Here is a 92395-nt window from a genome sequence, read left to right on the forward strand (position 1 = left end):
GCGGCCGCCCGCCTTGAGCTGCTCCTCCAGGAACTCCTTCTCCTTGGTGGTCGTCTCGAACTTGATGCGCAGGCCGTTGGCCAGCAGCAGCTTGAGCGCGCCCAGCTCCGTCTCCAGCTTGCCCTTGGCCATGATGCCGGCCTTGGAGATGAGGCTGGTGCGCTGGACCTTGAGCTCCTCCAGCAGCTGCTTGGTCAGCTCCGAGTACTTGAACGTGTCGCCCTTGTTGGAGAACAGGTCCATCTCACCCTCGAGCTCCAGGATGGAGTCGTTGGTCTTCTTCAGGTCCTGATCCGTGAGGGCCAGCCGCAGGATGCGCTCCAGGAGCACGTCCGTGCCGTTCTTCTCCAGGCCGTCCTTGTTCTTCTTCTGCACGTCCGCGAGCACCGTGTAGTACTCGGAGGCGTCCATGTTCTTCTTCACCAGCCCGTCCAGCTCGTCGTGCACGGGCAGGTAGGTGCGCTCGAAGTCCTGGAGGATGAGGTTGGACTCCCGGTAGCGGCAGTTCTCGTAATAGATGACCGCCTTGAGGATGAGCGCCTCCGGGAAGTACTCCTCGCGGAAGAAGGGCGACGACAGGGTGATGAGGTTGCCCAGCGCCTGCTCGTACTGACCGATGCGGTAGTTGGCCCAGGAGGACTCGAAGAGGGCCTCCAGCCACTGCGTGTTCCCGCGCTCCACCTTGTTCAAATAGAAGATGGAGAAGCGGTTCTGCTGCATGCCGTAGTGCGTACGGGCCAGCTGCATGAAGGCCAGCTCGCGCAGCGACTTGTCCAGCTTCGCCTGCTCGCCGTTGCGGCCCGCCTGGGGACGGGTGAGGCGCACCACTTCCTTCATCGCCTCCACGGACGCCATGACGTCCGTGTTGCCGCGCTTGGCCGCCGCGTCCTTGTGGTTCGTGCCGTTGCGGAAGAAGGCCAGGCCCTCCAGGTACTTCGCGCGCGGGTAGAACACGTCCGTGCGCGGGATGGTCAGCGCCAGGCGCTTCACTTCTTCAAAGGACTTGTCCGCGTTCTCCGTCTGGCCCACCTGATCCAGGGCGCGGCCACGCACGAAGTGGTAGCGCGCCAGCAGGTAGCGGAACTCGTTCCGGAACTTCTCCGGGAACTCGTAGTTCGCGTACCGGGCGATCTCATCCAGGATGACCGTCTCGTTCTGCGTCTTGCGGCTGATGAAGAACAGCCACTCCAGGCTCGTCTTGAAGAACTTCGTGGACGGGCCCGCGGCGAGGATCTTGGAGAACTCGCCCAGCGACGAGTGGTACAGCCCCATGCGGTAGAGCGACTTGGCGAGCACGTAGCGCGCCTCGACGTGCAGGCCCTGGAGCTTGGGGTCGCCCAAGAGCTCGTGGGACGCCATCGCGGCCTTCTCGTACTCGTCGTTCTTGAACAGGCTGATGGCCACGTCCAGGCGCTGGCGGTCCGCCGTCTTGCCGGACACGTCCACCGCGTCGAACGACATCGTGGGCGCGGGCGGCTTGTCGTTGTCACCCGTGAGGTCCAGCCCCAGGCCGGGGCTGCCCTGGGCGGCCGGCTTCGCGGGCGGCGTGGGCTTCGCGGCGGGCGCGGCCGGAGTGGCCGTGGGCGCCGGCGTCGTCGTCACCGCGGCGGGCGGCGTGGCGGGGTTGCCCACGGGCGCGCTGGTGTCGGAGGACTCGTCCGCGTCCTCGGCCGGGGCGGTCGTCTTGCCCTTGCCACGCTTGGCGGACGTCTTCTTCTTCGCGGAAGCCTTCGACGAGGCCCCCTTCTTCTTCTTCTTCGACTGGCCCGCCAGGTCCAGTCCTTCGAAGGACTGGGCCAGCGTGGGGGCCGTGTACGCGAGCGTGAGCCCGAGGACGGCGAGGCGGAGGAACCGGTGGGTGCGCATGAGTCTCAGGAACCGGAGGGGAAGAAGAAGGACAGGCCCAGCTCGAACAGGATCTGGTTGCGGAGGTAGCTGGGCGTGGGATCCCGGCCCTTCTCCACGTAGATGATGTCGCGCAGCTCCGTGCGCAGCGTCATCCAGCGGTTGAAGAAGAAGCGCAGGCCGACGCCCACGTTGCCGCCGCCCGTGAGGTACGACTTGCTGCCCGCGGCGGGCGTGCCATCCGTCAGCGACTCCGCCGGCCCCTTGTACTGGACGACGGACGCGCCCACGACGCCGTACATGTCGAAGTGGACGAACTTCTCCGCCAGCAGCGACAGCTTGCCGTAGATGGGCGCCCACTGGACGTCCACGCCGCCCGTGAGCGTCATCTGGCCGGGCGCGTACCCGTCCAGCTCACCCTTGGTGGGCGCGCGGCAACCGCGGGTGTCCCCGTCCTCGCCCGGCGTGAAGGTGCAGATCTGCGCGGAGCCCGCCACGGAGTTCAGCGCGTAGCCACCGCGCAGGCCCACGCCCAGGGTCTCCATGGGGAAGTAGGTGACGGTGCCGCCGAAGATGTACTTCTTGTAGAACGCGTCGCGGATGGTGATGGACGCGGACGGGCTGACCTCGAAGCGGCCCTTCTTGAGGAACATGTGGCCGGACACCGGCCGGATGCGCTCGCGAAGGGGCCCCAGGGCGTCCTTGTCCACCTCCGACACGTCGCCGGCCTCTTCCTCCTGCGAGCCGGCGGGCGGGTTGGAGTTGGCGGCGGTCTTCGGGGCCGGAGCCGCGGGGGCCGGAGCCGCGGGGGCCGGAGCCGGCGTGGCCGGAGCGGCGGCGGCCGGAGCGGGCGCGGGGGCCTGGTCGGCGGCGGCGAGCGTGGGCACGCCCGCGCACAGGGTCAGGAGCAGACGGAAGGCGGGCTTCATTCGGACTCCCTCCCCGTCGACTTGAGGGGCAGGAAGATGGAGATGCCCGCGTTGAGGGTCATGACGTTCTGGAGGGCGCCCTTGCTGCTGCCCAGGGGCTGGTCCACGTAGGAGGTGTTGATGAGGGCCACGTTGACGGCCAGGTAGTCCTTGGTGACGAAGCGCATGCCCAGACCCAGGTCGAACGCAGGGTTGAGGCCGCGCTCCGGCAGCGCGGAGGTCTCCGTCCTCACCACGCCCATGCCACCCAGCAGGTAGCCGTCGAAGTGGAGGATGGAGTTCAGGAAGGACACCTTGCCGTAGAGCGGCGCCCACTCCAGGTCGCCCATGGCGGACCAGTTCGGCACGGAACTGTAGATCTTGCTGTTGAAGGTGCGCTTCGCCGTGCGGACGTCATCCGACGGGATGACCTGGATGAGCGAGCCACGCGCCGAGACGGCCAGCGTGTCCGACAGGTACCAGGCCGCGCGCAGCGAGCCGCCGAACTTCGAATAGAACGGGTCGTTCACGGAGATGCTCACGAACGGTGAGATCTCCAGGCGGCCCTTCTTCAGATAGACCTTGCGCTGAACGCTCTTCACCCGGTCGTCCTGGGTGATGTCCGTGAGCGGCATCAGCGCTTCGATCGGGATGTCCTTCGCCGGGGTGGCGGCTGGCGGCGACGCGGGACGTGCTTCCTCGTCCGGCGGCGGCGCGGGGTTCTCTTCGGGTGGCTTGGCCTGGGAGTCCTCGGTCAGATCGAGGCCCATGCCTTGCTGGTTCTGGGCGGGGGCCAGCGCGGGCCACATCAGGCTCAGCGCAAGCAGCAGCGTGGGGCGGTTCAAGTCCGGGCGCTCCGTGGGGGGAGGGAACGTACTGCCACCGGAAGGCAGCATGACATCAGCCGCACCATCCTATCGGCCGTATTCCCAACCATCAACCAGCAGAATGCGCCTGCCTCCTCTGTATTCCTCTCGTATCCCTTCACAATTCCACTGTGCTCACGCCCCGCGGGTCAGGGGTTGGCGCGCGAAAGTGGTGTGCTACCGTTCCCGGGTTCCGGGCGTCGTCATCCCCCACGCGCCCTGCTTCCATCCTTCCTAGAGGTCTCAAAGATGTTCGTGCGATCCGCGCTCTTCCTGTCCGCCGCTCTGATGCTGGGAGGCTGCGACGTCAAAACCGAGCTGGGCAAGCCGTGCAACCTGGTGCGCAAGGCCACGGCCCAGGAGCAGGAGGAGCAGGGCCGCGAGGTGGTGGAGGTCAAGGAGAAGGACATCGCGGTGGATCAGGACTTCATCTCCTTCGGTTCGCTGGAGTGCGAGGACCTCATCTGCGTGCGCGACGACCAGAGCCCCCGCAGCGAGGATCCGGAGGCGCCGGCCCTGGGCTACTGCAGCAAGGAGTGCATTCAGGGCACCACGACGGGCTGCGAAATCACCCGCACCGTGGACGACGTGGAGGAGGGCCTCAAGGAGCGCATGACGTGCCGTCCCCTGCTCCTGGACCAGGACACGCTGGACGCCATCCGCATCGCGGACGAGTCCTTCTACCGGCGCACCTTCGGCGAGAACAACTCGCCCTACTTCTGCGCGGGCGCCGTCCCGGCGGCCCAGGGCAACTGAAGTCCGGGCTGAACAGCCCACTGAACAGTCGCCTCGCGCGAAAGGGTTAGACCTTTTCGCGCCTCTCGTTCGTAAAGGCAGGGCCCGCGTTTCAAACGCCTTTGGAGCCCTGCCATGAATCGTACGGTCCTGTTCCTCGCCCTGGCTGGTGGCCTCGCCCTCACCGCGCTGGTGCTGGGCATGCCCCGCGGGGGCGGCCAACCGCCCACGCCGCACGTCGTCGTGACGTCGCCCACGCCCCCCCCGCCCGTCCCGCCGCCGGGGCCGCGCGTGTCCACGGGCAGCCTCCAGGTGACGAGCCGGCTGTCCCACCCGTACGTGCCGGTGGGCCCTTCGGAGACGTACGTGACGGTGGACCTCACCGGCGCGGAGGTGCCCGGGGCGAAGCGCAGCCCGGTGAACCTGGCGGTGGTCATCGACCGGTCCGGGTCCATGAGCGGCTACAAGCTCCAGCAGGCGAAGCAGGCCGCGCGGCACCTGGTGACGCTGCTGCGCGACGAGGACCGGCTGGCCATCGTGCACTACGGCAGCGACGTGAAGAGCCTGCCGTCCCTGCCGGCCACCGCAGGCAACCGCGAGCGGATGCTCCAGTTCATCGACGGCATCTGGGATGACGGCGGCACCAACATCAGCGCGGGCCTGTCCGTGGGCCGCACGCAGCTGGCGTCCGCCATGGGCGGGACGGCCACGGTGAACCGCCTCATCCTGATGAGCGACGGCCAGCCCACCGAGGGCGTGTCCGACGAAGAGGGCCTGAAGAACGTGGTGAAGGAGATCCGCGCCTCCGGCATCACGGTGAGCTCCATTGGTGTGGGCACGGACTTCAACGAGGACCTGATGCAGGCCTTCGCGGAGTACGGCGCCGGTGCGTACGGCTTCCTGGAGGACGCGAGCAAGCTGTCCACCCTCTTCCAGCGCGACCTGCAGCAGGCCACCACCGCGGTGGCGCGCAACGTGGAGCTGTCCTTCGAACTGCCCCCGGGCACGACGCTGGGCGAGGTGCTGGGCTACCGCGCGCACCAGGCCGGCAACACCGTGCGCGTGGCGCTGCCGGACTTCTCCGCGGGCCAGACGGAGCGCGTGGTGGCGCGGCTGCACGTGACGGGCACCACGCCGGGCCAGTCCGTGCAGGTGGCGGGGCTGAAGGTCGCGTACACGGACCTGCTCGTGCAGAAGAACGTGGAGGACCAGTCCATGCTGGCCGCGGTGGCCACCAACGTGCTGGAGGAGGTCGTCCAGCGCCAGGACAAGGAGGCCACGGTGTACGCGGCCCGGGCCCGCAGCGCGCAGAACCTCCAGAAGGCCGCGGAGGCCATGAGCCAGGGCAAGAAGGCGGAAGCCAAGGGCTACCTCTCCCAGAACCAGGCCCTCTTCGAGGAGGCGGGCGTGGTGGCGGGCGCGGCGGCGGTGGCGGCGGATCAGGCCGAGCAGACCCGCGCGATGCAGGAATACGACGACGCGGACTCCTATGAAGCCCAGAAGGCCGCCGTGAAGAACAGCAAGGTCAAGGCGCTCAAGAGCTTCGGGCGCATGGGCTCGACGTACTGAGCTTCCGGAGCTTCGAGGGGCGTGCAGGGGGGCACCGCCCGCCCCCCTGCCCGCCCGCCATCGCGACGTCACATCTTCGCGGTTGACCTCCGGAATCGCGTGGCCCTATCTCCGCGTTCTTCCAGGCTTCACCCCCTGGAAGCAGGGCGCACTGGAGGCGCGGACAAGCATGGCGGCGAGCGCGAGCACCCCGTGGGTTGGGGTCATCATGGGCGGCAAGAGCGACCTGGAGCACCTGCAACCGGCGATCGACATCCTCGCCGAGCTGCGCATCCCGCACGAGGTGCGCATCGTCTCCGCGCACCGCACGCCGGACTGGATGATGGAGTACGCGTCCACCGCGGAGTCGCGCGGGCTGTCCGTCATCATCGCCGCGGCGGGCGGCGCGGCGCACCTGCCCGGCATGGTGTCCAGCAAGACGCTGCTGCCGGTGCTGGGCGTGCCCATGCCCACCACGGTGCTGTCCGGCTTCGACGCGCTGCTCTCCATCGTGCAGATGCCCAAGGGCGTCCCGGTGGGCACGCAGGCCATTGGCAAGCCGGGGGCCGCCAACGCGGCGCTGCACGCCGCTGCCATCCTGGCGCTGAAGTACCCGGAACTGCGCGAGCGGCTGGCCGCGTGGCGCAAGGCCCGCACGGATGAAGTGCTGGCGCAGCGCGAGGTGGCGGGATGAGCGGCCCCATGGTGCTGCCGGGCGGGACGCTGGGCATCCTGGGCGGAGGCCAGCTGGGGCGCATGATGGCGCTCGCGGCGCGCACGCTGGGCTACCAGGTGCAGGCGTTGGATCCGGACTCGGCGTGCCCGTCCCGCTCCGTGGTGGACCGCTGCCTCACCGCGTCCTTCTCCGACACGACGGCGGCCGAGGACCTGGCGCGCCAGTGCGACGTGGTGACGCTGGAGATTGAAAAGGTGTCGCTGTCCACGCTCAACGCGGTGTCGCGTCACGCGCCCATGCGGCCCGGCGCCTCCGTGCTGGAGGTCGTGCAGCACCGCGGCCGACAGAAGGCGTGGCTCGCGAAGGGCGGCTTCCCTCTGGGCCCGTGGCGTGAGGCGAACTCGGAGGCGGAGCTGTCCGCGGCCATCACCGCGCTGGGCGGCAAGTGCTTCATCAAGTCCAGCGAGGGTGGCTACGACGGGCGCGGCCAGTACGAGGTGAAATCGGCCTCCGAGGCGGGCACCGCGTGGAAGGAGCTGGGCGAGCGCTCCGTGGTGGCGGAGGCCGCGCTGGACCTGAAGGCGGAGCTGTCCGTGCTGGTGGCGCGTGGGCCGGATGGGCAGCTCGCGGTGTACCCGCCCGCGTTCAACCACCACGAGGAGCGCATCCTCGCGTGGTCGCTGTTGCCGGGTCCGCTGCCCCAGGCCGTGCTGACGCAGGCGTCGCAGGTGGCGCGCGACATCACCGCAGGGCTGAAGGTGGAGGGGCTCCTGGTGGTGGAGATGTTCCTGCTGGGTGACGGGTCGCTGCTCGTCAACGAGGTGGCGCCCCGGCCGCACAACAGCTTCCACTCGACGGAAGTGGCGTGCCTGACAAGCCAGTTCGAACAGGCCGTGCGCGCGGTGTGCAACCTGCCTCTGGGCTCGGTGGAAGTAGTGCGCCCCGCGGCCATCGTGAACCTGCTGGGCGACCTGTGGTTGCAGGAGGGCGGCCCCAGGTTCGCGCAGGCGCTGGCGATGCCTGGCGTCCGGCTGCACCTGTACGGCAAGCGGGACGCGCGCAAGGGCCGCAAGATGGGCCACCTGTCCGCGGTGGGAAGCACGCCCGAGGACGCTCTCCAGCTCGTGAAGGCCGCCGCCACGGCACTGGGGATGTAACGCCCATGAAGACGAACGCCGCCCGGCTCCTGGACTCGCTCGGCATCGCGTACACGTTGCGCGACTACGACGTGGATCCGGACGACCTGTCCGCGGAGACGGTGGCGGCCAAGGTGGGCATGCCCGCGGAGCAGGTCTTCAAGACGCTGGTGGCCAAGGGCGACCGCACCGGCGTGTTGATGGCGGTGGTGCCGGGCAACGCGGAGCTGGACTTGAAGGCCCTGGCGCGGCTGTCCGGCGACCGCAAGGTGGACACCATCCCCCTCAAGGAATTGCAGCCGCTCACCGGCTACATCCGGGGCGGAGTCACCGCGCTGGGGGGCAAGAAGGACTACCCCGTCTTCGTGGATGAGACGCTGGAGCTGTTCGATGAAGTCGCCGTGTCGGCCGGGGTGCGCGGGACACAGATCGTCCTCGCCCCGGCGGACTACCTCCGCGTGACGAAGGGCAAGCCGGGACCCATTTCGCGTCCGAAGGCGTAGACCCTTTTCGCGAGCCGCGCGTTCGAAGAGACATTCCCGGCCCTTGGGGGCCGTTCCCGGGGTGTCCCGATGAATGCCGCCGTGTTGCAATTCCACCACCGCGAAGCCTTCGAGCACACCGTCACGCGCGCGCTGGCGGCAGGCGCCGGAGCGGGGCTGGTGCAGTGGCTGTCCTTCCGCGTCGGCATGCCGATGCCGTTGACGTGGCTGGTGCCCGCGGCGGTGGTGTTGGCGTGCGCGCGAGGCGACCGGTGGGACCGGGGCCTCTTGAGTGGCCTGGGGTTGCTGCTCGTGGCGCTGCCCTATGGGCTGGGCATGTCGCCCGCGTGGACGGTGGCCACGAGTGGCGCGGCCGCGGGCGCGCTGCTGGTGCGCTCCCGCCTCAACGACCTGGGCGAGGAGGGACAGGTCGCGGAGGCCCGCCCCACCCTCGTTCACTACAGCCTGGGCGCCGTGCTGGGCGCGGGGCTCACGCTGGCGGGTGGCGTGGTGGCGAACATCCTGTCAGTGCGGCTGGCGTCCGTGGCCACGCCCACGCTGCTGGCTGCGGCGGTGGTGGGCGGCATCGTGGGGCTCTTCGTGGGACTGGGCGCCATCGCCGCGCACCTGGGGCTGACGGCGGATCCGGTGGAGGCGCGCGCGGAGGAGCTGCTGCCCCAGCTCTCCGGTGACTTCCACACGCTGTCCGAACGCGCGCTGTCCCTCTACCGTCAATGCGGTCAGTCCCTGGCGAAGCTGCCCCGCGAGCCCGCGCGCGAGGAGCTGGCCCGCACGCTGGCGCGGATCACCAAGGGCGCGGTGGAGCTGGCGTCCGAGTGGGCTGGCGTGGAGGCGCAGCTGGAAGAGCGCGCCGCCGCCGAGTTGCAGGCGGAGCGCGAGAGCCTGGAGCGCAGCGCTCGCGCGAGCACGGACGTGGTGGCGCGGCGGCAGTTGGAGGCCGCGGCTGCGTCGCTGGCGGAGGAGGTGGAGCGGCTGGGAGACATGCGTCAGCGGCGCGAGCGAATCCTCGCGAGGCTGCGCGCGGAGGTGGCCCTGTTGGAGCGTGCGCGCGTGGCGCTCCTGTCCCTGCGCAGCGGTCAGGCCCAGCTGAAGGCGGCGGAGCTGGCCTCGCTGGCCCGCCGGTTCCGAGCCCTCTCGACCGCCCAGGGAGAGGAAGGCCAGGCGATGGACGCGGTCGCGGCCCAGGTCACGCTGACCCAGGTGGCGGCCGCGAACGTGGCCCCGATGACCCCGGTGGATCCGGGGCCGGACGCGTCCGAGGGCGCCAAGGTGCCGGAAATCCAGCGGATTCAGGGGGAATAGGACCTGAGGAGGCTGACGGGGCCCTCCCGCCCCGGGCCCTGGGGGACGCCCGTGGCAAGCGTCCGTTTTCGATGTTGGCCCTGCCGAGTGGTCGGGGGGGACTGAAGCTTGCCCCGGAGCGCGGTACATTTCGGAAGCCATGAGCCTGCCCTCCCCCAGCAAGCCCGCACCACCTCCGCCCTGGCTCTGGAACGGTGACGAGCCAAGGGTCGCCACCGTCTTCCAGCCCATCGTCGATCTGCTCAGCGGCGAAGTCCTCGGCCACGAGGTGCTGTCGCGAGGCCTGGGCCCGGTGGAGTCCCCCAACGAGCTGTTCAACCGCGCGCGGGTGGAGGGCTTCACCTACGAGTTGGAGCGCGCGTGCTGGACCGCGGCGGTGCGTCGCATCGCCACGCTGCCGGAAGCGCAGCGGCGCGGACCGTTCTTCTTCAACGTCAGTCCGGACGTGTTGAGCGACGAGCGCTTCGGCGGAGCATCCACGCTGGAGCTGCTGCGTCAGCACGGCCTGAGCCCCCAGCAGCTGGTGCTGGAGATCACCGAGCGCAGCACGTTCGAGGACACGGAGCAGCTGCGCATGCTCGCGCGGCGGTATTCGGAGCAGGGCTTCGGCATCGCGCTGGACGACTTCGGCGCGGGGCACTCGGGCCTGGTGACGCTGGTGCACAGCGCGCCGGACTTCATCAAGTTGGATCAGGCGCTGGTGCGGGACATCCACCTGCACACGTACCGGCAGCACCTGGTGAAGTCGCTGGTGGCGTTCGCGCAGCGCGTGGACGCGGTGCTCATCGCCGAGGGCGTGGAGACGTGGAACGAGCTGGCGGTCCTGCTGCGCCTGGGCATCCGGCACGCGCAGGGCTACCTGCTGGCGCGGCCCGTGAGCTCGCCGCAGCGGCCGGGAGCGGACTTCGCGGAGCGTTGCCGCGAGGCCATCCGCGCCCTGCACCACCGCGAGCACGAGGATGACGAGACGGTGGGCAGCATGATCATCCGCCCGCCGTGCGCGCCGGTGACGGCGCAGGCGGTGGAGCTGGACCGGCTCTTCCGCCGCACGCCGGGCGAGGACCACGTCGTCCTGCTGGACGGCGAGCAGCCGCACGCGGTGGTGACGCGGCGGAGCTTCTACGCGCGCTTCGGGGGAACCGCCGCCAGCACGGAGTCCGCGCTTCCGGACGAGCCTCGCGAGGCGCCGATGGTGGTGGAGGACGCGACGGCCATCACGGCGCTGGCGCGCATGGCGATGCGCCGTCCGCCCGAGTCCGTCTACGACCCGGTGGTGGTGACGGACGCGAAGGGCCATTTCCTGGGCACGGTGACGATGAAGCAGCTCATCGCGCGGGCCTCGGACCTGGAGCAGCACGCGGCGACGGGCGCGCATCCGCTCACCGATTTGCCCGGCAGCCGGATGATCGAACGGTGGATCCGCGCCGCGCTCCAGGGCAGCGCGTTCACGGTCATCTACGCGGACCTGGATCACTTCGAGGCGTACAACGACCGCTACGGATTCCTCCAGGGCGACCGGGTGATCCGCTACACGGCGAGCGTGCTGTCGGAGTGCCTGCACCTGCTGCCGGAGGGCTCGAACCTGGGCCACGTGGGCGGCGACGACTTCGTGCTCGTGTGTCCGGACGCGGTGGCGCCGGAGGTGTTGCGCACGCTCTGCCAGCGCTTCGACGCGGAGAAGGTCCCGCTCTACGGCCCGGAGGACCTGCGGCGCGGCGGCTTCACGGCGAAGGACGCGGCGGGCAACACGGTGCCGGTGACGCTGAGCCTCGCGGCGGTGGACCACCAGGGGTTGTCCGCCAGCCCCCACCCGGCGGAGCTGTCCGCCGTCGCCGCGGCCCTGCGCAAGCGAGTGAAGGCCGTCTCCGCGCAGACGCACACCAGCACGTTCCTGTTCCAGCCCGGCGCGGTGAAGTAGCCAAACCGCGCCTCACGTCCCAAGTGAGGCGCGGTCGTCCGTCCAAGCCCACCGAAACGGCACGGCACGCTGTAGGCCCACGGGGATGCCCCAGCCCCACCGGGACACCCCGCCAGCGGTCCCCCGCACGAACCTGTCCGACTGTCCGACAAGTTGGGAGGACCGGCGCTGGGGCCCGCCGCCCGATTCAGGCGGCGAAAAACCTGTCCGACTGTCCGACAAGGTTGGATGCCTCGTGGCGAGAGGGCCCCCGGTCCAGCCGCGCGGCGAAAACCTGTCCGACTGTCCGACAAGCTTGGGAGAACCGCGGATGGGCCCCTGCGTCATTCGCGCAGCTGAAACCTGACCGGCTGTTCGACAAGTCTTGGCCGGGGGCCCGGCCCCTCCGTTCGACCCACGGAAAGCTGTCCGACTGTCCGACAGGTTGGGCGGACCGGGCCAAGGGCCCCGGCGCCAGCCGTGCGGCGGAAACTTGTCCGACTGTCCGACAGGTTTTGCCGCGTCTGGCGGAGGGGGGCACTCCGGATAGCCGGGGGCAGGTGTTCGTCGTTCCTGGACGCAGTGCGGCGTATCGCTGGCCGGCCCCGCTGAAGTGCGGCAGACCGCTTCGCGTGCACCGCGTCCTACTCCCAGGTGAGGTGCAACCGGCCGTCGGTGTAGAGGCGGCCCGTGGCCTCCAACTCGGTGGAACCGTTCTCCACGGCGCTGTGCACGTTCGCGGGCGGCGCCAGCAGCGTGTCCCGTCCCAACGCGAACGCCTGCTCCCGCACCAGTGCCTGGTAGGCCTTGTTGAGTTGGAGTGCCCTCTCCCGTGACGGCGTCACCAACCACGCGAGGTCGCGGTCTCCTCCCGGTGCCGCGCGACTGACCGCTGGCAGGTCCAGCACTCCGTTCGGGAAGAAGCGCGCGAGCAACTCTTCGTTCGCACGGAACTCATCGCCCCCCTGCACGCGCTCGAAGTACGTCACGGTTTCTGGCGCGGTGTGGCCTGCCTGCGGCACGTCCGGCAGTCCTCGCAGGTCCTGGGTCCGCCAGCCGTCGCGCCCCGGCACCTTGCGTGGGAACGCGAAGGTCTGGTCCACCGTCACGCCCAGGTTCGTGTGGCAGCCCATGCAGTAGACGTGCTCCTCCAGGGTCTGGAGGCGCAGCCGTCCCTTCGCGTCCTCGATGAAGCCCTGCAGGCGCCAGCCGAATTCGCTGATCAGTCCCAGCTCCGGCGTGCCTGGAAACGCGGGCAGCCGGCCGCGCACCTTCTTCTCCTGCTCCTCCGCGTAGAAGTTCCGCACGCGGTCGTCCGCCGGTTCCTCGTCCTTGCGCGAATAGCGCAGCTCCTTCATCCGCGTGGACAACAGCGCGGGCGCGTCCGGGTCCACGTAGCGCACGGTGTGCAGGAACTCCGTGCCCTTCGGATACGTGTACCGCCGCACCTTCACATCCGCCGCGCTCCCCGCGTAACGCGCCGGCAAACCGCGCACTCGCTCCACGCTCGGGGACAGGACGCCGTCACCATCCAGGTCCATGTTCCCCACGCGCTCGTCCACCGGCTCCACGCGGCGGCTCGCGCCCTTCACGTCCAGGAGGTCCGGGTCCACCGTCATCGCGGCCTCCAACACCGCGAGATTGAAGCGATACACCTCGCGCGACGGCTGCCCGCGCGCATCCTTTCGGAAGGACTCCGGGAGCCGGACGTAGACGTCGTCCGTGCTGCCGTTGGTGGGCCAGAACGTTCCCAGGAACGGCTTGTAGCGCACGGCCCGCCAGCCACTTCCGTCCCTCGCGAAGCCCTCCGCGTCGAAGCCTCGTGCCAGGTCCAGGTCCGGAACCCAGCCCTTGTAGCCGCCTGCGCGCCCCAGGAGCGCGGCGCGGAGCGGCGTGTAGTTGTCTTCTCGGATGTACTCGAGCACCTCGTCATCGGTGATGGACGCAATCGCGCGCGTCCGGTCCGTGAAGAGGTTCGTCCAGTGGTTCGTCAGCCCCACGTCGCTGAAGGCGTACTCCGCCTGGAGCGAGTCGTCCGCCATCACGTTGTTGCCGACGCCGCCCGTGTGACACGTCCAGCACGGGTTCGAGACCCCAGCCGTCTTCGTGTAACACATGGACGGAACCGGGGCCTCGCGGTTGGCCACCCGGCTGCCCGCCGCCAGGGCCTGCGCGAGCGGATCAAATTGAGCCTCCACCTCCGCGGGCGTGCGCAGACGCCACACGCCCGCCGCAGCGGCGAAGGCCCCCAACGTCAGGACGATGAAGACGGGGCCTCGCACCCCATCGAGCACGGATGAACGCATGCGCCAGGCTCCGTCTTCGTGGACCATTGAAAGGAACGACGACTACGGCCAGACGCTGAAGCTGTCCTCGCCCGGGTGCTGGACACTGACGAACAGGCTGGTCATGTCCGCGTTGAACGCCGGGCCCGTGGCCTCCGCGTCGCTCGGCATGGAGAGCACTCGGAACGCCTTGCGGAAGTACGGGCTGTCACGGTGCGCGGGGGCCTGGTCCAGGTAGAAGATGCCGTCCGCGACCTTGTTGACCCCGAAGTTGCCGTCCGTGCCGAACCACACGCCGCCCTCGCGGTCGATGACCAGGTTGTCCGGCTTGGCCGCCGCGAACTCAGGCGCCGCGCTGGTGGCCGCCCCCTCTCCTTTCCACACTCGGAAGAAGTCGAACGTCTTCGAGCCCGCGGGCGCCGCCGGATCCGCCTCACGGATGGCGAAGATGGAGCCCACCTTGTCCACCGCGCGGTTGTCCTGCGCGCCGCGATCCTTCTTCACCCACGCGCCGTCCTTCAGCTCGGCGGTGGCCACCCGGCCCTGTTGATCCAACGCCGTGGGGTCACCGTGCTCGGTGAAGGCCACGTAGAGCAGCGGCGTGCCGCTGGGGTCCTTCGGGTTCCACTCCGTGTCCTCGGGGCGGTTGAGTTCCATCACGCCCACCTTGTTCGCCGCCGTCCACAAGAGCTTGCGCACCTGGTCGTCGTTGACGAAGCCACCCATCGCGTTGTGGTTCGCGTCACGCAGCGCCGCGCCCACCTGGAGCGTCGGCTGGCCGAAGGCCGCACCGTTCGGCGCCAGGTCCGTGCTGTCCATGCCCAGTTGGATCCACCGGCCGTGGCCCGGCACCGCGTCCGTGGGCACAACGCCGCCCACCAGCGTGTCGCCCGTCGCGTTGTCCAGGCCCGCGAAGTGCGCCGCGTAGAGCGTGCCCGCGTCCAGCAGCGCGCGCACCTGCGCCTTCGTCATCCCCGGCGCGTACTTGCCCTGCGACACGAACTTGAAGATGCGCCCGCCGCGCCGGTCATCGCCGCCGTAGATGACCACGGGCTGGTTCGCGAGCAGCTTCCAGTCCGCGTCCACCACGAAGGTCGCATTCTCCCAGTGCGCGCGGCCCATCACGCCCAGCTTGCGGTGGCCCGCGCCCGGCTTCTCCGCGTCCTTGCCGTACCAGAGGTCCGCCGGCTGGCCTGGATCCACCTCCGTCAGGTAGCCGTAGCCATCCTTCAGGTGCGTGGAGTCGCGGTCCCCGCTGATCATGTCGCCCTCCGCCGGAGCGGAGAAATCAGGCGCGAGCGGAGCCCCCGGAGCGAAGCCCACCGCCGCTGGAATCCAGTCGTTCTTCCCCGTCCACAGCGCGGCCTCCGGATCGCCGTAGACGCCCTGGACGTTCTCCTCGCCGACGATGACCGTGCCCCACGGCGTCTGGCCACCGGAGCAGTTGGAGTGCGTGCCGGGCACCACGCCCGCCACCAGCGCCGCGCCGGAGTCGTCATGCTCCTCGCCGGAGAGCGTCACACCCACCACCTTCGCCAGCGTGGCGCTGGAGGCGTCGTAGCGCACGTTGGCCGCGTTGCGGTCCACCGCCCAGCCGCCCGTCGCGGGGTCCTGCACCACTCGCATCCAGGTGCCGCCCACCTGCTTCTTCCATTCGCGGTTGTAGGAGACGAGCGCGTCCGCCTGCCACTGCGTGCCGTCCGCCACCGTGTTGGAGAGCGTGCCCGTGTTGCGCAGGAAGCGCGCGAAGTCCAGGTGCTGGCCGATGGGCGCCGTGCCCACGCGCGGCTTCGTGCCGGAGATGTATTCGTGGTTGATCCACATCCAGCCGGCCGCGGCCTGCCCGTGGTACTGCGGCGCGCGTCCGTCCTGCGACCAGCCGTCCCCGAAGAAGGCGATGTAGTCCACGTTCGCGCCGAAGCGCGCCCCGCCCTTCGCGAAGGCCAGCGGATCCATCCACTTGATGACCGTGGTCGGATACAGCCCTGGCACTGAACGCACCGTGTCCGTGGACGCGGATGACAGCGGGAACACCAGCGGCGAGGGCAGCTTCCCCGTGACGACCTGCTCCACGCGCGCCTTCACGTACTCCGCCACGTTGGTCGCGCCCGTGCCCAGGTCTCCCCGGAACGTCACGGCGATGACGGACGACAGCGGCGTGCTGGACTCCACGCCCGGCGCGCGCGCCGTGGCCCCCGGCCCCGGCTGTCCCTGGGTACCAGGGCCCGGATTGCCCGGCTCACCTGCCGGTCCCTGGGCACCATCCTGACCGTCCTGACCCTTGGGGCCTTCCGCGCCCGCGGGACCCGAGTCTCCCTCGCAACCCACCCACGTCGCGGTGCCAAGCAGGAGCATCGCGCCAGTGGCGCGGCTCAAAAGACGAGAAGCCATGCAGTGCATCCTCCAGAAGGTGGCGCGCGCTTCGACGCGCGGCGCGAATCCTGCGGAGGCAGCGTGGCGCTACCTTGAGCAGCGCGTCACTTCTTCATCACGGGCAAACCGGGCGCGCGACAAACGCGCATCACCGGCCCCCGTTGCGTCACGGCATGATGGGAATGGTGCTGACGCCCTCGAACTCCGCGGTGCCGCCGCGGACGATGCCGTTCTTCTGGCACCAGCCGCCCGGCACCTCCAGCACGTACTGGCTGGGGATGCCCACCGTGCGGTTCGTCAGCGTGCGTGGCTCCGCGTTCTCGATGATGCCCACGACGCGGCCCTCGGACGTGATGAACAACATGTCCAATGGGATGAGCGTGTTGCGCATCCAGAAGCCGCGCACCTCTTCATCCGGGAAGATGAAGAGCATGCCCTGCCCGGCCGGCAGCGCCTTGCGCCACATGAGCCCGCGCGTGCGCGACTCGCCCGTGGCGGCCACCTCCACCTCCACGCGGTGCACACCACCGTAGGCATCCTTCAGCCGCACGTGCGCGCGCGGCAGGGTCGGCATCACGTAGTCCTCCGCCGACACGTCCTTGGACCGGGGACGCGCCGGAGCGGGCGCGGCGGGCTTCGGAGGCGCGGCGGGCGCTTCCTGACACGCGCCGCCCGCGAAGGCCAGCGCCGCCAGGACGAACGTGAGGCGCAGCTTCATGGATGCTGGGGATGCAGGGGCTTGTTGAGCAGCTTCTCGGTCAGCTCGGAGCCCAGGCTGTCCGACATGAGCCGCTCGACCAGCGTCTCGAAGTCCACGCGCTGGGACTCGCTGCTGTAGATGAAGCGGATGCCCATGCCGGGCTCCTCCGCGTCGGCCTTGGACCAGACGACTTCGCCCAGCAATTCGAAAGGTGCCTCTCGGTGCGGCACCGTCAACTTGAAGAGGAAGCGCGTGCCAATGGGCAGCGGCTTCTTCGTCTTGATGAACGTGCCGCCCTTGCTGATGTTCTTCGTGTAGTCAGCGAAGAACGAATTGAGCTTCTTGTAGTCGACCTTCAGCTCGATGGGCGCACGACCGTGGGTGCGCAGTTCGGATCCGCTCTTCTGTTCGGACATGCGGCCGGGGAGTATAGGGGACGCCATGCGGCAAGTCCTCCCCCGTGCCCGTGCACTGTTGGGCCGTCCAGCCGTCCTGGCCACCGTGCTGCTGCTTGGCGGTGGGGGGTCGGCCCTTGTCCTCCTCCCCCTTTTCGGGGTTCCCGGCTTCGAACTGGGCCTGGCCCTGTCCATCGCCGTCGGCCTGCTCGGAGGTGGGACAGGCATCGCCGCCGCCGCCCAGGAGCGCCGCATCCTCACGGGCGCCGCCCCCCTGCCCGCCCGGGTGGAAGCGTCCGCCCTGCCCGGAACCGCCGTGGGCCGGGCCCTGGGCGCCAGCGCCGTCCTGAACCTGGGGGTGCTCGTCCCCCCCTTCGTGTGCGCCCTGCTCTTCGCCCGGCTTCGCACCGCGTGCGACCCCTTCGAACTGGCGGGCTTCTACCCCCTGCTGACCATCCCCTCCGCCCTGGTGGCCTCCGCGGCGGGCGTGCTCCTGGGCTTCGCGACCGCCCGGCCCCGGGGCGCGGCGGGCCTGTACGCCCTGCTCCTCCTCGCCTCACTGGCGGTGACGGTGTGGCCCATCGTCTTCGGGCCCCAGGTGTTCGCCTTCAACATCTTCCTGGGCCACCTGCCCGGCCCGCTCTACGACGAGGCCCTCCAGATGACGGCCGCGCTGGGCTGGTTCCGACTGGAGACGCTCCTGTGGGTGGGCGTCTTCGCGGGGCTCGCCATGGCGCTCCTGGACGTGCGCACCGGGCGCCTGGCGCTGAAGGGCGCGCGCCCCGGTGGCCTGCTGGGGCTGGTGCTCCCCTGTGTCCTGGGAATCCTCTGGCTGGAGTCCCGCGCGCCGCAGCTGGGCCTGCGGATGAGCGACGCGTACCTCTCTGAACAGCTGGGCGGCGTGCGGGAGACGGAGCACTTCGTCCTGCACTACCCGCGCGGCAAGGCGCGCCAGGACGTGGACCGCATGGCCCGCGACCTGGAGTTCCGCTTCACCCAGACGTCGGGCTTCCTGGGCGTGGCCCCCACGGAGCGCGTGCGCGTGTGGCTCTACCGCTCCGAGGAGGAGAAGCAGCGGCTGGTGGGCGCCGGCCGCACCCAGTTCGCCAAGCCCTGGCGCACGGAGCTGCACATCCAGGACAAGCCCTTCCCCCACTCCACGCTGCACCATGAGCTGGCGCACGTGATGGCGGGCCCCGCGGGCTCCGGCTTCTTCCGCGTCACCACCCGGCTGGGCGTGTGGCCGCTGATGGGCGTGATTGAAGGGCTCGCGGTGGCCGCGGACGACCCCGTCCAGGGCGAGCTCACCCTGCACCAGTGGGCCGCGGGCATGCGCCGGCAGGGACTGGCCCCGGACATGCGCGACCTCATGGGGCCCAAGGGCTTCTACCAGTCCGCCCCGGCGCGCGCGTACACCGTGGCGGGTTCGTTCCTGCGCTACCTGGCGGACACCTACGGCGCGGACCGGCTGCGCGCCGTCTACGCGCACGCGGACTTCAACGAGGCCTACGGCCGGCCCCTGGACGAGCTCGTCACCGAGTGGGAGCGCACCCTGGACGCGCTGCCCCTGGACGCGTCCGCGCTCGCGCGCGCCTTCGCCCGCTTCCGCACCGGCAGCCTCTTCACCCGCGCCTGCGCCCGCGAGGTGGCCCGCCTGTCGGACTCCGCCCGCGAATCGCTCGCCAGCGACCCGCAGGACGCGCTCCAGCGCTACCAGCGCGCCGCCCGGCTCCAGCCGGAGGAGCCGTCCTACCAGTTGGGCCAGGCCGTGGCCCTGGACGCCCTGGAGCGCGGGCCCGACGCGGCGAAGGTGCTGGCCACGCTCGCGGAGCAGGTGAAGGACCGGCCCGCGCTCGCCGCGGAGGTGGCCGTGGCCCGCGCCGACGTGGCCCTCCACCTGGAGGACGTGGAGGGTTCGCGCGCCTTCCTCCAGGCCGCGCTCGCGTTGGATCCGGGGCCGGAGCTCACGCGCACCGCCCAGGTGAAGCTGGCCGCGCTGGAGACGCCTTCGCGCCGCACGCCCATCGAGGCGTACTTCCGCGCGCCGCAGGAGGAGCTGCGCCTCTTGCTGCTGGACCGCGCCCTCCTCGCTTCGCCGATGGATCCATGGCTGCACTACCTGCTGGGGCGGCGGCTGCATCAGGTGGGGGCCCCGGCGCTCGCGGGCGACCAGCTCCAACGCGCTCTTTCGGACACCACCCTCCCGGAGGCCATCCGCCGGGAAGCCACGCGGCTGCGAATCGAGGCCGCCTACCTGGCGGGCGACTGCGGCGCCGTGCGGCATGAAGTGGGCGCGCTGCCGGACTACGGGGCCGCCTTCCGTGCGTCGGCCTCCGAGTGGCAGGCCCGTTGTGACTTCGAGCAGACGGCCTATCGCGGGCCCCTGGTGCCGCGTCAGGCTTTCCGCTAGACGCGGGCCCCTGCGCAGAGACGACTCACGCATCGACGGAAAGGTGGATGGGGCATGCACTTCGAGAAGACGCAGTACATCCAGGGGACGGTGGACGAAGTGGAGCGCGCGCTGCTGGACGAGCGCTACTTTCCGTATCTCCTCCAGCACCACGGCGTGCTGCTGGAGCTGCAGCCCCAGGAGGTGCGCGTCGACGGTGACCGCGTGCACCGCAAGGTGCGCTACCGCCCCAAGCCCGTCATCTCCTCCGTAGGCCCCAAGAAGGTGTCGCCGGAGTGGTTCGCCTTCATCGAGACGTCCACCTACGACAAGCGCACCAAGCAGCTCACGTTCACCAACACGCCCACGTCCCACACCATCTCCAAGATGCTGGTGAACACGGGCGTGCTGAAGCTGCGCGACCTGGGCAATGGCCAGACGGAGCGCAAGATGGAGGGCGAGCTGTCGCTCAAGGTGCCCTTCCTGCTCAAGCCGGTGGCGATGATTGCCGAGCCGCTCATCAAGACGGAGGGCCTCAAGATCCTCGACGGCGAGCTGCCCGTGCTCAACCGCTTCATCGCTGAAGTCATCCGCGCCAAATAGTCAAAGCGCACGGAGGGCGGCGGGGCCGGGGAATGGGTTGACACAAATGCGGTTGAACCCATAAGGCCCCGCCATGCACAACCGCTTCCTCGCCCTCTGCGCCGTCTTCTTCCTGGCCGCATGCGCCCCGAAGCGCATCCCCGGCACCGAGCTGGAAGACACCGGTGAAACCCGCGCCATCCTCTCCGTGATGGAGAAGTATCGCGCCGCCCTGGAGGCCCGCGACGCGAAAGCCATCCAGGCGCTGGTGTCCCCGAAGTTCCGCGACGACGGCGGCACCCCGGACGACCCGTCGGACGACCTCACCGCCGTCAACCTCGAGTCCCACCTCCGGTCCCTCTTCCAGAAGCTGCAGAACCCCAAGGTGGACTTCAACATCCGCCGCGTGGAGTTCCGCGAGGACGACGTCGCGCTCGCCATCTACTACTGGAACGCGTCCTGGCGCATGCCCGGCCTCAACGCCCGGCCCCAGTCGGACTCGGAGCTGGAGCAGATGGTGTTCCAGAAGGTCGGCGGCGACTGGAAGATCCTCTCCGGCATCTAGCAGTCAGACGCCCACGAGCGCCTTCAACCCGTCCGGGCCCATGTCATTCAGGGCCCGCGCGCGGGACAGGTAGGTGCGGAAGTCCTTGGGCGCGAGCTTGTCCGCGCCCAGCGGGGACAGGTGGTAGTCGCGGATGCGGCTGGTGGTGAAGCGCACCGCGCCGTAGAGGGCGTGGCCGTACAGCGCCCGCTTCTCCACGTCCGACAGCGGCCGCGCGTCCTGGTAGCCGCGCAGCAGCGCCTGGCACCGCTCCGGCTGGTACGCCCCCTCGAAGCACCACGCGTTGAGGGTGACGGCCACGTCCAGCGCGTACGCATCCACGCACGCCATCTCGAAGTCGAAGAAGGCGCCCACGCGGTCGCCCAGCCACTTCACGTTGTCCAGGAAGAGGTCCGCGTGAATGACGCCCCGGGGCTCCAGTCCCTGGCGCTCGGCTTCCACGCGCGCAAGGTACCGCTCCAGCTCCGCCGCCACCGAGACGAGCTCCGGCTCCGGCCGCTGGGACAGGCCTTCCAGCCAGCCCTTCACCACGCCGGGGCCGTAGGGGTTCGCGCGCGTGCCCCCGAAGGACTGCGTCACCCGGTGCAGCTTGCCCAGCTCGGCGCCCAGGCGCTCCAGCACCTCCGGCGTGAGGCGTTCGCGGGTGTACTCCTCGCCGGCCAGCCACTTGAAGACGCTGATCCGCCCGCCGTGCAGCTCCAGGAAGGGCGTGGGCCCCGGAGGCACCAGCAGCACCGGCGCGGGGAAGTGCGCTTGGGACAGGTGATCCAACAGGGACGCCTCGAAGCGCAGGTCGTCCGGCGAGCGCACCGTCGTGTGGCGCACGAAGACGCGGCCTGAGTCCGTCTCCAGCCGGTGGTTGGTGTTGATGGAGCCCTGGGGAATCGGCGTGATGGAGCGCACCGCCCCCAGGCCCCAGACTTCCGCCACGTGGGTGAAGGCCTCGGGGGGAAGTGTCGTGTAGACGGCCATGACGTGCCTCCGGGGCGTGCCGCCCCCGCGTGCGTGCTGCCCCCACCCGTTGACACCCCAGGGGGCCGGACCTATCTGTCCATGCCCGTCCTACTTCGCATAACTGTCTGAAAATCTTCAATCTTTGCGCGTGAGGCCACCCCCATGGAAACGTCGGGCCGCGGTGACTGGAAGCGTCGCGAGGGACTGGGCAGCGCCCTGGCCCAGATTGGCGCCGTCGCCGCGCTGCTCGCCGCGGGTGTCGCCTGGTACGTGCACCAGGGGCAGGTGCGCCAGGAAGTGGACGCCCACCTGCGCACGGCGCGCTCCGCCGTGCTGAAGGGCAACCCCAGCGACCTGGCCATGGCGCAGCAGAACCTGGAGGCCCTCTTCGCGCTCGCGCCGGACTCGCGCGACGCGCGGGCGCTGGCCGCGGACCTCCAGGCGGAGCTGTGGCTCACCCACCACCAGCCCGGCGCGGAAGCGAAGGCGCGCGAACAGTTGGAGCGCGCGGAGACGCTGGGCTCGCGCTCCGGTGAGCGCTACGGCGCCCGGGCGCTGCTGCTCGTGGGCTCGGGGCAGACGGCGGAGGCGCACAAGCTGCTGGAGGAGCTCAAGTCCCAGGGCGCCAACAGCCCCCGGCTGACGCTGGCCCAGGCGCGGCTGCTGCAGAAGGAGGGGCACCTCTCGGAGGCCCGCCAGGCCTTCGCGCGCGCGGCGGAAGGGGCCTGGAAGGATCCGCGCTTCTCCGTGGCCTACGGTGAAGCGCTGCTCGACGAGGGGATGTTCCCCCAGGCCGTGGAGGCCTTCTCGCGCGCCACCACCGCGAACCCGGACCACCTGCTGTCGCGGGTGACGTCCGCCCTGGCGCAGCTGTACGCGGGGCGGCCTCCGGACGGTGTGACGGCGTTGCTGGAGGAGGTGCGCTCGCGCGGCAAGGAGCTGACGCCCGCGCTCCAGGCCCGCATGGCGGTGGCCCAGGCGGAGGTCGCGCTGGCGAAGGGCTCCCCGGACGAGGCGCTCACCCACGTGGACGCGGCGCTCAAGGCCTGGCCGGACGAGCACTACGCCCTCTTCACCCGGGGCCGTGCGCTCGCGGTGAAGCGCGCCCCGGACGCCCGCCAGGCCTTCGAGGCGGCGGCGGCCAAGCGGCCCACCGCGCCGCTCCTGACGCTGGAGGGCGCGCGGCTGCTCCAGGCCCAGGGCGACGGAGAAGGCGCGCTGGCCATGCTGGACGCCTACGAGAAGACCTTCCGCGAGGTGAAGGTGCGGACCGCGGACGGCAAGGAGCTGCCCGCGTTGGACCGGGACGACCGGTACTGGCTCACGCGCGGCGGTGTGATGGAGGCGGCCGGACGTCAGGACGACGCGCTCGCGGCCTACGACAAGGCGCTCTCGGCGCGCGGCGTGGGGCTGGCGCGGGCGCAGTACGCCAAGGGCGCGCTGCTGCTCGCACGCAAGGACTTCGACGGCGCGAAGTCGCTGCTCACCGCCGTGGCTCCGGAGACGGGCGCGGGCAGCATGCCGGAGGCGTACGCGGCGCTGGGCGAGCTGCTCTTCGCCCAGGGCGAGTTCGCCTCCGGGTGCCAGCAGCACTACTTCTCACTCGTGCGCGCCCGCGCCCAGGGCGCGCCCGTGGAGCAGCTGGCCACGCGCGCCAACGACATCAAGAAGCGCCTGGAGACCAGCGGCCAGCCCGCCATGGCCAAGGCCTGGCTCACGGAGGCAGGGCCGCTCTTCCAGCAGCAGTCCCCCGAAGCGGTGACGCGCTAGAGCAGCTCCGAGGGGTCCAACTGGCGCTGCTTCGCCTTCACCACGCGCCACTCGCCATCCTCTTCCTTCTCGAAGGTGCCCTCGATGGCGTAGGCGTTGAGGACGCTGTCCTTCGCCAGGTCCTCCAGCTTGTCCGCCTCCGAGCGGCCGAAGATGAAGCGCGCCTGGAAGTCACCCTGCGTGGGCGACACTTCGTGCACGTCGATGTCGGTGGTGAAGATGCGGACCCACTGGCCCCGCAGCACCTGCGCGGCCAGGATGCCGCGCACGTCCTGCTTGCTCCAGCCGTCCTTCGTCTTGAAGCGCTCGGACACGCCCTCCATCACCCCGCCCACGTCCTTCTCCTCCGCCGAGCGCGTCATCGCGATGATGCGCCGGGTGACGGCGTCCTTCACGCCCGGCTCCTCGCGCGGCCAGAGGAACAACACGAGCGCCGCGGCGATCACCGCCGCCATGCCGCTCACCACCCGGGTTCGAGTCAGCACCATCTCAGGCGGCCCCGGTCTCCGGCTCCAGCATCATGTCGTCCGCGTCGATGATTTCGAGCGGGCGCAGCGCTTCGCCAATCTGCTTCAAGCGGCGGTCGGACAGCTGCTCCAGGTACGTGCGGATGTTGGGGAAGGACGTCACCAGCTCCTGGAAGGCCTCGCGCTTGAGCCACCCCGCCGCCGTCTTGCGCGTCACGGACACCGTGGCCGTGGCCCTCAGGCCCGTGAGCAGTGAAATCTCTCCCGCCACGTCGCCCTCGCGCAGCACGCCCAGCGTCACCATGCCGCCCGCCGGGTCCTCCTTCTGCACCGTCAGCTCGCCGGCCAGCACCAGGAAGAGGCCCTGGGAGTACTCGCCCTCCACCAGGACCCTCTCGCCGGGCTGCAGCGCGCGGAAGGTGAAGCGCTGGAAGAACGCGCCCCGCTCCGACTCCGGCAGCTGCTGGAACAGGGGCGAGTTCGCCATCAGGTTGCGCATCATGCGCTGCTGCGCGAAGTCCGCCAGCAGTTGCGGCACCGCCGGGTGGCTCTTCGCCACCGCGTTGAGGTGCTCGCGGCGGATTTCGAAGACCTCCGAGTCCGACACCGCCGTCACCGACGCGGTGGGAGGCGCGCCCGTGAGCAGCGCCAGCTCCCCGAAGATGGAGCCGCCGCCCAGGAAGCCCAGCGTGCGGTCCTCGCCGTCCGTCCGGCGCGTCACCTCCGCCTTGCCGGCGACGATGACGTGCAGGTGGTCATCCGGCTCGCCCTCGCGGCTGATGACCTCCTCCGGCTTGATGGTGCGCCACACCATGCGCCCCACCAGGTCCAGGAACGCGTCCCGGTCCAGGTCCGCGAACAGCGGCAGGGGCGGACGGCTCTGCGGATCCGCGGTGCCGCCGGTGTCCGGCGCGGCCAGCACTTCAATGGCGCGGTTGGACAGCTCCTCGCCCACCAGGCCCATCAGGTCCGTGTCCACCTTGCCGTCGTACAGGTGCTCCGGCGGCAGCGGCGGCGGCACGGCGGCGCGGCCCGGGGCGCTGCGCGCGGCGCGCGAGTGCACGCGGTAGAGCGTCTCCTTCAGGCGGCGCTCGTTCGGCGACAGCTCCAGGGCCAGCTTGCACGCGGCCATGGCGCTCAAGAGGTAGTCGCGGCGCAGCAGCCCCTCCGCGCACGCGTGGTACGCGGTGACGGCGCGCTCGCGCTCACCCAGCTCCGCCAGACACCGGGACGCCAGCATGCGCGAGCGGTGGTCCGCGGGCACGCGGCGAACGGCCTCCGCGAAGACGGCGAGGGCGCGCTCGAACTGGCGCTCCTCGAACAGGTCCATGCCCAGCTCACGCAACGACGACTCGTTCATCCGGTGTCTCCAGACCGCGCACGACGACAGGTGTGACAGGGATACATGAAAAGAGGCCGCCCACCCTCATCCCACGGGCGGCGGCCCCTTGACGAAAAGCTACGCGCTACGAACCGCCGGCCTTCTGCAGGTCGCTCAGCGCCATCTCCGCCTTGCGCTTCACGTCCGCGCCCTCCGCGGAGGACTCGATGACGATCTTGAACTGCTCCGTCGCCAGGGCGGGGTCGCGGTCGCGCGAGATGTACGCCGACAGGTACAGCTCCTCCACCTTCTTCTGCAGCTCGTCCAGGCCGTCGCGGGCGCGCGAGTCACCCGGGTTGAGGCGCAGTGCCTCTCGGAAGCTGCGGCCCGCCAGCGGGAACTCCTTGCGCTTGAAGGCCGCCTGCCCCGCCGCCACCGACGCGGAGGCCAGCTCGTTGTCCAGCGTGTCGCCCAGCGAGCCCGCGAAGCCAATCTGCCGGTACACCTCCACCGCGCGGCGCAGCGGCTTCACGGAGGCCTCCAGCGAGTTGTTCTCGTACTTCTTCTGGCCCTCTTCGAAGGCGGAGCGGAACTGGGGGATGAGCTTCTTCAGGTTGCGCGCGCGGGCCTGGATGTCCGCCTCGCTCCGGTACTTGTCCATCACCCGGTCCACCTCCAGCGACGCGCGCTGGAAGTCCCCGCCGTTGAAGCGGCGCTCCACGTCCTGGAAGGCCTCCGCCACGAACTCCGCGCGGCGCTGCTTGGCGTTCTCCGCCGCCACCGCCTGCCGGACACCCGCCTGCCGCGCGGCCTGCTGCGCCTCCTTGGCCAGCTGGTTCACCAGGTCCGTGAGCTTCTCCTCGTAGAGCGAACGCGTGCCCTGCGGCAGCTCCGCGATGAGGGTGCGCGCGTCGTCCGGACGGCGCTCCGTCAGCGCGGCCTCCACGAGGCTCAGCGTGTACGCCTGCTCCTTGGCGTCCAGCTCCTCCTCCAGCTTCTTGCGCACCTCGTCCGTGCGCGCCGTGCCCTGCGGCGTGCCGGTCAGCTTCGCGCGCGCGTCCGGGTAGCGGTTCTCCGCCATCAGGTCCCGGGTCGCCTGGAAGGCGTCCATGATGTCCTGGAGCTGCTGGGCCGCCTTGGCCACGCCGTCCACGTCGATGCCCACGCGCAGCTTCTCCGCCTCCTGGGCGAAGCGCACCGCGTCCGGGTAGTCGCCGTCGCGCACCTTGTCGCGAGCGCGCTGCATCAGCTCCTGCGCGCGCGCCTGGCTGGGGTCCACCACCGGCTTGGGCGGCGGCTTGTTCCCGCCGGACATGGCCAGGCCGGCGATCAGCATCAGGAGCACCAGGCCACCCACCGCCGCGCCCACCTTCATCTTGAAGGTGATCTTGAAGCCCTCGCGCGCCGTCGAACGCACCGGACGCGGACGGGGCACGCCCGTCTTGCGCGCCTTCTCGTCGCGCATCAGGTCCGCGATCTTGTAGTTCGCGTTGGTCTTCTCATCCAGGCGCGGGTCCTTCTTCTCCTCCCTCTTTTCCTCCTTCTTCTCATCCGACTCGCCGGACTCGGCCTTGGCGCGCATCTCCTTGATGAGCTCGCCCTCGTCCACGAAGCGCAGGCGCGTCTTGCCCACGGAGATTTCGTCCCCGTGCTTCAGGATGCACTCGTCGACCTTCTGGTCATTCACCTGGGTGCCGGAGATGCCGCCCAGATCGCGCATCACCACGCCGCTCTCGCCGTAGACGAGCTCCAGGTGACGCCGGGACACCGTCTGGTCGCCCAGGGCGAAGTCGCAGTCCTTGCTGCGCCCCACCACCATGCGCACGCCCTTGAAGCGCTTCTTGCGTCCCTTGTCCGGGCCGTCCAGCACCAGCATCAGCACCGGGGGGCCGGCGCGCGTCGTCTCGGAGTTGTCCTCCTCCTCGGCGGGCTCCTCCGCCTCCGGACGCACGTCGTCAATGGAGGCCACGCGCGTCTCGCCCGTGCGCGAGCGAACGGGCTCCGCGTCGCCGTACAGCTCCGGGTCTCCTCCGTCCTGGCTGTCTTCGCCGGAGAGTGGCGCGGACCAGTCTTCATCCGGCACGGCGGAGACGCGGCGGGAGCCGCCCCCCGCGGGAGCTTTGGGTCGGCGGTCCGCCGTCGCGCCTCCGGCCGAACGGCCGGTGCCCGAACGCGATGACGGTGATGGACGGCGAGGAGGCATGGATGGGTCCAGGTTGAAGCGGCGATCATCTTAGAGCGCCCACCGCACGGTGGGAATGCGCTCCCAGCGTTCCTTTCAGGGAAGACAGGCTCAATCCGGTTCGTTGGCCCGCACGGCATCCCGTCTCCGATGTAGGTTTCCTCTATTCCCGCTTCCTCAAGAGCCCCGAGCCCCTCCATGCCCCGAGCCCTCGCGTCCTCCCGGCGCGCCCGTCCCGCCCAGCTCGCCCCCCCGGCCGCGAGGCAGTCGGCCGCTTCCCCGCTCCTGCCCCCCGGTCTCCTGGAACGTCTGCTGGCGGAAGCCATGGGCCGGGGCGCGGACTTCGCGGAGGTGTACGTGGAGCGCACGTCCACGACCGCCGTGGTGCTGGAGGAGCAGCGCATCCGCAGCGCGCAGGTGGGCCTGGTCCAGGGAGTGGGCGTGCGGGTCATCGCCGGGGCCAAGGTGGGCTACGCCTACTCCGACGACTGGGACGAGACCGCGCTCGTCCGCGCCGCGCGCACCGCCGCGATGATTGCCCAGGGCGGCGGCTCCGAGCGCGCCTACCCCGTCAAGCGCGTGCCGGTGCCCAGTCATTACCGCGTGGGTCAGCCGCTGGAGGACGTGGCGGTGGCGCGCAAGACGGCGCTCCTCACCCGCGCGGACACGGCGGCCCGCGCCTTCGATTCGCGCATCCAACAGGTGAACGCGTCCTACGTGGATCAAACCAAGCGCATCGCCGTGGCCAACACCACCGGCCGCTTCAGCGAGGACACGCAGGACCAGTCCCGCATGAGCGTGCACGTGGTGGCGCTGGGAAAGAACGGCGAGCGGCGCACGGGCATGTACGGCAGCGGCGGCCGGGTGTCCTTCAGCTACTGGGACGGAGTGACGCCGGAGTCCGTGGCGGAGGAGGCCGCGCGCCAGGCCATCGCCACGCTGGGCGCGGTGGACTGCGTGGCGGGGCCGCAGACGGTGGTGCTGGCGCCGGGCTGGAGCGGCATCCTCCTGCACGAAGCCGTGGGCCACGGCCTGGAGGCGGACTTCATCCGCAAGGGCACGTCGCTGTTCGCGGGCAAGCTGGGGGAGAAGGTGGCCTCGGAGCTGGTGACGGTCATCGACGATGGCACGGTGTCCAGCGCGCGCGGCTCCATCAACATCGACGACGAGGGCGTGCCCGGTGAGCGCAAGGTCCTCATCGAGAACGGCGTCCTCAAGGGCTATCTCTATGATCAGCTCAACGCGAAGCTGATGAACCAGCGCTCCACGGGCAGCGGCCGGCGGGAGTCGTTCAAGAGCCTGCCCCTGCCGCGCATGACGAACACCTTCCTGGCGCCCGGAGACCACGCGCCGGAGGACATCCTCAAGGAGGTGAAGCGCGGGCTGTACTGCGCCACCTTCGGCGGAGGACAGGTGGACATCAGCAACGGCAACTTCGTCTTCGAGGTCAGCGAGGCCTACCAGATTGAAGACGGCAAGCTGGGCCGCCCGGTGAAGAACGCCATCCTGATTGGCGTGGGGCCGGAGGCGCTGAAGAACATCAGCCGCGTGGGCTGCGACCCGATGCCGGACCCCGGCATGGGCGTCTGCGTGAAGGACGGGCAGATGATGCCCGTGGGGGTGGGCCTGCCCACCGTGCGCATCGACAACGTCACCGTGGGCGGAACGAAGGTCGGCTGAGGACAACCGTGAACTACGAACAGCTCGCGAAGAAGGTCGTTCAGCGCGCCGTGAAGAAAGGCGCGAAGCAGGCGGAGGCGTATCTGGAGGTGGGCCGCCAGAGCAGCGTGCGCGTCCGCGAAGGGCAGATTGAGGACCTCACGGAGGCCACCAGCAAGGGCCTGGGCATCCGGGTCATCGTGAAGGACCGGCTGGGGTTCGCGTACACGTCCGACTTCACGCCCGCGGGTCTGGAGCGCGTGGTGGACCTGGCCGTGCAACTGGCGGAGGCCGCCGCGCCCAACAAGCTCAACGGCCTGCCCGGCGCGAAGGACCTGGGCAAGCGCGGGGACACCGGCATCCTCTTCGACCCCAAGGTCGCGAACCTGCCCGGGGACTGGAAGATCAACGCCGCGCTGGAGGCGGAGCGCGCGGGCCGGGCCCAGGACGCGCGCGTCGTCACCTTCGACTCCGTGTCCGCAGGCGACTTCGTGGCGGAGGTGTACCTCGCGTCCAGTGAGGGCACGTCCGGCGGCTACTCCGGCACGTACGTGTACCTGGTCGCGGTGCCGGTGGCGTCTCAGAACGGACAGCTCCAGACGGGCTACTGGCTGGACTACAAGCGCTTCCTGGACGACCTGGAGTCGCCCGAGTCCATCGGCCGCGAGGCCACGAAGCGCGCCGTGCGCATGCTGGGCGCGAAGCCGGTGAAGACGCAGCAGGTGCCGGTGGTGTTCGACCCGCTGGTGGCCGCGAGCTTCGTGGGCAACCTGTCCCAGGCCGCCAACGGCAACGCCGTGTACCAGCAGTCCAGCGTGCTCGCGCCCCACCTGGGCAAGCGGCTCGCGGGCAAGCACGTCACGCTGGTGGATGACGGCCTGTTGCCCCGGGGCCTGGCCACCGCGCCGTTCGATGGCGAAGGCGTCCCCACGCGCCGCACGCCCATCCTGGATCAGGGAGTGCTGTCCGCCTTCCTCTACGACGCCTTCACCGCGCGCAAGGCGAAGGCGCGCACCACGGGCAACGCGTCGCGCGGCTACAGCGCGCTGCCGGGCATCGGCACCACCAACCTCTACCTGGAGAAGGGCACCAAGACGCCGGAGGAGCTGATCCGCGAAGTGCCCCAGGGCCTCTACGTCACCGCCCTGCTGGGCCACGGCGCGGATCCGGTGTCCGGGGACATGTCCTGCGGGGCCAACGGCCTTTGGATCGAGAACGGTGAGCTGACCCACCCGGTGCAGGAGGTGACTGTCGCGGGCCACCTCCTCCAGATGTTGAAGGACGTGGACGCGGTGGGCAGCGACCTCCAGTTCCGGGGCGGCAGCGTGGGCGCGCCCACTGTCCGCTTCCGACAGCTCACCGTGTCGGGCGCGTAGCCAGCCCGGCCCGGTCGCCTACGCTCGCGGACCTCCTCCCCCAACGATACGAGGTCCGTGCGCATGGCCGCGAAGTCCGCTCGCAAGTCCGCCCCCGCGAAGTCGAAGTCGGCCACCCCTCGCAAGCCGCGCCGCAAGAAGGCCGAACCGAAGTCGCGGGGCCTGAGCGCGGCCGAAGTCGCGAGCGAGGCCGTGGCCTTCCCCGACGCCCTCCTCCAGGCCGTGCGCGAGGACGGCGGTCAGGTGCTGTCCGTCTACCGCGACCCGCTGGGCGGACACCCCGTCGTCTTCGCCGTGCTCCCCATCGACAAGGTGGAGCCCACGCCCTACCAGCGCGACCTGTCCGAGCCCCACGTCAAACGACTCGCCACGGCCATGGAGCGCCTGGACCGCTTCCTCGACCCCGTCATCGCGGTGCGCATGAACGGCCGCTACTGGACGCCCAACGGCAACCACCGCCTCAACGCCAGCAAGCTGCTGGGCGCGAAGTCCATCGTCGCGCTGCTCCTGCCGGACGAGGACGTGGCCTACCAAATCCTCGCCCTCAACACGGAGAAGGCCCACAACCTGAAGGAGCGCTCGCTGGAGGTCATCCGCATGGCGCGGGGCCTCGTCGGCGCGAACCGCCAGGGCAAGGAGTCCGCCTTCTCCCACCTCTTCGAGGAGCCCTCCTTCCTCACCCTGGGCGCCGCCTACGAGAAGCGCCCCCGCTTCTCCGCGGGCGCCTACCACCCCTTCGTCAAGGTGGTGGACGGCTTCCAGGACGTGCCGCTGGCACAGGCCCTGGCCGTGCGCGACGCCCAGGCGGACCAGCTGCTGGAGCTGGACGACGCGGTGGTCGCCGTCGTCAACGCCCTCAAGGAGCGCGGCCTCCAGAGCCCCTACCTCAAGAACTTCGTCGTCGCCCGGCTCAACTTCCTGCGCTTTCGCAAGGACGGCCCAGCTCCCACCTTCGAAACCACCGTGCGCCGCATGCTGACCAGCGCCCTGCGCTTCAACGTGGACAAGGTGCGCCGCGAGGACATTGGCCGCATGGGCGGCGGCCCCATGGAACCGGACGAAGAGCAGGCCTGATGGGAATGGAGATTGCAGGGCAGTGTTGAGAGGCCCCGCACTCCCATGACATCTCCCACGGTCCTGGTCGTCGACGACGACCGCGCCAACCTCGATTCCGTCGCCCGCATCTTCCAGCGGGAAGGCTTCGCCACGTTGTCCGCCGCGCAAGGCACGGAGGCGCTGGAGATGCTCCGGCGCCCCGAGGTCAGCGTCATGGTCACCGACCTGATGATGCCCGGCATGGACGGCCAGGAACTGCTCAAGGCCAGCCGCGCCATCCGCCCGGACGTGGAGGTGGTGCTGATGACCGCCTACGGCACGGTGGAGACGGCCGTGGCCGCCATGAAGGACGGCGCCTACGACTTCATCACCAAGCCCCTCAAGCGCCACGCCCTGGTGAAGGCCGTGCAGAAGGCGCTGGAGAAGCAGGCCCTCGTCCAGGAGAACACCTCCCTCAAGGCGAAGCTCGCGGAGATCAACCCCGCGGGCGGGCGCGCCATGGTGGGCCAGTCCCCCGCCTTCCGAGCCATGCTGGACACCATCCGCCAGGCGGCGCCCTCCACCGCGACGGTGCTCTTGCTGGGCGAATCCGGCACCGGCAAGGAGCTGGCCGCCAGAGCGCTGCATGAGCACTCCGCCCGGGCGAAGCAGTCCTTCATCGCCGTCAACTGCGGCGCCATTCCAGAGAGCATCCTGGAGGCGGAGCTCTTCGGCGTGGAGCGCGGCGCGTACACCGGCGCCGTCACCCGCCGCGAGGGCCGCTTCGAGCGCGCCAGCGGAGGCACCCTCTTCCTGGACGAGGTGGGCGAGATGCCTCTCTCCGCGCAGGTGAAGCTCTTGCGCGTGCTCCAGGAGGGAGAGCTGGAGCGGCTGGGCGGCACGCAGACGGTGAAGGTGGACGTGCGGCTGGTCGCCGCCACCAACAAGGACCTGCAGAAGGAGGTCGCCGAAGGGCGCTTCCGCGAGGACCTCTACTACCGCCTGCACGTGGTGGAGATCCGCGTGCCCGCGCTCGCGTCGCGCCGCGAGGACATCCCGCTCCTGGCGGAGGCCTTCCTGCGCCGCTTCTCCGCGAAGAACGGCAAGGTGCTGCGCGGCTTCTCCCCGGACGCCCTGAGCGTGCTGGAGAACTACGCGTGGCCCGGCAACGTGCGTGAGTTGGAGCACGCCGTGGAGCGCGCCGTGGTGCTGGCCCGCACGGACGTGCTGGAAGCCAGCGACCTGCCGGAGTCCGTGCGCAAGGGGCCCCTGGGCTCCGCCGGACAGCTGGTCATCCCCATCGGGACGCCCATGGAGGAGATTGAAAGGCGCGTCATCCACGAGACCCTGCGCCACACCCGCGGGGACAAGACGCTCGCCGCCCGCCTGCTGGGCATCGCCGCGCGCACCATCTACCGCAAGCTCGAGCGCGAGCAGGGCGGCCCGGACGCGCCTCCAGTCCCCCCCTCCCCTCCCACCAACGCGGACTGACAGGCCGTCACACCGGCCCCCGCCCGCTTTTGACAATTTGTCCGGACGTCCTGTCCCGGCTGTCCCCTTGGTCGGGGGCCCGTCCTATTCCGAAATAATTTCAAGGACTTGGCCGTAAGTCGTGGGTTTGACGCCCGCCCAGCGATGGCACCTGCCTTGCTCAAGGTCCCATCTGGGGCTGGCTTTCTCCCGGAAGCGTGATGGAACTCTTCTTTCGCAAGTACTTCTGGAGCGTGAACCTGTTGTTCATCCTGCTCGTCGCCCTGCTGGCGGCGCGCACGGTGAACCTGTTCGTCGAATCCTCCATCTCCCCCGCGCCCGCGTCCGAGGCTCCCGCCCGCGTCGCGCAGCGCACCCACGCCGCGGACAGCGGCCTTGCCACCATCGACGCGGAGCGCCTGTCGCGGCTCACCGGCGTGAAGCTCCCCGCGGAAGAGGTCGCGGTGAAGGAGCCGACCACGAGGCCGGATTTCGACGCCAACGCCCCGCCAGCCAAGAGCGGCCTGCGCGTGAAGCTGCTGGGCACGCTCGTCGCGGGCAACCCGGACTGGTCCTTCGCGTCCATCCAGGACATGAACACGCAGCGTTCGCAGACCTACATGATCGGCAACGACCTGATGGGCGCCACCGTCATGGAGATCGAACGCGAGCGCGTGATCATCAACAACAACGGCCGCCGCGAGTTCATCGACGGGCAGCCCGGTGACGGCGCCGTCGCCGCCTACACCCCGCCGCCCGTGGCCCCCACCGCCACCCCGACCAACAACCTGGGCAACGGCATCAAGTCCACGGGTGAGAACGAGTACGAAGTCCCCAAGGCCGAAATCGACAAGACGTTGAGCAACCTCAACGACGTGGCGATGCAGGCGCGCATCGTGCCGGCCTTCAAGGACGGCCAGGCGGTGGGCTTCAAGCTGTTCTCCATCCGCCCGGACAGCATCTATTCGAAGATCGGCGTCCAGAACGGTGACGTCATCCGCCGCATCAACGGCTTCGACATGAACAGCCCTGAGAAGGCGCTGGAGATCTACTCGAAGCTGAAGGACTCCTCCCGTATCGAGATCGAGATCGAGCGCAACGGCGCGCCGATCCGCAAATCCTACAACGTCCGTTAAACACCCCCGTCAAAGCGCCCGCTCCTCCATGAAGACGACGCTCCCGTCCTGGATGCTCTGCCTGTGCCTCGCGCTCTCCGTTCCCGCGTGGGCCCAGCGCCGTCCTACACAGCCCGGTACCCCGGCCCCGGCCCCCGCTCGCGAGGCCCAGGGTGAACGCGACCGAACCATCACCCCGCAGGGCGGAGCCAGCGCCGCGCCCGCCGAGAACCAGGGCCCCCGCCAGACGCCCACGTGCGAGCAGGCCCGGCGCAACGCGCGCTACGGCATCTACTTCGACAAGGTGGACATCGAGAAGCTCGTCCAGACCGTGTCGGACGCCACCTGCCGCACGTTCATCCTCCCTGAGAACGTGCGCGGGAAGATCTCCATCATCGGTCCGGAGAACGGCCGCGTGGAGGTGGACGCGGACTCGTTCTACTCCGCGTTCCTCGCCGCGCTCGACGCGAACGGCCTGGCCGTCTACCCGTACGGCCGCTTCCTGAAGATCGTCGACAAGCGCTCGGCGAAGCAGAACCCCATCCCGACCATCGTGGACGAGGACACCCCGTACACGACGAACGAGCAGATGGTCACCAAGCTGTTCAAGATCAAGTACGTGGAGGTGGAGCCGCTGCGCGGCGTCCTCCAGCAGCTCGTGTCCAAGGACGGCGACACCATCCCGTACCCGCCGGACACCATCATCATCAACGACGTGGGCTCCAACATCCACCGCCTGGAGCGCCTGATCAATCAGCTGGACAGCCGCTCCTCCAGCGACGAGATGCGCATCATCCAGGTGCAGTACGCCACCGCGCAGGACGTGGCCAACACCATCCAGAAGCTCTTTGAAGCCAAGGCCGGCGCGGGCGGCCGCGCGGGCCAGCGCCCCGGCAACTTCACGCAGGGCCAGCCGGGCCAGCCTCCTCCCGGCGCGGAAGGTGTCACCGGCGGCACGGAGTCGGGCGGCGCCGTCACGCTGTCGCAGATCATCCCGGACGAGCGCACCAACAAGCTCATCATCGTGGCCAGCCCCGCCGCCTTCGGCCGCATCCAGGACCTGGTGCGCGAGGTGGACATCCCGTCCGGCAGCGGCAACAAGATCAACGTCTACCCGCTGGAGAACGCCAACTCGGAAGAGCTGGCCAGCACGCTCCAGTCGCTCGCGCAGGGCACCGCCAACCGCCCCCAGCGCGCCCCCATCCCCAACGTGCCGCAGGGCCTGCCGCGCGCGCCCGCCCAGGCCGCGGAGCTGTTCAGCGGCGAGGTGAAGATTTCCGCGGACAAGGGCACCAACTCGCTGGTCATCGTCGCCAGCCAGGGGGACTACAAGAACATCGTCCAGATCATCCAGCAGCTGGATCAGCCGCGCCGCCAGGTGTTCGTGGAGGCGGTGATCATGGAAGTGAACCTGGACCGCAACAGCGAGTTCGGCATCAACTTCCACCAGGGCTTCAGCCTCAAGACGGATGACGGCGCCATCCCCGGCATCCTGGGCACCAACTACTCCGGCGGCGGCGTGCCCCCGTCCTTCTCCCTTGCGAACCTGGCCGGCATGGGCGGCTTCCTCGCCGGCATCCAGGGCCCCGTCCTGCCCGGGCTCAAGAACCTGGGCATCGACATCCCGGCCTTCGGCGTGGTGCTCAACGCCATGCAGCAGTCGTCCGACGTGAACGTGCTGTCCACGCCGCACCTGCTCACCAGCGACAACGAGGAGGCCGAAATCACGGTGGGCCAGAACGTGCCCTTCCAGTCCGGCTTCACCCCGTCCGCGCTGGGCAGCTCGCTCGGCGGCACGGGCACCGGCACCAACGGCGTGCAGGCCTCGCTCCTGGGTTCGCTGGGCGGCCTGGGGTCGCTGTACGCACCCATCACGCGCCAGAACGTGGAGCTCAAGCTCACCGTCAAGCCTCAGATCAACGAGAGCGACTTCATCCGCCTCGTCATCACGGAGCAGACGGAAGAGATCGCCTCCACGGACCCCGTCCTCGGCCCCACGACGTCCAAGCGCAGCGCGAAGACGACGGTCATCGCCAAGGACATGGAGACGGTGGTGATTGGCGGCATCATGCAGGACCGCACGCTGGAGTCCGTCTCCAAGGTGCCGGTGCTGGGTGACATCCCCCTGCTGGGCCACCTGTTCCGCGACACCACGCGCCGCAAGACGAAGACGAACCTGCTGCTCTTCCTCACGCCCTACATCATCCGCGGCCAGGAGGACTTCCGTCGCATCTTCGAGCGCAAGATGAAGGAGCGGCAGCAGTTCGTGGAGCAGTTCTACGGCCAGGTCCCCGGCTATGACGTCGCGGTGGACTTCAGCCGCAAGCCCGGTCCCCTGTCGCGCATGAACCAGTCCGTCATCAAGGAAGAGCAGCGGGTGGAGAATGGCGGCAGCGGCACGACCAACGAGCGGGTCATCCGCCCGGCTGGCTCCCCGGCTCCCGGCGGCGCGCCGTCCCCCGCGCGGCCGGGCGGGGAAGCGCCTGCTCCGCAAGAAGGTGCCGCACCCGCCCCCGAGGGCGACCAGGCACCACGAAATTTAGAGGCGCCTCCGGAGGGTTCGGAGAGATCAGTCCCCGCGCCACAGCCCGAGGTGATCGCGCCCAGCCCGGACGCGGACGCCGAGCGGCTGCGCATCCAGCCGGGAGACGGGGAGTAACAGCCATGGACCTGACCGCCGACACCACCACCTCTCAAGGCTCCACCGCGACGCCCGACGTGTCCGGCGGCCGCAATGACGCCACCCAGGTCGTGGGCCATGGGCTCGCGTACCTCTGTGGCCGGCCCATCGGGGAGATCCTCCGCGCGCTCGTGCCCGCCCTCACCCCGGAGAAGATTCAAGAGGCGCTCGCCACCCAGCAGGAGAAGGGCGGGCGGCTGGGTGAAGTCCTGGTGGGCATGAAGGCGGTCAGCGAAGAGGACGTCGCTCGCGCCCTGGGCCACCAGCTGGACCTGCCCTACCTCCAGCGCATCTTCGCGGAGGAGGTGGACGCGGACCTGGTCAAGCGCATCCCCATCAACTTCGCCCGCCAGACGCAGCTGCTCCCGCTCTCCGTGGAGGGGGACGAAGTGGTGCTCGCGGTGGCGGATCCGCTGGACACGACGGCGTTGGACCATGCGCGCCTGCTGCTGGGCCAGGGCATCCAGCCGCGCATCGCGCTCGCCTCCACCATCGTGGACACCATCAACAGCGTGTACGACCGCTCCGTCAACGAGGCGGAAGCGCTCGTGGACGAGATGGAGACCACGGAGGACCTGGACTCGCTGGCGCACGAGCTGGAGGAGCCCAAGGACCTGCTGGACGCGGACGATGAAGCGCCCGTCATCCGGCTGGTGAACTCCGTGCTCTTCCGCGCCGCCAAGGAGCGCGCGAGCGACATCCACATCGAGCCCATGGAGCGCGAGCTCCTGGTGCGCTTCCGCATCGACGGCGTGCTCCAGGAGGTCATCAAGCCGCCCAAGCGCTACCAGAACTCCATCATCGCGCGCGTGAAGGTGATGGGGCAGCTCAACATCGCGGAGAAGCGCCTGCCGCAGGACGGCCGCATCCGCATCAAGCTCGCGGGCCGCGACATCGACATCCGTCTGTCCACCACGCCCACGTCCTTCGGCGAGCGCATCGTCATGCGTCTGCTCGACAAGACGGCGACGCTGCTGGACCTGGCGGAGATCGGCATGAGCCCGCAGGTGCTGGGCAACATGCAGGCCGTCATCAAGCGCTCGCACGGCATCGTCCTGGTGACGGGCCCCACGGGCTCCGGAAAGACGACGACGCTCTACGGCGCGCTCTCCAAGATCAACACCTCCGACCTCAACATCCTCACCGTCGAGGACCCGGTCGAGTACCAGCTCAAGGGCATTGGCCAGATGGCCATCGCCCCGAAGATTGGCCTCACGTTCGCGCAGGGCCTGCGCTCCTTCCTCCGCCAGGACCCCGACGTCATCATGGTCGGTGAGATTCGCGACAAGGAGACGGCGGAGATCGCCATCCAGGCGTCCCTCACGGGCCACCTGGTGCTCTCCACGGTGCACACCAACGACGCGGCCGGCGCCGTGACGCGACTCGTGGACATGGGCGTGCAGCCCTTCCTCGTGGCGTCGTCGCTCACCGGCATCCTCGCCCAGCGCCTCGTGCGCCGCGTGTGCCCGGACTGCCGGCAGGCCTACACGCCCACGGACGAGGACCTGAAGGAGCTGGGCTTCACGCTCGCCAGCTTCAAGGCGAAGTTCAACACGGACCGCATCTACCGCGCGACGGGTTGCCCGTCCTGCAACCGCAACGGCTACCGCGGCCGCTCCGGCATCTACGAGTTCCTCTTCGTGGACGACGACGTGCGCCAGCTGGTGCTCAAGAACGTGGACGCATCCACCATCAAGAAGTCCGCCCTGGCCAAGGGCATGACGACGCTGCTGGACGACGGCGTGCGGAAGATCGCCCTGGGCGAGACGACCATCGCCGAAGTGCTGAGCATCACGCAGGAGGACATCTAGTCCGCCATGCCCGTCTTCGAATACAGAGGCCTTGATTCCCACGGCAAGCAGAGGAAGGGCTTGCTGGAGGCGGACTCGCCCAAGACGCTGCGCTCCAAGCTGCGCGCCGACGGCATCTTCCTGACCGACGTGCTCGGGCAGGCGGAGGGAAGCCGCGCGGGCGTGTCCAAGGGCGCCAACGCGTCGCTCGTGGCGCGCGACGTGGACCTTCGCAAGCTGGCCAGCGGCCGGGTCAGCACCGAGGACGTCGCCATCCTCACCCGCCAGCTCGCGACCCTGCTGGGCGCGGGCGTCACCATCGTGGACTCGCTCAACGCGCTGGTGGACCAGGCGGAGAAGGAGCGCCTCAAGCGCGCCCTCTCCGACATCAAGCAGCGCGTGAACGAAGGCTCGTCCCTGGCGGACGCGTTCAGCCAGCACCCCAAGATCTTCCCCAGCATCTACATCAACATGGTGCGCGCGGGTGAGGCCTCCGGCGCGCTGGACACCGTGCTGCTGCGCCTGGCGGACTTCACGGAGAACCAGGCCAAGCTGCAGCAGAAGATCATCGGCACCATGCTCTACCCCGCCATCATGATGCTGGTGGGCGGCGGCATCCTGGTGCTGCTGATGGTGTTCGTCGTCCCGAAGGTCACGAAGATCTTCGAGACGATGAAGGCCACGCTGCCCCTGAACACGCGCATCCTCATCGCCGCGTCCAACTTCATGCAGGCGTGGTGGTTCCTGGTGATTCCGGCCATGGTGGCGGGCTTCATCTTCTTCATGCGCTGGACGAAGAGCCCCAAGGGCAAGCCCAAGTGGGACCGCTTCACGCTCAAGGCGCCCATCTTCGGCAGCCTGGTGCGCCTGCTGGCCATCTCCCGCTTCGCGCGCACGCTGTCCACGCTGCTCAAGAGCGGCGTGCCCATGCTGGCCGCGCTGGACATCGTCAAGGCGGTGATGACGAACTCGGTGCTGGCGGACGCGGTGGAGAACGCCCGCGAGTCCATCCGCGAGGGCGAAAGCATCGCCACGCCCCTCAAGCGGTCCGGCCAGTTCCCGCCGCTCGTGTACCACATGGTCGCCATCGGTGAGAAATCAGGGCAGCTGGAGGACATGCTGCTGTCGGTGGCGGACTCCTATGAGACGCAGGTGAACGTGCGCATCGGCGCGCTCACCAGCCTCCTGGAGCCCATGCTCATCGTGGTGATGGGCGTGATGATTGCATTCGTAGCGCTCTCCATCCTGATGCCGATTCTGCAGGTGAACACGGCCATCCATTAGGTGGAGGGAGCCTCGCGATGAACGACACGCTCGACCGATGGATCCAGCGCGCCACGCTGACGGGGCTTCTGGCCCTGGCCGCCACGCTGGCGACGGTGGGGGCCACCCTCTACGTCCACCGCGACCCGCCCGCCGCCTCCAGCGCGGGCACGCCCTGAATCAACGCCTCTGACATCCCGACACACCCATTGCGCGGTGGCTTGCCAGAAAGTCACCCGAAGGTGAGGACGACATGACGACGACGAACGCGAAGAAGCAGCAGCGCCGCAAGAACCGCGGCATGACCCTCATCGAGATCATGGTGGTCATCACCATCCTCGGGCTCATCGCGGCGGCGGTGGGCGTGGCCGTCATCCCGAAGCTGGAAGAGGCCAAGCAGGACACCGCGAAGCTGGACATCCGCAACATCCAGAGCGCGATGAAGCTCTACTACACGAAGAAGGGCTCCTACCCGGACACCGCCACGGGCCTCAAGGCGCTGGTGGACACCAACAACCTGGAGCGCATGCCGCTGGACCCCTGGGGCCGCGAGTACGTGTACATGAACGAGGGCGGCAAGCCGGTCATCAGCAGCTACGGTGCCGACGGCAACCCGGGCGGCGAGGGCTCCGACGCCGACATCTCCTCCAAGGACCAGAACGCCCGGCAGTAACGGGCGTTTTCCTGAAGCAAAGCCGCGCCTCCCGCGTGTTGTCGTAGGAATGCCCGTGATGACTCCCGAGCACACTTCCTCCCCGACGTCCGCGCGCGAGGCGCGAGCCGTTTCCAGCGGTCAGGCTCGCGCCCGCTCGCAGCGGACGGGCCGCCTGCTGCTGCTGGGCGTCTTCGCTCTCGCCACCCTGCTCGCGTTCACGCTGGTGTGGGTCACCGAGGACAACTCGCTCACGCCCACCCAGCGACAGGCGCGCGAGCAGATCCGCCGGCTGGAGGGCTTCTTCAAGGCCTACCACCGGCTGATGGGCTCCTTCCCCACGCAGGCGGAAGGCTTCGCGCCGCTCATCGCCTCCAAGGTGCTGGACAGCACGCCGCTCGACCCGTGGGGCCACCCGTACGTCTACCGCATGGAGGGCAAGTCGGGTGCCGTGCTGTCGCTGGGCTCGGACGGCAAGCCCGGTGGCAAGGGCGAGGCCGCGGACCTCTTCAGCGGCGGCATCGTGGCACAGGAGGTGCAGCCTTGAAGCCGGCCATGTCCCCTGCTCCCGCCCGCCGCCGTCGCGCCCCGCGCGGCCTCACGCTGATTGAGATCTCCATCGCGCTGGCCATCGCGGCGGTGATGTTCGCCGCGGTGACCCTTGGCATTGGCGCCATCACCGGCGCGAAGGCGAAGGGCAGCGCCACGGAGCTCGCGGGCGTCATCCGCTCGCTCTACGACTCGGCGGCGCTCAGCGGCAAGACGTGCCGGCTGGTGTTCGAAATCCCCGACCCGAAGCGTGAAGAGCCCACGCGCTACCACGCCGAATGCGCCGCGGGCGGCGTCACCACCTCGCGCGACCGGGACTCGGCGCTCCGCGACGAAGCGCGCGACCGCGAGCGCGCCCGGAAGGACGGCAACAACGGCGGGGACTCGCGCAAGAACTACACGCGCTCGGAGGGCTCGCAGCCGTCCGCGCAGGAGCTGATGGACGAGGAGAAGAACCGCATCGAGTCCCAGTCCACCTTCTCCGCGTACACCGCGGAAGAAATCTCCCCCAAGCAGCTCCCGGCGGGCGTGGCGGTGTCGGTGTGGACGCGGCAGCAGCGCGAGCCGGTGGAGAGCGGCGTGGCCTATCTCTACTTCTTCCCGCAGGGCTACACGGAGAAGGCCATGGTCTTCCTGCGCCAGGGTGACAACGCCTGGACGCTGGACGTGTCACCCCTGACAGGCAAGGTGTTCATCGCATCCGAGGCCCTGGAGGTGCCCCGCTCATGACGACCCCACAGCGAAGGCACTCAGGCTTCACCCTGCTGGAGACGATGGTGGCCATGGCCATCCTCAGCGTCGCGCTGATGGCCATCTTCGACCTCAACTCCGGCGCGGTGGCGAACCACGTCTACACCAAGCGGCTCACCGTGGCGGCGCTCCTGTCCCGCTCGAAGATGACGGACCTGGAGCAGAAGCTCTACGACGACGGCTTCGAACAGGACGACGACGAGCAGTCCGGCGACTTCTCCGACGAGGGCTGGCCCCAGTTCAAGTGGCGCGCCCGCATCATCGCGCCCAAGACGGACGGCGTGACGCCGGATCAGCTCATTGGCGCCATCTTCAACCTGCCCATGGGCGGCGGCGACTCCGGCGACCCGCTGGGTGGCCTGGCCAGCCTCTTCGGTGGCGGCGGCGGTGACAGCAAGGGCGGCACGCCTCCTGGCGGCACCACCGGCGCCAGCCCCCTGGGCGCGTCCGCCATGAGCATGGCGCAGCCCATGTTCACGCAGATGGTGGACCAGCTCACCAAGTCCGTCCGCGAGGTGCACCTCACCGTGTACTGGAAGGAAGGCACCCAGGTGGAGAGCGTGGACGTGGTGACGCACGTCGTGTCCCTGGGGCCCGGCGGCGACCGCAACGGCGGCTTCACGCCCAACGCGGGCAGCACGGCGGGCGCGGAGAACCAGTGGGTGAACCCGCGCACGGGACAGGTGGTGGACAACCCCATCCCCGGCCCCAACGGGCAGATGCTGGACCCGAACACGCGCGAGCCGCTGGTCAACCGGAAGGCCGTGCTCGACCAGATGAACGGCAACACGGGCGGCGGCAACGGCAACACCGGTGTCAACCCGCGCGCGCCCGGCGGCGGCGGCATCTTCGGCGGCCGGGGTGGCATGCCGAACCTGCCCAGCCTGCCTCGCGGAGGGAGCATCCGATGAAGCGCCGCATGCGTGGCTTCACCCTCATGGAGGTCATGGTCGCGGTGGGCATCACCGCGCTCATGGGCACCGTCGTCGCCCTGGCCTTCCAGACGGGCATCAACGCCAAGGAGGTCGTGGAGGGCGAGGCTGAGCGCTACCGCATGGTGCGCGTGTCGCTCAACCGCATGGCGCGGGAGATTGGCTCCGCGTTCGTGAGCGACCGCTATGACTTGCGGCGCTTCCGCGACCAGAACGACCGGCCCACCAACTTCATTGGCGAGCGCGAAAAGCTGACCTTCACGACGTTCGCGCACCAGCGCCTGTACACGGACGTGAAGGAGTCCGACCAGGCGGTGGTGGAGTACTTCGTGGAGAACTCCTCCGAGCGCGGCGCCCGGCAGCGGCAGGACCTGAAGCGGCGGGTGGACCCCAACGTGGGGGACCGCATGGACCGGGGCGGCACCACGGACGTCCTCTTCGAGGGCGTCAAGAGCGTGGAGTTCGCCTACTGGGATTCCGAAAAGAAGGAGTGGGACGACGAATGGGACACGCGGCGCACGGAGAAAAAGGACATCCTCCCCACGCGCGTGCGCATCACCGTCATCGCACTGGATGAGTCGGGCAAGGAGGCGCGCTACACCACGCAGGCGCGCATCGTGCTCAACACGACCCTGCCGAGGTTCAACTGATGGCCTTCCCCTACTTCCAGCAGGCGTCCCGCCGGCGCGGCAAGGCGCGGACGGCCGTCCCCCAGGCTCCGGCGCCAGTGCGCTCGCCCGCGGAGCGCAAGCACCGTCGCTCGCGCGGCGTGGCGCTCATCATCGCGCTCGTGTCCATCACGCTGCTCACGGTGGTGGCCACGGAGTTCGCCTACAACACCCGCGTGGACCTGCAGCTCGCCGCCAACCAGCGCGACGAAGTGCGCGCCTACTACATGGCCCGCTCCGGCCTGTCGCTGGGGCGGCTCCTGCTGCGCTTCCAGAAGCAGGTGGACCAGACGCCCATCCCCAACCCCGCGAGCCTCCTGGGCGGACTCATGGGCGGCGGCGCCAACGGCGCGGGCGGCGCCAACGCGTTCCAGCCGCAGTCGCTCAACCTCCAGCTCTGGAAGCTGGCGCGGGTGGACTGCCACATGCTCAAGGGCCTGGTGAAGAGCGACGGCGCGGAGGACGCGAGCGGCCGCCCCATTGAGACGGAGCCCCTGCAGGCGGACTCCAACTTCCAGATGGAGGGCGAGGACGGGGAGAACGCGGGCGCGGCCACGCAGATGGCGGCGCAGATGCAGCGGCGCTCCTTCGGCGGCTTCGAGGGCTGCTTCCTCGCGACCATCAGCGACGAAGAGGAGAAGCTCAACGTCATGCGCCTGAACACCGGCGGCGCGGAGGCCCAGGCCACCGCGCTGCGCATGGCGGACATGTTCGCGGACAAGCGCTTCGAGTTCCTCTGGCAGCAGGACGACGCCAACCACGTGCGCTCCACGCCGCAGGACACCGTCATCGCGCTGAAGGACTGGTCGGACGAGGACACCACCCAGTCCACCTTCAACCGCAACGACCCCACCAACCCCTTCGTCTCCGGCTTCGCGGACGAGGGTTCACCGTACAGCCGCTACGAACCGCGCTATGAGGTCAAGAACGCGCGCTTCGACAGCCTGGACGAGCTGTACCGCGTGCATGGCATCAACGACCGCTTCATGGCGGCCTTCCGCGACCGGCTCACGGTGTACCCGGACATCAACTCCAAGCCGAACATCAACACCGACGACCCCATCATGCTGGGGCTGGCCATCATGTCCGCCGCGGACCCCAACCGGCCGGACCCGCGCCTGACGGATCCGGTGTTCCTCAACGAGCTCATCAGCCGCATCCGCGCCGCGCGCATGTTCAACTTCTTCGGCATGTCGGTGTCGGACTTCCTGGGCGTGGTGGAGCAGGCGGGCATCGCGGTCAACCCGCTGATCAAAGGCAACGTCCAGCAGAACCGCTACCTGGGCGACAAGAGCAAGACGTTCACCATCAAGTCCGTGGGAGAAGCGGGCAGCGTCCAGAAGACGCTCACCGCCGTCATCCGCCTGGACGACGGGCTGGGCAAGCTCGTGTATTACAGAGAGGAATAGCATGGCCCGCATTCTTGGCCTGGACCTGGGCAGCCACTCCGTGAAGGGGGTGGTCCTCACCTCCGGGACGAAAAGCAACACCACCCAGGCCTACGCGGAAGTGCGCCGCGCGCAGGAAGGCGAGCGCACGGAGACGCTGCGCGCCGCGGTGGAGGAGCTGCTCGGGAAGATGCCGCAGGGGCACGTGGACCAGGTCGTCATCGCCCTGCCCGGCCCGTCCCTCACCACGCACGCGGTGAGCCTGCCCTTCTCCGACAGCAAGCGCGTGGAGGCGACGCTGCCCTTCGAAGTGGGCAGCCAGCTGCCGTTCGACATCTCGGAGGTCGTCTACGACTACCAGGTGGTCGGCCAGAAGGACACCGGCGGCAAGGAGAAGGCCGCGGACCTGCTGGTGGGCGTGGTGAGGAAGGAGGAGCTCCAGTCGCTGCTGGCGATGCTGGGCGGCCTCCAGGTGGATCCTCGCGTCATCACCCACCCGGGGCTCGCGTACCAGAACCTCTTCACCCAGCTGCCCGGGCTCTTCGAGGGCATGAGTGAAGGCGGCCCGGTGGCGGTGGTGGACATCGGCCACGAGCGCACGGCGGTGGCCATTGGCCACCCGGGCAAGGGCGTGGAGTTCGCGCGCACCTTCGCGGGCGGCGGGCGCGACCTGACGCGCGCCCTGGCCACGGAGTTCCAGACGACGGTTCCGGAGGCCCACGCGTGGAAGGAAACGCACGGAGCCATGGCCAGCGCCGCGCAGGGACCGGACGCCGAGCGCGCCGCGAACGCCTTCGTTCGCGGCATGCAGCCGGTGCTGCGCGAGCTGCGCCCGTCCTTCAAGGCTTACGCCGCGCGCGCCCGCCAGCAGGTCTCCGCGGTGGTGCTGTGCGGTGGCACCGCGCGGATGCCGGGCCTGGCCGAGCAGCTGTCCAAGGACCTGAACCTGCCGGTGCGCGTGCTGGCGCTCCCGGTGGACGCGGCCGCGGCGATTGGCCCCAAGGAGACGCCGTCCGCGGCGCAGGCGTACGCGCTGGCCATGCGCGGCAACGCGGCCGGGGTGAAGGCGCCGCGCTTCAACCTGCGCCGGGGTGAGTTCTCCTTCAAGGGCGGCTACGACTACGTGAAGGACCGGCTGGGCCTGCTGGCGTCCTTCGCGGTGACGCTGCTGCTCTTGCTCATCGCCTTCGGCGTCGTGCGCAATACCGTCCTGGCGCGGCGCGAGGCGGAGGTGGACGCGGTGCTCTGCAAGACGACCCAGCGCATCCTGGGCACCTGCGAGACGAACTACGACCGCGCGCTGAACATGCTCAAGGGAGTGGAGAGCCCCGCCGCGGCGCTGCCCGCGATGTCCGCGGTGAACCTGCTGGCGGAGGTCACCCAGCGCGTCCCGCCGGAGGTGCCGGTGAAGTTCGACCGCATCCAGGTGGACCTGGACCGCATCATGCTCCAGGGAGAGACGGACAGCTCCAAGCAGATCGACACGCTCTCCGCCGCCTTGAAGGGCCACCGCTGCTTCAAGGACGTGAAGGAGGGCAAGGTGGAGAAGACGCGTGACGGGCAGAAGGTGACCTTCCGCCTGGACGTGCAGGTGCAGTGCCCCGGCGAGAAGCCGGCGGGAGAGACCTGACATGGGAAAGCTTCGAGAACTCTTCGCGCCCCTCCAGACCTGGTTCGAGCGGCTCTCCGACCGCGAGCGCAAGCTCGTGGCGCTGGCCAGCTCCGCGGTGCTGGTGTTCGTGCTCTTCGTCACCCTCTTCAGCTTCGCCAACAGCGCGCAGGGCTACCGCCGGCGCACGCAGGACAAGCTGGCGAAGCTGCAGGAGGTGCAGGCGCTGGCGACCAGCTACGGCCAGGCGCAGGCGGACCGGCAGAACGTGGAGCAGCAGCTCACCCAGAGCAACGTGCGGCTGATTACATACATTGAGGACAAGGCCACCGCCGCGGGCCTCACCGTCCCCAACATGACGCCCAAGGGCGACGTGGGCGTGGGCGACGGGAAGATCATCGAAAGCTCCGTGGAGCTGACCTTCACGGACGTGGACCTGCGCAAGCTGACGGACTTCCTGCGCACGGTGGAGACGGGCCCGGGCATCGTGAAGGTGAAGTACCTGCGCGTGGAGCCCCGGCCCGCCACGGACACCCTGACGGCGTGGACGACCGTCGCCACCTACCGGATGAAGCAATAGCCCATGGCCACTGAATCCAAGATCGCCCGCTGGAAGCTCGTCCTGGGCTACACCGCCTTCGCGGTGGTGGCGTTCATCCTCTGCCTGCTGCTCACCTTCCCGTACGACGCGGTCCGCTCGCGGCTGGTGACGGAGGCCGCGGCCCACGGGCTGGCGGTGCGCATGGACAGCCTGCGTCCCGGCCTGTCCGGCGTCACCGCCACCAACGTGCGCCTGAGCAAGCCGCCCACGCCGCTGGGTTCTGAGTCCGTGGCGGCGCTCGCCCGGGGCGAGTCCGGCGGGCTGGGTCCTGACGAATTGGGCCAGCCGCTCATCTTCGACAGCGTGGCCCTGCGCCCGTCCCTCTTCCCGGTCGGCGTGGTGGTGAAGATGAAGGGCATGGGCGGCACGGTGAACATCCACGTGGGCGGCATGAGCAGCACGTCGCTGAACGTGGACGTGGACGGCGTGCAGGCCGGCGGCGGCAACCTGCCGGCATACACGGGCGTGGACATGGAAGGCACCCTCAACGCGAAGCTCGCGCTCACGGCGCCTGGAACCATGATTCGCGGCCAGCCGGTGGACTGGTCCCAGGCGTCCGGCACGGTGGCGCTGGACACCCAGGGGCTCACCATCAAGGGCGGCAAGGCGGCCATCCCCATGGGCGGCGGGCCCGCCATGCCCATGGAGCTGCCGCGCGTGGTGCTGGGCGAGCTGAAGGGCGACGTCCAGTTTGACAAGGGCATGGGCACGGTGCGCGACCTGAACCTCAAGAGCGAGGACCTGGAGGGCACTGGCAGCGGCACGCTGAAGCTGGGCCGCCGGCTGGAGTACAGCGAGCTGGGGCTCGACGTGCGGCTGAAGTTCGAGCAGGCCTTCCAGCAGCGGCTGGGCCCCCTGGCGCTCGCGGTGAACATGCTGCCGCAGGACCGGGACAACCCGGGTTGGCGCGGCGGCCGGCTCACCGGCATGGTGAGCAGCCCCCGCTTCGGTCCCAAGCGGTAGGTCGCATGCAGGAGGGGTGACGGGCAGGGTCGGTTCCGGCCCTCCCCCACCCGTCGCCGGCTCCTTCCTGGCCCCTGGTTGATGCCCGCGCACGCGCCGTGTAAAGCGCTGCGCGCGGCCCTGGGGTGTCCGGGCGTGGGAGAGAGTTCGTAATGCCGGAGCTGGTGTTCTTCCGTCGAGGCGAGGAAGTGCTGCGGGTGGCGGTGGACCGGGCGCGGGTGGTGCTCGGCCGGGGCGACTCCAGCGACGTGGCCATTCCGGATCCAGAGGTGAGCCGCCAGCAGGTGGCCCTCCTGTGGGACGGCCAGAAGTGCCGCGTGGAGGACCTGTCCGGCAAGGGCACGAAGGTCGCGGGCGCGATGGTGGAGCGCGCGGACCTGCCGGACGGCGCGGACATCGAGCTGGGCCAGTGGCGCGCGGTGTTCCGCCAGCACGGCGCCAGCGACGACGCGGACGCGGCCACGGAGGCCGGCAGCGCCACCGCCGTGCAGGGCCGCGACTCGCAGCGCTGGCAGGCCGCGCAGCTGCGCGTGAAGCAGGGCGGCTCGGAGGCCGTGCACCGGCTCACCGGCGACAGCTTCACGGTGGGCAAGGACGCGGGCAACGACCTGGTGCTCCAGGACCGGTTCATCTCCGGCCGGCACCTCAAGGTGACTCGCCAGGAAGGCGTCTTCCACGTCGTGGACCTGCGCTCCACCAACGGCACCTGGCTGGGGCCGGTGCGCATCTTCGAGGCGGAGGTGACGCTGCCCACCACGCTGCGCGTGGGCGAAGCCGAGCTGATTCTGGAGACCGTGCCCGCGGCCAAGAAGGAGGCGCAGGCCTTCCACGGCATCCTCGGGAACGACCCGTCCGTGCGGCAGCTCACGGACCTCATCCAGCGCGTGGCGCCGTCCACCGCGGCCGTCACCATCCTGGGCGAGTCCGGCACGGGCAAGGAGCTGGTGGCGAACGCGCTGCACGCGTGCTCGCCGCGCGCGAACCGGCCACTCATCCCGGTCAACTGCGCCGCCATCTCCAAGGAGCTGATCGAGAGCGAGCTGTTCGGCCACGAGAAGGGCGCGTTCACGGGCTCCGTGGGCGCGCGCAAGGGCGCCTTCGAGGAGGCGGACGGCGGCACCCTGTTCCTGGACGAGATTGGCGAGCTGCCCCTGGACCTCCAGGCGAAGCTGCTGCGCGCGCTGGAGAGCGGTGAAATCAAGCGCGTGGGCGCCAGCCGCCCGCTGCACGTGGACGTGCGCGTGGTGGCGGCCACCAACCGCGACCTGCTGGCGGCGGCGCGCGAGGGCCGCTTCCGCGAGGACCTCTACTACCGCCTGTGCGTCGTGCCCCTGCACCTGCCGCCCCTGCGCAGCCGCCGGGGAGACGTGGTGGCGCTGGCGGAGCACTTCATGCGCGCGTTCGCCCCGCGCGGACAGACGGTGCGCTTCACGCCGGCCGCGTTGGACCGGCTCCAGCAGCACGCGTGGCCGGGCAACATCCGCGAGCTGCGCAACGTGGTGCACCGCGCGTTGCTGTTGCGCAAGGGCCCGTCCATCGACGCGAGCGACCTGTCCTTCGACCAGGAGGTCAACCGCGAGACGGGCATCACCGTGCCGGAGCTGCCGCCGGGCATGACGCTGGAGCAGATGCTGGAGAAGCTGGAGCGGCAGATCATCGAAACCGCGCTGCGACGCTTCAACAACAACCGCGAGCGCGTGGCGCGGGAGCTGGGCCTCGCGCGCTCCACCCTCTTCAAGCGCCTGAAGGACTGGGGCCTGACGAAGCAGGACGAGCAGGAGTGACGTCGACGGCGCTTCCGCCCTACCCGCTGTCTCCGGGGTGGGCGGGGTCGCCCCAGGCGGAGTGCGGCGCCGGGTGCGCTTGCGTGCGCATGTACCAGGGCACGCTGACCACCACCAGGCGCCGCTCGCCGGACAGCAGCAGCGCGCTGCGGAGCAACTCCGAGCGGCGGCCGTAGAGCATGGCCCGGTACCAGCGCTTCTCCAGCAGCTCCGGCAGCACCATGGCCACGGTGCCGCCCGGCACCTCCTCGAGCAGCGCGTCCAGGTAGTCCATCAGCGGCCACACCAGCGCGCGGTACGGCGACCCCACGTGCACGAGCGGCGGAGGGTTTCGCCCGGCCTCCTGGAGCGGCGCCTGGACGAAGCGCTGCCACTGGGCGTCCAGCGCCGCCTCGTCGGTGTCGCCACTGCAGATGTGCACCGCGCGCACGTCATCACTCAGCGTCAGCGCGAAGCGCAGCGCCGTCTCCGACGCGTGGGACCAGCGGTCCACCGGCACCACGGCGACAATCGGCGACGCGGGCATGAGGAGCACGGGCCGCTTCAGCTCCGTCACCTGCCGCGTGCGCGTGTACGCGGCGTGGACGCGAGACAGCACCAGCAGGCCCAGTGGCACGAGGACGAACGCGGCCCAGCCGCCGTGCACGAACTTGGACACGCCCACGATGCACAGCGTGAGCGCCGTCATCACCGCTCCCGCGCCGTTGAGGGCCCGGCGCCACCGCCAGCCCTCCTCCTCCCGGTGCCGGCTCCAGTGCACCACCATGCCGGCCTGGGACAAGGTGAAGGCCATCAGCGCGCCAATGGCGAACAAGGGAATCAGCCGGTCCGTGATGCCCTTGCACACGATGAGCAGCACGGCCGCGAGCGTGGACAGGGTGAGGATGCCGCGCGACAGGGCGAGCCTCCGTCCCCGGTGGGCGAAGCCCGGTGGCAGGTAGCGCTCGCGCGCCAGCACCTGGCAGACGAGCGGGAAGCCCGCGTAGCTGGTGTTCGCGGACAGCGCGAGCACGCAGAGGATGGCGGCCATGGCCACGTAGTAGAAGACGCCGCGCCCCATCACCGCCGCGATGAGCTGCGACAGCACCGTCTGGTAGTTCGCGCCGTCGGGGTCCGTGGCGCCCACGCCGTACGCCCGGCACAGGAGCGCGATGCCCAGCAGCATCGTCACCAGGACGCCCACGATGATGCCCAGCGTGGTGCGCGCCCGGCGGATGGACGGGTCGCGGAAGATGGGCACGGCGTTGCTGATGGCCTCCACGCCCGTCATCGCCGTGCATCCGCTGGCGAAGGCGCGAATCACCAGCCACGCGCCCAGGGACGCGGTGGGCACAGCCAGCGGCGGCGGCTGCTGCACGGGCATCGCGTCACCGGTGGCCAGCTTGAAGAGGCCCACGGCCAGCACCACGCTCAACGAGGTGATGAAGAACCACGTGGGCACGACGAACACGGCGCCCGCCTCGCTGACGCCGCGCAGGTTCACCAGGGTGAGCAGCGCCAGGATGCCCAGGGTGATGGGCAGCGTGTGGGGCCGCAAGGCGGGGAACGCGGACACCAGCGCGCCCGTTCCGGCGGAGATGCCCACCGCCACGTTGAGCAGGTAGTCCAGCATCAGCGCCGTCGCCGCGAGCAGCCCCGCGCCCCGCCCCAGGTTCTGCTTCGCCACGGTGTACGCGCCGCCACCGCTGGGATACGCGGCGATGGTCTGCGCGTATGAGCTCGCGACGATCATCAAGAGCCCGACGATGGCGGCGGTGATGGGGAAGAGCAGCCACAACCCCGAGGCCCCCAGCGGGCGCAGCACTGTGAGCGCGGCCTCCGGGCCGTACGCGGTGGAGGACAGCGCATCCAGCCCGAGCAGGGCCACGCCGGTGAGGACGCCCGTCTTCTCCTGCATCGCCTGGGCGCTGGTGAGCGGGCGCCCCAGGAGCAGGTCCATGATGCCGCTGCCCTCGCGGCGCCGGGGCATGAACGGCCGCCTGCGTCCGTACTCGGCCAGCTGAGCCATGCCCGGAAGGTGCGCACCGGCTGTCCGGGCGAAAACATGGCCCCGGAGTCTCATGCCCTCCAGGGCAATAGACCCTTTCGCGGGCCCGTTCGTTTCACGGGAAGACACAGGAGACCGTCCGCCATGGGCCCGCACGCCGCCGTCCTCCCCTTCCCCACCCTGGATGCTTTGTACGCCCTCCACCGTCCCCGGGCGCTGGCCATTGCCCGGCGCATCGTGGGGGACACCGACGACGCGGAGGACGTGGTGCAGGACGTCTTCCTGCGCCTGTCGCGGCAGCCTCCGGGACTGGATGGACGGGCGACGTGGACGACCTGGCTGCACCGGGTGATGGTCAACAGCAGCATCAACTGGCTGCGCGCGCGCAGGCGCCGGGAGCGGCTGACGCACGCGCCCCAGGAGGCCGTGTCGCCAGAGGCCCACGCCATGGGCACGCAGATGCAGCAGCACTTCCACGAAGCGCTGGAGGAGGTGAATCCCCAGCAGCGGCAGGTGCTCTACCTGCGCGAGGTGCGCGGCCTGGGCTCCGCTGAAATCGCCCGGCTCCTGCGCATCCCCGAGGGCACCGTGAAGAGCGCCCTGCACCGCGGCCGCCAGCGCGCCCTCACCGTGATGGAGGAGCGCGGCCAGCGGCCTTGAGTCTCCCGAGCCCGGGCGCCGTTACTCGTCGCCCTTGCTGCCCACGAACTGATCACCCTTCTCCTTGAAGAGGAGGTTGAAGCTGGTGAGCGAGCCGTAGACGCGGGTGATGTAGCTCTGCATCTCCGCCTTCTCCGCGTCGGTGAGCTTGGGGTGCGCGTTGAGCTTCTGCTCCAGCACACGGATGCGGTCACGCACCATCGTGACCTTGTGGAACAGGCCGTCGATGGGCATGTCCTTCGCCTGCAGCTCCGGGTTGCCCGGCACCAGCCGCACCGTGCCGCCCTCCCACTTGCCGGCGAGCGGCGGATCACTGAGGCCCGCCGCCTCCCGGAAGATGTCCATCAGCTCTTCGCGCGTCATGTTCAGCCCTTCCAGGTCCACCACTTCGTGCGGATCCGCGCGGTGGCGCACCACCACGGGCGCCACGCTGCGCGGGGCGCGGGTTCGCGTGCTCGAAACCACGGGCGCCGGAGACGCGGAGCCCCGGGGCGCGTACTTGTCACAGATGGGCGCGGAGGGAGGGAACATGCCGCGCGAGTTCTGCAGGCGGCACGGCCCTACCCAACCACGATGATCCACGGAGTGCGGGCTCCAGAGCTTGCAGTTGCCACACACCCGCTCATCCGGCCGGAAGGTGGGCAGCGCTGGAGTCCCGTCCCCCGCGTCCGACATGTCAGCGAGCCTCCTTGGCCACCGGCTTGCCCTTGCGGACGTTCAGCTCACGCAGGAGGGCGTCCGCATCCTCGACCTGGTCGAGCTGCCAGAGCAGGTAGCGCACGTCCACGTTGACGTTCCGGGCCACGTCCGGATTGTAGCCGAAGTCGTTCGCGACGTTCTCCCACACGCGGTCGAAGTTCACGCCGACGAGCTGCCCCTTGCCGTTCACCGTGGGGCTGCCGGAGTTGCCGCCCGTCGTGTCCGCGTCCGCCAGGAAGTCCACCGGCACGTCCTTCAGCCGGGGATCCGCCCACTGCCCGAACTTCTTCGCCGCCGCGGCCGCGCGCACCTTCTCCGGCGCGTTGAAGGGCTCCTCACCGGTGTGCTTCTGCATCATCCCGGACAGCGTCGTCTGCGGCAGGTACAGCGCGCCGTCGCGCGGCGTGTAGCCCTGCACCTTGGCGAACGACACGCGCAGCGTGCTGTTGGCGTCCGGAGCAATCGGCTTGCCCGCCTGCGCCATCACCGCCTTGCGCCACGCCGGCCGCAGCCGGGAGGACGCGCCCTGACGACGGTCGCGCGTGTCATCCAGCGCGGCCTGCTCCTTCGCCAGCTCCGCGCCGAACGCCAGCAGGGGGTCGCGGCGCGCGGCGAGCTGCCCCACGGACTCGTCCGCCATCTTCAGGCGCTCCGCCAGGGTGAGCACCTTGGTGCCCGCGTACAGCGAGTCGATCTTCGCGGAGACGTCCTTCTCCGAGTACGTCTTGCCGAACACGGCATCCACGGACGCGATGCGCGCATCCGCGGGGAGCGCCTGCGCGCGCTTCACGAACGCGTGCAAGAGCGCCTTGTCCGCGGCGAGGAAGAGGTTCTTCTGCTCGCGCTCCAGGCGGTCCTTGATGCGCGGCACCTCGCGGTCCATGTACTCCGGGCGGCGCTCCAGGTCCGGCTTCGCGCGCTCCATGGCCAGCCGGGACACGGACGTGGCCAGCGCGGGGCCTCGCGCCAGACGGCTGGACAGGTTCAGGAGGAACTCGCGGTCGAAGGTCTTGGCGGATTCCTGCTGCTCCGTGAGCAGCGCCTCGCGGGCCTTGAGGGCATCCCCCCACTTCGCGGCGTCCTTCTGCGCCCAGGCGACGGTGGCGGCCTCCGTGTCGCGCTGCTTCTCCACGATGTGGCCGCGCTTCAGGCCCGCCAGTTGGCCGCCCGCGTTCTTGTAGGCGTTGTGCAGGCCCTTGAGCTGAGAGGCCACGGCGATCTTCCCGGCCGGGTCCTTCTCCCCTTCCGCCTCCAGGATGCGGATGGCCTCGCCCAGCACGTCGCGCATGCGCGGGTAGTAGCGCGCCTGGCGCTCCGCCATCTCGTCCGCCAGCAGCGTGCGGTAGGTGCTGCCCGGGTAGCCCAGCACCATCACGAAGTCGCCCGGCTTCACGCCCTCCGTGGACAGCGGGAAGAAGAACTCCGCCTTGTAGGGCACGTTCTTGTCGCTGAACGCCGCGGAGGCGCCGTCCGGCGCGGTGTACGCGCGGATGATGGCGAAGTCGCCGGTGTGGCGCGGCCACATCCAGTTGTCCTCTTCGCCGCCGTACTCACCCACGGCGCGCGGCGGCGCGTAGACCAGGCGCACGTCCTGCAACTCCACCGCGTCCACCAGCGTGTAGTTCACGCCGCCGTCGAAGGTGGCCACCTGGCAGCGGGTGGCGGGGCGCTTCTCGCACTCGGCGACCAGCTCCTTCTGCTTGCGGTCGATGGCCTTGTAGCGCGCCATGTCGTCGGCGCCCTGCGGCACGGCGCCGTTGATCTCCGCCGTCACGTCCTTGAAGCCGCGCGGCACCTGCACGCGCGAGCCCTTGCCCGGAAGCTCCTCCGACTGGCTCTTCGCGAGGAAGCCGTTGGTGATGAGGTCCTTCTGCGGGGAGCTGTGCTCCTGGATGATGGAGAAGGCACAGTGGTGGTTGGTGATGATGAGACCGGAGGCGGAGATGAACGACCCGGAGCAGCCACCGGTGTTCACCGTGCCCGCCAGCAGGCCCGTGCCCCGCTTGGGGTCCCACAGCTTGTTGGGTGGCAGCTGGAGGCCCTGGGCCTTGAGCCAGGCAGGGCTCAGTTCCAGTACCTGCTGGGGGGTCCACTTCCCTTCCCCGGCGAAGGCCGGGGCTGCCACGAGCGCGAGGAGAAGGAGCGTCTTCTTCATGGTGACCCTTCCCTACTCCGTCCGCCGCCCCGGCGCGACCGTTCCGGTGTCCGAGTCGCGCGTTTTCGCGGAAGATGGAACGCGCTTGGATGTTCCGGTGTCCAGGCAGGAGGGGACCAGCGATGCGGACCGCGAGCGGGGCGACACTGGATTTTGGAAGGCTGGCGCTGCTCCTGCTCTTGATGGGGGCGTCCTGGTACTTCTGGTATTCGCCGGTGCTGTGGCCGGTGAAGGTGCTGGTGGTGATGATGCATGAGAGCGGGCATGCCATCGCCTCGCTGCTCGTGGGGGGCTCGGTGGACCGGGTGCACCTCCAGGTGAACGAGGGAGGCAGCTGCCTCTCCCGCCTGCCGCCGGGCGTGCTCAACCGCGTCATCGTGTCATCCGCGGGCTACCTGGGCAGCGCGGTGGCGGGCGCGGGGCTGATGCTGGCCACGTTCCGGTTCCGGCTGGGCCGCGCGGTCATGGGCGCGGCGTCCGTGTGGCTGGCGGTGATGGGCTTCTTCTATGCGGGGGACCCGTTCACCCTGGCCTTCTGCCTGGGCATGGCGCTGGCCATGGGGCTGGGCGCGCGCTTCCTGCCCACGGGGCTGGTGGACGCGCTCAACCTGTTCCTCGCGGCCTTCACCGCGCTCTACGCCATCTTCGATTTGAGGGATGACCTGTGGAACAGCGCGGTGCGCGCGCAGAGCGACGCGGCCATCCTCGCCAGCGAGACGTGGGTGCCGTCCATCGTGTGGGCCGCGCTGTGGACGCTCTTGTCCCTGGCCCTGCTGGGCGTGTCCGCGTACTGGGCCATGCACGCGAAGCCGAGCGGCGGCGTGAAGATGCCGCCCATGGCCCGCGCGCGGCGGGTGTGAGCCGAGCGGGCGCTCAGGTCCCCAGCCAGGCGATCACGTCGTCGTACGTGAAGGGGTGCTCGTAGATGTCCATCAGGTAGTCTTCCGCCGGGTCCATCACCTCGTGGTAGGTGTGCACCGGCGTGAGGCTCTTGGGGTAGCCGCCCACGGACTGGTCCGCGTTCCAGTACCCGAAGATGCCGAAGGCCATGGCCTTCATCCGGTCCGCGAAGAGCTGGGTCGCAACCGGGCCCGCGCCATTCGCGGGCCGCAGCAGGGCGACCATCTCGAACAGGCGGGCCGCCGTGTGCGAGCGCCCGGTCTCGATGGGCATGTGGTGTTCTCGCGCCGTCTCCGTGTCCGGCGAGTCCTCGTTGCGCGTGCCCGCGCCCTTGCGCCCCTGATCCCAGCTCACCTGCCGGCGCTCCGTATGCGGATCCCCGGTGTAGCGCGTGAGGTCCTTCTTGAGCACGTTCGCGCGAGCTGCGCCGTCCGTCGTCCAACGCCTGGGCCGGGCGGGGCTCGTCGCCCCCTGGTAGGGATGCGGAACCAGCTCCTTGTGCATGGAGATCATGGCCCGGCTGTTGCCAATGGGGCTGAACAGCTCCTTCAGGTCGTGGAGGATGGCCACGTTCTCCGCGACGGAGAAGTCCCGCTTGTCGTAGCTGAGGCTCACCCGGTCCTTGCTGCGCATGCTGTAGTCGTACAGGGGCTGCGCCGTCAGGTTCATCACCAGGTTGATGGGATTGAGGTTGCCGCCCAGCTGCTCCCACGAGCGGCGTGCGTAGGCCGGGTACGAGTTGGCCTCGTTGTAGCTGCCCGTCATGTTGGGCAGCAGGTTGACGATCGGGTTGGTGGTCAGCACATGGCTGATCGTCCCCGCCCAGCTGTCGTTCTTCCAGAGGAACGCCCCCAACGCCTTGCGCAGGTCGTTCAGCGCCTGGCGAGTGCGGGCATGCTCCAGGACGTCCTCCGCCAGCTCCTGCTCCAGCTCGCGGTTGCGCTGGCAGCGGGCGTCGGCCTCGTACATCAGGTGCATGTAGAACTCGCCCTTGTCCGCGAAGGCCTTCCAGTAGGCCTTGGGCGCGGTGTTCGTCATGCCGAAGGTGGTCTCGAAGGAGCCCAGCTTCGTGCCCTTCGGGAACGACCACGGCTTGGAGGCGATCCACGACCGGAGCGTGTTGCGCAGCCCCACCTTCGTCAGGTGAGCCAGCCGGGTGCGGTCCGTCGTCCGCGCGTACGTGTAGGCGCCGTCCGCCAACGCCTTCGCGTCCGCGTCCTTCACTGCGACCGAGCTGATCTCCACGGGCATCGCGCGTCCCCTCAAGGCAGCGGGAGCCCTTTTCCGAGCTCCCCTCGCTTGAGTTTACTTCAAGACTGTCGCGAGTGCGCCCGCACGCGAAATATCCGAGGGTGTCAGAAACGCCCGGACGTGTGGAGTCACCGCCGCGGTCGCATCCGGAAGGCCACGAAGGACGCCATGTCCGGGAAGCCGAAGTACGGGTTCTTCTGGCGGATGGCCTCCATCTGGGCCACCGGCACGTCCGCGTAGTCATGCCCGGGGTACAGCCGCGCGGTGTCCGGAACCTTCGCCAGCACTTGCGACAGCGAGCGGTACATGTCCTCCGGGCTGCCGCCCGGGAAGTCGCACCGGCCGCACCCGTTGATGAAGACCGTGTCCCCAGACACGAGCGCGTCCTCCGCCAACAGGCAGTGCGACCCCGGCGTGTGCCCGGGCGTGTGCAGCGCATGGAACGTGCGCGCGCCCACCGGCACCGCGTCGCCCGCCCTCAGGGGCTTGAGCGCGTCCCCACCCCGCTTGCGCAGGTCGCTGGAGAAGGCGACCTCCTCCGCCTGCGCGTACACCGGTACGTCATGGCGCGACAGCAGCTCCTCGAGGCCGTTGATGTGGTCGCCGTGGCAGTGCGACACGAACGCGCCCACCACGCGCTTGCCGTCCTGCGCCACCGCCGCCTCGATGGCCGGCACGTCCCAGGCCGGATCCACCACCACCACCTCCGGGCCGTCCTGGGGACCCACGAGGTAGACGAAGTTGTCCATGGGTCCGAGCTTGAGCTGACGCACGTACGGTGTGGGCATGGTTGTCCTCCAGACGGCCACTCTACGCCCCAGGCTTGCCGGCCCGGGGCCAGTTCCCTTTGAATGCCACTTTTTGATGCCCCACGCCGTCAGGAGGTCCAAGTCCGTGAAGCGCCTGCCCACCCTGCTCGCCTGTTCGCTGCTGGCCAGCGCGTCCACCTCCGCCGCGGGGCGGTCCACCTCGACCTTCCGCTACAAGCCGTCACCGGACGATGAGCGCCCCGTCATCGTGGATGCCACCATTGGTCCCCAGGGCAGCGACTTCGCCATGCGCCTGAAGTTCAACAAGGACCCCTTCGGCGAGGAGTGCAAGCAGCGCTGCGCCAACATCACGCTCTTCCTGGACACCGACTCCAGCGTCCAGTCCGGCCTCCACCTGGCCGACAACAAAGCCCCGGAGAACGGCGCCGACCTGGCGGTCGTCATCCAGGGCGTGCGGGAGTACAAGCGCCAGGACGCGCCTCCGGAGATGACCCTGCGCGTGAAGATCCGCCAGCTGAGCTCGGACGCCACCAGCGCGGACGCGGGCGAGCTGCTCGCGGACCTCAACAACCGGCAGGACCCGGAGCGCATCCAGACGGACGGCACCACGGTCTACCTGCTGGTGGACGCCACCAGCGCGCTGCTGCCCTCCGCCCGCAAGGTGCGCGTCATCTACCACCCGCCGGGGAGCAAGGCCCTCACCGCCACCATCAACGGGATGGCCGGTGGCGGCTCCGGCCGGGGCGTGCAGATCTTCAAGAGCGGCCGCGGCTGGGGCCGCGCCCCTGACGCGGAGGGCAAGAAGCCCCGCGCCAACCCCAACGGCGACAACGGCTAGTCCAAGCAGCCCGCCGGCCAGGCCCTGCCCTCACTCCCCTCGGAATTCCGAGGGGTTGGCGGTGGGTTTCAAGCAGGCACAGGACTGTACGGACGTGCAGAAGCTCCGGGCTGGAGCCGCTGCAACCTCCCGAATTCGTTCTCAATGTCAGAGGCCCATGGTAGTCCGGCCCATCTGACGTCGAGGGTCCCACCCGACTGGTAGTCGCAGCGCGCACGGCGTGACGCCCCGCGCGCCGCGTCACGCCCGGCCGGTCGGCCCGTGTGAAACCCATCTGGATTCCATGACCATGCTCGCAGAAGCCGAAACGAAGTCGCGCAAGAAGCAGGGAGGCCCGGCAGGGGGCGGAGGAAAGGGAGGCGGCGGCGGCGGGTCCGGCGCTGGTGGTGGGGACAGCCTGCCCGCGGGCCTGGCCGAGGAAGCGCGCCGGCGGTACCTCAACTACGCCCTGTCGGTCATCACCTCGCGTGCCCTGCCCGACGTGCGCGACGGCCTCAAGCCGGTGCAGCGCCGCATCCTCTACGGCATGTGGAACGACCTGAACCTGTCGTTCGACACGAAGTACCAGAAGTGCGCGCAGGTGGTTGGCGCCATCATGGGCCGCTACCACCCGCACGGCGACACGGCCATCTACGACGCACTCGTGCGCATGGCGCAGGACTTCTCCCTGCGCTACCCGCTGGTGGACGGCCACGGCAACTTCGGCTCGCTGGACGGCGACTCCGCCGCAGCCTACCGCTACACCGAGTGCCGCCTGGAGAAGCTGGCCACGGAACTCTTGGGTGAGCTGGACAGCAAGACGGTCCGCTTCCGCCCCAACTACGACGGCACCCGGGACGAGCCCGTCGTCATCCCGGCGCGCGTTCCGCAGCTGTTGATGAACGGCACCACCGGCATCGCGGTGGGCATGGCCACCAACATCCCGCCCCATCACCTGGGCGAGCTGGTGGACGCGCTCCTGGCGCTCATCAACGACCCGGAGCTGCAGACCAAGGACCTGCTCAAGTGGATCAAGGGGCCGGACTTCCCCACCGGCGGGCAGATCCTCAACGACAAGAAGGAGCTGCGGGACATCTACGAGACGGGCCAGGGCTCCGTCCGCATCCGCGGCGAGTACAAGATGGAGGAGCACAAGCGCGGCGGTCAGATGATCGTCGTGACCTCCATCCCGTACACGGTGAACAAGTCCACGCTCGTCGCGAAGATTGGCGAGCTGGTGCGCGAGCGCAAGCTGCCGCTCATCACCGACGTGCGCGACGAGTCCACCAAGGACGTGCGCATCGTCATGGAGCTCAAGAAGGACGCCAACCCCGAGCTGGTGATGGCGTACCTCTACAAGCACACGCCCCTGCAGACGAACTTCGGCGTGAACCTGACGTGCCTCGTGCCGTCGGACAACCCGGACGTCGGCACGCCCAAGCGGTTGGACCTCAAGTCCATCCTCCGCTACTTCCTCGACTTCCGCCTGGAGATCGTCACCAAGCGCTTCGAGCACGAGCTGGCGGAGCTCAAGCGGCGCGTCCACATCCTCGAGGGCTTCGAGAAGGCCTACGACGCGCTGGATGAGATCATCCGGATCATCCGCCAGTCGGAGGGCAAGCAGGACGCCGCCCAGAAGCTGATGGCGCGCTTCAAGATGGATGAGATCCAGGTGGACGCCATCCTGGAGATGCGCCTCTACAAGCTGGCCCGCCTGGAGATCCTCATCGTCCAGAAGGAGCTCAAGGAGAAGCGCGCGGAGATCAAGCGCATCGAGGGCGTCCTCAAGGACGTGAAGAAGCGCTGGACCGTCATCCACGACGAGCTGTCCGGCCTCAAGGCCGCGTACACCGACAAGCGCCGCACGCGCATTGGCGGCGCGGGCTCAGAAGAGATGGAGTTCTCCGCGGAGGCGTTCATCGCGGACGAGGACGCCCACGTCGTGATCACCCGCGACGGGTGGATCAAGCGCGTGCGCGAGGTGAAGGACCCGTCCACCACCCGCCTGCGTGAAGGCGACGCGGTGATGGCGGTGCTCGCCGGCAGCCTGAAGGCGAACCTGGTGCTGTTCAGCAACTTCGGCACCGCCTACGTCACCCGCTTCAACGACATTCCGGCCTCCACTGGCTACGGCGACCCGGTGCAGAAGCTGTTCAAGTTCGACGACGGCGAGCGCGTGGTGGGCGCCCTGTCCCAGGATGCCCGCCTGCACCAGCCGGCGAAGCTGGTGGCGGTGACGCGCCAGGGACTGGGCCTGCGCTTCCTGCTGGCGCCGCACACGGAAGTGTCCACCCGCGCCGGCCGCCGCTACGCGAAGACGGGCGAGGGCGACGAAATCATCGGCACGCAGCCGGTGGGCGACAAGGACCTGCTCGCCGTCCTCACGGAGAAGACCAACGCCCTCGTCTGCAAGGTGGCGGAGGTGAATGAGCTGGCGGGCCCCGGCAAGGGCGTCCAGGTCATCAAGGTGGACGCGGGCGACAAGGTGGTGGACTTCCTCGCGGCGCCGGCCAGTCAGAAGGACGCCGTGCTGGAGTTCGAGACGCAGAAGGGCCGCAAGCTGCACCTGTCACCGGCGAAGTTCAGCGTGACGGGCCGCGGCGGCAAGGGCCACGAGATGTCCAAGCGCGACACGGTGAAGGAGGTGGCCAAGCCCATCACCTTCGTGCCGCTGCCGGAGAAGAAGGAGTAGCGGGAAGGCCATGGCGACCAAGAAGGAAACCTACACAGGCGCGGACATCCAGGTCCTCGAAGGCCTGGAGCCGGTGCGCAAGCGCCCGGCCATGTACATCGGTGGCACCGACAGCACGGGCTACCACCACCTCCTCTGGGAGATCGTCGACAACTCGGTGGACGAGGTCATCAACGGCTTCGCGTCCCTCATCGAGGTCACGCTCCACAAGGGCGCGAAGTCCATCACCGTCGTGGACAACGGGCGCGGCATCCCCGTGGACATGATGCCCAAGCACAAGAAGCCCGCCGTGGAGGTCATCCTCACGACGCTGCACGCGGGCGGCAAGTTCGAGCAGGGCAACTACATCCACTCGGGCGGTCTGCACGGCGTGGGCAGCTCCGTGGTGAACGCGCTCACCAGCAAGCTGCTCATCGAAATCAAGAAGGACGGCAAGCGCCACGTGCAGTCGTACGCGCGCGGCAAGGCCACCAGCGCCCTCAAGGTGGAGGGCCCGGCGCGCGGCACCGGCACGTCCATCACCTTCGAGCCGGACGCGGAGATCTTCGGCGAGAAGCAGAAGTTCGACGCGGCCCTGGTGCGCGAGCGCCTGGAGGCGAAGAGCTACCTGCACAAGGGGATGACCGTCGTCTGGAAGGACGAGACGGCCACGCCCGCCGTGTCGGAGACGTTCAAGCACGACGGCGGCATCGCGGAATACCTCACCAAGGTCGTGTCGGAGCGCCAGAAGCCCATCGTCCCCGTGGGCGGCACGCCGTTCTACTACTCGCGCGACAACGAGGTCCGCCTGGAGGTGGCGCTGGCGTGGACGGAGGCCACGGACGAGCACATCCGCTCGTACGTCAACGGCATCCCCACGAACCTGGGCGGCACGCACGAGGCGGGCTTGAGGGCCGCCATCGTCAAGGCGATGCGCAACTACATCGAGACGCACGGCCTGACACCCAAGGGCGTGTCGCTCACCGCGGAGGACATCCGCGAGGGCATCACCGCCATCCTCTCCGTGTACGTGGTGGAGCCCCAGTTCCAGGGGCAGACGAAGGGCCGCCTCAACAATTCGGAGACGACGGCGCAGGTGGACAGCGCCGTCCGCCCGGTGCTGGAGAAGTGGCTCAACGACAACAAGTCCATCGCGGAAGCGCTGCTGGCGCGCATCATCCTGGCCGCCCGCGCGCGTGAGGCGTCCCGCGCGGCCTCCGCCGCCATCAGCCGCAAGTCCGCGGTGAGCCACCGGCTCAACCTCCCCGGCAAGCTGGCGGACTGCTCGTCCACGGACCCCGCGTCCAGCGAGCTGTTCATCGTGGAAGGTGACTCCGCAGGCGGCTCCGCCAAGCAGGGCCGCGACCGGCGCACCCAGGCCATCCTCCCCCTGCGCGGCAAGGTGCTCAACGCGGAGCAGGCGTCCACCGACAAGGTGGCCACCAACAAGGAGCTCCAGGACATCGTCAGCGCGCTGGGCTGCGGCATCGGGTCCGACTTCGACATCACGAAGCTGCGCTACGGCCGCGTCTTCCTGCTGATGGACGCGGACAGCGACGGCCACCACATCGCCACGCTGCTGCTCACGTTCTTCTACCGGCACCTGCGGCCCCTGATTGAAGCGGGCGCCGTGCACATCGCCCAGCCGCCGCTGTACCGGGTGGACATTGGCAAGGAGACGTACTGGGCCCTGGACGAGCCGGACCGCGACCGCATCATCCGCGAGAAGGCCAAGGGCAACGCCAAGCCCAACATCATGCGCTTCAAGGGTCTGGGCGAGATGACGGCCGACGAGCTGAAGATGACGACGCTCGACGCGAAGAACCGCATCAGCCTGCGCGTCACCATCGACAACGCGCTGGAGACCGACCGCATCATCAATGACCTGATGGGGAAGGACGTCTCGGCGCGTTACAAGTTCATCACCGAAATGGCGGGCGAGGTCCAGGACTTGGACGTCTGAGAAACTGGAAGTCCCCGCTCACCCGGGACGGGTTCGCCCGTCCCGGGGAGGCATTGGTCTTCCGCCCCGCTGGTCGGCTAGCATCCGCCGAATCGTGAACACCACCCGCCTTGCCTTGACTGTCGCGCTCGCCTGCATGCTGAGCGCTCCCGCCGCCGACGCCGCCACCAAGCGGAAGGCCGCCGCGAAGAAGAAGCGCCCCGCCGCCACCAAGAAGGTTCCCGCGGCCGAGCCCGAGGACACCTTCACGCCACCGGATGAACCGGCCCCCGATTCGGACGTGCCCGTCGCGCCCAAGGCGGCCGCCCCGGCGCCCGTCGCTCCGGCCACGCCCGCCGCCCCGAAGAAGCTGGCGGACGTTCCGGCTCCGGCGCGCGCGGCGACGTCCAACGCGGTGGCCATCTTTGGCGTGGCCCGCCAGTCGGCCGCGACGGACTCCGCGGCGAAGCTGGAGGACACGCTCACCCGGCGGCTGGGCAGCGCGGGCGACGTCCAGTTCGTGGACCTGGCCACTGCCTTCCCGCCCCCGGAGCCCCAGGGCAATCCCCGGGGTGACGCCCTCTTCGACGAGGGCCGCGCGGCGTACGACAACCTGGACCCGGACGCCGCCGCGGCGAAGTTCAAGGCGGCCGCGGAAGCCTACGTGCAGCGCCCCGGCGACCTGCGCCCGGAGAAGCTGGGTGAGACGTACCTCTTCCAGGGTGCGGCCCAGTTGCTCAACGGCGACGTGGCGGGCGCGAAGGCGGCCTTCACGAACGCGCTCCTCGCGGAGCCTTCGCTGCGCCCGGACGCGGGCCTCTTCGGCCAGGACGTGCAGCGGGTGTTCTCGGAGGCGCAGAGCGAGCTGAACGCGCAGCCTCAGGGCACGCTGGTGGTGAACACCCAGCCGCAGGGCGCGCGCGTGCTGGTGCGCGGCCGCGACGTGGGCACGACGCCGCTGTCCGGCGCGAAGCTGGCCCCGGGCCGCTACCCCGTGCAGGTGGTGCTGCCGGGCTACGCCCCGTTCGCGACGTACGTGGAGGTGAAGCCGTCCGCCCCCACGGAGCTGAAGACGAAGCTCGGTTCCGCGCCGGGCCTGTCCGCGCTGCGTGACGCGGCGACGAAGGCCGGCACCGAAGCCGCCTTCGACGCGAACGGCACGCCCCCGGAAGTGGGCGCCATCGCCGAGCGGCTCAACGCGCGCTACGTGGTGCTGGCGGCCACGTTCCAGGACAAGAAGGGCCGGCTGCACGGCGAGGTGCAGGCGTGGGACGTGCGCACCAAGAACCGCCTGCGCGGCGTGGAGGTGGACTTCGGCAAGCGCGACGGCAAGGGCAGCGCGGACTTCGCCGCGGACCAGGTGCACACCTTCCTCACCGGCGCCGCGCTGCCCCAGGGCCGCGAGGACGCGTCGAAGGAGCCGCTCGTTTCCAGCGACTCCGTGCTGCGCAAGCCCTGGTTCTGGGCGGCGGCGGCGGGCGTGGCGGCCGTGACGGCGGGCGTGGTGTACGTGGCCACCACGGACCGCGGCCCCGGCTTCAACCCGGTGAACGGTTTCCCCGGTGGAATTTCCTTCTAGCCCGAGCGTCAAGCGCACAGGACTCCTCATGAAAGCCCTTCCGCTCGCGCTCGTGCTGCTGCCCGCCCTGGCGCTGTCATCCTCGCCCCCGGCGGGCCGCATCTCCGCGCTGCTCATCCCCATGGACCCGTCGTCCGAGTCCTCGGGGGTGCAGATGGAGAGCTACCTGAACGACGCGCTCGGCAACTTCCCCAGCTACTCCGTGCGCAAGCCGCGCGACCTCTTCGGCCTGCCGGACGACCCGTCCGCGCAGGCGTCCTTCCAGCGCGCGAAGAAGGGCTACGAGGAGAGCGTCAAGGCCTTCGAGGCGCGCGAGTACGAGGACGCGGAGCGCAAGGTGCGCGCCACCCTCAAGGAGCTGGACGGCTCCGTCGCGGCCATGACGTCCTGCTTCCCGCTGTGCGACGCGCTGGCGCTGCACGGCGCCATCCTCCAGCTGCGGGGCGACGTGGAGGAGGCCAAGCTGCTGCTCATCGACCTGATGGCGCTCAACCCCACGTTCGAGCTGAACCCCAAGCGCTTCAGCCGGGACTTCATCAGCCTGCGCGTGCAGGTGGCCACCAGCCGTCCCTCGCAGCTGCGCGGCAGCGCCACCTTCAAGTCCCGGCCCGCGGGTGCCCGCGTGTACGTGGACGGCGAGCCGGTGGGCTACACGCCGCTGACGCTGCCCACGCTGCCGGTGGGCAAGCACCTGGTGCGCATGGAGCGGCCGGGCTTCCGCCAGTTCGGGCAGATCGCGGAGGTGACGCCGGACGACGTGGACGTCGTCGCCTCGCTGGCGCCCACGGCCACCTACAAGGCCTACGACGCGCAGCTGGACAAGGTGATTCCGGACGTGTCCCGCCCCAGCGACAAGCCGGCCAACGCCATCGTCTCGCTGGGCAAGTCGCTGAGCCTGGACCGGGCGATGGTGGGCACCGTGCGCGTCATCCCGGAGCGGGGCACGGAGCTCGCCGTGGGTCTCTTCGACGTGAAGAGCGGCAAGCGCCTGGGCTCGCGCAAGCTGGTGCTCCAGGGCGACGAGTACGGCCAGCTCAAGTCGGAGATGGAGCGCATCGCCAACCAGCTCATCAACAGCGAGGGCGAACAGGTCCAGAAGAAGCGCGACCCGCTGGACAACCGCAGCGGCGCGGAGGACTGGGGTTCGGAGGACCGCGGAGGCAACTCCCGACAGTCCGTCAAGAAGCACTCCGGGGATGACCCGCTGGACGACGTGTCGGGTACCGAGGACTGGTAACACGCGGCGCTTGTCCCGGGACGGCTCGCACCTAGAGTCCCGGGCCGTATGCGCCACCTGCCGCTGCTCGCCCTCCTCCCCAGCCTCGCGATTGCCCAGACGGGCGCCGTCGACCGCGCCCCCGTCCCGCCCCTGGGCATCACCCTGCCGCCCACCAACGCGGCGCTCATCGACGAAGCGCCCGCCCTGTCCCTCAACCCCGCCGGCCTGGGGTTCCAGGACGCGGGGCAGCTCTTCTACCTCCACGAGCGAAACCTCCAGTCCGACTCCGTGGGCGACGCCGTGTTCCTGGGCGCGCGCCTGCTGGGCCTGGGCGCGGGCTTCTCCCTGGAGTGGATCCGCGGCGAGAACGCGCCGGACTACCGCAAGACGTCCTTCGGACTGTCGCTGGGGCCTCGCACGCTGCAGCTGGGCGCCGCGCTGCACGACTTCAGCAGCTCGGATGACCCCCGCATCAGCGGACTGACGAGCTGGGACGTGGGCCTCACCGCGCGCCCCTTCCGCTTCCTGTCGCTGGCCGCGGTGGCCAAGGACCTGAACGCCCCGGAGCAGGACGGCCTCAAGCTGCAGCGCCGCTACAACTTCGGCCTGGGCCTGCGCCCGCTGGGTGAGCGCTACACGCTGGGCGTGGACTGGCTCTTCGCGGAGGGAGGCTTCCGGGAGGGCCTGGCCACGTACACGCTCCAGGCGGAGGTGGTGCGCGGCCTGAGGCTGGGCGGCGGCCTGTCCCACGGCTTCGTCAGCGGCATTCCCCTGGCGCTCCAGCTCGCGGCCACGGTGGACCTGGGCCACGCGGGCCTGACGTACGCGGCGGGCGGCGCGGGCAACGGCCTGGACCACGTGCTGCAGGTGCGCCTGTCGTCGGAGCGCTACCGCGCCCTGCACGGCGGCGGCGGCGTGGTGGCGCTGCTGGATTTGGACGACATGCTCGCGGGCGGAGTGAGCCCCGCGCTGGCCATCCTGGGCGTGAGCGAGGCGGACCCGTACCTGCGCCTGATGAAGTTCCTGGACCTGGCCACGCGCGATGAGCGGCTCAAGGGCGTAGTGGTGAAGATGGAGGGCCTGCCCGGCGTGGGCTGGGGCACGGCGGAGGAGCTGCGCCAGTCGCTGCTCAAGCTGCGCGAGGCGGGCAAGAAGGTCGTGGTGGTGATGCTGTCCGGGGATGACCGCAGCTACCTGGTGGCGTCCGCGGCGGACAGCGTCTACGCGCTGACGGAGGCGTCGCTGCCCATCAACGGCCTGTCCGCCACGGTGACGTCGCTGGGCGGCACCATGGAGAAGCTGGGCGTGACGTGGGACGTGGCGCGCGTGGGTGAGTACAAGACGGCGATGGAGCAGTTCACCCGCTCCGACATGAGCCCCGCGGAGCGCGAGACGCTGGACGCATACCTGGACTCCCAGGTGACGCACTACGAGAAGGCCGTGGAGGCCGGGCGCAAGCTGCCCCCGGAGAAGCTGCGCGCCGCGTGGGCCCAGGGCATCCTGTCCTCGAAGCGGGCGCAGGCGGCGGGCCTGCTGGACGGCGTGGTGTCCGCGACGGAGCTGGACGCGCGCGTGGCGGAGTGGTTCCCGGGCATGCGCTTCCACCCGACGTACTCGCCGCGCGAAGAGCGCGAGGACCGCTGGGGTCTGCGCCGCCGCATCGCGGTGGTGCCGGTGCTGGGCGACATCACCGGCGGCCGCAGCCGTGAGGACCCGCTGGGCTTCGCGCAGGTGGCGGGCGCGGAGACGGTGGTGCGCGCGCTGCAGGAGGCCCAGGAGGATCCGTCCGTGGTGGCCATCATCCTGCGCGTGGACTCCGGCGGCGGCGACGTACTGGCCTCGGACCTGATGTACCGCGCGGTGCTGGAGGCGAAGAAGCACAAGCCGGTCATCGCCTCCATGGGCGACGCGGCGGCCTCCGGTGGCTACTACGCGGCGGTGGCCGCGGACGAGGTTCTGGCGGAGCCCACCACGCTGACGGGCAGCATCGGCGTCTTCTATCCGAAGCCCGCGCTGGAGGGCCTGGGCACCAAGCTGGGGGTGAACCAGGAGACGCTCAAGCGCGGCGACATGGCGGACCTGCTGGAGTGGTGGAAGCCGTGGACGCCCGAGCAGCAGGCTGCGGTGCAGACCTGGGTGGACGACTCCTACGACACGTTCATCACGGAGGTCGCCCGCAACCGGAAGATGGACAAGGCGAAGGTGGACGCCGTGGCCCGCGGCCGGGTGTGGAGCGGGAAGGACGCGCTCGCCCGGGGGCTGGTGGACGGGCTGGGCGGCATGCCGGAGGCCGTCGCGTCGGCGCGCAAGCGCGCGAAGGTGCCCACTTCGGAGGAGCTGGACCTGGACGTCATGGGGGACGCGCGCGGCTTCCTCTCCGGGCTGGGCGGGGAGCCCGGCGTGCACGCGCTGGCGGGGCTGCTGCTGCCCGCGCTGCCGGAGCGCCCGCCGGAGGCCCTGGCCGTGCTCGCCCGGGAGGTGGGGCTGGGTTCGCCCGAGCTCCTGCGCCCCGGCCTGAAGGCCATGATGCCCTTCCGCGTGCGCATCCGCTGACGGGCTTCCCGAGGCTCCCGAGACGCCTCCTGCCCCCTGGGGAGGTCTCCCGGTGGACAGGCCACGCACACGGGCGGCGAAAATGCGGGCGCCCCATCCGGGCGCTCTGTTAGGGTGGTCAGTGCCTCCCGGCCGGCGCTAGGGCCGTCGGGGGGTTTCAGGAACCGGCGGTTTCGGCCTTCTCGCAGGCCCCGCGTCCGGCTTCCTGTCCCAAAACCTGCTTCCTGACGTCCCCGGCGGGCCCGCTCAAGGCCGCCGCCCTCAAAGGGCCGTCACGCGTGGAGCCCCATGAGCGAGAATTCCGACAACCCCGAGACCCGCAACCCGCCGCCCCCACCCGCGGCCGCCCGTCCTCCCCCGCCCCCCGAGGCGGACGACGACGGCGGTGACGACGAGGGCGACGAGGGCCCCGACGAGGGTGATGCCTCCGCCGGAGGCGCTGGCCAGAACGGCGCCCCTGGTGCCGCTGGCCAGGGCGGCCGCCGCCGCCGTCGCCGCCGCCGCCGTCGTGGCGCGCAGGTGCACCTCACCCCGGAGGGCCAGGCCTACCGCATGCAGGCGGGCCCGGACGGCCAGCAGGTGCAGGTCTTCCTGACGCCGCAGGAGCTGGAGCAGTACCGCCAGCGCCAGGCCCAGCAGCAACAGCCGCAGCCCCAGGGCGGCGGCCAGCCTCAGGGCCAGGAGAGCCGCCCGCAGGACGGCGGCCAGCCGCAACCGCCACCGCAGCGGCACGAGCACCCGCGCCATCAGCAGCAGCAGCGCGGCGGCGGACACGCCCAGGGCGCGCCGCAGCAGAACCTGGCGCCCGTGGAGGGCGTGCTGGACACGGAGGCCAAGGGCCCCAACGCGTTCCTGCGTCAGGTGAAGCGCAACCTGCTGGCGTCGCCGGACGACCCGGAGATGCCGAAGAACCTGGTGCAGAAGCTGCGCCTGCGGCAGGGCCAGTACCTCACCGCGTTCGCGCAGATGCGCGGCCACAAGGGCGTCATCCAGAAGGTGGACACGGTGGACGGCCGCCCGCTGGAGGGCGCGCCCCGGCTGCCGCACTTCGCGGACCTCACCTCCGTGGACCCCACCGAGCGGCTGAAGCTGGAGAACGGCCACAAGGAGATGGTCACGCGCGTGTTGGACCTCATCGCGCCCATCGGCAAGGGTCAGCGCGCGCTCATCGTCGCCCCGCCCAAGACGGGCAAGACGATCATGCTCCAGCGCATCGCCCAGGCCGTCATCCAGAACCACCCGGAGTGCCACGTCATGGTGGTGCTCATCGACGAGCGCCCCGAAGAAGTGACGGACATGCGCCGGAGCATCAAGGCGGAGGTCATCGCCTCCAGCTCCGACCGTCCCACGGGCGACCACCTCAAGGTCGCGGAGCTCGCGCTGGAGCGCGCCCGCCGGCTGGTGGAATCCGGCAAGGACGTGGTCATCCTCCTGGACTCCATCACCCGCCTGGCGCGCGCCTACAACAAGGAAGTGGACAGCTCCGGCCGCACCATGACGGGCGGCGTGGACAGCCGCGCCCTGGAGCGCCCCAAGCGCATCTTCGGCGCCGCGCGCGCCACGGAAGAGGCGGGCTCGCTCACCATCATCGGCACGGCGCTCATCGACACCGGCAGCCGCATGGACGAGGTGATTTTCGAGGAGTTCAAGGGCACGGGTAACTCCGAGGTCACCCTGGACCGCCTGCTCGCGGAGAAGCGCATCTTCCCGGCCATCAACATCCCCCAGTCCGGCACTCGCAAGGAGGAGAAGCTCTTCACCCTGCGCGAATACGAAAAGGTGAAGAAGCTGCGGCAGATGCTCTTCTCCGTGAAGCCGGTGGAGGCCATGGAGGCGCTCGTCAAACGCCTGGGCCGGTACACCTACAACGACGAGTTCTTCGACGAGATGTAGTCCCCGGGAAGCCCGCGCGGGGGTGGTGTGGCGAGCCCTGGATTGCGTAAGGTGAGCGCATGATTCAGGGCTCGGGCCGCTGCCACTACCACCCGGACCGCGCGGGCCTGGGCGTCTGCGTGGAGTGCCGGCGCGTCATCTGCCGCGAGTGCACCACGCAGTTCGAGGGCATCAACCGCTGCGCCAGCTGCCTCGAGAAGCGCCGCAAGGCGCTGGAGGGGCCGCCGCCAAGGCGCGAGTGGAGCGTGGCGCACGTGGTGCTGGCGCTCGTGGGCGTCGTGCTCGTGTGGGGCGGCGTCCTGTTGGCGGCGCACGCGGTGGGCTGACGCGATGGCCGTCTCCGCATTGGAGTTGCGCCCCCGGGGTCCGGTGGCCTTGATGGACGCGGCGCTGCGCCTGTGCGCGCGCGACGCGGGCGTGTGGGCCCTCACGCTGCCGGGTGGCGCGGCGGTGGTGGCCGCGCTGCTGCATCTGGTGGACGCCGTGGATCATGGGCGCTCCCCTACCCTGCCCGCGCTGTACGTGACGCTCGCGTGGTTCCTGCGAGGCGTGGGCCAGGGCGCGGCGTGCCACTACGTGCAGGAGCTGCTGCTGGGCGCGAAGACGGAGCCGTCCGTGCGCCAGTCCCTGCGCGCGGCGCTGGAGAAGCTGCCCAGCCTGTTCATCGCGGTGGCGTACCTGGCGTTCTTCAACGTGCTGACGCTGACCTTCTCGCTGGGCATCGCGCTGTTCCTCCTCTCCGCGCAGGGCGTGGGCTACGCGGCGACGATGCAGGGCCGGGGCAGCCCGCTGAAGCTGTACGCGGTGGGCTCGCGGCTGTTGGGCCCGTCGCGCGGGACGGCCACCGCGGTGCGCTGGCTGATGGGCGTGCAGGTGCTGGTGTTCCTCAACCTGCACGTGGGGCTCAACACGCTGCTGTACCTCGGGCGGCAGCTCGTGGGCATCGACCTGACGTTCGCGGAGCGGTTCGCGTCGTTGGACAACCCGCCGTGGCTCGTGTTCCTCGCGGCGACGACGTTCGCCCTCTTCGAGCCCCTGCGCGCGGCGACCTCCACGTTGCTGCTGGTGGACGGACGCGTGCGGCAGGAAGGCCTGGACCTGCTGGCCGCCGTGCAGCAACTCCCGGAGCGGAGTACGCAGCGCGGGGTGCTGGCATCCAAGGGCGTGGCCGCGGCGCTGCTGCTGGCCACGGGCCTGCTCCTCACGGTCCCCGCTCCGGTGGAAGCCGCGCCGGAGGCCACCGCGCCCGTGGACCGCAAGGCGCTGCGCACCCGGCTGGAGAAGGTCGCGACGGAGTGCGAGCTGCCCGAACAGGTGGAGGGCACGGCGCTCAAGGACTTCGATGCGCTGAACGCGCGGGAGACGGTCAAGCTTGAGCGCTTCGTTCGCCACCTGGAGCAGTTGGCCTACGACGACGAGGACTGCGAGACAGCGGCGGTGGCGCTGGAGAACGGGCTCGCGCAGGTGACGGCCACGGCCGAGGCCCAGGCGCGCGTGGACGCCCGGGCAGCCACGGACCGGGCGCGGGCCATCCTCGCGAGGCCGGAGTTCCAGGATCGCCCGGAGAAAGCCCCGGCCGAACCGAAGGAGGAAGAGGTCCCGCCTTCGGAGCCGAGCTGGTGGCGCCGCTTCATCGACAAGCTGGGCGAATGGCTCAGGGACTTCTTCAAGCGCAACAACCCGCGGCCCCAGTCGCATGACACGGCCCTGCCCGTGAGCGGAGGCGCGGCGGCGAACGCCCTCGTCGTGATGCTGGTCGCGCTGACGCTGGCGGTGCTGGGAGTGGTCGTCGTGAACGTGCTGCGGCGCAAGCGCGAGAAGTCGGGCCCGGCGCTGGAGGTGAGCACCATGGACGCCGCGGCGCTCGCGGGCAGCCCGGACCACGCGCTGTCGCGTCCGCCCGAGGGATGGGCGCACCTGGCCGACGCGCTGGCCGCGAAGGGCGAGTACCGCGAGGCGGTGCGCAACCTGTACCTCGCGCTCCTGTCGCGCCTGCACCGCGACGGCGCCATCCACTACGACGAGACGCTGTCCAACTGGGACTACCTGCGCGCGTTCCGGGGCCGCGCGGAGGTGAAGGCCCCGTTCCGCGAGCTGACGCGCCGCTTCGACTTCGCGTGGTACGGCAACGTGCCCGTGAGCGCCGACGGCTACACCGAGTTCCGCGCCATCACCGCCCCGCTGCTCGCCGCGCCGGCCGCGCAGGAGGCCGTCGGTGCGTGACCGTTTCCCGCTGCTCGTGCTGGGAAGCCTGCTGCTCGCGGGCGTGCTCGGGACGTTCCTGGTGCGCGGCGCCCAGCGCGGCGGCTTCGCGGATCCGCTGTCCACCTTCCGCGCGGAACCGGATGGCGCGCGTGCCCTCTATCTGCTCGCGCAGGAGAGCGGCCTGCCGGTGACGCGCAACATGGCGGACCTGCGCCTTCTCACCGGCCATGAGGCGCTGGTGCTGCTCGCCGTGGAGGTCCAGGACTCGCACGAGGAGGATCCGGATCAGACGCGGCTCGCCTCGGATCCAGACGCGGGCGTGGACGACGAGGAAGCGCCGCACACGGGCTTCAATGCACTGCGGGCGCAGCAGTTGGACGACGACGAGGTGGAGCGCGTGCTGTCCCATGTCCGCGCCGGTGCCTCGCTCGTGTACGTGCCCTGGGGCTCGAAGGAGAACGCGCTCCTGGATGAGTTGGGCGTGAAGCTGGACAAGGCGGACGTGACGCTGCCCATGCGCACGCTGGTGCCGTCGCTGCCCACGCCGTACACGCTGGGCGTGGAGCGCGTGGAGGCGAAGGTCCAGGCCTATCTCCGGCTGCCGGAGGGCGCCGTCACGGTGCTGGAGGATGAACGCCTGGGCTTCCCCGTGGCGGCGGTGATTCACGCGGGCAAGGGCCGGGTGCTGGTGGTGGGCGCCCCGGAGCTCGCGATGAACCCGGCGCTCGCGAGGGCGGACAACGCGCAGTTCTGGCTGAGCGCGCTGGAGGCCATGGGCCCCGGCCCCTTCGCCTTCGACGAGTTCCACCACGGCTTCACCAACGAGCGCTCGCTCGTGGACTTCGCGCGCCGCTACGGCCTGCACTTCGCCGTCGCGCAGCTGCTCCTGGGCGTCGTGCTGTGGGCGGGCGCGCTGAAGCGCTTCGGCCGTCCGCTCCCTCCGCCCGAGTCCATGCGCGTGGGCGCCACGGACGCCCTCTTCGCCATGAGCCGCCTGTACCGCGAGGGCCGGCACCACGGCTTCGCCGCGGGACTCATCTCGCGCGGACTCACGCAGCAGCTGGCGCCGCTCGCGGGCCTGCCTTCGCACTCCACCGCGGTCGCCGTCGCCGAAGGGCTGCGCACGCGCGGACGCCAGGACCTGGCGGACGGGCTGCTCGACGTGACCCGCCAGTCCGAGACCGTCCGTACGGACGCCGACATCCAGGCCCTCGCCACTTCCGCCGCGCGACTGCGCGAGCGCATCCACCCCGCCGGCACCGGCCGGCCCCGCCCCGGAATCTCATGAACGCCCCGCCCTTCTCCCCTCCTCCCTTCCCGGACACCGGCAACGCCGTGCGGGCCGCGAACGCCATCCGTGAGGGCGTCCTCGCGGAGGTGCGCAAGGCCGTGGTCGGGCAGGACGAACCGCTGGAGCTGATGCTCTGCGGGCTCGTGGCCGGCGGGCACATCCTCCTGGAGGGCGTGCCCGGCGTGGCCAAGACGCTGATGGCCAAGGCGCTGTCGCGCAGCGTGGGCGCGGACTTCAAGCGCATCCAGTTCACGCCGGACCTGATGCCCGCGGACATCCTGGGCACCAGCGTCTTCGACCTGAAGTCCCAGGTCTTCGTGCTCGCGCGAGGCCCCATCTTCACGGACCTGCTGCTGGCGGATGAAATCAACCGCGCTCCCGCGAAGACGCAGTCCGCACTGTTGGAGGCCATGCAGGAGCGCGCCGTGTCGCTGGAGGGCAAGAACCTCCAGCTGTCGCCCATGTTCACGGTGTTCGCCACGCAGAACCCGGTGGAGTCCGAGGGCACGTACCCGCTCCCCGAGGCGCAGCTGGATCGCTTCCTCCTGAAGATCGACGTGGGCTATCCCGCGCCGGAGGAGGAGGACGCCATCCTCGAATCCGTGCACCGGGGCTTCGACGCGGGCGACCTGGCGCGAGCGGGCGTGAACGCGGCGGTGACGAAGGACGACCTGCTCCAGGCGCGCGCGGCCCTCAGCACGGTGAACGTGGAACCGCCAGTCCTCGGGTACATCCGCAAGGTGGTGGCGGCGACGCGGAGCTCGCCCAACATCCGTCTGGGCGCGGGGCCGCGCGCGGGCGTGCACCTGCTGCTCGCGTCGAAGGCGCTGGCGGTGCTGAGAGGCCGCGACTTCGTCACGCCGGACGACGTGCGCTTCCTGGTGGGCCCGGTGCTGCGTCACCGGCTGCTCCTCTCGCCGGACGCGGAGCTGGACGGGGCCACGCCCGCGGACGTGCTGCGCGAAGTGGTCCAGGGCGTCGAGGTCCCCCGGTGATTCCCTCCGAGCGCCTGTGGGGGCTGCTTGCCCTGCTAGCGCTGCCCATGGCGCTGGCGGGCTTCTTCCCGGGTCTGGGCGGCGCGGTGCTGGCGCTGGACGCGCTGGCCGTGGCGCTGGCCGCGTTCGACTTCCTCCAGGCCCGCCGAGTGCGGCTGGAGGTGGAGCGCCTGTTGCCGGAGCGCCTCAACGTGGGCGTGGCCAATCGCGTCGAGCTGCGCCTGGTGCACCGGGGCGGAGGCACGGTGGAGGTGCGCGTGAAGGACGACGCGCCACCGTCGTTCACCGTGGAGCCCTCGGAGGCGACGCTGCGCCTCACGCCAGACAGCCAGACGCAGTGGGTGTACCGGGCCACGCCCGCGAAGCGCGGCAAGTTCAGCTTCGGCGCCGTGCACGTGCGCGTGCGGGGCCCACTGGGGCTTGTCTCGCACGAGCGCACGTTCCCGGCGGAGCGCACGGTGTCGGTGTACCCGGACCTGCGAGGAGCCCGGAGGCTGCTGTTGTCCGGAGCGGCGCTGGACCTGGTGAACCTGGGTCTGCGGCAGCTGCGGCGTGACGGCCAGGGCAGCGAGTTCGCGCGCCTGCGTGATTACGCCCAGGGCGACAGCGTGCGCGACGTGGACTGGAAGGCCACCGCGCGCCGGGGCAAGCCGGTGACACGGGTGCTGGAGTCGGAGCGCTCGCAGGCGCTGATCATCTGCGTGGACGCGGGGCGCTCCATGGCGGCCCAGGTGGACGGCCTCACCAAGTTGGATCACGCGGTGAACGCGGCGCTGTTCCTCGCATTCGTGGCCATCCGAAACGGGGACCGAGTGGGCCTGGCCCTCTTCGCGGACGGAGTGAAGGCCTACCTGCCGCCCGCGGCGGGCCGGGGCCAGTACCGCAAGCTGGTGGACACGCTCTACTCCACGACGCCCAGCCTCACGTACGTGGACTACCTGGCGCTCTTCAAGGAGCTGAACGTGCGCCTCAACCGGCGCAGCCTGCTGTGCGTCTTCACGGACTTTCTCGACGAGGAGCAGGCCGGAACGCTGGTGGCCCCACTGCACCGGCTCGCGCGCCGCCACGTCCCGCTGTGCCTGTCCGTGAAGGACACCGCGTTGCAGAAGCTGCTGCGCACGCCGCCGTCAGGACCCGAGGAAGCGTTCCAGCACGCGGTGGCGTCGGAGCTGCTCACGGACCGCGAGGTGCTCAAAGCGCGCGTGAGCAAGGGCGGCGTGCAGATGCTGGACGTCGCACCGGATGAACTGAGCCTCGCGGCGGTGAATCGGTATCTCGACATCAAGGCGCGCGGCGTCCTCTAGGGGGCCACATGATCCGGACGGCATTCCAGACGGCGGACTTCACGGCGGTCCCCGTCGACGACAGCGACACGCACCTCGTGCAGCCGCTCCTCGACCGCTGCGAGGACTACCACCAGATCGCCTACGGTCGCCCCGCGCTCCCGGATCAAGCCCGGAACATCCCCAGCGGACGGCCTCCCACGCTCGCGCCCGGCCAGGGTCACCTCTTCGCGCTTCGCGACGCGCAGGGCGGCCTCGCGGGAATGCTCGAAGCCCTGCGTGACTTCCCGGCACCGGGTGAGTGGTACATCGGCCTGCTGCTCCTCGCGCCGGAAGCCCGAGGCCACGGCCGGGGTGAGGCCGTGCTGAGCGCCTACGCGGACTACGTGCGCGCGAACGGTGGCCGGCTGCTGCGAGTGGCGGTGGTGGAGCACAACGACGCCGGGCGCCGCTTCTGGACGCGCGTGGGCTTCCAACCAGAGCAGTGGGTGGGCCCCATCGAGCAGGGCCTTCGGATGAACCGGGTCCTGAAGATGACGAAGGCCCTCGGCTAGGCCTCGGGCCTCTCGCTCAGCCAGCCCACGAAGCGCGTGTCGGGCACGTCGCCGCGCACGCGGTGCAGCCCCCGCTTGAACAGGGCATAGACCCGGAAGAAGCGCTCCAGGCCCACGCGCTCGGAGGGCGTCATCGGATGCGTCCCGCAGACCACCTTCGGGTCGCCCTTCCCCGCATCGATGAAGCCCAGCACGGCCACCACCGGCACGCGCACCCGCTGCCCCTGCGAAAGCCGAGGCCCCAGCACCACCGCGTCCAGCGGGTCCCCATCATCCGACAGCAGGCCCGGAATGGACCCGTAGTTGTACGGACACGGCAGCGGCGACACGAAGTCCACGGAGCCATCCGCGCGCCGCTTCACCATGGAGAAGCGCGGGCACTCAATCAGCACCTCCGGCTCACGCGGCAGCGGAGGCACGGACAGGTCCGGCCCGCTCATCCCACCAGCTCCGCCGTCGCACGCGCATCCCCGCGCCGACCGCGCATCCAGTCCGAAAGCAGGTACGCGTAGACGCCCGCCCCCACCGTGAGCGCGAAGCCAACCTTGAAGGCCACCGACAGCTTCGGAGGATGAATCTGCGACACGGTGCCTTCGATGAAGCCCGCGAGCACGAACAGCACCAGCGTGCCGAACAGCATCTTCACCGCGGTCACCGCCTCCTTGCGCAGCGCCTGCCCGCGAGACAACCCACCCGGGGCCACCATGCCCCGCGCGATGACGAGCCCCGCCGCGCCCGCGATGCAGATGGCTGAAATCTCCGGGATGCCGTGCGGGAGGATCCACGCCCAGAACCACCCCGCCATCCCCTTCGCCGCGTACACCTGCGCGAGCGCCCCCAGGAACAGGCCGTTGACGAACAGCATCACCGCCGTGCCCAGCCCCAGCGTGACGCCCAGCGCGAACGCCAGGAAGGCCACCTGGATGTTGTGCGTGAAGAGGAACGTCGTGAACTGGGCCTGCTCCTCCACGGTCATGCCCTTGCCCGCGGCCTCGTCCGCGGCGCGCTTCACGGGGTCCAGGCTCACGTGCTGCCCGGGCACCAGGTAGTGCCCGGCGTCCGGATCCACCACCATGCCCACGTAGCCGAAGCCCGCGCCCGCCAGGAACAGCAGCACCGACGCCACGTACATGCGCCACTCATGACGCAGGAGCGCCGGGAAGCCGCGCGCCACGAAGGCCCACACGTCCGCGAACCGGGGCCGGCGGCCTGGATACGTCAGCGCGTACGCGCGGCCCACCAGGTCGTTGAGGTACGCGCTCACGTCCGCGGAGCCGCTGCGCGCACGCACCCACAACAGGTCACTGGAGACGGCGCGGTACAGCTTCCCCAACGAGCGGGCCTCGTCCAGGCTCAGCTTGCGCAGCCCTTCGCCCTCGGACTTGTCCAGCAGCGACTCCAGTTGCTGCCAGCGCGGGCGCCGCGTCTCGATGAACTCCGCCATCTCCATGGGCCCACTCTAACCGAGCCCCAGAAACGGCGAGGCGCCGGCCGCCCTCCCCGTTTCGAGGGAGGACTCCGGCGCCCCGGTGCTCCAGGACCGCGGAAGCGCTACTTGACCAGCTTCTCCAGCGGCTTCGCCTCGGTGGAGGCCTGGGCCTCCGTCCACTCAACAACGGGCGTCTGCCACGCCATGCCCGTCTCCGCCGGGTCCGTGTCCAGCTTCTCGAAGTCGAAGCCGTCACCGCCGAAGTACAGGTACTCGACCGTGGCGACCGTGTACTCCTTCTTCGGATCCAGCGCCTTGCCCTGGGCGTCCTTGAACTTGCCCTTGCCCGCCGCGGTGAAGCCGGCCACGAGCGCGTCCGGGTTCGCCAGCTGCTTGGCCAGGTCCTCGCCCTTGAGCTTCACGGTGAGCAGCGAGTTCTCGAACGGCATCGCCGAGTACACGCTGCCCAGCGTCACGTCGCCCTTGGACAGGCCATTGCGGATGCCGCCCTTGTTGAGGATGGCCCCATCGGTGTTGAGCTGCGTGCGCACCGCGCCCGCGACCCACTTCGCCATCAGCGGCGAGTCCTGCGGGATGCCCGTCTTGGTGAAGCCGATCTTCCGGCCCAGCGCCTGGTCCACCTTCGTCTGCCACTCCGCGATGCGCTTCGCCGTCTCCGCGTCCGGCGTGCCGCCCGCGACCTCGACGACCTTCGTGTCCACGCCAGTCAGCTTCTGGCCCGCCGCCTTCGCCGGGTCGAACTTCAGCTGCGCGCGCAGGTACGAATCGAAGCCACGGCCCAGCGACGCGTACGTGGTGTCACCCTCGGTCTTCACGCCCGGGGCGTCCGTGCCGCAGCGGCCACCGGCCACCAGCGACACCTTCCAGTCCGCGTGCTTCGCCAGCACCGGCTGCAGGTCCGTGGGGCACTGGTCCGCCACCACCACGACGACGTCCGCGCCCGCCTTGCGAGCCTCGGGGATGGCCGTGCTCAGCGCGTCCTCGTTGGGGGTGACCTCCAGGCCCTCGGCGCGGCCGGACATCGCCGTGCGCACCGTCTTCTGGGAGGTGAGGCCCACCACCGCAATCTTCAGGCCCCGCCGCTCGTAGACCTGGAACGCGGGCATGGACAGGTCCTTGGCCAGCGTCGCGTCCGTCACCTTCAGGTTCGCGGCCAGGAAGGGGAAGCCCCCGGCCGTGCGGTTCTTCAGGAAGGAATCCTTGGCGTACGACAGCTCGTGGTTGCCCAGAGCGGAGGCCGCAAAGCCCATGTGCCCCATCACTTCGGCCGTCGGAGCACCCAGGAAGAAGGAGGAGATGGCCGGGCCCGTCCACAGGTCGCCCGTCGTCAGGGCGAGCGTGCCGGCATCCGGACAGGTCGCCTGGCCGTCCTTCAGCGGACCGGCACAGTGCTTTTCATCATTCACCCAGCGGCCCATCAGCTCCGCGGCGCCGCCCTTGCCGTCAACGGGCAGGAGCTGGCCACGGGCGCTGCCGGTGACGAGCACCGTCACCTCCGAGGGCACGGCGGGCTTCGCGGGCTCGGCCGCCGGGGGCGGCGTGGCCGGAGCCGGCGGGGGAGTCTTCTCACAACCCGCGAGGGCTCCCAAGGCGAGGACCAGCGCGCCGGACGACAGCGTGAGCTGGCGGGAAGGACGACGGAAGGGACGCAGCGAGAGAGGGTTCGGGTTCACGGCCGGGCCTTTAGCACATCCCCAGCGTGGTAGCGTGAGGCAATGACGGGCATGAAAGGCAAGGATTTCAAGCCTTTACAGGAGGAGAAGGACGGCGGGACTCCCAGTGGACGAGGGGACTCCCGGGGCCGGAACTTCGCCTCGGAGCTGTGGGGCGAGGTTCGGGGTGGCGCCGAGCACTTCCAGTCCACGAAGGGCCAGCTGCCCAAGGGCCGCATCCGCCAGTTCTTCTATGGGGTGGCCCTGCCCTTCCACATCGCCCGCGTCACGCTCGCGAGCCCCGCGGTCCGCGCCACCTACGTGAAGGTGACCGCGCTCCAGACGGCGTTCCTGCTGGCCATCGCCGCGGGGTGGGCGTTCCACGCGTTCGACGGAGAACAGGAAGCGAAGAAGCAGGAGCGGCGGAAGGAGACGCCCGAGGCCCGCGCCGCGCGTGAGCAAGCACAGGCCCGTATCGAACAGCGGGCGAAGGAGCTGGAGGCCGCGAAGGGTGATCCGGCCGCCATGAAGAAGGCGCTCACCGCGCTCGTCGAAGAGGCCGTCAACGCGGGCAAGACTGGCGACCTTCCTCCGGAAGAAGCCGCCACCACCGCCGAGGACGCGGCGGATGAGGCCGCCACTGCCGTCGAGGAGGCAAAGGAGGAACACGCAGCGGCCGAGCCGCAAACCGGTTCCGCGCGGAACGCCGACGAGACCGCGAGCGACACCGGGGACGCGGAGGACTCCCTGGGCGACCAGATCTCCGCCATCGTCCGGGCGGAGGTGGAGGAGGCCCTGCGGGACGTCCCGGAGGTGAACGCGAAGGGCCCGCGCATCCAGAAGGAGCACCAGAAGAAGGGGTTCAACGTCGACGCGCCCAAGGTGCGCAACGGCATCTTCTTCCTGGGCAGCTGGGAGTTCTGGGCGCTCTTCTTCGGCTCGCTGAGCGCGGTGCAGTGGATCGTCGTCGCCCTGTCGCGCGACTACCACACGGTCCTCTCCCGCGAGGCCAGCCTCGCCACCGGCGTGCCTCCCGAGGACCCCGAAATCTCCCCGCGCGTGCGCCTCAACGTCCCCTGGCTGCGCGCGAAGTTCCAGCGCCGCTGGCGGGCCCTCATGCTGTTCCTGGTGGGGATTCCCGCCATCCTCCTGCTCTGCATCCCGCTGTGCTGGTTCCCGAAATCGTTCACCATCCTCAGCAGCGTCTGGGGCTTCTGGTGGCTGCTCGTCTTCACCGCAGCCAAGAGCGACCGCGCGTGGATGGCCCCCGTCACGCGTCCGCCCTGGTTCGTGCGCGTCTGGAGCGCGCTGCCCGCCCTGCACGTGGGGCCCCTGCGCAACTACGCGGCGCGCCTGGCCCGCCGCTCGGAAGGAGTCGCCGCGCCCATCGCCGTCGTGGAGCGTCAGCCGTGGGTTTTCGCGGGGCTCGCGCTCACGCGGTTCGTGGGCAGCATCCCGCCGTTCCGCTGCTTCACGCGGCCGTTCATCCCGGTGGCCTCGGCGCACCTCATCGGCCTGGACCCCATGCAGCCGCCCGCGCTCAAGAGCGGTGAAGCCCCGCCCGCGCACGGCGCGGGGGACTGACTCACACGTCGGAAGGCGCGTTGCCTTCGGGCGGCAGGCCGCCAATGCCCTCCAGCGGCGAGTGGGGCTGCTGGGGGGCCCCCAGCTCCAGCCGCTGGCCCTCCTCACGGCGCGCGGGCAGGTCGATGACGCTCTGGAGCTGCTGGCTCACGGAGCGGAAGAAGCCCGTGAGCAACTCCGGCCGATCCGCGAGCAGGTCCAGGAAGTCGCGCCGGTCGATGACGAGCACGCGCGAATCCACCGCGGCCACCATGTCCGTGGGCCGGGGCGCGCCGTCCAGCAGGCTCACCTCGCCAATGGCCTCCTTCGCCTGGAAGCGCAGCACGTGCTCGCCGTTGCGGAACGCGTCCACCGCACCCTCGACGATGACGTAGAGCGCGTCGCCCGGGTCGCCCTGGCTGTAGAGCCGCTGGCCCGTCTTGTAGGACGCCTCGCGCGCCACCTCCGCGATGGCGGCGATGTCATCCACGTCGCTCTGCGAGAAGACGCTCACGCCCTCCAGGGCGAACATCCGTTGGACGATGGTATCGCTCATGTCACCCTCCTGCGGGAGCACGTCCAGGCCGTTCACCCGCGCCACATGGCGGGCGCACGCGCGCAGCACCAGGTCCTCACTCTGCACGAGCCCCGCCAGCCGCCGCCACAGACGGCCCGGCGCTCCAGGCGGCAACTCGCGGTGGTGGGCCTCCACCTGCTCCATCACCAGCTCGCGCTCCTCCTGCGCCACCAGGTTCTCCAGCAGCTCCAACGCATAGGCGCGACGGCGCGAATCGTTGCCCACCAGGTGCTGGTGGATGCGGCGCATGGCCTGCGGCGGGTGCAGGAGGCCCAAGAGGAAGAACGAAAGCTCCAGCGCTTGATCCAACCGGTCGCCCACCGCGCGGGTGAGCAGCGACTGGGGACCCAGCGCCGCCTGCACGTCGCGGAAGGCCCCCACCAGTTGGCGGTACGTGTCGCGGCGGCGGCCCAGCGCCTCGTGGATGCGGTCCACGTCCACCGGGTGGTCCGGCTGCTCCTCACGCAGGCGCGACAACTGCGCGCCAATGCGGAAGTGCAGCGCCGCGTCGTCGCGCACGTTGGAGAACAGGAGCGCGTTGAGCGCCGCGGAGGAACCGATGCCGCGCAGCACGCGGGGCAGCTGCATCCGCATGGCCAGCGGCGCGGCCTTGTTGTTGAGTTGCAGCTCCAACAGCGGCGTCACCGCGTCACCCAACTGCACCAGCGACTCACGAGCGGCCGGACGCTCCTCGCGCCAGCCAAGGAACGGCAGGAGGCGCGGCGCCAGCTCCACGTAGCCGCCCTCGCCCACCGCCACCAGCGCCACGCGCCGGACGGAGATGTCCATGTCCTCCAGGTAGAGCGACAGCGGCCCCGCGAACCGAGGGTCCTTCAGCCGGCCCAACAGCCGCGCCACTTCGCGCCGCTCGGCCACGGGTGCGTGGTCGCCCTTCGCCAGCAATTCGCGCAGGGACTCCAGCGCCGCGGAGTTGCCCTGCGTGCGCATCAGCGCGCCAATGGCCGCGCAGCGCAGCCCCACGTCGGAGCTGGTGAGCAGCGGCGGCAGCAGTCGCTCCGCGCGCTCCGGAGACAGCCGCGCCAGGGCCCACACGGCCTGGTCGCGGGGGCGCCGGGGGCCCTCCTCCACCAGCCGCTCCAGCATGGGCGCCAGTTCGCGGGCATCCATGGACAGGGCCAGCGTCACGCCGCGCTCCTGCACGCGCTCGTGGGGATGGGAGAGGAGCGAGGCCAGGTGCTGCCGCAAGGGCGCGGCCTCCGCCTGCTCCAGCATGTCCACCGCGCGCAGCACCCGCTCCGGCGTGGGAGCGCCCAGCGCCTCCACGAGCAGCTTCTGCGCCTCGCCGCCCAGCTCCACCTCTTCCTCTTCGTGCGCGCCCACCTGCTCGCCCAGCGCCGTGAGGTACGCGGGCTTGAGGCGCACGAGCAGGAGGCCCAGCGCGGCGCACAGCCCCACCACCGCCACGGCCATGGTGATGCCGTTGGCGCCCCGGCCCGCGCCGATGAGCAGCAGGCCCGCCAGCACCACGCCGCCCTTGCGCAGCAGCCCGTCCACCGCGCTGCGCAGCCCCTCGCGTTGCTCGTCCGGCACCGCCGCGTAGAGCAGCTGGATGCCCACGGGGAGGATGGAGTAGCTCACCGCCGTCTCCACCAGCCGCAACAGGTGCACCGGCCACAGCTGCCCGGTGGCCAGCGTGGCACCCGCCAGCGGCGCGAGCACCAGCGGCACCAGCGCCAGGTACATGAGCAGGCCCATGCGCTTGAGCAGCCGCTCCGCCACGAGCAACTGGAACGCCACGCAGAACAGGCCAATCCACAGCTGCAGCGAGCCGAACAGCGCCGCCAGCCCGTCCTCGCTCAGCGTGCCTTCCACGCGCAGGCGGAAGAGGTAGTCCACGAAGGACGACAGCACCGCGAACGCGATGCCCAGCGCCGCCAGCACCTGCGCGTAGGGGCTCGCCCCCAGGTAGCTCCACGCCGGGAACCACGCCTGCAGCGAGCGCGTGCGCGGGGGCGGCGCCGGATCCGCCTTGTGCAGGTGGTGGAAGATGGCGCCCGCGGCCAGCAGGCTCACCGCGCCGCTCACCACCACCGCGGGCGTGCCCAGCCGCACCGCCAGCGCCTGCACCAGCAGGCCGCCCGCGATGCCGCCGCCCATGCCAAAGCCATTGAGCACGGTGAAGGCCCGGCGTGCCTCGCGCGCATCGAACGCGGACGCCATGCGGCCCCAGAAGCGGAACGACACGAACGTGCTGAAGCAGTCCGCGAACAGGTACAGCGCCAGCGCCGGCATGCGCTGCCCCGCGGACAGCGCCGCCGCCAGCCCCAGGGCCAGTACCCCGCCCACGCCGGTGAGGATGCCCGGGGACTCCGTGGGCGCGTCCGGCCGGGCGCGCGGCAACAGCGTCAGCGACGCCGTCATCAACGCACCCAGGAGGTAGAGGTACGGCAGCGCCTGGGACTCGAAGCGCGACAACACCAGCGCGTTCGCGGACGTCTTGAGCTGCGTCACTCCCGCGATGAGCGCGAACTGGAACGCACCCGCCGGCAGGACGCGGCGGTTCCAGGATGAAGGTTCAGAAGGGGCCACGGGCGCGGGAATGCGGACAGGATAACGTGGAGCCCGCTATTCACGAATAACACTCTTCAGGTCCTCCGAGCATCCACCCTCCCGTCGCAGTCGGCCGCCCGCCTGCTCGGCGTCGGACTCCGGACTGGGAGTCCTTGCGGCCCCCACGGAAGGACACTCCTGTGAGCCCCACGGAACGCGGGCCGCGTGGCGTACACTCCGGCGCCGTGACGCCCACCCCTGACACCCTGCTCGACGGCACCCACACGGTGCTGACCCCGGAGTACGTGGAGTTCCGCTTCACGCTGGCGGGGGTGTACTCGCGCTTCCTCGCGTGGCTGATGGACGCGCTCATCGTCGGCTTCGTCGCGATGGTGGTGCTGCTGGTGTTCCAGGTGGCCATGGCCGCGTTCCCGGGGTTCGCCAGCGCGCTGGGCATCGTCGTCTACTTCCTGGTGGACTGGGGCTACGGCATCACGCTGGAGACCATGTGGGCGGGCCAGACGGTGGGCAAGCGCGTGATGTCCCTCCGGGTCATCCAGGAGAGCGGCGTGCGCATCGGCTTCTACCACGCGGCCCTGCGCAATCTGGCGCGCGTGGTGGACCGGCTGCCGCTGCTCTACCTCGTGGGCGGCTCGGTCGCGCTCGTGTCGCGTTCGCACCAGCGGCTGGGGGACCTACTGGCCGGCACCATCGTCGTGCGCGAACGGCGCCTCAAGATGCCCTCCGCCCTGGAGACGCGCGGCGAGGAGGGCCTGCTGGCGGATCCGCTGTTCGTCTCGCGCGTGAAGCGGCTGTCCACCGAGGAGCGGGAGCTGGTGCTGTCCGCGGCCCTGCGCCGCGAGGAGCTGCGGCTGGAGGCCCGGCTCACGCTGTTCTCCGCGCTGGGCGCACGGCTCCAGGACTCGCTCGCCATGGAGAAGCCCGCCCACCTCTCGGACGAGAAGTGGACGCTGCTCGTCGCCGCCGCCCTGCTGCCCGCCCCGGCGGCTCGCCCGGGGCGGCCCACGTCCGGACCTAGAAGTACGTCGCCAGGCCCACGGAGCCCGTCAGCGACGTCTGCGTATCCTCGTTGAGCGCGATGTAGAAGTTGTACTGCGCGCGCACGCCCAGGCTCACGGAGTCGCTGAGGAAGAAGTCCACGCCCGCGTTGGGCCCGATGCCCACGAAGTTGCTGATGCTCTCCTTGAACACGATGAGGTAGCTCACATCCGTTCCGATGTACGGGCGGATGGTCTCCTCCAGCAGCAGGTAGCGGATGCCCAGCGACGGAGCCAGGCCCACCACGCGCTTCTCCGGCGTGGAGAAGGTGTCCGTCGGGAACATCAGCTTCGACAGCGAGACGACCTCGAAGCCGTTCTCGATGTAGAGGCTGCCCTCCAGGCCGATGAACGGCGTCCCCGCGAGGCCCGCGGTGCGCTTGAAGTCCATGTAGCCCAGCGACAGGCCCAGACTCCGGTTGGAGAACTGCGCGTGAGCAGGAGCCGCGCCCAGCAGGGCAGCGAGCAAGCCGAAAGCACAAAGGTAGGTACGCATGGCGGGGCACTCTACAGCCGGCCTAACCCCTGGAAAACAGCGCTGATTCAGCACAAGGCCGGCGTTGCCTCACGGGGTGGCGCTCTCCTACACTCGGCCGGCCATGCGTCTTCGCCTCTTCCTTACGCTGACCGCCGCCGTTTCCCTCTCCACCACCGCCTGTCTCAGCACGCCGCCCCCGCACGAACGGGCGCTCATCAACAATGAGCTTTGCGCGCAGGAGATGGCCAACGGGGACCTGCAGAAGGCGGAGACCTACTGCAACCTGGGCCTGGAGTTCTCCCCCCAGTACGCGGACCTGTGGGCCAACAAGGGCCTCATCGCCATGTACTCGGGCAACAAGGGCAAGGCGAAGGAGTTCTTCATCAAGGCCCTGCGCTTCAACCAGGAGCACCTGCAGGCCTACCAGAACCTGGGCGTCCTCTACCTGGATGAAGGCGCCTACGGAAAGGCCCACGACAACTTCAAGCGCGCCCTGCAGGTGAACCCGGACAACCTGGAGTCGCGCTACGACCTGGGCCTCACCTACATGAAGATGGGCAAGAAGAAGGAGTCCAAGAAGGAGTTCGACACGCTGCTCGCGGTCAACCCCAACGTGGCCAACGCCCACCACAACCTCGGCATCATGGCCTACGAGGACAAGGACCTGGAGACGGCCTTCGAGCACATCTCCCAGGCCGCCCAGCTCACTCCGGACTCCTCGGAGGTGTGGCACGACCTGGGCACGGTGCTGATGGAGCAGAGCCGCTTCGCGGAGGCCCGCGAGGCCTTTGGCAACTGTGCCCGCCTGGATGAGAAGAACTCCAGCTGCCTCAACAGCCTCGCCGTCGCCCAGCGCAAGGTGGCCCTCACCGACTCCGCCCTCAAGGAGCTGAAGGACACCCAGACGGCGGAGAACAGCGCCCCGGCCATGTACCTGCTCGCGCGCCAGTACCGTGAGAAGGGCCTCCTCGCGGAGGAGGAGAGCGCCTACCGCAAGTGCGTGAAGCTGGATGCCAAGTTCGCGCCCTGTCACTTCGGCCTCTTCCAGATCTTCTCCGAGGCCCACAAGCAGACCCACGCTCAGACGGCGTGCAAGAACTTCATGAAGTTTGGTACCTCCGAGGAATTCCCCACCGAGTACACGACGTGTGAGAGATTCCTCGCCAACGACTCGTTCTAGCCGTCCCTTGGGGTAGCGACACACGCGATGAGCGTCCGTCTGACCGTCACACAGCGCAGCGAGGCCGGAGGCGCCTCGGGCCAAGAGGTCGTCCTCGACGACTCCGTCATCACCCTGGGGCGGGACAAGACCTGCCAGGTGGTGCTCCCGCAGCAGGCGGTGTCGCGCAACCACGCGCGCATCATCCAGGAAGGTACCCTCTACTTCCTGGAGGACCTGGGCAGCGCGTACGGCACGAAGATCAACGGCAAGGCGCTCCCCAAGGGGGAGAAGGAACTGCTGCGCAACGGCGACGTCATCGCCATCGCGCAGTACGACGTCCGCTTCGACAAGGTCGTGGAGATTGCCCCGGACGTCAGCGACAAGACGTCCTTCCTCGCGCGCGGCATCTTGAAGGACGCGATGCGCGGCCTCGCCGGCGGCGAGGAGCGCTTCCTGCGCTACATGAACGGCCCGCGCGAGGGCCAGCGCATTGAAATCTCCGAGGCCCAGGAGCACGTCTTCGGCCGCGACGAGAAGGAAGCCGACGTCATCCTCAAGGACGACCTCGTCTCCCGCAAGCACGCCAAGGTGCGCCGCGACTGGTCCGGCACGCACGTGGAGGACCTGGGCAGCCGCAACGGCATCAAGGTCAACAAGAAGCGGGTGAACCGCAAGGCGCTCAAGGACGGCGACGAGCTGGAGATTGGCGCCACCCGCTTCGTCTACGTGGACCCCGCCGAGCCCCCTGACGAGCCCGCGGTGAGCCTCGCCGCGGAGAGCCCCGTCAGCGCGCCGGCCCCGTCGCCGCCGCGCCCCTCCCCGCCCCGCCGCGAGGAGCCGCCCCCGCCGGAGCCCGAACCGGAGCCGGAGCCCGCCCCCGCGCCGCCGGAGGAGCAGCCGTCTTCCGAGGATGGGTCCGCGTCCTCCTCCGAGGAGCCGCAGCCTGACGGTGGCGAGGAGATGCCCATGCCGGAGCCCGAGCCCGCCCCGGAGGCCGTGTCCGCGCTGGCGGACAAGAAGAAGCTCGTCCCGCTCATCGTCATGGGCGTGGTGGGGCTGAGCTTCCTGGTGTTGATGATCGCCGTGCTCGCGGGCGCCTGAGCCGCGCCCTTCGCGCGCCACGGCGACCGCCCTGCCCTTCCTTCCCCCGGAAACGACAAGGCCCCCGCTGAAGCAGCGGAGGCCTTGGTTCTTTCACACGCTTCCGGCCGCTACCGGCCGGAGGAGATGCGCGCCACCGGCTGGATGTTCAGGTCCGGGGACAGCTCCTGGTAGCTGAGGATGGAGAACGAGGGGTTGAACTCGTACTCCAGCAGCTTGCGCACGTAGCGGCGGATGTCCATCGCCGTGAGGATGACGGGGCGCTGGGCGCTGGGCGGCAGGTGGCCGCATTCCGAGCGCACCGCGCCGACGATCTCCTGGGCAATCTCCGGCTCCAGCGCCAGGTGCGCGCCCGCGGAGGTGCGCTTGATGGAGCTGCGGATGGCCTCCTCGATGTTCGGGTCGAGCAGGTACACCACCAACGTGCCGGTGCCGCGCGCGTACTTGTGGGAGATGTAGCGGCGCAGCGAGGCGCGGACATGCTCGGTGAGCATGACGTTGTCGGCCTCCACCTGCCCGTACTCGGACAGGGCCTGGAGGATGCCGCGCAGGTCGCGGATGGAAAGCTCCTCCTCCACCAGGCGCCCGAGGATGTCCGTCAGCTTCAGCACGTTGACGATCTTCGGGACGACTTCCTTGACGATGGCCGGGAACGCCTTCTCCAGCTGCTCCAGCATCGTCTGCGTCTCCTGCACGCCCACGAACTCACGGGCGTTCTTCCGGAGCACGGCGGCGGTGTGCAGGATGATGTAGCCGGGCACGTCCCAGGTGGTGAGGCCCGCGGACTCGAGCATCTCCCGGAACTGCTCGGGCACCCACGCGGCCGCCTGGCGCGTCGCGGGGTTGATGGCCTCGAAGCCGGGGATGTTCATCAGCTTGAGGCGCTCCACCGTGTCGTTCACCAGGATGTGGCCCAGGGTGGCCTGGCCGGTGACGACGGGCACTTCGTTGATTTGAATCTGGTAGGCCCCGGGCGGCAGGCCGCCGTTGCCGCGCGCGCGCACGCCGGGGAAGCGCACGCCCAGCTCCACGAAGAGGCCGTCGCGCATGAACGGGATGAGCTCGAAGAGGAACTTGCCGCCGTCCTGCCGCGAGTCCACGAAGGGCACCAGCGCGTCGGACACCTCCAGCACGATGGGCGTGACGACGGGGATGAACAGCTCCGAGTCCGGGTTGAGCTGCTCCTTGGGCGGAGGCTCGGCGGACACGGGCGTGCCGAAGCTGGACTCCATCGCGGGGCCGGCTTCCTCGGCGGCCATCGCCTCGTCGCGCTTGCGCATCATCGACCAGGCGCCGAAGCCCGCGCCCGCGCCCAGCAGGAAGAAGGGAATCTTGGGGAGGCCGGGGATGAGGCCCAGGCCCACGAGCATGGCCGCCGCGATGGCGATGGCCTTCGGGAAGGCGGTGAGCTGCGTGCCCACGTCCTTGCCCAGGTGCGCGCCCTCTTCCTCGCCGCCCACGCGCGTCACCAGGATGCCGGCGCAGGTGGAGATGAGGATGGCGGGGATCATGCCGACCAGACCGTCACCGATGGTGAGCAGCGTGTACTTCTGCGCGGCGTCACCGGCGGACATCCCCTTCTGCGTCACGCCGATGATGAGACCGCCGACGATGTTGATGACCGTGATGATGATGGACGCGATGGCGTCGCCCTTCACGAACTTCATCGCGCCGTCCATGGCGCCGAAGAGCTGGCTCTCACGCTCCAGGTCGCGGCGCTTCTTCTTCATCTGATCCTGATCAATGACACCCGCGCGAAGGTCCGCGTCGATGGACATCTGCTTGCCGGGCATCGCGTCCAGGGTGAAGCGCGCGGCCACTTCCGCGACGCGCTCCGAGCCCTTGGAGATGACGATGAAGTTCACCACCACCAGGATGAGGAAGAGGATGGCGCCGACGACGAAGTTGCCCTGCACCACGAAGTTACCGAACGCCACCACCACTTCGCCCGGGTCGCCGGTGAGCAGGATGAGTCGCGTGGTGGAGATGGTCAGCGACAGGCGGAACATCGTCGTGATCAGCAGGAGCGTCGGGAACGACGACAGGTACAGCGGGCTGGGCACGTAGAGGGAGATGAGGAGCAGGATCACCGAGATGCTGATGTTCATCGTCAGCAACACGTCCAGGATGATCGTCGGCAGCGGGACGATCATCATCGCGACGATGGCCACGACGACCACGGCCAGGACGATGTCGGAGTACTTGTTCAGGAAGCTGTTCGGATCGGCGTTGGCCATCGGCGGGGCCATCCTAATCCGTGCGCGCCCCCGAGCCCAAGGGGGGGCCATCCCTCACCTGTCCGGCGAGGGAGCCTGCGGTCAGCCTACGAGTGGTCCTCGGGGGCTTCGGATTCCGAAGCCTCGTCCGAGCTCTCCAGGGCCGCGGCGGCGAGCATGCGCGCACGACGGCTCAGGGGGTCCTTGTCGTCGGGGTCCAGCGACACGGCATGCTGGAAGTCACGGGCCGCTTCCGTCGTCCGGCCCTGACGGAGGAACGCCTCGCCCCGGTTGACGAAGGGGGTGATGTCAGCGGGATCCAACTCGATGGCGCGGTTGAAGCACGCCACGGCGGCGTCCAGGTCCTCCAGCGCCAGGTGGCAGGCGCCCAGAGCGGTCTGGAAGTAGGCCTCACCCGGGTCCATGACCGAAAGCTTCTCGAAGACGGCCAGCGACTCGTTGAAGTTCCCGTCCTGGAAGAGGTTGAAACCCTCCGTGGCCCGCTCGAGCATCTCCGGTCCGGACAGGGGCTTCTCGTTGTCGTTCGACACCGTGGCCTTGGATTCAGTCGTCATCGGCGCGTTCACCGGGGCGGGGACAGCAGCGGCGGGGGAGTCTAGCCCGGGGGCCCCGCCAGTTCCAGACGGGGTCCCCTTCTCAGCGAGGGCTGACCTCACCCCGCCTCGTCGATCCGCTCCTGGACCTTCGCCATCGTGTCGCTCATCGACTTCTCGATGACGCTCTTGAAGATGTACTCGGAGCTGGTCTCCTTGTTGAAGGCCTTCTCGGCCTCCTTGTTGATCTCCTCCGCGGAGGCGTTCGGGTTCTTCGCGATGAAGTCCGCGACCGTCTTCTGCGCCTTGTCCAGCGCGCGGGTCCCGGCCTTCTCGCCCAGGCTGCCCACGTAGTCCTTGTACTTCTCCGCCAGGCCCTGGATGGCCTGCTCGGCGGTGGGCTTGTCGCCCTGGGCCGACTTCTGGCTCTGGCCGGAGCCCTGGGTCTGACCGGCAGACTGGGTCTGGCCAGCGGCGCCAGCGGCCGGGGCGCTCTTCGCCTGGAGCGCCTGGAGGCCCTTGGCGAGCGAGTCCGTCATGGAGCGGAGCAGGTTCTCCTGCTGCACGAGAGCCTGCGAGCCGGTCGCCGGCTTGGCGGCGGAGGTGGTCGTGATTCCGACGCGGGGAGCGGAACCGTTAATCGGGGAGGAGCCCATGATCCAAACCTCGTCTCTGAGTGCTGCGTTTCCAGGGTTATCGACGTGAGCCTAGTGGAAGTTTCCGGATCCTTTCCAGCGGAGGCCTCACGCGGCCAGGCCCGGAAACGCCACCGGCCCCGAACCGGTACCCCGAGGGGCACCAGCACGGGGCCGGAGCGAAACCAACAACCTGCGAAGGACTACTTCAGGTTGTTCACGGCGGCCATCGCCATGTCGTCCATCTTCTTCATGAGGTTCGTGATGGTGCTCATGATCTGGGACTCGAGCTGAACCTGCTTCTGCGCCTGCAGGAAGCCCTTCTGCTCGG

Annotated in this window: 73 protein-coding genes (1 of these 73 running past the window's edge); 49 read left to right on the forward strand and 24 right to left on the reverse strand. The window is 69.8% G+C overall.

Annotation, left to right across the window (positions count from 1 at the left end; translation table 11 throughout):
• The 3 genes in view from gltC to D7Y04_RS16565 are tightly spaced (at most 5 nt apart) and all read right to left on the reverse strand, a layout consistent with a single transcriptional unit that may run on beyond the window.
• Positions 1-1866 carry the 5' portion of an adventurous gliding motility protein GltC gene (gene gltC, locus D7Y04_RS16555; RefSeq protein ID WP_121759951.1) on the reverse strand. The gene continues 177 nt to the left of window position 1, outside the view, so the window shows 1866 of its 2043 coding nt (coding positions 1-1866); its start codon is at positions 1864-1866; its stop codon lies beyond the left edge, outside the window.
• A 5-nt stretch (positions 1867-1871) separates the two neighbouring features.
• Entirely contained in the window at positions 1872-2774 is a 903-nt protein-coding gene (locus tag D7Y04_RS16560) for an outer membrane beta-barrel domain-containing protein (RefSeq protein WP_121759952.1), read from the reverse strand.
• Complete coding sequence (locus tag D7Y04_RS16565; protein WP_120600089.1) at positions 2771-3598, reverse strand: outer membrane beta-barrel domain-containing protein; 828 nt, start codon at positions 3596-3598, stop codon at positions 2771-2773. The genes D7Y04_RS16560 and D7Y04_RS16565 overlap by 4 nt, the downstream gene beginning before the upstream one ends.
• Positions 3599-3868: 270 nt before the next feature.
• Here D7Y04_RS16565 and cglC point away from each other — a divergent pair, with 270 nt between their 5' ends.
• From cglC to D7Y04_RS16600, 7 genes are all read left to right on the forward strand, one after another.
• Complete coding sequence (cglC, locus tag D7Y04_RS16570) at positions 3869-4375, forward strand: adventurous gliding motility lipoprotein CglC (protein ID WP_120600086.1); 507 nt, start codon at positions 3869-3871, stop codon at positions 4373-4375.
• Positions 4376-4489: 114 nt separating this feature from the next.
• A complete protein-coding gene (locus D7Y04_RS16575) occupies positions 4490-5923 on the forward strand; it encodes a VWA domain-containing protein (protein ID WP_121759953.1) in 1434 nt (477 codons plus the stop codon).
• Between the two features lie 169 nt (positions 5924-6092).
• Complete coding sequence (gene purE, locus D7Y04_RS16580) at positions 6093-6596, forward strand: 5-(carboxyamino)imidazole ribonucleotide mutase (RefSeq protein WP_171812732.1); 504 nt, start codon at positions 6093-6095, stop codon at positions 6594-6596.
• Positions 6593-7735, forward strand: a complete 1143-nt coding sequence (gene purK / locus D7Y04_RS16585; RefSeq protein WP_120597339.1) for a 5-(carboxyamino)imidazole ribonucleotide synthase — start codon at positions 6593-6595, stop codon at positions 7733-7735. The genes purE and purK overlap by 4 nt, the downstream gene beginning before the upstream one ends.
• Before the next feature lie 5 nt (positions 7736-7740).
• The gene (gene ybaK / locus D7Y04_RS16590; protein ID WP_120581269.1) at positions 7741-8217 is read left to right on the forward strand and encodes a Cys-tRNA(Pro) deacylase; all 477 of its coding nucleotides are present in this window, start codon (positions 7741-7743) and stop codon (positions 8215-8217) included.
• Between the two features lie 69 nt (positions 8218-8286).
• The gene (locus tag D7Y04_RS46535; RefSeq protein WP_121759954.1) at positions 8287-9519 is read left to right on the forward strand and encodes a hypothetical protein; all 1233 of its coding nucleotides are present in this window, start codon (positions 8287-8289) and stop codon (positions 9517-9519) included.
• A 139-nt stretch (positions 9520-9658) separates the two neighbouring features.
• Entirely contained in the window at positions 9659-11437 is a 1779-nt protein-coding gene (locus tag D7Y04_RS16600) for a bifunctional diguanylate cyclase/phosphodiesterase (protein ID WP_158620729.1), read from the forward strand.
• A 623-nt stretch (positions 11438-12060) separates the two neighbouring features.
• Here the strand turns inward: D7Y04_RS16600 and D7Y04_RS16605 are convergent.
• The 4 genes from D7Y04_RS16605 to D7Y04_RS16620 all read right to left on the reverse strand — a co-directional run bounded on the left by D7Y04_RS16605 (position 12061) and on the right by D7Y04_RS16620 (position 17190).
• On the reverse strand, positions 12061-13722 hold the full coding sequence (locus D7Y04_RS16605) for a hypothetical protein (RefSeq protein ID WP_121759955.1): 1662 nt from the start codon (positions 13720-13722) through the stop codon (positions 12061-12063).
• 42 nt (positions 13723-13764) lie between these two features.
• Positions 13765-16092: an alkaline phosphatase PhoX gene (locus tag D7Y04_RS16610; protein ID WP_147477123.1), complete on the reverse strand. Its 2328-nt coding sequence runs from the start codon at positions 16090-16092 to the stop codon at positions 13765-13767.
• 148 nt (positions 16093-16240) lie between these two features.
• A complete protein-coding gene (locus tag D7Y04_RS16615; protein ID WP_199749680.1) occupies positions 16241-16792 on the reverse strand; it encodes a DUF192 domain-containing protein in 552 nt (183 codons plus the stop codon).
• Complete coding sequence (locus tag D7Y04_RS16620; protein WP_043321926.1) at positions 16789-17190, reverse strand: TIGR02266 family protein; 402 nt, start codon at positions 17188-17190, stop codon at positions 16789-16791. The genes D7Y04_RS16615 and D7Y04_RS16620 overlap by 4 nt, the downstream gene beginning before the upstream one ends.
• Positions 17191-17215: 25 nt before the next feature.
• Here D7Y04_RS16620 and D7Y04_RS16625 point away from each other — a divergent pair, with 25 nt between their 5' ends.
• The 3 genes from D7Y04_RS16625 to D7Y04_RS16635 all read left to right on the forward strand — a co-directional run bounded on the left by D7Y04_RS16625 (position 17216) and on the right by D7Y04_RS16635 (position 20705).
• Positions 17216-19579: a hypothetical protein gene (locus D7Y04_RS16625; RefSeq protein WP_199749681.1), complete on the forward strand. Its 2364-nt coding sequence runs from the start codon at positions 17216-17218 to the stop codon at positions 19577-19579.
• A gap of 54 nt (positions 19580-19633) precedes the next feature.
• On the forward strand, positions 19634-20161 hold the full coding sequence (locus D7Y04_RS16630; RefSeq protein WP_120619842.1) for a hypothetical protein: 528 nt from the start codon (positions 19634-19636) through the stop codon (positions 20159-20161).
• A 73-nt stretch (positions 20162-20234) separates the two neighbouring features.
• A complete protein-coding gene (locus D7Y04_RS16635; RefSeq protein ID WP_120597345.1) occupies positions 20235-20705 on the forward strand; it encodes a nuclear transport factor 2 family protein in 471 nt (156 codons plus the stop codon).
• 3 nt (positions 20706-20708) lie between these two features.
• Here the strand turns inward: D7Y04_RS16635 and D7Y04_RS16640 are convergent, their stop codons facing one another.
• The gene (locus D7Y04_RS16640) at positions 20709-21677 is read right to left on the reverse strand and encodes a homoserine kinase (protein ID WP_121759958.1); all 969 of its coding nucleotides are present in this window, start codon (positions 21675-21677) and stop codon (positions 20709-20711) included.
• Between the two features lie 144 nt (positions 21678-21821).
• Between D7Y04_RS16640 and D7Y04_RS16645 the strand changes: the two genes are divergently transcribed.
• Positions 21822-23429, forward strand: coding sequence for a tetratricopeptide repeat protein (locus tag D7Y04_RS16645; RefSeq protein ID WP_120597347.1), 1608 nt, complete (start codon positions 21822-21824; stop codon positions 23427-23429).
• On the opposite strand, the gene D7Y04_RS16650 is transcribed toward D7Y04_RS16645, so the two are convergent.
• The 3 genes from D7Y04_RS16650 to D7Y04_RS16660 form a co-directional block, all read right to left on the reverse strand.
• Complete coding sequence (locus D7Y04_RS16650; protein ID WP_120597348.1) at positions 23426-23917, reverse strand: hypothetical protein; 492 nt, start codon at positions 23915-23917, stop codon at positions 23426-23428. The two genes, D7Y04_RS16645 and D7Y04_RS16650, sit on opposite strands and share 4 nt — an antisense overlap.
• Position 23918: 1 nt before the next feature.
• Positions 23919-25256, reverse strand: a complete 1338-nt coding sequence (locus tag D7Y04_RS16655; protein WP_120580043.1) for a cyclic nucleotide-binding domain-containing protein — start codon at positions 25254-25256, stop codon at positions 23919-23921.
• Between the two features lie 106 nt (positions 25257-25362).
• Positions 25363-27420: an FHA domain-containing protein gene (locus D7Y04_RS16660; RefSeq protein WP_121759959.1), complete on the reverse strand. Its 2058-nt coding sequence runs from the start codon at positions 27418-27420 to the stop codon at positions 25363-25365.
• Between the two features lie 177 nt (positions 27421-27597).
• Between D7Y04_RS16660 and D7Y04_RS16665 the strand changes: the two genes are divergently transcribed.
• The 19 genes from D7Y04_RS16665 to D7Y04_RS16750 all read left to right on the forward strand — a co-directional run bounded on the left by D7Y04_RS16665 (position 27598) and on the right by D7Y04_RS16750 (position 49683).
• Positions 27598-29079 carry a TldD/PmbA family protein gene (locus D7Y04_RS16665; RefSeq protein WP_121759960.1) on the forward strand — a complete coding sequence of 494 codons (1482 nt, stop codon included), beginning with the start codon at positions 27598-27600 and terminating at the stop codon, positions 29077-29079.
• Between the two features lie 8 nt (positions 29080-29087).
• Positions 29088-30434: a TldD/PmbA family protein gene (locus D7Y04_RS16670; RefSeq protein ID WP_121759961.1), complete on the forward strand. Its 1347-nt coding sequence runs from the start codon at positions 29088-29090 to the stop codon at positions 30432-30434.
• Between the two features lie 63 nt (positions 30435-30497).
• On the forward strand, positions 30498-31508 hold the full coding sequence (locus D7Y04_RS16675) for a ParB/RepB/Spo0J family partition protein (protein ID WP_121759962.1): 1011 nt from the start codon (positions 30498-30500) through the stop codon (positions 31506-31508).
• Between the two features lie 45 nt (positions 31509-31553).
• Complete coding sequence (locus tag D7Y04_RS16680) at positions 31554-32960, forward strand: sigma-54 dependent transcriptional regulator (protein ID WP_121759963.1); 1407 nt, start codon at positions 31554-31556, stop codon at positions 32958-32960.
• Between the two features lie 200 nt (positions 32961-33160).
• The gene (gspC, locus tag D7Y04_RS16685) at positions 33161-34075 is read left to right on the forward strand and encodes a type II secretion system protein GspC (RefSeq protein WP_199749682.1); all 915 of its coding nucleotides are present in this window, start codon (positions 33161-33163) and stop codon (positions 34073-34075) included.
• 28 nt (positions 34076-34103) lie between these two features.
• On the forward strand, positions 34104-36713 hold the full coding sequence (gspD, locus tag D7Y04_RS16690) for a type II secretion system secretin GspD (protein WP_121759965.1): 2610 nt from the start codon (positions 34104-34106) through the stop codon (positions 36711-36713).
• Positions 36714-36718: 5 nt separating this feature from the next.
• Positions 36719-38545 (forward strand): type II secretion system ATPase GspE, encoded by a 1827-nt coding sequence (gene gspE / locus D7Y04_RS16695; RefSeq protein ID WP_120595272.1) that lies wholly within the window; start codon positions 36719-36721, stop codon positions 38543-38545.
• A 6-nt stretch (positions 38546-38551) separates the two neighbouring features.
• On the forward strand, positions 38552-39808 hold the full coding sequence (gene gspF, locus D7Y04_RS16700; protein ID WP_120595273.1) for a type II secretion system inner membrane protein GspF: 1257 nt from the start codon (positions 38552-38554) through the stop codon (positions 39806-39808).
• Between the two features lie 17 nt (positions 39809-39825).
• Positions 39826-39966, forward strand: a complete 141-nt coding sequence (locus D7Y04_RS45130; RefSeq protein WP_167548361.1) for a hypothetical protein — start codon at positions 39826-39828, stop codon at positions 39964-39966.
• 74 nt (positions 39967-40040) lie between these two features.
• Positions 40041-40460: a type II secretion system major pseudopilin GspG gene (gene gspG / locus D7Y04_RS16705; protein WP_120595274.1), complete on the forward strand. Its 420-nt coding sequence runs from the start codon at positions 40041-40043 to the stop codon at positions 40458-40460.
• 58 nt (positions 40461-40518) lie between these two features.
• Positions 40519-40986, forward strand: a complete 468-nt coding sequence (locus tag D7Y04_RS16710) for a type II secretion system protein GspG (protein ID WP_121759966.1) — start codon at positions 40519-40521, stop codon at positions 40984-40986.
• A gap of 8 nt (positions 40987-40994) precedes the next feature.
• Positions 40995-41717 carry a Tfp pilus assembly protein FimT/FimU gene (locus D7Y04_RS16715; protein WP_121759967.1) on the forward strand — a complete coding sequence of 241 codons (723 nt, stop codon included), beginning with the start codon at positions 40995-40997 and terminating at the stop codon, positions 41715-41717.
• On the forward strand, positions 41714-42649 hold the full coding sequence (locus tag D7Y04_RS16720; protein ID WP_121759968.1) for a prepilin-type N-terminal cleavage/methylation domain-containing protein: 936 nt from the start codon (positions 41714-41716) through the stop codon (positions 42647-42649). The genes D7Y04_RS16715 and D7Y04_RS16720 overlap by 4 nt, the downstream gene beginning before the upstream one ends.
• The gene (locus D7Y04_RS16725) at positions 42646-43320 is read left to right on the forward strand and encodes a type II secretion system protein GspJ (RefSeq protein WP_120595277.1); all 675 of its coding nucleotides are present in this window, start codon (positions 42646-42648) and stop codon (positions 43318-43320) included. The genes D7Y04_RS16720 and D7Y04_RS16725 overlap by 4 nt, the downstream gene beginning before the upstream one ends.
• Positions 43320-44747 (forward strand): general secretion pathway protein GspK, encoded by a 1428-nt coding sequence (locus D7Y04_RS16730; protein ID WP_121759969.1) that lies wholly within the window; start codon positions 43320-43322, stop codon positions 44745-44747. The genes D7Y04_RS16725 and D7Y04_RS16730 overlap by 1 nt, the downstream gene beginning before the upstream one ends.
• A gap of 1 nt (position 44748) precedes the next feature.
• The gene (gene pilM / locus D7Y04_RS16735) at positions 44749-46356 is read left to right on the forward strand and encodes a pilus assembly protein PilM (protein ID WP_121759970.1); all 1608 of its coding nucleotides are present in this window, start codon (positions 44749-44751) and stop codon (positions 46354-46356) included.
• A gap of 1 nt (position 46357) precedes the next feature.
• Positions 46358-46915, forward strand: coding sequence for a type II secretion system protein GspM (gene gspM / locus D7Y04_RS16740; RefSeq protein ID WP_120563376.1), 558 nt, complete (start codon positions 46358-46360; stop codon positions 46913-46915).
• A gap of 3 nt (positions 46916-46918) precedes the next feature.
• Positions 46919-47899 (forward strand): type II secretion system protein GspN, encoded by a 981-nt coding sequence (gene gspN / locus D7Y04_RS16745; RefSeq protein WP_120595280.1) that lies wholly within the window; start codon positions 46919-46921, stop codon positions 47897-47899.
• 152 nt (positions 47900-48051) lie between these two features.
• On the forward strand, positions 48052-49683 hold the full coding sequence (locus D7Y04_RS16750) for a sigma 54-interacting transcriptional regulator (protein ID WP_120595281.1): 1632 nt from the start codon (positions 48052-48054) through the stop codon (positions 49681-49683).
• A gap of 19 nt (positions 49684-49702) precedes the next feature.
• On the opposite strand, the gene D7Y04_RS16755 is transcribed toward D7Y04_RS16750, so the two are convergent.
• Positions 49703-51652, reverse strand: a complete 1950-nt coding sequence (locus tag D7Y04_RS16755) for an APC family permease (RefSeq protein WP_121760244.1) — start codon at positions 51650-51652, stop codon at positions 49703-49705.
• Between the two features lie 162 nt (positions 51653-51814).
• Here D7Y04_RS16755 and D7Y04_RS16760 point away from each other — a divergent pair, with 162 nt between their 5' ends.
• Complete coding sequence (locus D7Y04_RS16760; protein WP_120595282.1) at positions 51815-52330, forward strand: RNA polymerase sigma factor; 516 nt, start codon at positions 51815-51817, stop codon at positions 52328-52330.
• A 21-nt stretch (positions 52331-52351) separates the two neighbouring features.
• Here the strand turns inward: D7Y04_RS16760 and D7Y04_RS16765 are convergent, their stop codons facing one another.
• Entirely contained in the window at positions 52352-53005 is a 654-nt protein-coding gene (locus D7Y04_RS16765) for a hypothetical protein (RefSeq protein WP_120595283.1), read from the reverse strand.
• A 1-nt stretch (position 53006) separates the two neighbouring features.
• Positions 53007-55184 (reverse strand): S46 family peptidase, encoded by a 2178-nt coding sequence (locus tag D7Y04_RS16770; RefSeq protein WP_120595284.1) that lies wholly within the window; start codon positions 55182-55184, stop codon positions 53007-53009.
• A 122-nt stretch (positions 55185-55306) separates the two neighbouring features.
• Here D7Y04_RS16770 and D7Y04_RS16775 point away from each other — a divergent pair, with 122 nt between their 5' ends.
• Complete coding sequence (locus tag D7Y04_RS16775) at positions 55307-56044, forward strand: M50 family metallopeptidase (protein WP_120595285.1); 738 nt, start codon at positions 55307-55309, stop codon at positions 56042-56044.
• A gap of 13 nt (positions 56045-56057) precedes the next feature.
• Here the strand turns inward: D7Y04_RS16775 and D7Y04_RS16780 are convergent, their stop codons facing one another.
• Positions 56058-57335, reverse strand: coding sequence for a hypothetical protein (locus tag D7Y04_RS16780; RefSeq protein WP_121759971.1), 1278 nt, complete (start codon positions 57333-57335; stop codon positions 56058-56060).
• Between the two features lie 128 nt (positions 57336-57463).
• The gene (locus D7Y04_RS16785; RefSeq protein WP_121759972.1) at positions 57464-58123 is read right to left on the reverse strand and encodes an MBL fold metallo-hydrolase; all 660 of its coding nucleotides are present in this window, start codon (positions 58121-58123) and stop codon (positions 57464-57466) included.
• A 106-nt stretch (positions 58124-58229) separates the two neighbouring features.
• Between D7Y04_RS16785 and D7Y04_RS16790 the strand changes: the two genes are divergently transcribed.
• The 13 genes from D7Y04_RS16790 (at position 58230) to D7Y04_RS16850 (ending at position 77107) form a co-directional block, all read left to right on the forward strand.
• Positions 58230-58943, forward strand: coding sequence for a hypothetical protein (locus D7Y04_RS16790; protein ID WP_120595291.1), 714 nt, complete (start codon positions 58230-58232; stop codon positions 58941-58943).
• A 289-nt stretch (positions 58944-59232) separates the two neighbouring features.
• On the forward strand, positions 59233-61614 hold the full coding sequence (locus D7Y04_RS16795) for a DNA topoisomerase (ATP-hydrolyzing) subunit A (RefSeq protein ID WP_171807890.1): 2382 nt from the start codon (positions 59233-59235) through the stop codon (positions 61612-61614).
• Between the two features lie 10 nt (positions 61615-61624).
• Positions 61625-63556 carry a type IIA DNA topoisomerase subunit B gene (locus D7Y04_RS16800; protein WP_121759973.1) on the forward strand — a complete coding sequence of 644 codons (1932 nt, stop codon included), beginning with the start codon at positions 61625-61627 and terminating at the stop codon, positions 63554-63556.
• A gap of 94 nt (positions 63557-63650) precedes the next feature.
• The gene (locus D7Y04_RS16805) at positions 63651-65114 is read left to right on the forward strand and encodes a PEGA domain-containing protein (RefSeq protein ID WP_233601464.1); all 1464 of its coding nucleotides are present in this window, start codon (positions 63651-63653) and stop codon (positions 65112-65114) included.
• A 28-nt stretch (positions 65115-65142) separates the two neighbouring features.
• On the forward strand, positions 65143-66351 hold the full coding sequence (locus tag D7Y04_RS16810) for a PEGA domain-containing protein (RefSeq protein ID WP_120599431.1): 1209 nt from the start codon (positions 65143-65145) through the stop codon (positions 66349-66351).
• Between the two features lie 48 nt (positions 66352-66399).
• Positions 66400-68886 (forward strand): signal peptide peptidase SppA, encoded by a 2487-nt coding sequence (gene sppA / locus D7Y04_RS16815; protein WP_121759975.1) that lies wholly within the window; start codon positions 66400-66402, stop codon positions 68884-68886.
• 288 nt (positions 68887-69174) lie between these two features.
• Complete coding sequence (rho, locus tag D7Y04_RS16820; protein ID WP_121759976.1) at positions 69175-70779, forward strand: transcription termination factor Rho; 1605 nt, start codon at positions 69175-69177, stop codon at positions 70777-70779.
• 59 nt (positions 70780-70838) lie between these two features.
• The gene (locus tag D7Y04_RS16825; protein WP_120600129.1) at positions 70839-71105 is read left to right on the forward strand and encodes a hypothetical protein; all 267 of its coding nucleotides are present in this window, start codon (positions 70839-70841) and stop codon (positions 71103-71105) included.
• A 4-nt stretch (positions 71106-71109) separates the two neighbouring features.
• A complete protein-coding gene (locus D7Y04_RS16830; protein WP_121759977.1) occupies positions 71110-73002 on the forward strand; it encodes a DUF4129 domain-containing protein in 1893 nt (630 codons plus the stop codon).
• The gene (locus tag D7Y04_RS16835; protein WP_121759978.1) at positions 72995-74272 is read left to right on the forward strand and encodes a DUF4350 domain-containing protein; all 1278 of its coding nucleotides are present in this window, start codon (positions 72995-72997) and stop codon (positions 74270-74272) included. The genes D7Y04_RS16830 and D7Y04_RS16835 overlap by 8 nt, the downstream gene beginning before the upstream one ends.
• The gene (locus tag D7Y04_RS16840) at positions 74269-75270 is read left to right on the forward strand and encodes a MoxR family ATPase (RefSeq protein ID WP_121759979.1); all 1002 of its coding nucleotides are present in this window, start codon (positions 74269-74271) and stop codon (positions 75268-75270) included. Before D7Y04_RS16835 ends, D7Y04_RS16840 begins: the two co-directional genes overlap by 4 nt.
• Complete coding sequence (locus tag D7Y04_RS16845) at positions 75267-76574, forward strand: DUF58 domain-containing protein (protein ID WP_120599342.1); 1308 nt, start codon at positions 75267-75269, stop codon at positions 76572-76574. Before D7Y04_RS16840 ends, D7Y04_RS16845 begins: the two co-directional genes overlap by 4 nt.
• 8 nt (positions 76575-76582) lie before the next feature.
• Positions 76583-77107 carry a GNAT family N-acetyltransferase gene (locus D7Y04_RS16850; RefSeq protein ID WP_121759980.1) on the forward strand — a complete coding sequence of 175 codons (525 nt, stop codon included), beginning with the start codon at positions 76583-76585 and terminating at the stop codon, positions 77105-77107.
• Here the strand turns inward: D7Y04_RS16850 and D7Y04_RS16855 are convergent.
• From D7Y04_RS16855 to D7Y04_RS16865, 3 genes are all read right to left on the reverse strand, one after another.
• Entirely contained in the window at positions 77104-77547 is a 444-nt protein-coding gene (locus D7Y04_RS16855; RefSeq protein WP_121759981.1) for an inorganic diphosphatase, read from the reverse strand. The two genes, D7Y04_RS16850 and D7Y04_RS16855, sit on opposite strands and share 4 nt — an antisense overlap.
• The gene (locus tag D7Y04_RS16860) at positions 77544-78557 is read right to left on the reverse strand and encodes a stage II sporulation protein M (protein WP_120599345.1); all 1014 of its coding nucleotides are present in this window, start codon (positions 78555-78557) and stop codon (positions 77544-77546) included. The genes D7Y04_RS16855 and D7Y04_RS16860 overlap by 4 nt, the downstream gene beginning before the upstream one ends.
• A 101-nt stretch (positions 78558-78658) precedes the next feature.
• Positions 78659-79975, reverse strand: a complete 1317-nt coding sequence (locus tag D7Y04_RS16865) for a bifunctional UDP-sugar hydrolase/5'-nucleotidase (protein WP_370457149.1) — start codon at positions 79973-79975, stop codon at positions 78659-78661.
• Positions 79976-80281: 306 nt separating this feature from the next.
• Here D7Y04_RS16865 and D7Y04_RS16870 point away from each other — a divergent pair, with 306 nt between their 5' ends.
• Complete coding sequence (locus D7Y04_RS16870; RefSeq protein ID WP_147477124.1) at positions 80282-81793, forward strand: hypothetical protein; 1512 nt, start codon at positions 80282-80284, stop codon at positions 81791-81793.
• Position 81794: 1 nt separating this feature from the next.
• On the opposite strand, the gene D7Y04_RS16875 is transcribed toward D7Y04_RS16870, so the two are convergent.
• Entirely contained in the window at positions 81795-84899 is a 3105-nt protein-coding gene (locus D7Y04_RS16875; RefSeq protein ID WP_121759983.1) for a cyclic nucleotide-binding domain-containing protein, read from the reverse strand.
• A 206-nt stretch (positions 84900-85105) separates the two neighbouring features.
• Here D7Y04_RS16875 and D7Y04_RS16880 point away from each other — a divergent pair, with 206 nt between their 5' ends.
• Positions 85106-85954, forward strand: coding sequence for an RDD family protein (locus tag D7Y04_RS16880; protein ID WP_121760245.1), 849 nt, complete (start codon positions 85106-85108; stop codon positions 85952-85954).
• Here D7Y04_RS16880 and D7Y04_RS16885 read toward each other — a convergent pair.
• A complete protein-coding gene (locus D7Y04_RS16885) occupies positions 85896-86414 on the reverse strand; it encodes a hypothetical protein (RefSeq protein ID WP_120581588.1) in 519 nt (172 codons plus the stop codon). The genes D7Y04_RS16880 and D7Y04_RS16885 overlap by 59 nt on opposite strands.
• Before the next feature lie 103 nt (positions 86415-86517).
• Between D7Y04_RS16885 and D7Y04_RS16890 the strand changes: the two genes are divergently transcribed.
• Positions 86518-87576 (forward strand): lipopolysaccharide assembly protein LapB, encoded by a 1059-nt coding sequence (locus tag D7Y04_RS16890; RefSeq protein ID WP_169828269.1) that lies wholly within the window; start codon positions 86518-86520, stop codon positions 87574-87576.
• A gap of 27 nt (positions 87577-87603) precedes the next feature.
• The gene (locus D7Y04_RS16895; protein WP_121759984.1) at positions 87604-88659 is read left to right on the forward strand and encodes an FHA domain-containing protein; all 1056 of its coding nucleotides are present in this window, start codon (positions 87604-87606) and stop codon (positions 88657-88659) included.
• Between the two features lie 110 nt (positions 88660-88769).
• Here the strand turns inward: D7Y04_RS16895 and sctV are convergent, their stop codons facing one another.
• The 3 genes from sctV to D7Y04_RS16910 all read right to left on the reverse strand — a co-directional run bounded on the left by sctV (position 88770) and on the right by D7Y04_RS16910 (position 92085).
• Positions 88770-90896: a type III secretion system export apparatus subunit SctV gene (sctV, locus tag D7Y04_RS16900; protein ID WP_120580923.1), complete on the reverse strand. Its 2127-nt coding sequence runs from the start codon at positions 90894-90896 to the stop codon at positions 88770-88772.
• 86 nt (positions 90897-90982) lie between these two features.
• Entirely contained in the window at positions 90983-91450 is a 468-nt protein-coding gene (locus D7Y04_RS16905) for a tetratricopeptide repeat protein (RefSeq protein ID WP_120599198.1), read from the reverse strand.
• Between the two features lie 98 nt (positions 91451-91548).
• Positions 91549-92085: a hypothetical protein gene (locus tag D7Y04_RS16910; protein WP_121759985.1), complete on the reverse strand. Its 537-nt coding sequence runs from the start codon at positions 92083-92085 to the stop codon at positions 91549-91551.
• Positions 92086-92395 lie beyond the last annotated feature (310 nt).

It is taken from the genome of Corallococcus sp. AB038B, assembly GCF_003668955.1.
Lineage (GTDB): Bacteria > Myxococcota > Myxococcia > Myxococcales > Myxococcaceae > Corallococcus > Corallococcus exiguus.

What these genes read in the sequence shown, in the direction of transcription:
- purK (WP_120597339.1), top strand. Translation starts at nt 6,593, where the DNA reads ATGAGCGGCCCCATGGTGCTGCCGGGCGGGACGCTGGGCATCCTGGGC.
- rho (WP_121759976.1), top strand. Translation starts at nt 69,175, where the DNA reads ATGAGCGAGAATTCCGACAACCCCGAGACCCGCAACCCGCCGCCCCCA.
- D7Y04_RS16655 (WP_120580043.1), bottom strand. Translation starts at nt 25,256, where the DNA reads ATGAACGAGTCGTCGTTGCGTGAGCTGGGCATGGACCTGTTCGAGGAG.
- ybaK (WP_120581269.1), top strand. Translation starts at nt 7,741, where the DNA reads ATGAAGACGAACGCCGCCCGGCTCCTGGACTCGCTCGGCATCGCGTAC.
- D7Y04_RS16755 (WP_121760244.1), bottom strand. Translation starts at nt 51,652, where the DNA reads ATGCCCCGGCGCCGCGAGGGCAGCGGCATCATGGACCTGCTCCTGGGG.
- D7Y04_RS16660 (WP_121759959.1), bottom strand. Translation starts at nt 27,420, where the DNA reads ATGCCTCCTCGCCGTCCATCACCGTCATCGCGTTCGGGCACCGGCCGT.
- D7Y04_RS16645 (WP_120597347.1), top strand. Translation starts at nt 21,822, where the DNA reads ATGGAAACGTCGGGCCGCGGTGACTGGAAGCGTCGCGAGGGACTGGGC.
- D7Y04_RS16630 (WP_120619842.1), top strand. Translation starts at nt 19,634, where the DNA reads ATGCACTTCGAGAAGACGCAGTACATCCAGGGGACGGTGGACGAAGTG.
- D7Y04_RS16765 (WP_120595283.1), bottom strand. Translation starts at nt 53,005, where the DNA reads ATGTCGGACGCGGGGGACGGGACTCCAGCGCTGCCCACCTTCCGGCCG.
- D7Y04_RS16905 (WP_120599198.1), bottom strand. Translation starts at nt 91,450, where the DNA reads ATGACGACTGAATCCAAGGCCACGGTGTCGAACGACAACGAGAAGCCC.
- D7Y04_RS16605 (WP_121759955.1), bottom strand. Translation starts at nt 13,722, where the DNA reads ATGCGTTCATCCGTGCTCGATGGGGTGCGAGGCCCCGTCTTCATCGTC.
- D7Y04_RS16910 (WP_121759985.1), bottom strand. Translation starts at nt 92,085, where the DNA reads ATGGGCTCCTCCCCGATTAACGGTTCCGCTCCCCGCGTCGGAATCACG.
- gspC (WP_199749682.1), top strand. Translation starts at nt 33,161, where the DNA reads ATGGAACTCTTCTTTCGCAAGTACTTCTGGAGCGTGAACCTGTTGTTC.
- gspN (WP_120595280.1), top strand. Translation starts at nt 46,919, where the DNA reads ATGGCCACTGAATCCAAGATCGCCCGCTGGAAGCTCGTCCTGGGCTAC.
- D7Y04_RS16795 (WP_171807890.1), top strand. Translation starts at nt 59,233, where the DNA reads ATGCTCGCAGAAGCCGAAACGAAGTCGCGCAAGAAGCAGGGAGGCCCG.
- gspE (WP_120595272.1), top strand. Translation starts at nt 36,719, where the DNA reads ATGGACCTGACCGCCGACACCACCACCTCTCAAGGCTCCACCGCGACG.
- D7Y04_RS16715 (WP_121759967.1), top strand. Translation starts at nt 40,995, where the DNA reads ATGTCCCCTGCTCCCGCCCGCCGCCGTCGCGCCCCGCGCGGCCTCACG.
- D7Y04_RS16635 (WP_120597345.1), top strand. Translation starts at nt 20,235, where the DNA reads ATGCACAACCGCTTCCTCGCCCTCTGCGCCGTCTTCTTCCTGGCCGCA.
- purE (WP_171812732.1), top strand. Translation starts at nt 6,093, where the DNA reads ATGGCGGCGAGCGCGAGCACCCCGTGGGTTGGGGTCATCATGGGCGGC.
- pilM (WP_121759970.1), top strand. Translation starts at nt 44,749, where the DNA reads ATGGCCCGCATTCTTGGCCTGGACCTGGGCAGCCACTCCGTGAAGGGG.
- D7Y04_RS16855 (WP_121759981.1), bottom strand. Translation starts at nt 77,547, where the DNA reads ATGAGCGGGCCGGACCTGTCCGTGCCTCCGCTGCCGCGTGAGCCGGAG.
- D7Y04_RS16810 (WP_120599431.1), top strand. Translation starts at nt 65,143, where the DNA reads ATGAAAGCCCTTCCGCTCGCGCTCGTGCTGCTGCCCGCCCTGGCGCTG.
- D7Y04_RS16600 (WP_158620729.1), top strand. Translation starts at nt 9,659, where the DNA reads ATGAGCCTGCCCTCCCCCAGCAAGCCCGCACCACCTCCGCCCTGGCTC.
- D7Y04_RS16885 (WP_120581588.1), bottom strand. Translation starts at nt 86,414, where the DNA reads ATGCGTACCTACCTTTGTGCTTTCGGCTTGCTCGCTGCCCTGCTGGGC.
- D7Y04_RS16860 (WP_120599345.1), bottom strand. Translation starts at nt 78,557, where the DNA reads ATGGAGATGGCGGAGTTCATCGAGACGCGGCGCCCGCGCTGGCAGCAA.
- D7Y04_RS16865 (WP_370457149.1), bottom strand. Translation starts at nt 79,975, where the DNA reads ATGGGCCGCTGGGTGAATGATGAAAAGCACTGTGCCGGTCCGCTGAAG.
- gspG (WP_120595274.1), top strand. Translation starts at nt 40,041, where the DNA reads ATGACGACGACGAACGCGAAGAAGCAGCAGCGCCGCAAGAACCGCGGC.
- D7Y04_RS16725 (WP_120595277.1), top strand. Translation starts at nt 42,646, where the DNA reads ATGAAGCGCCGCATGCGTGGCTTCACCCTCATGGAGGTCATGGTCGCG.
- sctV (WP_120580923.1), bottom strand. Translation starts at nt 90,896, where the DNA reads ATGGCCAACGCCGATCCGAACAGCTTCCTGAACAAGTACTCCGACATC.
- D7Y04_RS16760 (WP_120595282.1), top strand. Translation starts at nt 51,815, where the DNA reads ATGGGCCCGCACGCCGCCGTCCTCCCCTTCCCCACCCTGGATGCTTTG.
- D7Y04_RS16750 (WP_120595281.1), top strand. Translation starts at nt 48,052, where the DNA reads ATGCCGGAGCTGGTGTTCTTCCGTCGAGGCGAGGAAGTGCTGCGGGTG.
- D7Y04_RS16830 (WP_121759977.1), top strand. Translation starts at nt 71,110, where the DNA reads ATGGCCGTCTCCGCATTGGAGTTGCGCCCCCGGGGTCCGGTGGCCTTG.
- D7Y04_RS16785 (WP_121759972.1), bottom strand. Translation starts at nt 58,123, where the DNA reads ATGCCCACACCGTACGTGCGTCAGCTCAAGCTCGGACCCATGGACAAC.
- D7Y04_RS16780 (WP_121759971.1), bottom strand. Translation starts at nt 57,335, where the DNA reads ATGCCCGTGGAGATCAGCTCGGTCGCAGTGAAGGACGCGGACGCGAAG.
- sppA (WP_121759975.1), top strand. Translation starts at nt 66,400, where the DNA reads ATGCGCCACCTGCCGCTGCTCGCCCTCCTCCCCAGCCTCGCGATTGCC.
- gspD (WP_121759965.1), top strand. Translation starts at nt 34,104, where the DNA reads ATGAAGACGACGCTCCCGTCCTGGATGCTCTGCCTGTGCCTCGCGCTC.
- D7Y04_RS16640 (WP_121759958.1), bottom strand. Translation starts at nt 21,677, where the DNA reads ATGGCCGTCTACACGACACTTCCCCCCGAGGCCTTCACCCACGTGGCG.
- D7Y04_RS16825 (WP_120600129.1), top strand. Translation starts at nt 70,839, where the DNA reads ATGATTCAGGGCTCGGGCCGCTGCCACTACCACCCGGACCGCGCGGGC.
- cglC (WP_120600086.1), top strand. Translation starts at nt 3,869, where the DNA reads ATGTTCGTGCGATCCGCGCTCTTCCTGTCCGCCGCTCTGATGCTGGGA.
- D7Y04_RS16650 (WP_120597348.1), bottom strand. Translation starts at nt 23,917, where the DNA reads ATGGTGCTGACTCGAACCCGGGTGGTGAGCGGCATGGCGGCGGTGATC.
- D7Y04_RS46535 (WP_121759954.1), top strand. Translation starts at nt 8,287, where the DNA reads ATGAATGCCGCCGTGTTGCAATTCCACCACCGCGAAGCCTTCGAGCAC.
- gspF (WP_120595273.1), top strand. Translation starts at nt 38,552, where the DNA reads ATGCCCGTCTTCGAATACAGAGGCCTTGATTCCCACGGCAAGCAGAGG.
- D7Y04_RS16770 (WP_120595284.1), bottom strand. Translation starts at nt 55,184, where the DNA reads ATGAAGAAGACGCTCCTTCTCCTCGCGCTCGTGGCAGCCCCGGCCTTC.
- D7Y04_RS16625 (WP_199749681.1), top strand. Translation starts at nt 17,216, where the DNA reads ATGCGGCAAGTCCTCCCCCGTGCCCGTGCACTGTTGGGCCGTCCAGCC.
- D7Y04_RS16850 (WP_121759980.1), top strand. Translation starts at nt 76,583, where the DNA reads ATGATCCGGACGGCATTCCAGACGGCGGACTTCACGGCGGTCCCCGTC.
- gspM (WP_120563376.1), top strand. Translation starts at nt 46,358, where the DNA reads ATGGGAAAGCTTCGAGAACTCTTCGCGCCCCTCCAGACCTGGTTCGAG.
- D7Y04_RS16615 (WP_199749680.1), bottom strand. Translation starts at nt 16,792, where the DNA reads ATGAAGCTGCGCCTCACGTTCGTCCTGGCGGCGCTGGCCTTCGCGGGC.
- D7Y04_RS16675 (WP_121759962.1), top strand. Translation starts at nt 30,498, where the DNA reads ATGGCCGCGAAGTCCGCTCGCAAGTCCGCCCCCGCGAAGTCGAAGTCG.
- D7Y04_RS16775 (WP_120595285.1), top strand. Translation starts at nt 55,307, where the DNA reads ATGCGGACCGCGAGCGGGGCGACACTGGATTTTGGAAGGCTGGCGCTG.
- D7Y04_RS16710 (WP_121759966.1), top strand. Translation starts at nt 40,519, where the DNA reads ATGACTCCCGAGCACACTTCCTCCCCGACGTCCGCGCGCGAGGCGCGA.
- D7Y04_RS16840 (WP_121759979.1), top strand. Translation starts at nt 74,269, where the DNA reads ATGAACGCCCCGCCCTTCTCCCCTCCTCCCTTCCCGGACACCGGCAAC.
- D7Y04_RS16575 (WP_121759953.1), top strand. Translation starts at nt 4,490, where the DNA reads ATGAATCGTACGGTCCTGTTCCTCGCCCTGGCTGGTGGCCTCGCCCTC.
- D7Y04_RS16890 (WP_169828269.1), top strand. Translation starts at nt 86,518, where the DNA reads ATGCGTCTTCGCCTCTTCCTTACGCTGACCGCCGCCGTTTCCCTCTCC.
- D7Y04_RS16680 (WP_121759963.1), top strand. Translation starts at nt 31,554, where the DNA reads ATGACATCTCCCACGGTCCTGGTCGTCGACGACGACCGCGCCAACCTC.
- D7Y04_RS16720 (WP_121759968.1), top strand. Translation starts at nt 41,714, where the DNA reads ATGACGACCCCACAGCGAAGGCACTCAGGCTTCACCCTGCTGGAGACG.
- D7Y04_RS16730 (WP_121759969.1), top strand. Translation starts at nt 43,320, where the DNA reads ATGGCCTTCCCCTACTTCCAGCAGGCGTCCCGCCGGCGCGGCAAGGCG.
- D7Y04_RS16665 (WP_121759960.1), top strand. Translation starts at nt 27,598, where the DNA reads ATGCCCCGAGCCCTCGCGTCCTCCCGGCGCGCCCGTCCCGCCCAGCTC.
- D7Y04_RS16610 (WP_147477123.1), bottom strand. Translation starts at nt 16,092, where the DNA reads ATGGCTTCTCGTCTTTTGAGCCGCGCCACTGGCGCGATGCTCCTGCTT.
- D7Y04_RS16620 (WP_043321926.1), bottom strand. Translation starts at nt 17,190, where the DNA reads ATGTCCGAACAGAAGAGCGGATCCGAACTGCGCACCCACGGTCGTGCG.
- D7Y04_RS45130 (WP_167548361.1), top strand. Translation starts at nt 39,826, where the DNA reads ATGAACGACACGCTCGACCGATGGATCCAGCGCGCCACGCTGACGGGG.
- D7Y04_RS16895 (WP_121759984.1), top strand. Translation starts at nt 87,604, where the DNA reads ATGAGCGTCCGTCTGACCGTCACACAGCGCAGCGAGGCCGGAGGCGCC.
- D7Y04_RS16800 (WP_121759973.1), top strand. Translation starts at nt 61,625, where the DNA reads ATGGCGACCAAGAAGGAAACCTACACAGGCGCGGACATCCAGGTCCTC.
- D7Y04_RS16870 (WP_147477124.1), top strand. Translation starts at nt 80,282, where the DNA reads ATGAAAGGCAAGGATTTCAAGCCTTTACAGGAGGAGAAGGACGGCGGG.
- D7Y04_RS16560 (WP_121759952.1), bottom strand. Translation starts at nt 2,774, where the DNA reads ATGAAGCCCGCCTTCCGTCTGCTCCTGACCCTGTGCGCGGGCGTGCCC.